A 113423-nucleotide genomic window follows, 5' to 3' on the forward strand; every position below is an offset into this window, starting at 1 on the left:
TCACCGGGGGGTACGACCAGTCCGTCAGGTGCGGTGATGAGCGTCATGGTGCGGGGCCTTTCGGTGCGGCCGGGGCGGCCGGCGGCGGTCACCAGGTGACGGGCAGGTTCTCCGGTCCGCGGATGAGCGCGCCGCGCTGCCACCGGATGTCCTCCACGGGCTCGGCCAGGCGCAGCTTGGGGAAGCGCGCGATGAGCGAGGTGAGGATGATCTCGGACTCCAGCCGGGCCAGCATCGAGCCCAGGCAGAAGTGCGGCCCGTGACCGAAGGAGAGGTGCGGGTTGTGCGCTCGGTCGAAGTCGATCTCGTGGGGGTTGTCGAAGACGGCGGGGTCGCGGTTGGCCGTGAGGTAGGAGGAGTGCACGACCTCGCCGGCCCGGATCAGCACGCCGGCGACCTCGACGTCCTCGGTGGCGATGCGGGCGATGCCCACGGCGTTGCGGTGCGGGATGTAACGCAGGAGTTCCTCGATGGCCTGCGGCAGGAGCGCGGGTTCGGCGCGCAGCCTGGCCAGGTGGCCGGGGTGGGTGAGCAGCGCGTAGACCATGTTGGCGCTGTTGTTGCGCACCGCGTGGGCGGCGCTGGCCTGGATCAGCAGGGCAATGGCGACGGCCTCCTCCGTGCTGAGGTCGCCCTGGGTCGTCGCCTCGGCCAGGTCGCCGGCCAGGTCGTCCTGGGGCTTGTCCAGGCGGGCCGCCAGCAGGTCGGTGAAGTAGCCGGCCATGGCCTCCTTGGCCTCTTCGCTGGCCTGGCGTGTGAAGGCGGCGGACAACAGGACGTTCGTCCACTTGGCCATCTGCGGCCGGTCCACCGGGGGGACGCCCATCAGGTCGCTGATCACGGCCAGTGGCAGCGGGCCGTGCAGGTGCTTCATCAGATCGGCGGGCGGGCCCTGCTCCTCCATCTGGTCGAGCAGGGCGTCGGCGGCGCGCTGGGCCCCCGGGCGCAGCCTCTCGAGGCTGCGGGTGGTGAAGGATCTGGCCACCGACTTGCGCAGCCGGGTGTGCTCGGGCGGGTCGGCGAAGCCCACCGCCTCGTCGAGCGGGATGAAGTGCGGGGCGAGCCGGGTGATGGGGCGTCCGACCACGGCCTGCCGGGAGAAGCGGGGGTCGGAGGTGACGAACTTGACGTCCTCGTAGCGGGTGACGAACCAGGCGTGCCCCTCGCCGTTGGGCAGCTTGACCCTGGAGACCGGCTCCTCGCGCAGCTGCCGGTCCATGAAGGGGTCGAAGTCCAGCCCGCGCAGGTCTCCTACGTCCCAGAAGCGTACGGGGAACTCTTCTGACACGGATTCGGTCGTCGTCATCGCTGTCCACCCACCCTGTGAGGAGCACGGCTGCGGCAAGACTCAACCTCCCCGCAAACACGCCGGGGCAGTTGGTCACGACGGGAAAATCACCCTTGCAGCCCATTTGTCGGATGGTCGGCCCGGCGATACGGCCGAGTGGCTGAGTGGCGGGCGTGGCAACCGCGGCCCCCGCGCCCGCGCGGCCGATGCTGCTCCGTATGGGCAGCGGGAGCGGCTGGTTGTCGGGGGTAGGCGCGAGGTGGCTGTGGGCGGTGCTGCTGACGGCGTCGCTGGTGACGGTGGGCCCGGGTGCGGCGCAGGCCCGCGGCCGGGACGCGGCGGGCGCCTTCGCGGCCGCGGACGCGCACATCGTGGCGGCCGACCAGGCGACGCGGTCGGTGTACGTCCTGGACTCGGCCCGGCGGCAGTGGGACGCCGACAGCGACGAGGCCGGGGTGCTGTGGTCGTGGAGCGCCGACGGGCGGGAGAGCCTGGAGGACCTGGATCCCGGCGTGACCTGGACCAATCCCAGCGAGGTCAAGCTCCGCCGGTTCGGCGGCCGGCGCTACCTGCTGACCACCGCCTCCGGCGGGCTGGCCGCCGTGGTGGGCTACCCGGACCGCGACGTGTACTGGGCGGCCGACACGGGCACGGGCAACACGCACAGCATCGAGCTGCTCCCCGACGGCAATGTGGCGGTGGCGGCCAGCACGGGCGGCTGGGTGCGGCTGTACGCGGCCTCCGCCGGCTCACGGGCGACCCGGCACGCCCAGTACGCGCTGCCGGGGGCGCACGGGGTGCACTGGGATCCGCGGACCCGGCTGCTGTGGGCGCTGGGCAGCCGGGAACTGGTCGCGCTGCGGGTCCACGGCCCGGCGGACGACCCGGGCCTGTCGGTGGCCCGCCGGGTGGAGTTGCCGACACGGGGCGGCCACGACCTGGCCCCGGTGCTGGGCTCGCCGGGACGGCTGTGGGTGACCACGGGTTCGGCGGTGTACCAGTACTCGACGACGCGGGAGGCGTTCGCCGACTACCGGTTGCGGTCCCGGATCAGCGCGCCGGGCGTCAAGAGCATCGGCGACGACCCGAACACCGGGCGGGTGCTGGTGACCCGCCCGGAGCCGGGCCACGCCTGCGCGTGGTGCACCTCCACGCTGGTGCTCTATCAGCCCGACGGGACGCGGACGCTGTTGCGCGGCGGGATGTACAAGGCCCGCTGGTGGAGCCCGGACCGGGGCGGCTAGTCCTCCAGTCCTCCGCCTAGCGGGAGACCGTGGGCGGGGCCTCCTGCAGGCGGGCGCGGACGTCGGCGGCGGCCTCGCCGCCGTCGGGGACCTGCTCCCACAGCGCGAGGAGGGCGGGGGCCAGGCGGTGCGCCCGTTCCCCGCTGTGCTGCCAGCAGTAGTGGGCCCGCTTCAGCGCGGCCAGCGCCTCGGCGTCGGAGGTGCCGCCCCGGGCCAGGCGGTTGGCGGCGGCCGACATCCACAGTTCGGCGGCGCGCGGGTGGTCGCCGGCGAGCCGGGCGAGGTCGGCGCGCACCTCGACCCACAGGGCGGCCTCGGGGCTGTGCGGGCCGTGCCGGCGCAGGGTCTGCTGTTCCCAGGCGGCCGCCATGGCCGCGGCCTCGTTGTGCCGGCCGGCCTGGGCGGCGGCGAGGATGCGCGGCAGCGGGTCGTCCTCGGGCTCCCGCAGGGGCTGCGCGGGCACGGGCGGCAACGGTTCGGCCCCGGCGGGCCCGGCGGGCGGCGCGGTGGCGGCGGCCGGAGCCGTGGCGACGGGCTGGGCGGCGGCCGCGGGCGGCGGGGCCGCGCGGTTGGCGAGGACGGGGCCGGTGGCGCCGTACCGCAGGGGCAGTGAGCCCTCGGGCAGCGCGGCCTGGGACAGCGCGAGCTGGTGGAGCAGGGCCGGGTCGAGGGTGGGTCCGGCGGTGGGGTGGCCGACGGCCAGGGCGGTGAGGAAGGCGCGGGTGTAGGGGCCGGCCTCCGGCGACGGCCGGTCCGGGGTGGGGGTGACGACCCCATTGACCGCCAGGCCGCCGGCCAGGCTCCCGTCGTGGACGGCGGCGCTGACGTGCGGCCAGGCGTGGGCGTCGGCCTCGGCGTCGACGAGCAGCAGAGTGGGTCCGTCGTGCTCGCGCAGGGTGCGGGTGAGCCATTCCCAGGGCAGTCCGGTGTAGCGGACGGTGGCCGCGGTGCTCTCCCGCAGGGCCAGGTGGACCTCGGTGCTGCGGCGGGCCGGGACCATCAGGTGGCCGGTGACCCACATCAGCAGCGGTCCGGGCACCCGGACGGCGTCCTGCAGGTAGGCCAGCACGCTCTGGGGGCCGGCCATGGCGGGCAGCTGCACCACGTCGGCCGAGGCGGCGGCGAGAAATCCGCGCGGGCCGGACCCGGCGATGGCGTGCGCGGTCGGGTTCGGCAGGGCGCCCCGCCGCCGGTCGGGGGTGCCGTCCAGCAGCAGGACACAACCATGGGTCGCGTGGTCCAACGCGCTCTTCCTTCCGGCCGATACGAGTGCCGTGACGTGACTCCGTGACGTGACGCAACTCTAGGCGCCGGTCCGGCGGCGGAGGGGCCGCTTTCTCCACCACTTCCGGCCCCCCTCTCCGCGAAATCCGACATGCACCCACATATAAGTCATATGAGACGTGCGTTTTTTCGGCGGAGAAACGGGAGTCGGACATGAGGAAGCACGCGGGCACGGCCGTGCTGGCCGCCCTGGGGGTCCTGGCGCTGGTGACGGTGGGCTGCGCCCCGCCGGAGGAGGAGCCGCGGCGCCCGGCGGCGGCCCCGGCCAAGCCGGAACGCATGGGGTTCACCCTGGTGGCCACCGGGGACGTGCTCCCCCACGACTCGGTCATCCGGCAGGCGCGGGAGGACGGCGAACGATCCGGCAGCCCCTACGACTTCCGGCCCATGCTGGCGGGCGTCCAGCCGGTCGTGGCCGCCGCCGACGTGGCGATCTGCCATATGGAGACGATCTACGGCGAGGAGAAGGGGCCGTTCAGCGGCTATCCGATGTTCGTCTCCCCGCCGCAGGTCGCCCGCGCGCTGAAGGAGACGGGGTACGACTCCTGCTCGACGGCCTCCAACCACACCCTGGACGCCGGGAGTACGGGCGTGCGCCGCACCCTGGACGCCATGGACGCGGCCGGCCTGCGCCACACCGGCTCGGCCCGCTCGGCCGCCGAGGGCGGCCGGGTCAACCTGCTGCGGGCGGGCCCCGCGACGGTCGCCCAGCTCTCCTACACCTACGGCACCAACGACATCCCCGTGCCGGAGGGCCGCCCCTGGACGGTCAACCTCATCGACCCCGGCCGCATCGTCGCCGACGCCCGCGCCGCCCGGAAGGCCGGGGCGGACGTCGTCGCGGTCAGCCTGCACTGGGGCACCGAGTGGCAGCGCGAGCCGGACGAGCGGCAGCTGACGCTCGCCCGGCGGCTGACGGCCGCCACCACCGCCGGCCGCCCCGACATCGACCTGATCCTGGGCACGCACAACCATGTCCCGCAGGCGTACGAGAAGGTCAACGGCACCTGGGTCGTCTACGGGATGGGCGACCAGCTCGCGGGCGAGATGTACAACCCCGAGGGAGACCAGGACGCCAGGGGCAACCAGAGCTCCATCGCCCGCTTCACCTTCGCCCCGCCCACCGCGGCCGGGCGGCGCTGGCGGGTGACGAAGGCGGAGTTCGTTCCCCAGGTCACCGATCTGCGGCGGCCGTTCAGGGTGCTGGACCTGGGCCGCACCCTCGTCAGGGAGCCGGGCCGGGCGGACCTCGCGGAGGCCAGGGAGCGGATCCGCGACGCGGTACTCTCCCGCGGTGCCGCGAAGGACGGCCTGGTCATGACCGGCTGACGGGCCTTCGCCACCCGGACGGTCCGGCCCCGCCCGGACCGTCCGGGTGCCGCGCCCCGGCGGCCTACCCCATGGCCCGGCGCGACTCCGCCGAGTCGTCGAGGGCGCCGCGGGTGAGGGTCCTGCACACCGGGATCTCGCCCGTGGTGTCGACATAGCGCCCCGCGACCCAGGTGTTGCGGTCCCTGACCAGGTACCACATGGCGTTGCCCGCCACGTCCTGCGCCCGCGCCTTGCAGCGCAGGGGGACCTGGGCGTGGTACTTGATCACGCCCTTGACCGCGGAGTCCGTGGTCGGGAACACCCGCTCGTTGATGCCCGAGGAGGCGGTGACCGCACCGTAGGGCCGGGCGGGCGGAGCGGCCTGGGCCGGGACCACGGCGAGCAGGGACCCGCCGAGCGCGGCCGCCGCCAACACACCGGCCGAGGCCTTTCCGCAACGGACGGCGAGCGTACTGAACATGGGAACTCCCTCGATGCGAAGTGGATCACGCATTCACCCGGTTCCACATGAAATGTCGTCATAAACACTAATCCATCAGCTGTCCGCCTTCTTGGCCCTGCTGGGCTGCACGCGCTTGGGCTCGCCCTTCATCTTGGGGTGCTCCGGCGGGTAGGGCAGATCGCCGAGGCCGTGCTCGCGCTCGTCGCGGGCGGCCAGTTCCAGCGCGGCGTCCAGCCGGCAGGGGTGCTCGTCCATGTCCGCGTGCACGTCACCGACCTCGGCGAACCGGGCCGGCATGGTCACCAGGTCGAAGTCCTCCGGCACGGCACTGGTCAGCTCCTCCCAGCGCAGCGGCGCGGAGACAGGCGCGTGGGCGCGGGGCCGTACGGAGTAGGCGCTGGCGATGGTGCGGTCGCGGGCGGTCTGGTTGTAGTCGACAAAGATCTTTTCGCCGCGCTCCTCCTTCCACCAGGCGGTGGTGACCCGCTCCGGCGCGCGCCGCTCCAGCTCCCGGGCCACGGCGATCGCCGCGCGCCGCACCTGGACGAACGTCCACTCGGGGACGATGGGGACGAACACGTGCAGGCCGCGCCCGCCGGAGGTCTTGGGCCAGCCGGTCAGGCCCAGCCCCTCCAGGACGTCCCGCAGTTCCCCCGCGGCCCGCACGGCGTCCGCGTAGTCCGTGCCGGGCTGCGGGTCGAGGTCGATGCGCAGCTCGTCGGGGTGGTCGGTGTCGTCGCGCCGCACCGGCCAGGGGTGGAAGGTGACGCACCCCAGGTTGGCCGCCCACAGCACGGCCGCGGTCTCGGTGGGGCAGATCTCGTCGGCGTACCGGCCGCTGGGGAAGGCGATGCGGCCGGTGGGGATCCACTCGGGGAGGTTCTTGGGCGCTCGCTTCTGGAAGAACGACTCGCCCGTCACCCCGTCGGGATAGCGCTCCAGGGTTGTCGGCCGGTCCCTGAGGGCGCGCAGGATGCCGTCCCCCACGCTCAGGTAGTAGCGGGCGAGGTCGTACTTGGTGAACCCGCGCTCGGGGAAGTAGACCTTGTCCGGGTTGGACAGCCGTACCGTGCGCTCGCCGACGGTGAGCTCCAGTGCCTCTGCCATGCCTGCCACGCTAGGCGGACCCGGCGGGCGGCGCCCGTCGGCGGGCGGGGGGCCGGGGCCGCCCGCACAATCCGGAGCATGGACCTTCCGGTGATGCCTCCCGTGGCTCCCATGCTCGCCAGGCCCGCGGCGGCCATTCCGCCCGGCATGCAGTACGAGGCCAAGTGGGACGGCTTCCGGGCGATCGTCTTCCGCGACGGCGACGAGATCGAGCTGGGCAGCCGCACCGGCAAGCCGCTCACCCGCTACTTCCCCGAGCTCGTCGCCGCGCTGCTGGCGCAGCTGCCGGAGCGCTGCGTCGTGGACGGGGAGATCGTCATCGTGCGCAGCAGCCGTCTGGACTTCGACGCCCTGCTCGAGCGCATCCACCCCGCCGACTCACGGGTACGCCATCTGGCCGAGGTGACCCCGGCGAGCCTGATCGCCTTCGACCTGCTCGCGCTGGGCGACGAGTCGCTGCTGGCCGCGCCCCAGCACGAGCGCCGGGAACGGCTCGTCTCGGCCCTGCGCGGGGTGCGCGACCCGGTGTTCGTCGCGCCCGTCACCGAGGACCTGGGCGTGGCCACGGGCTGGTTCGAGCAGTTCGAGGGCGCGGGCCTGGACGGGGTGATCGCCAAGCCGCCGGGGATGCCGTACCGGCCGGGCGAACGGGTCATGGTCAAGGTCAAGCACGAGCGCACCGCGGACTGCGTCGTGGCGGGTCTGCGCCCGCACAAGAGCGGCCCGGTCGTCGGCTCGCTGCTGCTGGGCCTGTACGACGACGCGGGCCGGCTGCAGCACGTGGGGGTGTGCGCCTCGTTCCCCATGCGCCGCCGCCAGGAGCTGATGGCGGAGCTGGAGCCGCTGCGCATGCCGGACGTCACCGGGCACCCGTGGCAGGAGTGGGCCAGCGCCGAGGCCCAGGCCGCGGGCCGGCTGCCGGGCGGTCCCAGCCGCTGGACCGGCAAGAAGGACCTGTCCTGGGTCGCGCTGCGGCCGGAGCGGGTGGTCGAGGTCGCCTACGACCACATGCAGGGCGACCGTTTCCGCCACACCGCGCAGTTCCGCCGCTGGCGCCCGGACCGGGAGCCGGAGCAGTGCACGTACGCGCAGCTGGAGGAGCCGGTCGGCTACGACCTGGCGCGCGTCCTCGGCACCGGCTGACGGGCGCCGGCCGCCCGTACCCCGGCCGGGACCGGCTGACGGGCACGGTTGGGTCGTGCGGAGCAACGACTCCCCGGGTGAGGTGGGAAATACCGATCTGACGTATTGCCATATCTCAAGCTGGTATGAGCACCGTTGTCCGGCAGGAAGGGTGACGCTCATGCCCAGCGCCCGAACGACCCGTCCTCTCCCCGGTGCGCGGCGCCGCGCCCTCGCGCTGGCCTGCGCGGGCACCGTGTGCCTGGCGCCCGGCGCGGGGGCGGCGCCCGCCTCCGGCAACGGCACCGGCGGCGATTCCCCCTTCTGGACCGAGCCCCGGCCCCGCGCCGCCAAGCAGGCATCGGCCTGGCAGGAGCGGGGCCGGGAGGAGGACGCGGCGGCGGTGCGGCGCATCGCTGAACAGCCGACGGCCGTGTGGATGCCCGGTGACGGCGACGACCCCCGCGAGCGGGTCGCCCAGGTCACCGAGGAGGCCGAACGCGCGGGCCGCATCCCCCTGCTGGTGGCGTACAACATCCCGCACCGCGACTGCGGCCAGTACTCCTCGGGCGGCGCTCGGGACGCGGCCGCCTACCGGGACTGGCTGGCCCGCGCGGCCGACGGGATCGGCGACCGCCGGGCGTGGGTGGTGCTCGAGCCGGACGCGATCGCCCAGTGGGCGACCTGCCTGCCTCAAGAGGCGAAGGAGGAGCGGCTCGGGCTGCTGGCCGACGCTGTGCGGGCGTTCAAGCACCGGCGCGGCACCTCGGTGTACATCGACGCCGGCAACGCGGGCTGGGTCTCCGACCAGGAGCTGCTGGCCGACGCGCTGCGCCGGGCGGGGATCGGGCAGGCGGACGGGTTCTCGCTGAACGTCTCCAACTTCCACACCACGCCCGTCACCCGTGCCTACGGCGACGGGCTCTCCGACCGGCTGGGCGGCGCCCACTACATCATCGACACCAGCCGCAACGGCAACGGTCCGCTGCCCCCGGCCGCCCAGGGCGCCGGGGACGAGGCGTGGTGCAACCCGCCGGGACGGGCGCTGGGGTCGCCGCCGACCACGGCCACCGGTGACCCGCGCGTCGACGCCTTCGTGTGGGTCAAGCGGCCCGGTGAGTCGGACGGCTCCTGCCGGGGGGCGCCTCCGGCCGGCCACTGGTGGTCGGAGTACGCGCTGGGCCTGTCGGGCCGTCAGCCCCTGCTCAAGGCCCCGGCCACGCCACCCGCACCGCCCGCACGGCAGCCGGCACCACAGCCTGCCCCGCAGGCCGCACCACAGCCTGCCCCGCAGCCGCGCCCTCCGGCCCAGGCCGCACCGCCCGCACCCCAACCCGCACCGCAACCCGCACCGCGGCCGGCGCCGCTGCCCGCCCCGCAGCCGCCGCACCCCGCACCGGCCGGCTGACGGCCGGCCGGCCGTCGTCAGCGGACGTGCACCCACACCGCCCGGGACGGCGTGCCCGCCCGGTCGGTGAGGAAGAGCATGTACCAGCCGCCCGGCACCAGCGACGGGTCCTGCGGGACCGTCACCGAGAGCGTGCCGCTGCGGGCGGCAATCGGCAGCGCGACGGACCGCTGTTCGACGTCCGTGGCGTGGGTGACGGCGCTCGGCCGCATCAGCCGGGCCGTGGCCACCTGGCGCGGGTCCGCCCCCGGCACGGTCAGGGCCGCGCCGCGCCGCGCCTCGAGGGGGCCGGTGCGCAGCGTGGGCCGGCGGTCGCGGTAGAGGTAGGGCGGGGTGTAGACCTCGATGCGCTGCTCGAAGACCCCCATGCGGGTGTCGTCCTTGTCCGCGAACAGCGGGTTGGAGCCGAACACCGCGATCCGCCCGTCGGGCAGCAGCAGCGCCTCGGAGTGGTAGTTGCGGCCGACCGTGGGCGCGGCGGCGGTGCGGAAGGCGCGGCGGGCGGGGTCGTAGAACTGGGCGCGCAGGATGTCCGAGCCGCGCTTGCCCCGGTAGTCGCCCGAGCCGCCGGTGGTGAAGACCTTGTCGTCGGGGGTGAGCACGGCGTTGAGGTAGCGGGTGCCCTGGGGCAGGTCGGGGCCGGGGGTGTAGCGGGGGGAGGGGACGCCGAGGTCGGCGATGGCGGTGCGCCGGGTGGAGGCGTGGGACTCCCCCACCCCGCCGCCGCCGAGGATCATCACCTTGCGGTCCTGGGCGGGGGGCAGCAGCACCGAGGCGGAGGTCTCGGTCATGTCCTGCTGCGGCAGGCCGGGCACGGGGACGAAGGAGTTGGTCTCCACGTTCCACAGGCCCGGTGTGCGGCCCTTGTCGGCCGGGCCGTAGCCGGCGTTGGAGCCGGAGTAGAAGAGGCGGCCGCCGCCGGTGAGGAAGAGGGCGGGGTAGGTGGGGAAGTAGCGGTTGGGGCCGGGGGACCAGGTGCGGGTGCGGGGGTCGTAGATCTCGTTCTTGCCGGGGATGATCTCGCCCATGTCGTCGAGGCCGGAGACGGTCAGGACGCGGCCGTCCTCGAGGGTCACCAGGGTGGGGTACCAGCGGGCCTCGGACATGGGGTCGACGGGCACGTAGCGCTCGGCGATCGGGTCGAACTCGTAGGCGTCCTTCAGGCCCTGGAAGTCCTTCTTGTCCAGGCCGAGCTTGGCCGCGAGCCCGTAGAGGTCGTGGGTGTCCTTCCCGGTCAGCCCCTGGATGCGGTACTGGTCGGCGGTGTGGGTGATGCCGCTCTCCCCCGTGGTCTCCGCCTCGACGTACACCCGGGCCTGGGAGGCCGTCACCCTGACCTTCTTCTTCTCGTCGTCGCCCTTGCCCTCCTCGGTGACGTCCTTGGTGGCGCGGGGCACCAGCACCGGCAGCTGGGAGCGGTAGCGCTTGCCGGAGGAGCCCACGAAGACGGTGCCCGCGGGGAAGGTCCTGGGGGCGTCGGGGTTCTCGTTCTTCACCAGCATCGCGCCGCCCGCCCGTTCGACGTCGCCGGTCAGCTTCTCGTAGCGGGCGGTGCCTCCGGCCACCAGCAGCCGTCCGTCGGGCAGTTGGGCGTGCCCGGCGCAGAACATGTCCTTGGGGGTGGGCACCGTCGTGAAGGTGTTGCGCACGGGATCCCACAGCACGCTGCGGAACGTCCCGGCCCGGAAGTTCTTCTCGTCGTTGCCGGAACCGGCGATCAGCAGCACCTTGCCGGTGCGCAGCAGGGCGGCGTGGATGGCGTTGATCCGGAACCCGGCGGGCACGTCCACGACGTCCCAGTGGCCGTAGCGTGCCTTGTACGAGGGCTGGTTGACGGCGTAGTCGTGCCAGGCCCGCTCGGCGAAGCCGGTGGCCGCCGGTCCGTTCGCCGCGAGGAGCGCCAGGACGCATCCGCTGCCCAGCAGCACCTTGCGTGTCTTGGCGTTCGGCAGATACTTCACGGCACTCACATCCCATCGATCACATAGGGCGCCGCTGTCCCACGGGCCGGGAGGCGCCGCCCTGCGGCTCGGGGGCGGCCGGGCCCGGGTCTGAGGCGAGCGCCGGGGTCAGGGCCGGGACGCCGACCGGGGAGGGGAGCCCCGTGCCCGCCGCCCGGCGCTCCCACCACAGGCCGCCCTGCCAGACGCCCAGCGGGCCGAGGGCGGTGACCAGGGCCAGCAGGGCCCAGATCCGCATCGCCGTGTGCGCGTGGCCGAGCGCCCAGGAGCACAGCAGCGACAGCGCGAAGACCCCGGCCCACACCAGGTGGGTGCGGAAGGTCGCCATGCAGTCGGGGCTGGCCGAGTCTCCCTTGGGTGTGACCACGAACCGTGAGCGGCGGCGCAGCAGCGCCTCGCTCAGGGAGCGTGCGTACAGGGGCGCGGAGAGCGCGGACATCACCATCCCGGCGGCCCCGGAGGAGCCGGCCGGCTCGTGGGGGCTGACGTTGTGCCGCCGGTTCCAGACGTAGAGGCCGACCTGGAGGGCCGCCGCGTCGCAGTAGAGCATCAGCCACAGCGACGACTCCACGGTGATCCCGGAGGCGCCGAGACCAAGGAACAGCGCGCAGGTCAGGGCGCCCAGGATCCAGTTGAGCGCCGCCATCGGGTAGTAGGCGACCATGAAGCCGTAGTTGATCAGCCGGCCGGGCGGCAGCGTCCACACGGCCCGCCAGAACTGCCGCAGCAGCGTCTCGTACGTGCCGCGCGACCAGCGCAGCTGCTGGGAGAAGAAGTCGGTCCAGGACGAGGGCCCCTCCCCCACGGCCAGGACGTCGGGGGTGTAGACCGACTTCCAGCGCCGGCCGGTGGCGGGGTTGCGGCGGCGGTGGATCTCCAGTCCGGTCGCCATGTCCTCGGTGATCGAGTCGAACAGGCCGCCGATCTGGCGCAGCACGCTGATGCGGACGCAATTGCTGGTGCCGACGAACATGGGCGAGCCGTAGGCGTTCCCGGCCCGCTGGATCAGTGCGTGGAAGAGGAACTGCTGGCTCTCGGCGGCCTTGGTGACGGCGGTGGTGTAGTTGCCGTAGACCTGGGGGCCGACGACGAAGGCGACGTCGGGGTCGCGGAAGTAGCCCAGCATGCGCTCGAGGAAGTTGGGCAGGGGCACGTGGTCGGTGTCGACGCAGGCCATGAACTCGTAGTCGTCGCCGTGCGCGTCCAGCCAGGCGTTGTAGTTGCCGTGCTTGGTGCGGGCCCGGAAGCATCCCGAGGGCTGGTTCCAGCGGGCGACGCCCTTGCGGGAGAAGTGGCGCACGCCCAGCCGCTCGCACAGCCGCCTGACCTCGGGGTCGTCGCCCTCGTCCAGCAGCCAGACGTCCAGCGGTCCGTCGTGGGCAATGCCCACCGCGCCCTCGAGAGTCGCCCGGACCATGGACAGTGGCTCCTTGCCCGGCACGAAGCTCGTCAGGAAGGCCACCCGGGTGCCCGGCTGGGCGCGGACGGGCACGGGGTCCCTGGCCACCCAGGTCGCGTGCGCGTTGGAGGCGACGTTGACCACGCGGAACAGCTCGATCAGGCCGATGGAGACCAGCATCACCGAGTCCGCGCACCGCTCCCAGTCGCTGACGTAGGGCCGGTAGAGCCAGTGTTCGGGTGAGATCAGCCAGAGCAGGAGCGCCACGGAGACCAGGGGCGCGGCGGCCACCAGCAGCATCACGCCGGGGCCGCCGCCGGGCCCGCGGCTGAGCAGCCGCCGGTAGCGCACCCGGTAGGCGCCCTCGGGCGGGTCGGTCAGCTCCCCGGCCAGTCGGCTGAAGCCCGCGTAGTCGTATCCGCCCGGACCACCGCTGCCGGTGGGTTCGACCACTCCCCGTCCGCCGGGGCCGTCCGGGTCGTCGGGGCCCCGCCCGCCCCGTCCCCTGCCTCCCGGGCCGCGGGGGGCGGCGGCCGGCGCGCCGTCCGGTGTCCGGCCGGCGGGGGTCCGGCCGGGGATGCCGTCGCCCCGCGCCCCCGGATCAGGGCACTCACGGGCCGTCGTCACCCGGGCTCCACTCGCCGAAATCGCCACCACACACCCCCAGCCACACAAGGACACGGGACAAGCGGTGAAAAGTTAACAAAATGGACCTACGATCATGTGACAAACACACCCGAAGGGCGACCCGCGTCACCCACACGGTCCACGGCGACCAGCGCTGCCCTAGAATTGCAGAATTCTTCAATTCACCAGATTGCGGGCAGTCGAGGATCCACCCAGGGGGCACCGTGAGTGCGTTCGCCGAAGCGATGCGGGAACGAGTGCGCGCCGCGCGGGCCGCGCTGGCGGAGGCGCGGACAGCCGGGGACGCCTACGCGGCGGCGGTCGCGGAGGACGAACTCGACGACGCCCTGCGACTGGCCCTCGCGCACGGCGTCACCACGGAGGCGGCGCCTGACGGGGACGACGGGCAGGGCAGGAGTTGATCGGAGTGCGGGTGCCGCTCTACCAGGCGAAGGCGGAGTTCTTCCGGATGCTCGGGCATCCGGTGCGCATCCGCGTCCTGGAGCTGCTGCAGGACGGGCCGATGCCGGTGCGCGACCTCCTCACCGAGATCGGGATCGAGCCGTCCAGCCTCTCGCAGCAGCTCGCCGTGCTGCGCCGCTCCGGCATCGTCACCTCCGCCCGCGAGGGCACCACCGTCGTCTACGCGCTGGCCGGGGGCGACGTCGCCGAGTTGCTGGGAGCCGCCCGGCGGCTGCTGACCCATGTACTGACCGGGAAAGAGGAGCTCCTGACCGAGCTGCGCGGCGCGGAGACCAAGGCGGAGAACTGATGGACAACGAGACCCACAACGAGAAGTACGCGGAGAAGGCCGTCGGCTGGCGGGTGCTGATCTACGTCGTCTTCGGCCATGTCCTGGCCGGCTTCATCTGGCTGCTCTTCTACCTCGGCGCGCACGCCAAATAGGCGTCCGGCGCCCGGCCGTCGGCATCCGGTCCGTTATTCACGAGGACAGGTGATATCGGAATGGCCACGCGCCCCGAAATCCGGTATAGGGCCATGACCGGTCGGTATGTACCCCTGTCCTATGCCAGTCACGACCATGGCCCCGGAGCTGCTCTTCATATGAACGGCACCTGTCCGGGGGCCTCGTGAGCGCTCCCCCGTTCGCAGTCAACGCGCAGGTCAGCACCGTGCGCGATCGTCCGGAACCGGGGTCGCGCGCCCCCTCCCGCTGCTACTGTCCGGCCCATGGAGCAGCTCTTCACCGACGTCGAACTCGCCCGGATCGAAACCGCCGCGCGCGAAGTCGGCCATTCCCCTCGTGATTGGGTGCGCGAAGTGGTGCTGCAGCGCCTGCGGGGCGAGTGGCGGCGCGATTTCGAGGACGCCATCTGGCCGGTCACGGTGTACCCCCGGCCCGGCGGGCCGCTGCCCGAACTGCACCACCTGGGCTGCTGGGTGCCGAAGGGGGGCGAGGAGACCCTGACCACCGCCGAGGCGCGCGAACTGTTCGACACCCGCGAGGTCCAGCTCTGCGAGGCGTGCAAGCCGGAGCGGTTCCTGAGCCAGGCGGGCTGACGAGCGGACCGGAACCGCCCCCTACTACCCTTGTCCACCGCAAGATCAACTAGGTGGGCTGGGGGAAGTACGGCATGCGGATCTGGACGCGACTCACGGGCTGGGCGACGCTTCTCGTGGGATACGCGACCATGTTGCTCGGCGTGGTCCCCTTCCGTGAACTCCCGCCCAAGCGCCACCAGCTGGAGCTGCTCGCGGTGACCGCCGGGTGCGCGCTGTGCTGGCTCCTCGCCTCCCTGCTGGTCCGGGCGCGCCGGCGGGCGGCCCTGCGCAGGAAGGCGTGGCGCAGGAGGCACGAACCCTGGCCCGAGCCCCGCCGCTCACGCGCGCTGTGCTGGGCACTGGGCTTCGGCGTCGCGCTCACCAGCGCCGCCGCGCTGTGCCAGGGCGTGGGGCCCGACGGCTCGGACGGGGAATGGCTCGCCAGGGCCGAGCGGGCCGGCAGCGGTACGCACGACGTGCGCGTGGAGCGGATCCTGGGCGAACCGCACCCCACGGGCGTGGAGATCGACGGGACCGACGAGTACGCCTCGACGGTCCGGGTCAGCGTCGACTTCGGCTCCGGCCCCCAGCCGGTCACCGTCGACGAGGTACACACCAGGGGCCGCCCGGAGGAGGGCCGCACCATCCGGCTGCTGTACGCCCCCGACCGGCCGGACCTGGGGGTGCGTCAGGCCCCGGACAACGACATCGGCTCGTTCGCCGGACGCGTCCTGGCGCTGCCGGCCATCTGGATCCTGGGGTTCGCGGCCGGGCTGGCCACCGCCATCGCCCTGCACCGGCGGGAAGCGAGTGTGCGCTACGCGCGTCGATTCGAGCCCTGGGTGCATCTGCCGGCCGTGTTCCTGCTGGTGTGCGGGGCCGGGCTGATCGTCCCGCTGCTCATCGGGTTCCCCGCCACCGCCACGGGCTGGGGGCTGGCGATCGCGGCCGCCACCACCCCGTGGCTCGCCCTGACCTGGGTGGCGCGGACGAGCTGAGGCGGCCCGGCGGCCACGTCGGCACGGTGCTCAGGAACGGCGGCGCTTGAACGCCCGGCGGATCAGGAAGATCGCCAGCACGATCAGGGCCACCACCAGGAGGGTGCCCAGGATCATCGCGATCAGCAGGGCGACGCCCAGCTTCTTGAAGAAGCCCTTCTTCTTTTTCTTCTTGTCCTTGTTCTTCTTGTCCTTGGCCAGCGTCCGGTGGTCGTCGGCGCGGTGGTGCGACGAGGCGGTGACCGACGACGCGGCATCGGCGGCCACGACGCCGGTGCCGGCGGCACGCGCACCGTCGGCGGCGGCGGTGCCGGCGTGCTGGACGGCGGCGGCCGGGCGGTGCGGGCTCACGGCCGAGGCGGGCGTGGCCAGCAGGGCGGCGCCCAGCGTCAGGGCGACGATCGCGGACATCCTGCGGGCCAGGCGCCCTCGGTACCGGTCGGTGTGCTGCTGCTCGCTCTTCATCCGCGCCCCCTGTGTGTGGTGCTCTGGCTGCTGTCGATGCTCCGCGGGCCGCGGGGCGCCTCCATTATCGGCACACCCGCGACCCGCCCCGGCAGGGCGCGTATCCGGTGCCCGTGAGCACCGGATACGCCGGTGTTGAGGCGATCAGCCGCTCTTGCGGCGGAACGAACGCTGCCCTCCGGCCTTGCCATGAGTGCCGTGGATCTTGGAGCCGTCGCGGTTCTGGCCGTTCACACTGCCGTCGGCCGATTTGCCGCGCTTACGGTCCAGGGCTTCCCGGAATTTGCGCTTCACATCGTCGTCGTCCTCGGACGCCTGGGGCCCCGCCGTGTTGTCCGTCATGAAAACCTCCTGGTCATAGGCGCGTTCGCCACAGCTTCGCACAGACCGGGCGCGGCCAGGCGCCCGGAACGGGCCAGCGCCAGTACCGCGCCCGCGCACACCCCGCCCGTGGCGGTGAGCGCACACCACACCAGCCACAGCGCGTCCTGGCGCAGGGCGAAGTCCCACAGCGCCCCCACCGCGAGGTTGCCGAGGGTGATGCCGAGCCCGGAGACGGTGTTGTAGAGCCCGTAGTGGGTGGCGACCAGCCGGTCCCCGGAGAGGGTGACCACCGTGTCCATCTCGAAGGGGTAGACCACCGCGCTGCCCGCGGCCAGCAGCACCACGGCCAGCAGCAGCGCCACGAGCGCGACCGGAGCGGCAGGCGCGCCGCCGCCGATGAACCCCACGGCCGCGAGCGGGAGGAAGCCCAGCCCCATGGCGGTCAGCCCCCGTACCAGCGCCTGGCCCGCGGTCCAGCGGCGCTTGGCCCAGCCGGTCAGCCGCAGCTGCCCGGCGACGGCCACCGCCGCCGAGACGACGAACAGCGCGCTGGTGACCTCCGTACCGGCCGCCCCGAGCGCGGCCCCGGCGGCGAGCGGCAGGGCGAGGTAGACCTGGAAGGTCAGCACGTACGATCCGATCATCGCGACGGAGAACAGCAGGAACGGGCGGTTGGCGACGACCGTGCGCCACTGCGCCAGTACCCCGCCGGGGCCGTCCGCGCCCGCGCCGCCTCCGCCCGCCCGGGGCAGGGCCCGCCACTGCAGCACGGTCAGCGCGGCGAAGACCGCCGCGGCGACCGTGCACACCAGCCGGAAGTCGGCTGCCAGCAGGGCGAGTCCGACGAGCGGCCCGAGCAGCATTCCCGCCTGGTAGTAGACGTTGAACGTCGCGAAGGCATCCACCCGCCGGTCACCGGCGGCCGTGGCCAGGTACGCCCGTACCGCCGGGTTGAACAGCGCGCCCGCGAAGCCGGTGGCCGCCGAGGCGGCGATCAGGGCGGGCAGCGCGTCCACCCAGCCCAGCAGGGCGAACCCGGCCGTGCGCAGCAGGCAGCCGGCCAGGATCGGCGCCTTGTAGCCGTAGCGGTCGGCGAGGGTGCCGCCGATGAGGAACATGCCCTGCTGGGAGAGGTTGCGTACGCCCAGCACCAGACCCACGGCCCACGCGGCGAGCCCGAGGTCGTCGCTGAGGTGGGCGGCGAGGTAGGGCATGAGCATGTAGAAGGCCAGGTTGATGGCGAACTGGTTGACCATCAGCAGCCGGGCGGCGGGCGGGAACGAGCGGGTCTGCCGCCACAGGGAGGCGGGCGCGGCCGTCACCGGGCCGCTCCCGCGAGGCCGTGCTCGCCGGCGTCGGGCCGCCCGGTCGCACCGGGCCCGGCGGGCGCGGTGTCCCCGTCGAGCGGGTCGACGACGGTCGCGCAGGCGGTCCAGCGGGTGACGACGCGTTCGGCGGGATGGTCGATGCGGTCGGGGGCGGGTGCGGGGGCGCCGCCGAGCAACCGGTGGCGGCGGCAGTAGTCGTCGTCGAAGACCGTGCCGACGTAGCGCTGCGGGCCGTCGGGGAAGACGGTGGCCACCCTGGCCTCGGCGGGCAGCGTGCCCGCCAGGTGCCGGGCGACCAGGGCGACCGCCCCCACGCTCCAGCCGCCCGTGGCGTAGCGGGATCTGGCCAGGGCGCGGGCCGCCCACACGGCCTCGGGGGCGGCGACCCAGTGGACCTCGTCGAAGAGGGAGTAGTCCACGTTGCGCGGGTAGATGCTGCTGCCCAGGCCGCGCATCAGCCGGGGAGCCGCGGGCTGGCCGAAGATGGTGGAGCCGGTGGTGTCCACGCCCACCACGCGCAGGTCGGGGAAGTAGCCGCGTAACACGGAGGCGACGCCCGCCGAGTGGCCGCCGGTGCCCACGCTCACGACGAGGGCGTCGATCCGGCCGAGCTGGGCGACGAGTTCGTGGGCGAGGGTGCGGTAGGCGGTGACGTTGTCGGGGTTGTGGTACTGGTCGGGGCACCAGGCGTCGGGGCGGGCGGCCAGGAGCTCGTCCACGCGTTCGCGGCGGGCCTGCTGCCAGCCGCCCACCGGGTGCGGGGTGGTGACGACATGGACCTCGGCCCCGTAGGCCCGCAGCAGGCCGGTCATCATCGGCTCCATGCCGGGGTCGGTGACGACGGTGACGGGATGGCCGTAGGTGACGCCGGCGAGGGCCAGGCCCAGGCCGAGGGTGCCGGAGGTGGACTCCACGATGGGGGCGCCCGGCAGCAGCCGCCCGCGCTCGCGGGCGCGGGCGACCATGTACAGGGCGGTGCGGTCCTTGATGCCGCCGGGGTTGCGGCCCTCGAGTTTGGCCCAGAAGCCGCGGCCGGGTGCCGTGAAGGGCTCGCCGATCCACAGCAGCGGGGTGTCGCCGACCAGGCCGGCCGGGGTCTGGGCGGGCAGGGCCGCGGCCGCCGTGAGGCCCGCCGGTGAGACGGCGGGGGCGAGGAGCGGGGACGGGGACGGGCAGACAGAAGTCATCGCGTGGCTCTCCCGCGGCCGCACGGACCCCGCGAAGGGGGCTGGGGACGGGCCGCGTTGATCGAGAAGAACGGTGGGGGACTCTGGTCGCGCGCGGCGCGGTGCCCCCGGCGGCCTTCGGCCCCGGGGCACGCGCGTGCCGTCCTAGGTGCGCCAGACTCCCAGCACCGCCCGTAGCCTGCCCGGCTCCTCGGGACCTCCGGCGTCCGCCCAGGGCGATTGCGCCGGAGGCCGCACCAGGGCGGCGTCCACCGCGGCGGGCGGCAGCGGCAGGAGCTCGCCGGTGGGCGCCGGGGCGGGGAGGTTCTGGCGGCCGGCGGCCACACCGGCCTCGCCGGTCTCCTCGCACTCCACCGGGGAGTCGTGGTGGTGCCCGGGGCTCTGGGGTGCCGTCGCGGGCAGGGCGTAGGCGCGGGCGGCGGCCGGGGCCGCCTGCCCGTGCGCGGCACATGCCAGGACATGCGCCAGGGCGACGAGGACGACGAGGAACGCCGACAGGGCCCAGGACCCGGAACGCGGACCCCGGGGCAGCGTCGGCGCCGTCACCCAAGCCCTCATGGATCTACAGTAAGCACACCCTCACATAAGGCCCCGGTAAAGGGAGTTGAATCGTCCGTTCAGCGGACGCGATCAGGCGACCGTCTGATCGCCGTCGGGTACGTCCGCCACCGTGACCGGCACGTTCGCCGGCAGTCCGAGGCCGGCTGCCACGGCCCGCGCCAGCCCCTCGGGGTCGGGACGCGTCGGGTACGGGACGCTCTCGCCCTCCCCGTAGCTCTCGATGGCCTTGGTGAAGTAGCCCGGGTGCCAGGCGCCGACGGCTCCCCTGACCTCGACGGCGCGCACGCGGCGCGTCCCGGCCAGGCTCCGGGCGGCGGCCAGGATGCGGTCGGAGCGGTACTCGCCGGGCACCTGGAACAGGCTGGCGTGGGCGCCGACCTTGGCGCCGCCGCACAGCCGGAGGGTGACGGTCAGGCAGCTGGTCACCGAGGGGTAGAGGATCGCGCGGCCCGGCGCCGCCTCGGCGACCTGCCCCTCGGTGACGCGCACCGGCGTCGCGGGGGGTGCGGCCGTCGCGCGGGGCGCCGCGACGGCGGCGGACACCGGCTGCAGGGCGAGCCCGGCCACGGCGGCGAGCAGCGCCCTGCGGGAGGTCCGGGAGGCCGAGGGGACGGGTATGGACGTGCGCCGGTCGGACACGGCACTCCTTCAGGACGTCGGGGAACGGGCCCCGACATCCTAAAGATCATCCGGTCCTGAGGATCATCCGGTGCCGAGCATCATCCGGTGCCGAGCATCATCCGGTGCCGAGCATCATCCGCGGGGGCTCACACCGCCGGCGCGTCCGGCTCGAAGCGGCTGCGGACGGCCGTCTGGACCTCGGCCTCCTCGGCCGGGTCGGCGGCCAGGCGGCGCAGCCGGGCCTCGACGCGGGCGTCGGCGGTCGTGGCGTGCCGGGCGGCGAGCTCCCGGGTGGACTCCTCGCAGTCCCACAGGCACTCGACGGCGAAGCCCGCCGCGAACGAGGGGTCCGTCGCCGCGAGGGCACGGGCGGCGCGCCCGCGCAGGTGGGAGGAGGAGGTCTCGCGGTAGACGTGCCGCAGGACGGGCGCCGCGCAGGTGATCGCCATCCGGCCCGCGCCGTCGACGAGGTCCCACAGGACGGGCGCGTCGCAGCCCGTGGCCCGGACGGTCCGGCGCAGGGCGGCGAGGACGAGCGCGGAGTCGTACGGGCCGCCCCGGCAGGCCAGCATGCCGGCGGCCGCGGCGCCGAGGGCGTCGGTGCGGTGGATCCACACGCGGGCGCGCTCGAGGGCTGCGGTGCTGCGCATCCGCTCGAAGGCGGTGACGGCGGCCTCCGCGACGAGCTCGCCGGAGTCGGCGGCGGCGGTCTCGATGAGGTCGAGGGCCTGCGGGTCGTGGTGCTCGGCGAGGTAGCGCAGCGCGGTGGCGCGGGCGGCCTCGGCGCCGAAGGCCGCGGCCTCGATGATCTCTCCGCGGTCCTCGGGGCCGGCGACCGCGGTGAGGCAGCGGGTGGCGGGGATGTGGCGCAGTTGGGCGGGGTACTGGTCGAGGCCCTGCTGGGCCCACTCGAGGACCTCGCGCACGCTCCAGCCCGGCCGGGGGCCGGTGGGGCGCAGCTGGCGCTGCCAGCGGTCGAAGGAGCCCTGCTCCTGGGCGGCGCGGACGCGGGCCGCGGTGGCGGGGGCGTGCGGGTCCTCCGCCCACAGCCGCCAGGGCCGGGGCTCGAAGGCGTCGCGTACGGCGGCGGCGAGTGCGGCTTCACCCTCGGGGGTGAACGGGAAGCGGGCGAGGACCCTCTCGGCGAGGGCCGTCAGGCCCGCGTCGTCGTCGCGCAGGGCCAGCTCGTCGAGGGCCCAGGCCCAGTTGGCGCCGGTGCCGGCGTAGCGGCGCAGCAGGGTCAGGGCGTCGTCGCGGCCGTAGGAGGCGAGGTGGCCGAGGACGGCGAGGGCCAGGCCGGTGCGCTCCTCGGCGGTGTCGAGGAGGTCGTCCGGGTGGAAGAGATGCTGTTCGATCTCGTCGAGCCCGCCGTCGAGGTCCAGATACAGGCGCGCGTAGTAGAGCGAGCGGTTCTCGACCTGCCAGTCCCGCCGGGGGTCGCGGAGCACGCAGTGGTTCAGCGCCGCGAGCGCCTCGGCGCGCGGCGCGGCGAGGGCATGCAGCGTCCCGTCGCCGCGGCCTCGCTGGAGGAGGCCGAGCAGGGTGCCGCTGGGCGCTATGTCTGGATCGAACATGGGGTCAGCATCCGGTGCGGGGAGTCGGCTGGCAACGGGATTTCCGTCGTCCGCCATTCTTGCCGGTGTCCACCTGTGCTATGCCTGGTGAACTGTGGAAACTCGGGTCGGTCCGAGCGCCCGCAGCCTACCCGGAGTAGAGCATTCCGGGGAGCGCTGTCGGATATGTCGCACTAGTGCCATCGGCATATGCCGCCAGCACCCCCGAATCGGATAGTGCCAAAGCGCTTACAGGCCCTCGCTCCCTGTGCGAGAGTCGTCACAGCAGTCCCCACCCGGCCGTTCCACAGGACCCCGGAGCAGGCCGCGCCCCGCGTGTATCGGAGTACGTGATGCCGTCCCCACAGTCAGCGGACCGTCCAACCGCCGAGCTGCCCGAGAACGGATCCGTCGACGCGCTGATCAGCCAGACGCGACGGCTCAAAGGCGGCATCGACGCGGTGCGGCGCGAGACCGCGGCCGACGCGGAACGCTCCGGGGATCCCCGGCTGCGCTGGCAGCGCGCCCTGTGCGAGCTGGCCGCCCACCACGCGGACACGCTCGGCGAGCACCTGGGCCAGCTGCGCGAGGGGCTGCCCGTCCAGCCCGCCGACTACCCCGCCATGACCGACCGGGCCACCGGCGGGACCGCCACCCTGACCGCGGAACGGGCGCCGGAGCCCGCGAGCGCGGCCCCGGCGGGCCGGGTCGGCAGCGCCGAGTGGAACTTCCTCACCGACGAGGTCACCTGGTCCGACGAGCTCTTCGAGCTCTTCGGCCGCCGCCCCGAGGACGGCGCCCTCACCCTCGACGAGCTCCCCTCCTGGCTCCCGCCGGAGGACACCTCCCTGCTGACCGCGATGGTCACCGACTGCCTGGTGGACGGCAAACCGGTCGACGGGGAATTCCGCATCCTGCGCGGCGACGGCGAGACGCGCACGGTGCACATGATGGGCGAGCCCGTGCTCGACGCCGATGGCTGCACGGCCTCCATGTGGGCCGTGCTGCGGGACGTCAGCGAGCTGCGCAGAAGCCAGCGGGAGGTGCACGAGACCCGTGACTCGGCGCACCGGCAGCGGCACATCGCGCAGACCGAGCACCGGCTCGCGGTCGAGCTGCAGGAAGCCGTGCTGCCACCGTGGCGCGGCTCCCTGCGGCTCCCGCGACAGGCAGGGTGCGCACCGGACGCCCCGCCCCGCGACGCCGGCCTCGACCTGGCCGGGCACTACCTCCCCTCGGCGACGAGCACCCTGATCGGCGGCGACTGGTTCGACGCGATGGAGCTGCCCGGCGGGCGGACCCTGCTGACCGTGGGCGGGCTCACCGGCCATGGCGTGACCGCCACCTCCGCCATGGCCATGCTGCTCGGGGCCGTCCGCGGCATGGCCGTCTCGGGATCCGCGCCCGGCCCCCTGATGGGCTGGCTCAACCACCTCCTCGACGCCTCCGCCCAGCCCGCCCTGGGCAGCGCGGTGTGCGGCCGGTACGACCCGGCCACCCGCACCCTCACCTGGGCCCAGGCCGGCCACCCCGCCCCGCTGCTCTTCCGCGACGGGACGGGGCGCGCCCTGCGGCCGCCCAAGGGCGTGCTGCTCGGCGCGGTCGCCGGCGCCGCGTACGAGCAGGCCGAGGAGCGCCTGCGCCCCGGTGACGTGCTCGTCCTGCACACGGAGGGGCTGGCGGCCCGGCCCTCGGACACCCGCCTGCCGGCGCTCGCCCCGCGCTTCGCGGCGGCGGGCAGCGCGCAGGAGTGCCTGCGGGCCGTACTGGAGGAGTTCGGCGGCAAGGAGCGCGAGGACGACGCGTGCGTGCTGATCGCCCGCGTCGGCCCGCACACCGGCTCGTAGGAGTACCGCCCGTAGCGGGACGCGTGGCGGCAGAGCCGACGGCGCCCGCCCCCGGTCGTCCGGACCGGCGGCTTCTCACGCCGTCGCGGTGCCGGGGCCACCCCCGGCGCCCTTGACTCCCCCGCCCTTGGCCCCCCTGGGGCGCGGACCCTTGGGCAGCGCCTGCTGGATGTCCTCCCTCAGGTGCTCGATCCGCGGGTAGTCCGCGTACTTCCCCGTGAGCCGGTACATCTCGCGCAGCCGGTCCCAGGTGCGGTGCGAGGACATCTCGCCGATCGAGTTCAGCGCCATGCGGGCGAAGGTGTCCGCCTGCTCGGGGTCGTTGCCGATGAAGCACGCGGAGGCCATGGAGATGTAGTCGAAGAGCATCGACCGCTTGTGCTGGTCGCCGCGCAGCTCCATCGCCCGCTTGGCGTGCCGCTGGGCGACGGGCGCCGCGGACGGGTCGTGCTCCGCGAGCGTGCGGTAGGCCAGCGCCTGCATCCCGTACAGGTCCGCCTCGTCGAACATCTGCATCCAGCTCGGCGGCGGGACGTCGGTCTTGTCGGAGACGAACAGCTCCTCGGCCTCGCCCAGGGTCCGCCGCATGGCCTGGCCCCGGCCCATGGACGCCTGTGCCCAGGCCTCGATGGTGTAGAGCATGGCCCGGGTGCGCGGCAGGGTGCCGTCGCCGGCCCCGGACTTGGCGAGCTTCATCAGGTCCAGGGCGTCGTCCGGGCGGCCGAGGTGGACCATCTGGCGGGCGGCGCGCGAGAGCGCCTCCCCCGCCCGGGGCCGGTCGCCGCCCTCGCGGGCCGCGTGCGCGGCGATGACGAAGTACTTCTGCGCGGTGGGCTCCAGGCCCACGTCGTGCGACATCCACCCGGCGAGCACCGCGAGGTTCGCGGCCACCCCCCACAGCCTGCGCTGGAGGTGTTCCGGGTGGCGGTAGGAGAGCATGCCCCCCACCTCGTTGAGCTGGCCCACCACCGCCTTGCGCTGCAGCCCGCCGCCCCGGGAGGCGTCCCAGAGGCGGAAGACCTCGACCGAGCGCTCCAGCGCGTCGATCTCGAGGGAGCCCACCGGGGTCGCCTCGTAGCGGTCGTAGCCCGCGGGGTCGGCGTAGGCCGTCTTGCCCCCCAGGGGGTCGTCGAAGTTCGGGGCGTCGGAGGCGAGGACCGGATCTGTGTGCAGCCAGTCGTGCATCGCGCCCGTGATTGCTGAGCCTGCGGCGAGCGCGGCGCCCGCGCCCACCAAGCCGCGTCGGTTGAGCATGAGGTCCATTCCCGTGAATTCGGTGAGGACCGCGGCGGTCCGCTCGGGCGGCCACGGCAGCCCGTCCGGGGACTGCCCCTTCCTGCCTGCCCGCCCGCGCCGGCCGAACCCGAGGTCCTCAATGGTCACGACACGGCCGAGTCGCTCGGTGAAGAGGGCGGCCAGCACCCTGGGCACGGGATCTCGCGGGGACTCCCCCATGTCGATCCAACGCCGCACCCGCGAGGTGTCGGTCGCCAGCTGCGGATGTCCCATGACCGCCGCCTGCCGGTTCACAAGCCTCGCGAGCTCGCCCTTGGACCAGCCGGCCAGGCCGAACAGGTCCGCAAGGCGGGTGTTGGGTTCCCTCGTCACGTCAAGCCCCCAGGTTCCTCGGCTGACTTGAAGGTACTCGGGCCGTCATGGGCCAAGCGAGTATTCGCCAGGGTTCGCCAGGGTGCGCCACATGGTGTGCCACCCGCGGGCGGGTGTGATGTAGGAACGCGCAACCCCGGCCACCCGGCAGCCCGACCGCATTCCCCAGGGTGCACACGGCCCGGGGGACGGGGGAGCGCAGCAATTCGCCGACACGAAGGGATCCGTTCCGCTCATGTATGCAGCATCGACCCCCGTGTCCGCTCCGCCCCGTCCGCTCCGCCCCCAGCAGGGCGGCGGGCCCTACCTCGACCCCTCCCACGCCGTGGGGGCCGCGTTCGGGGGCGGACGGGCACGGAGGACGGCTCCGGGGATCGGCGCCCAACCGCTCAGCGGGAGAATCGACTTGTCCGGCCCCCAGGGCGCCCAGCTGCGCACGGTGATCTCGTCGGTCCACCGGATCTGCCCGGAGTTCAACCCCGTCCAGGTGCTCCGGCGCAGCGGGCGCTCCGTCCTGCTGGTCGGAACGACCGGTCGCAGCACGGCCGTGGCCAAGTGTTTACTGGATCATTCGCCGGCCTGGGCCGAGCGGTTCCGCCATGAAATAGCCACATATCGGGCGTTCGTCCGGCATCGCCCTCCGGTGCGGGTTCCACGCCTGATCGCCGCCGATCCGGACAACTGCACGCTCGTCCTCGAGCGAATGCCCGGCCGGCCCGCCGCCGTCCAGCGGCACCCGGTGGACACCCTGCCACGGGCGGACGTGCGGGCCGCGCTCGGCGCGATCTGCAGGGTCAATCTGTGGCGGCCCCCGGCGGGGATGTTCGACATGCCGCTGGACTACGGCAAGCGCATCGCCCGGTACCACGAACTCGGCCTGCTGACCGACCGTGACCTGGGCGACCTGCAGAAGCTGCTGCACGGTCTGGCCCATGTGCAGGGGCAGTTCTGCCACGGCGACGCGCTGCTGTCCAACATCCTGCTCTCGCCCGCCGGCCCGGTGCTGGTCGACTGGGACCAGGCCGGCTGGTACCTGCCGGGGTACGACCTGGCGACACTGTGGGCCGTGCTGGGCGACGCCCCGGTGGCACGCCGTCAGATCAGCCAGCACGCCCAGGCCGCGGGCCCCACGTCCAGGGACGCCTTCCTGGTGAACCTGATGCTGGTGCTCACGCGGGAGATCCGGACGTACGAGACAGCGGTGCAGCGCGCCCTGCACGAACCCCCCGCGCCCGGCGCCACCCCGGAGTCCGGGGAGGAGCAGCGGCTGCTGCTGCGCCGCCTGCACGACGACTGCGCGATGGCCCGCCGAGCGGTACGGGCCGCCGTGGGCACCCGCTGAACCGCGAGCACCGACACGCCGTGCCGCCGACTTACGGCGTGTCGGTGCTCGCCCATCCGGGCGAGTGATCGACGGGCAGGCCTCGACGCCCGCGCCGGGAAACCCCCGGCGCGGGCGTTGACGTGCGTATCGGCGTCACCCCAGTCTGATGACCACCGCCACAGTCATATTGACGGATCGTCTGCTGGGCCGAGGGCTCTTGGTAGGTTCGATCCCCAGGCTTGATCGCACACTCCCATCACGCCGGCGCACGCCAGGGCCCGTCCCGAGGAGGCCGCATTGCGAGAATCCGCACAGGCGTCACCACCGCACCCGTTCCCGAGCGGTTCACGAAGAAGACGCCGCGTGCCACGGGCCGTCCGCGCGGTCGCCTCGGCCGCCCTGCTGCTGCCGCTGGTGGCCGTCGGCCCGGCGGCCGGGCAGGCCGACGGCGCAGGGCAGGCCGCTCCGGGCACGCTGCAACGGGAGTTCGGCGCCGCGGCCGCCAAGTACCACGTGCCGCAGAGCGTGCTGCTCGGCGTCTCCTACCTCCAGTCGCGCTGGGACAGCCACGGCGGCGCCCCGAGCGTCACCGGCGGCTACGGTCCGATGCACCTCACCGACGCGGCCACCGCGCTGGCCGGCACCCCGCACCACAGCGACGCCGGCGAAGACGCCCGGGGCGACCTGGCCCGTCCGCGCGCCGCAGCCCGCGCCGCCGCCCGCGCGGCCGTTCCCGCCCCCGCCGCCCTGCCGCCCCGGCTGCGCACCCTGTCCCGGGCCGCCGGGCTCACCGGCCTGCGGCCCGCCGCGCTGCGCGAGAGCGCGGCGGCCAACGTCCAGGGCGGCGCCGCCCTGCTCGCCGCCGAGCAGAAGCGTCTGGGGCTGCCCCTGAGCAAGGACCCCGCCGACTGGTACGCGGCCGTGGCGGCCTATTCCGGCGCCGCCGACACCGCGACCGCGGCCACCTTCGCCAACGACGTCTACGACGTGATCCGGCGCGGCGAGCGGCGCAGAACCGACACGGGCCAGGAGATCGCCCTGGCCGGCACCCCGCGCGTCGCCCCGCGCACCGAGCAGGTCCGGCGGCTGGGGCTGGGCACCCTCGCGGCGGCCGGCGTCGAGTGCCCGCCCACGGTGGCCTGCGAGTCGATCCCCGCGCCCTACGAGAAGCTCGAGGGCAAGGACTACGGCAACCACGACATCGCCGACCGGCCGGCGTCGCAGAAGGTCGACTTCATCGTCATCCACGACACCGAAGGGACCTGGGAGACGACGATCAAGCTGATAAAGGATCCGGCGTACGTCTCCTGGAACTACACCATCCGCTCCGGTGACGGGCACATCGCCCAGCACGTGCCGACCAAGGACGTGGCCTGGCACGCGGGCAACTGGTACGTCAACGCCAAGTCCGTCGGCATCGAGCACGAGGGCTTCCTGGCGAAGCCCGACGCCTGGTACACGGAGGAGATGTACCGCACGTCCGCCCGGCTCGTGCGGCACCTGGCGCAGAAGCTGGACATCCCGCTCGACCGGCAGCACATCATCGGCCACGACAACGTCCCCGGCACCACCGCGTCGGCGATCCGGGGGATGCACACCGACCCCGGCCCGTACTGGGACTGGGCCCACTACTTCGAGCTGATGGGCGCGCCCTTCGTGCCCACCGCGAGCCCGTTCAGCGGGATGGTGACCATCGCGCCCGACTACGACGACCACAAGCCGGTCTACACCGGGTGCGCCAAGCCCGGCGAGCCGTGCCCCCCGCACGGCTCCGGCGCGGTCCGGCTGCACACCGCTCCCCGCGACGACGCCCCGCTGGTGCAGGACATCGGACTGCGCCCGGACGGCAGCCCCTCGACGACCGACGTCAACGACACGGGCGCCCGCGCCTCCACCGGACAGCAGTTCGCGGTCGCCGGGCAGCACGCCGGGTGGACGGCGATCTGGTACCTGGGGCAGAAGGCGTGGTTCAAGAACCCGTGGTGGGCTCCGGCGGCGCTCGGCGCGCACGGCCGGATGATCACCCCGCGGGAGGGGCTGGGCGAGATCCCGGTGTACGGGCGCGCCTACCCGGAGAAGGAGGCCTACCCGGAGGGCGTGCCGGTGCAGGAGGTGACGCCGTTGCCGTACAAGCTCGCGGCGGGGCAGGCGTACGTCCTGGGGGCGACGCAGCCGAGCGAGTACCTGTGGGCGACCACCTATGAGCCCGCCGGGCACAGGATCATCCGCGGGAAGGACGTCTACTACGAGATCCAGTTCGGGCACCGGGTGGCCTTCGTGAAGGCCTCGGACGTCCGCATCCGCCCCTCGAACTGGTAGCGGGCCCCGCGTGCCGTGGCCCCCGGGACACCGGGGGCCACGGCACCGGCGATCCGGGGCCTAGGGCGTGTCCGATGGGTCAGCGCGGGCCCTGCGACGCCTGGCACAGCGCCTCGCCGCGTTGTCGCATCACCCGAGTACGCCCAGTACGCGGGAGATGCTCCGCCTTGCGATGCACCGCACCAGACGCCGCAGGACCCGCACCGACCCATCGGACACGCCCTAGCCCGCCTGGAACATCTCCGCGGGCAGCGGCTTGAGCAGCTGGTACAGGTCGTCGGTGATGGGCCGGTCCCAGCTGGCGATGGTGACGAGGACGCCGTCGCTGCGGTCGAACTGGGTGCAGGAGATCCGGCTCTCGGAGCACTTCAGCCGCCGCACGATGAGGAGGTTGTCCTCGTGCATGACCGGCAGGTCCTCGCTCTCCAGCACCTCGACCGGCTCGTCGTTGCCGAGCGCGGCGAGCAGCTGCGCCACCTCGAAGGGCACCTGACCCTCGCCGAGCTCGCGCGCCGGGGAGCCCTCGGGGAGGTTACCGATGATCATCGCGGGGCCGCGGCCGCCGAACAGGTCGTAGCGGAGGAAGACTCCCTGGCAACTCCCGTCGGGCGCGGGCAGCAGCCCGGCCCCGAGGTCACCGGGCCAGTCCCCGGGATCCATGGCGAGGACGTCGAAGTCCGGCCCGGCGGGGGTGGCGGCGCTGCGGCGGCGGAGGAAGGACATGCCCACATCGTACGTGCCCGCCCCCGCGCCGTGCCGCCGGGGAACCCGTGTGGGCGGTACGTGCCGGAGTGCGCGCACGGTGGCCGGCGGGCGCTTCCTCCGCCCCGTCCGGCGGGCCGCTAGGTGAGGTCGAATTCGCCGTCGCGCGCGCTCAGCACGAAGGCCCGCCACTCGCCCGGGGAGAAGATCACCGCGGGGACGTCCGGGTCGCGCCTGTCGCGCATGGCGATGTAGCCCTCGACGAAGGCGATCTGCACGTTGCCCCGCCGGCCGCCGCTCGGCTGCCAGGCGGCCCTGGCGAGGTCGAGGTCCGGCTTCGCGTCACCTGCCAGTTGTTCAGTCGTGCTGTCCGCCACGTCCGCACTCCTCCCGGCTCGTCCGTCGCAGCCCACACTAGCGAGCGAGGGCGACGGCGCACAGGCCCTCGCACCGGCCTCAGGAGGCGGGCGGGTGGTCGGCCACGAGCCACATGGAGAAGAACTGCGCGCCGCCGCCGTAGGCGTGCCCAAGTGCCCTGCGGGCGCCCTGCACTTGGTGCTCGCCCGCCCGGCCGCGCACCTGCAGCGCGGCCTCGGCGAAGCGGAGCATTCCGGAGGCGCCGATGGGGTTGGTGGACAGCACCCCGCCGGAGGGGTTGACCGGCAGGTCGCCGTCGAGTCCGGTCACCCCGGCCTCGGTGAGCCTCCAGCCCTCCCCCTCGGCGGCGAAGCCCAGGTTCTCCAGCCACATCGGCTCGTACCAGCTGAAGGGCACGTACATCTCGACCGCGTCGATCTCCCGGCGTGGGTCGGTGACGCCCGCCTGCCGGTAGACGTCGGCGGCGCAGTCGCGGCCGGCGCGGGGTGAGACGAAGTCCTTGCCGGCGAAGAGCGTCGGCTCGCTGCGCATGGCGCCGCCGTGCAGCCAGGCGGGGGCGTGGGGCGCGCGGGCCGCGCCGGCGCGGTCGGTGAGGACCATGGCGCAGGCCCCGTCGGAGGAGGGGCAGGTCTCGGAGTAGCGGATGGGATCCCACAGCATGGGCGAGGAGCGCACCCGCTCCAGGGTGAGGCCGTGCTCGTGCAGGTGGGCGTAGGGGTTCTTCAGGGCGTTGCGGCGGTCCTTGAGGGCGACGAGCGTGCCGGTGGTGTCGGGGGCGCCGGTGCGGCGGATGTAGGCCCGTACGTGCGGGGCGAAGAAGCCACCGGCACCGGCCAGCAGGGGCTGCTGGAAGGGGACGGGCAGGGACAGCGCCCACATGGCGTTGGACTCGGACTGCTTCTCGAAGGCCAGGGTCAGCACGGTGCGGTGGACGCGGGCCGCGACGAGGTCGGCGGCGACCAGGGCGGTGGAGCCGCCGACCGAGCCGGCGGTGTGCACCCGCAGCAGCGGTTTGCCGACGGCGCCGAGGGCGTCGGCGAGGTAGAGCTCGGGCATCATGACGCCCTCGAAGAAGTCGGGGGCCTTGCCGATGACGACGGCCTCGATGTCCTGCCAGGTCAGCTGGGCGTCCGCCAGGGCCCGCAGGGCGGCCTCGCGGACGAGGCCGGCGAGGGAGACGTCCCGGCGGGCGGCGGCGTGGTGGGTCTGGCCGATGCCGACGACGGCGACGGGTTCCTTGCTCATTCCTTGCTCACCCGGTCTCTCCCTCCAGCACGGCGACGAGGTTGTGCTGCAGGCACGGGCCGGAGGTGGCGTGGGCCAGGACCCGGTCCGCTGTGCCCCGGTGGACGCGGGCTGCCGCCTCGCCGAGGCGGATCAGGCCGGTCGCCATGACCGGGTCGGCGGCGAGCGCCCCGCCCGAGGGGCAGACGTCGGCGTCGTCCGCCAGGCGCAGCGCCTTGCGCAGGACCACTTCCTGCGCGGTGAAGGGGGCGTGGAGTTCGGCGAGGTCGAGGGGGGCGTCGAAGGCGCCGGCGCGTTCGGCGGCGAGGCGGGTGGAGGGCGAGTCGGTGAGGTCCCGGACGCCGAGGGCGTGTGCTTCGGCGCGGTGGTCGATGCCCCGGATCCAGGCGGGGCGCTCGCACATGCGGCGGGCGGTGTCCCCGGCGGCGAGGACGACGGCGGCGGCGCCGTCGCCGACGGGCGGGCAGTCGCCGGTGCGCAGGGGCCGTACGACGTAGTCGCCCTGGGGGCGGGGGCCGCGCAGCTGGGCGTGCGGGTTGTCCGCGGCCGCGGTGCGGCGGCGGGCGGCGATGGCGGCCAGGGCGTCCTCGTCGGTCTCGCCGGCGTCGATGAGGGCCTGGGCCTGGAGGGCGGCCAGGGCGACGGGGTCGGGCCACAGGGGTGCGGCGTAGTACGGGTCGAGCTGCCGGGTGAGGACGTCGCGCAGCGGGCCGGCGGAGGTCTTGCCGTAGGCGTAGACGAGGGCGGTGTCGGCGGCGCCGGTGAGGAGCTTGACCCATGCCTCGTACAGCGCCCAGGCCCCGTCCGCCTCCACGTGCGATTCGGCGACGGGCGGCCAGGCGCCGACGCCGTCGAGGGCCAGGGTGAAGGAGAACGGGCGGCCGGCGAGGTAGTCGCTGGAGCCGGAGCAGGTGAAGCCGGCCTCGCCGGGGGCCAGCCCGGCCCGCTCGAGCACCTCGCGCAGGACGGGCAGCAGCAGGTCGGTCTCGGACATGCCGTCGGTGGTGCGCCGGTGGTCGCTCTGGGCGAAGGCGACGATGGCGACGTCCCTGGTGCCGCGGGGCGTGTCGCGGGGGTCTTCGGGTGGCGTGCCGGGGGTCACAGCAGCCCCTTGTAGGTGTCGTAGTCGGCGTCGGGCTCGCCGGTGGGCCGGTAGTGGTCGGGGTAGCGGCCGCCTTCGGTCCATACGGGCTCCACGCGCAGCCCCATGCGCACCTGGTCGTAGGGGATGCCGGCGACGCGGCCGTGCAGGGCGAGGTCGGCCCGGTCGAGGGCAATGTGCGCGTAGATGTAGGGGACCTCGATGTCCGCTTCGCGGGCCTTGATGTTGACGACGCAGAAGGTGGTGACGGTGCCCCGGGGGCCGGTCTCCACCTGTTCGGCGGTGGCGGTTCCGCAGGTGGGGCAGGTGCCGCGGGGCGGTACGTAGACCTTGCGGCAGGAGGGGCAGCGCTCACCGAGGATCCGGCCCCGGGCGAGGCCGTCGAGGTGGCGGGACAGGGCGCGGCCGGGGGTGTAGGTGTAGCCGAGGCGGGCGGGTGTGGTGAGGGAGGTGACGGGGTCGGCGAAGACGCCGTCGTGCGGTGCGGGGTGGGCGGTGTCCTCGCGCGGCGCTGCGTCCGGTTCGAAGCAGGCGATGTCGGTGATCGCACCCTGGCGGTGGGCGGCCCAGCGGACCCGTACCCGCATGCCGGTGCGGACGTCTTCGGGGCCGGGGGCGTCGAGGACGTGCAGGAGGGCGGTGTCGGCTCCGTCGAGGCGGACCAGCGCCCAGGCGAAGGGGCGGCGCAGGGGCTGGTTCGGGCGGGGGGCGGGGTTCCACGCCCAGGTGGTGACGGTGCCGGTGGGGGCGACCTCGACGAGGTCGCGGAGTTCGCCGGCGGTGACGGGGTCGTACTCGACGGGGGGTACGAGCACTCTGCCGTCGTCGGTGCGCACGCCGAGGACGGTGCGTTCGCGCAGTCCGGTGAGGAAGGCGCTCTGCACGGGCCCGAGGGAGCGGTCGAAGGGGAACTCGACGACGAGGGGCGCGGTGAGGGCTTCCGGCATCGGGGTCGCTCCCTTCCGGTCAGGCGCGCCGGTAGACGGCGGGGCGCTTCTCCGCGAAGGCGCGGGCGCCTTCCTTGGCGTCGGCGGTGGCGAGGACGGCCTGTCCGCGCTCGAGCTCGAGGGCGAGGGCGGCGCGCTCGTCCAGCGCCTCGGTGTCGTGGACGCTCGCCTTGACGGCCTCGACGGCGAGCGGGGCGTTGGCGTTGACGAGTTCGGCGGTCTCCAGGGCCCTGGCCAGGGCGGTTCCGTCGGGGACGACGTGTCCGACGAGCCCGATGCGCTCGGCCTCGGCGGCGGTGTACGGGCGTCCGGTGAGCAGCATTTCGAGGGCGTGGGTGCACGGGATCTGGCGGGGCAGGCGGACGGTGGAGCCGCCGAGGGGGAACAGTCCGCGGCGTACCTCGAAGAGGCCGAAGGTGGCGCCCGTGCCCGCGATGCGGATGTCGGTGCCCTGCAGGATCTCCGTGCCGCCCGCGACGCAGGGGCCCTCGACGGCGGCGATGACGGGCTTGCGCGGCCGGTGGTGGCGGAGCATGGCCTTCCAGTGCAGGTCGGGGTCGGCCCTGAAGCGGGCGCGGACGGCGTCGTCGGGCGCCTGCCGTTCCGCGAGGGCCTTGAGGTCCATGCCGGAGCAGAAGGCTCCGCCCGCGCCGGTCAGGACGACCGAGCGGATGTCGTCGTCGGCGTCGGCCAGCAGCCAGGCGTCGTGGAGCGCGGCCAGCATCGGCAGGGAGAACGCGTTCCTCGCCTCCGGCCGGTTCAGGGTGAGCACGAGGGTCGCGCCCGCGCGCCGCACGATGAGGTGTTCGGTGCCGTCCGGGGTTCCGCCCATGGGAGCCCTCCCGTCGTGAGACCCGGAACAGCCTGCAGGAAGCCGGGGGCCGGTTCAAGAGCGGTTCGACAGTTTTCTGACGTAGCATCAGATTTCTTGGGCGCGGACCTTCCCCCTCCCCCGTCGCGGCGCTCTAATGACGGCCGTGGACTTCAACCTCGCGGATCTCTTCGAGTCGATCGCCGACACGGTGCCCGGCCGGGAGGCGCTCGTCCACCTCGACCATCCGGGCAGCGGCGCCGAGCGCCGGCTGACGTACGCGGAGCTCGACACTGCCGCCTGCCGGCTCGCCCACCACCTCGCCGGCAGCGGGATCGCGGCGGGCGAGCACGTGGGGCTCCACCTCCTCAACGGCGTCGAGTACCTGCAGACCGTGCTGGCCTGCCTGAAGATCCGGGCCGTGCCCGTCAACGTCAACTACCGTTACGTGGCGGACGAGCTGGCCTACCTCTACCGCGACGCCGACCTGGCGGCACTGGTCTTCGACGGCGCCTTCACCGACCGGGTCGCCGCGGTCCTGCCCCGGGCGCCGCGGCTGCGGCACCTGCTGCGGGTGGGCGCCGCGCCCGCCGACGCTCCGCGCCCGTGCGTCGAGCCGGTCCCCTTCGCGGACGCCGAGGCGTCGGGCTCCCCCGCCCGCGATTTCGCACCGCGCTCCGGCGACGACCGGTTCATCATCTACACCGGCGGCACCACGGGCCTGCCCAAGGGCGTGGTGTGGCGGCAGGAGGACCTCTTCTTCTCCGGGCTCGGCGGGGGCGCGCCCACGGGCGAGCCGGTACGGCGGCCGGAGGAACTGGCGCGGCGGGTCGCGGCGGGCGACGAGGGCCTGGTCTTCTTCCCCGCCGCCCCACTGATGCACGGCACGGCCACGCTCACCGCCTTCATCGCCTTCCACCTGGGCCAGAAGGTCGTCCTGCACAGCAAGTACGTGCCGCGGGAGGTGCTGCGGACGGTCGAACGGGAGCGGGTGACGGGCCTGTCGCTGGTCGGCGACGCGATGCTGCGGCCGCTGGTGGACCTGCTGGCCGGACCACTGCGGGGCGGCGGCGACTGCTCGTCGCTGCGGAGCGTCAGCAGTTCGGGGGCCGTGCTGTCGGAGACCGTGCGGGCGCAGTTCGCCGCGCTGCTGCCCGGGGTGCGGCTGATCAACAACTTCGGTTCCTCGGAGTCCGGCTTCAACGGCACGGCCACCGAGGACTCGGGCCCGCGCACGGGCTTCCGGCTGCGCGTGAACGCCCGTACGGCCGTGGTCGACCCGGTCACGCGCCGGCCCGTGGCCCCCGGCGAGGTGGGCCGCCTCGCCCAGCACGGCCATGTGCCGCTCGGCTACCACAACGACCCGCACAAGACCGCCGAGACTTTCTTCACCGCGCACGGCGAACGCTGGGTCCTCCTCGGCGACCTGGCGACGGTCGACGACCGGGGCGTGGTGACGGTCCTCGGGCGGGGCTCGCAGTGCATCAACACCGGCGGCGAGAAGGTCTTCCCGGAGGAGGTCGAACAGGCTCTCAAGGCCCACCCGGCGGTGTACGACGCGCTGGTCACCGGCGTCGCGGACGACCGGTGGGGCCAGCGGGTCGCCGCGGTCGTCCAACCACGCGAGGGGTCACCGCCCCCGACCCTGCCGGGCCTGCAGGCGCATTGCCGGGAGCGGCTCGCCGGCTACAAGGTGCCGCGCAGCCTGGTGCTGACGCCGCGCATCGAGCGCTCGCCGAGTGGGAAGGCGGATTACCGGTGGGCGCGGGCGATGGCCGAGGGGGGTTCTTCTTCCCCACCCCGCCCCTTCCCGTAACCGGGGCTCCGCCCCGGACCCCGGTCCTCAAACGCCGGACGGGCTGATTTCAGCCCGTCCGGCGTTTGAGGACGCCGCGCGAGCGCGGCCCGGGGGTCCGGGGGCTAGCCCCCGGTTACGGGAAGGGGCGGGGTGGGGGAAACACCCTCCATGACCAGCACCGAAGAACCCCGCACCCCGGAGGCCCTGGGCGCCCTGCAACTGCACCGCCTCCGCGCGACCCTCCGCCACGCCTACGACAACGTCCCCTTCTACCGAACGGCGTTCGACGCCGCCGGGCTGCGGCCCGAGGACTGCCGGACACTCGCCGACCTGGCCCGCTTCCCCTTCACCACCAAGGACGACCTGCGCGCCCACTACCCCTTCGGCATGTTCGCCGTCGACCGCTCCCGCATCCGCCGCCTGCACGCCTCCAGCGGGACCACCGGCATCCCCACCGTCGTCGGCTACACCGACGGCGACCTCGATGTCTGGGCCGCTCTGGTGGCCCGCTCGCTGCGCGCGGCGGGCGCCCGGCCCGGGGACACGGTGCATGTGGCCTACGGGTACGGGCTGTTCACCGGCGGGCTGGGCGCGCACTACGGCGCGGAGCGCCTGGGCTGCACGGTGATCCCGGCCTCCGGCGGCATGACCGAGCGCCAGGTGCGGATCGTCGAGGACTTCCGGCCCGACGTCATCATGGCCACGCCCTCGTACATGCTCACGCTGCTCGACGAGTTCGAGCGCCAGGGCATCGACCCGCGCGGCACCTCGCTGCGCGTGGGCGTCTTCGGTGCCGAGCCGTGGACGGAGGACATGCGCCGCGAGATCGAGGAGCGCTTCGCGCTCGACGCGGTCGACATATACGGCCTGTCCGAGGTGATGGGCCCCGGCGTCGCGCAGGAGTGCGTGGAGACCAAGGACGGGCCGCACATCTGGGAGGACCATTTCTACCCCGAGATCGTCGATCCGGTGACGGGCGAGGTGCTGCCCGACGGATCGCCGGGCGAGCTGGTGTTCACCTCGCTCACCAAGGAGGCCGTGCCGGTCGTCCGTTACCGCACCCGTGACCTCACCCGGCTGCTGCCGGGCACGGCCCGCGTCTTCCGCCGGATGGAACGGATCACCGGCCGCGGCGACGACATGATCATCCTGCGCGGGGTCAACCTCTTCCCGTCCCAGATCGAGGAGATCGTGCTGCGCACGCCGGGCGCCGCACCCCACTTCCAGCTGCGCCTGACCCGCGAGGGACGCCTGGACCGGCTCACCGTGCGCGTCGAGGCGCGCCGGGAGGCGACGCCCGATCAGCGCGCGGCGGCCGCCGCGGACATCGGGCGGCGCGTCAAGGACGGCATCGGGGTGTCGGTGACGGTCGACGTCGTGGACCCGCACACCCTCGAGCGGTCGGTGGGCAAGCTCCGGCGCGTCGTCGACGAGCGCGGCTGAAGCGTGCGCGGCTGAACCCTGCGGCCCGGGGCTGCGTCACCACAGTCAACTGCTCTTCAACCACCTCGCACAGGAGGTCACGTTGCCCATCCGTCACCGCTTACGCGCGCTGACGATCGCCGGTCTCGCGCTGCTGACCGGCGCGAGCGCGCTGCCCGCCACGGCCGCCCCGGTGGCCGCGCCGGACAGCGCGCTCCAGCCCTCGTCGGGCGGCCTGTCCGCCGTCATCCGCTACACCGAGTACGGCATCCCGCACATCGTCGGCAAGGACTACGCGAGCCTGGGCTTCGGCTCGGGCTGGGCGCAGGCCAAGGACCAGGTGTGCATCCTGGCCGACGGGTTCGTCACCCTGCGCGGTGAACGCTCGCGCCACTTCGGTGCCGACGCCGCGCCCGACAGATCGCTGTCCTCCGCCTCCACCAACCTCTCCAGCGACCTGTTCTTCCGCGGGGCGCGGGACGCGAGGACCGTGGAGAAGCTGCTCGAGAGACCTGCCCCGGCCGGGCCGAGCCGCCAGGCCAAGGAGCTGATGCGCGGCTGGGCGGCCGGCTACAACGCCTGGCTGAAGCAGAACAGGATCACCGACCCGGCGTGCCGCGGCGCCTCCTGGGTCACTCCCGTCACCGCCCTGGATGTCGCCCGGCGCGGCTGGGCCATCACCGTGCTGGGCGGCCAGGGCCTCGTCCCGGACGGCCTGTCCGGCACCGGGCAGCAGCCGAGGAAGGCCGCCGCCCGCTCCGCGCGGGACACCACGGACCCGGTGGCCGCGGCCCGTGAGGTCTTCGACCGGCAGAACGCCGACATGGGCTCCAACGCCGTCGCGTTCGCGGGTTCCACCACCGCGAGCGGCCGCGGGCTGCTGCTGGGCAACCCGCACTACCCGTGGCAGGGCGGCCGCCGCTTCTGGCAGTCGCAGCAGACCATCCCCGGTGAACTCGACGTCGCGGGCGGTTCCCTGCTCGGCATGCCCATCGTCGAGATCGGCCACAACCGGGACATCGCCTGGAGCCACACGGTCGCCACCGGCGTCCCGACCAACCTCTACGAGCTGAGGACCGCCCCCGGCGACCCGCACAGCTACCTCGTCGACGGCAAGCCCGAACGGATGACCAAGCGCACGGTCACCGTCCCCGTGAAGGGCAAGGACGGCCGTACCTCCGATGTCACCCGCACCCAGTGGTGGACCCGTTACGGCCCGGTGGTGACCTCCGTCGAGTCCATGCCCCTGCCCCAGACCGAGGGCACGGCCTACGCGCTGAACGACCCGAACGCGCAGAGCCTGCGGTTCGTCGACTCGTCGCTGGCGCTGAGCAGGTCCCGCAGCGTGCGCGACATCCAGGCCGGGCTGCGCCGCACCCAGGGGCTGCCGTGGGTGAACACCATCGCCACCGACTCCGCCGGGCACAGCCTCTACACCCAGTCGCAGGTGCTGCCGCGCGTCACCGACGAGCTCGCCGCACGCTGCTCCACCGCGCTGGGCCGGCAGACGTTCCCGTCCGCAGGCCTGGCCGTGCTGGACGGCTCGCGCGGCGACTGCGCGCTGGGCCGGGACGCCGACGCGGTGCAGCCCGGCGTCTTCGGCCCGTCCGCGATGCCGACCCTCCTCGACGCCCCGTACGCCGAGAACTCCAACGACAGCCCCTGGCTGGCCAACGCCGACCGGCCGCTCACCGGCTACCCGCGGATCTTCGGCGACACCGCCACCGCCCGCTCGCTGCGCACGCGCGGCGGACTCGAGGACGTCGCCGCCCTGGCCGAGCGCGGCAGGCTGACCGTCTCCGACCTCGAGCGGCAGCAGTTCGCCAACCGGGCACCGGCTGGCGCGCTGGCGGCCGCCGACGCGGCGAAGGCCTGCGCCGCGCTGCCCGGTGGGAAGGCGACGGGCGGCGACGGCAAGCCCGTGGATGTCTCGGCGGCGTGCTCGGTGCTGGCCGGCTGGGACCGCACGGTCGCCAAGGACAGCAAGGGCGCGCTGCTCTTCGACCGCTTCTGGCGCAAGCTCGTCAGGGCGGTCCCGGAGGACAAGCTGTGGCGGGTGCCCTTCTCCCCCTCGGCGCCCGTGACAACCCCGAACACGCTCAACACCTCTGCGGACGGCTTCGGCCGCGCCCTGGCCGACGCCGTGAGCGAACTGCGGTCGGCGGGCGTCGCGCTGGACGCGCCGCTGGGTGAGCACCAGTTCGTCGTACGCAACGGCAAGCGCATCCCGATCTCCGGTGGCGCGCACGCCCTGGGCGTCTGGAACATGATCGAGGCCCGCTGGGACGCCGGCACCGGGAGCTATCCGGAGGTCAGGCACGGCTCCAGCTACATCCAGGCCGTCGGCTTCGACGGCAGCGGCTGCCCGGTGGCCCGTACGCTCCTGACGTACGGCCAGTCCTCCGACCCCACGTCGCCCCACTACAGCGACCAGACCGAGCTGTTCTCGGCCGGCCGCATGGTCAAGAGCCGCTTCTGCGAGAAGGACATCCTGGCCTCGCCGAAGCTGAAGGTGGTACGGGTCTCCGAGCGCTGAGCCGCCTGCCCGGACGACCGACGGGCGCACCGCGCGAGCCGCGCGCGGTGCGCCCGTTCGCGTCGGGTGTCAGACCGCCCGGTCCCGGCCGTCCCAGTACGGCTGCCGCAGGTGGCGCTTGTAGAGCTTGCCGTTGGGGTCGCGTGGCATGACGGCGGTGAAGTCGACGGACTTCGGGCACTTGAATCCGGCCAGCCTGCGGGCGCAGTGGTCGAGGAGTTCGGCCGCGAGCGCGTCGCCCGCGGTGAAGCCGTCGGCGGGTTCGACGACGGCCTTGACCTCCTCGCCCCAGTCGTCGTGCGGGATGCCGAAGACGGCGGCGTCGGCGACGGCCGGGTGGCGCAGGAGCACGGACTCGATCTCGGCGGGGTAGATGTTGACGCCACCCGAGATGATCAGGTCGATCTTGCGGTCGCGGAGGTAGAGGTAGCCGTCCTCGTCGAGGAAGCCGAGGTCGCCGACGGTGAAGAAGTCGCCGACGCGGCTGGTGCGCGTCTTGTCCGCGTCCTTGTGGTAGGCGAAGCCGCCGGTGGTCATCCGCAGGTACACCGTGCCCATCCGGCCGGCGGGCAGCGGCTTGCCGTCGTCGTCGAGGACGGCGATCTCGCTGATGGGCCAGGCCCTGCCGACCGTGCCGGGCCTGCTCAGCCACTCCTCGGCGGTGACGAACGCGCCACCGCCCTCACTGGCGGCGTAGTACTCCTCGACGCACTTCCCCCACCAACCGATCATGGCCCGTTTGACGTGGTCGGGGCAGGGTGCGGCGCCGTGGACGGCGTGCCGCATGGAGGACACGTCGTAGGCGTCCCGCACCTTGCGCGGCAGGGCGAGCAGCCGCTGGAACTGGGTGGGGACCATGTGCGTGTGCGTGCAGCGGTGGGTCTCGATCAGGCGCAGCATCTCCTCGGGCGTCCATTTGTCCATCAGGACCAGCCGGTGCCCGATGTGCAGGGACGCGGCCGCGAACTGCAGGACGGCCGTGTGGTAGAGCGGCGAGCAGACGAGGTGGACGTTGTCGCCGAAGGGCTCGATGCCGAAGAAGCCGAGGAACCCGCCGAGATGGCTGTCCTCCGGCGCCCGGCCGGGCAGGGGGCGGCGGATGCCGCGCGGGCGGCCGGTGGTGCCGGAGGTGTAGTTCATGACCCAGCCGAGCGTGCGCCCGGCCGGCGGGGTGTCCGGCATGCCGTCGAGGAGTGCGGCGTACGGGCGGAAGCCGGCGATGTCCCCGACGGCGTAGCGACGGTCGGCGGGCAGGCCCGCCTCGTCGGCGGCCGCGCGTGCGGCGTCCGACCGGCGTTCGTGGGCGATCAGCGCCTTGGCCCCGGAGTCGGAGACGATCCAGGCGATCTCCGGGGCGACGAGGTGGTGGTTGACGGGCACGAGGTAGAAACCGGCCTGGGTGGCGGCCAGATGGGCGGTGAGGAATTCGACGCCGTTGGGGAGGACGGTGGCGAAGGCGTCGCCCGTGCGGAGCCCTGCTTGGCGCAGGGCGTGGACCAGGCGGTTGGCTGCCGCGTGGAGGCGGCCGGCCGGCCAGGCTTCCCCGGTGGGGGTGACCAGGACCGTGCGGTCGGGGTCTTCTGTAGCTTGTGCCCAGAATCCTTTCGGCCTGTCGGTCATGACGTTTCGTCCTCCCGTGCGGGCCGGTGGGTGGGTTGTGCCCACCCTCCCCCATAGCCTGAACGGCATGGGCGGTACCCCCATCGCCCTGCGGAACGATTGCCCACAACCAGGTTCAGCCTTCCCACCGCCCTCTCGAAGCCCCTTGTCAGGTCGTCGACCACCGCCTGTACGCTGCGGACCGTTCGCATGCTGCCGACTATCTGGCCCACCGGTGTGCCCAGCAGCGGTTCCGCCTCGTGTTTCTGGATGCGGGTCAGTGCTTCCGCCACCAGGAGGCCCTGGAGGGGCATCGGGAGGGGGGCGGGGGCGGAGGGGGCTTCCCAGGCGTCGGTCCAGGCAGTGCGGAGTTGGCGGGCGGGTTTGCCGGTCAGGGCGCGGGAGCGCACGGTGTCGCCGGAGCCGGCGGCCAGGAGCTTGGCGGTCAGGGCGCCCGAGGACAGGCCCGCCTCCTCGGTGGTGAGCCAGACCGAGCCGAGCCAGACGCCCTGGGCGCCGAGGGCGAGCCCGGCGGCGATCTGCTCGCCGCTGCCGATGCCGCCGGCGGCCAGCACGGGCAGCGGGTCCACGGCCCGGACGACCTCGGGGGTGAGCACCATGGTGGCGATCTCCCCGGTGTGGCCGCCGGCTTCGTAGCCCTGGGCCACGACGATGTCGACTCCCGCCTCCGCGTGCCGTACGGCGTGCCGGGCGCTTCCGGCGAGTGCGGCGACGAGGGCGCCGTGGGCGTGGGCGCGGCGGATGACGTCGGCGGGTGGCGGGCCGAGGGCGTTGGCGAGGAGCTTGACGGGGTAGTCGAAGGCGACGTCGAGCTGGGTGCGGGCCACCTCGTCCAGCCAGCCGGTGATGCGCCAGCCGGAGCCCTCGCCGTCGGGGAGTCCGGGGACGCCGTGCTCGGCGAGGGTCTTGCGGACGAACTCCCGGTGCGCGGTGGGGATCATCGCCTCGACGTCGGCCTCGGTGACCCCTTCGACCGTTTTGGCGGGCATCACGACGTCGAGCCCGTAGGGCAGGCCTTCGGTGTGCGCGTGCAGCCAGTCCAGGTCGCGGGCGAGGTCGCCGGGGGCGGTGTAGCGCACGGCGCCCAGGACGCCGAGTCCGCCGGCCCGGGTGATGGCGGCGGCGACGGCGGGGAACGGTGTGAAGCCGAAGAGGGCGTGTTCGATGCCCAGCCGGCGGCTCAGCTCGGTCCGCATGGGCGGCAGGATGCCGCAGCGCGCCCGACGAGGGAACCCGGACGGCACCACTTTTCTGACGCTAAGTCAGATAGGTGGTTGCCGGCCGCGCGTGGCGCGGGTCCGGCGCACCGCCGCGACCTGCCGGTAGAGCTCGACGGCCTCGGCGGAACGGCCCAGCTGTTCCAGGCAGTGCGCCTCGTCGTGGCGGCTGGCCAGCGCGTCGGGGTGGTCGGCCCCCAGCACCCGCTGACGGGCCTGGGCGACGTCGCGGTAGACCGCGAGGGCGTCCGTCCAGCGGCCCAGCCAGCCGAGCCCGACCGCCACCTCGCGACGGCTGACCAGGGTGTCGGGGTGGTCGGCCCCCAGTACCCGGGCGCGGATGGCGCACACGTCGCGCGCCTCGGCCAGGGCCTCCTCCCAGCGGCCCAGCCGGCCGAGGTTGACGCCCAGGCCGTGCCGGGCTCGGAGGGTGTCGGGGTGGGCGGCGCCCTGGACGCGCGTACGGTCCTCGACCAGGCCTCGGTAGAGCTCCAGCGCCTCCGCGCTGCGGCCGAGCCGGCCGAGGCAGATCCCGGCCTCGTAGCGGGCGGCGAAGGTGTCGGCGTGGTCGGCGCCCAGCACGCGGTCGCGCGCGGCGGCGACCGCCTGGTACATCCGCAGCGCCTCGCCCCAGCGGCCGAGCTGGCCCAGCGCGTAGCCGACCTCGTAGCGGGTGACCAGCGTGTCGGGGTGCTCGGGGCCCAGCACACGGGAGCGGGCGGCGGCGACGTCGCGCGCCATGGCGTACGAGTCCTCCAGACGGCCGAGTCTGCTCAGGTTGAAGGCCAGGTTGTGGCGGCAGCGCAGGGTTTCGGGGTGGTCGGGGCCCATCACGCGCTCGCGGGCGGTGAGCACGGCGGCGTAGACCTGGTGGGCCTCGAAGTGGCGGCCGAGCTGCCCGAGGACGTACGCGGTCTCCTGGCGGGCGGCGAGGGTGTCGGGGTGGTCGGGGCCCAGCACCCTTTCCCGGCCGGCGGCGGTCCGCGCGAACTCGCGCAGCGCGTCGCGGGGCTGTCCCAGCCGGCTGAGGGCGAAGCCGATCTCGTAGCGGCTGGCCAGGGTGTCGGGGTGGTCGGGCCCGAGGATCCGCTCGCGTTCGGCGGCGACGGCCCGTTGCACCTCGCCGGCCTCGGCCCACCGGTCGAGGCGGGCCAGGCGCAGGCCCTCGCTGTGCCGGGCGGCGAGTCCGGCCACGACTTCGGGGGGCGGCGGGCGCTCGGAGCCGGCGGTGCGCGGAGCGGTGCGGCGCGCACCGGAGCCGCCCGGTCCCACGGCCCAGGGCTCGGTCCAGGAGCCGGTGAGGGCGGCGGTGGGGTCCGGCGGCGGCTGGACGGGGCCGGTGCCGGCGGCCTTGGAGCCGGTGGTCATGTTCCGGGCCCAGCCGGGCAGCCGGGGCGGCCCGGACAGCCGCGTCGGCGTTCCCATGGGCGGCAGGCGCCCTTCGGGCGGGGTGCGGCGCGGTGGTTCGTCCGCCCGCAGCGGGGGCAGGGCGGCGATGCGCCGGACGAGCTCGGCGGCGTCCTCCGGACGGTCCCCGGGTTCCTTGGCGAGCAGGTCCAGGACGACCCGTTCGAAGGGCTCGGGGAGTTCGGGCCGCACCGGGCGCAGGGGCCGGGGCGGGGTGTCGCGGTGGCCCACCAGGACGGCCCAGGCGTCGTCCATGTCGAAGGGCGGGGCGCCGGTGGCGATCTCGTAGAGCACGCAGCCCAGCGAGTACAGGTCGCTGCGGTGGTCGACGTTGCCTGCGCCGATCTGCTCGGGCGACATGTAGTGCGGGGTGCCCATGGCGATTCCGGTGCCGGTGAGCCGGGCGGAGAAGCCGATGTCGTGGGCCAGGCGCGCGATGCCGAAGTCGCAGATCTTCACCGTGCCGTCGGCGAGGCGGACGATGTTGGCCGGCTTGAGGTCGCGGTGCACGATGCCCTGCCGGTGGGTGTAGGCCAGGGCGGCGGCGACCTGCTCGGCGATCTCGATGACCTCGGGCACCGGCAGCGGGTGCTGGCCGTTGTCCTCCAGCAGCTGGGAGAGGTTGCGCCCCTCGAGCAGCTCCATGACGAGGTAGAGCACGCCCTCCGACTCGCCGAAGTCGTGCACGACGGTGATCCCCCGGTGCTGCAGGGAGGCCGCGACCCGCGCCTCGCGCCGGAACCGCTCACGCAGGACCCGCAGGTAGGACTGCTCGTGCTGACGGCCCATGGGCTTGAGGCACTTGACGGCCACGTGCCGGCCCAGCGACTCGTCGCGGGCCCGCCACACCTCGCCCATGCCGCCCCGCCCGATCAGGTCGAGCAGCTGGTAACGGCCCTGGATCAGCCTGGTGTCCGCCATGCCGCGCCGCCGCCCCCGTCGATTCGCTGTGCCCTCCCCCGGCCCCTCAAGTATGGCGGCCCGTCCGAACGGCTTGTAGGCCGACGGAGGCGGCGCCGACGCGCACACTGATCTCCGAGCGGGGTCGGCTGGGGGCGCTCGGCGGCCTAAGCTTCGCGGGGACCGGGGCTTCGTCCTCACAGCTGATCCGCTGGAGCCCCGGGTGCCCGCCCGACCCGCGAAGGAAGAACCGATGCCCTCCACCCCCGCCGCCTCCGTGCTGTTCGTCTGCGTCCACAACGCCGGCCGCTCCCAGATGGCCGCGGGCTTCCTCCAGCACCTCGCGGGCGACCGCGTCGAGGTCCGCTCCGCCGGCTCGGTGCCCGGCGACCGGGTCAACCCCGCCGCCGTCGAGGCCATGCGCGAGGTCGGTATCGACATCTCCGGCCGGCGGCCCAAGGTCCTCACCACCGAGGCCGTCCAGGCGTCCGACTACGTCATCACCATGGGCTGCGGCGACGCCTGCCCGGTCTTCCCCGGCAAGACGTACCTCGACTGGGCCCTGGAGGACCCGGCGGGCAAGGGCGTCGAGTCCGTCCGCCCGATCCGCGACCGGATCAAGGCCCGCGTCGAGGCCCTGATCGCCGAGATCGACGCCCGGCGGGAGGCGTGACCGGGACGTCCGCGCCCCTCGGCACCCCGGCGCCCCTCAGCGGCGCACCCTCGGCATGCCCAGGCCGATCCAGGAGATGATCTCCCGCTGGATCTCGTTGTTGCCGCCCCCGAAGGTGAAGACGACCGCGCTGCGGTAGCCGCGTTCGAGCTCGCCGTGCAGGACGCCGCCCGCGGAGCCCTCCTTGAGCGGCCCGGCCGCGGCGAGGACCTCCATCAGCCAGGCGTAGGCGTCCCGGCGGGCCTCGGAACCGTAGACCTTGACGGCCGAGGCGTCCTGGGGGGTGAGCGTGCCGTGCTGGAGGGCGTCCACCATGCGCCAGTTGAGCAGCTTCATCGCCTCGAGGCGGATATGGGTGCGGGCGAGCCGGCCGCGGACCCAGCCGAGGTCGATGACGCGGCGGCCGTCCGCCAGCTTGGTGGCGGCGGCCCAGCGGCGGACGTCGCGCAGCGCGGCTGTGGCCGTGGCGCCGTGGGCGGCGAGGGTGACGCGCTCGTGGTTGAGCTGGGTGGTGATCAGGCGCCAGCCCTCGTTCTCCTTGCCGACGCGGCGGGTGGCGGGCACCCGGACGTCGTCGTAGTGGCTGGCGGTGGTGTCGTGCGAGGCGAGGGTGTTGATGAGGGTGCAGGAGTAGCCGGGGTCGCTGGTGGGGACGAGCAGGATGCTGATGCCCTTGTGGCGCGGGGCCTCGGGGTCGGTGCGCACGGCGAGCCAGACCCAGTCGGCGGTGTCGCCGTTGGTGGTCCAGATCTTCTGCCCGTTCACGATGTAGTGGCCGTCCCGTTCGTCGCCCTCGCGCACCGCGCGGGTGGTGAGGGCCGCAAGGTCCGTGCCGGCGCCGGGCTCGCTGTAGCCGATGGCGAAGTCGAGTTCGCCCGCGAGGATCCCGGGCAGGAAGTACGCCTTCTGTTCCTCGGTGCCGAACCGCATGAGGGTGGGCCCGACGGTGTTGAGCGCCATCAGCGGCAGCGGGACACCGGCCTGCGCGGCCTCGTCGAAGAAGATGAACTGTTCGACGGGGGTCATGCCGCCGCCCCCGTACTCGACGGGCCAGCCCACCCCCAGGCGGCCGTCCGCGCCGAGGCGGCGGATCGTGGCGCGGTAGAACCTTTTGCGTTCGGCGGGGTCGGCGTGCCGTTCGTACGCGTCGTCGGGTACCAGTTCCGCGAAGTACTCGCGCAGTTCGGCCCGTAACCGCTGCTGCTCGGGGGTGTACTGGAGTTCCACTGGCCCTCCACGTCGTCGCCTCGCCGGCCGGTCGCTCGCGCGTGCCGGCGCACACCGTAGAACGCGTCGCGGCAATGCGGAAGGCGAAGAGCGGCTGTCGCGAAGGACCACCGGCGGAAACGGATCAGGGCGGACCCCGTGAGGAGTCCGCCCTGATCAACCCGAACGCGTGCCGGGCTCAGCGCCCCACGTGCCGGCGGTGGCGTCCGCCGCGGCCGGGGACGGGCACGGTGGCCGGGTGGCCGTAACCGGCCTGCGCGGCCTCGAGCTCGGCGCGCTCCTGCTCCAGACCGAAGCGGGTCAGCAGGGCCCCCAGCACCGGCAGGCGCTCGAGGTTGGGCAGCAGCCAGGCGTGCCACACACCGGTGATGAAGAAGATCGCGGAGCCGGCGATCAGCACGGAGCCGAAGGTGTCGGTCGGGTAGTGGGCGCCGACGTACATCCGGGAGAAGGCCACCAGCAGGACGGCGAGGACGCCGAGGACCACGACCGTGCGGCGGTGCCGCGACCGGCGGAAGAGGAAGTACACGGCGACGGCGACGGCGACCGTGAAGGCGACGTGGCCGCTGGGGAAGCTGTTGGAGCCGATCTCGGGGTCCAGCATGAACTCACGGGGCGGCCGGGGCCGGGCCACGAGGGCCTTGGCGATCTGGGTGCTGTTCCAGCCGACCGCGACCACCAGGAAGGTGGCGCTCGCCGTGATGGGCCGGCGCCGCACGAACAGCAGGTACCCGCACCAGACCGCGAGGATCAGGACGCCGGCGACCGGCGAGGCGCAGTAGCTGATCATTTCCATCGTGGTGTTCAGCCAGCCGGTGCGCGTATTGGTCTGGATCGTCCGGTCCAGGTCCAGGTCGTGCGGCTGGATCAGCTTGGTGTGCGCGGCGATCATTCCGAGCGCGATCGCGGTCGCGAACAGCAGGATGGAGTTGCGCAGCCAATGGCGCACGTAGGGCATGGGTGGGGCGTCCTTTTGTATCGGTACGGCGGTACCAGGGCGGCAGCACGGTATGCGTACGGTCCGGTGACGAGTACATGCCGCGTGGAGGTCGTCGACGCGGCTGCACAGCAAAAAGTACACGCGCGGAGGCGGGCGCCCGTCCGGGCGTGGGGGCTCGGGCCGCGCGCGGGCGGGACGGGCGGGGGCCGGGGCGTGAGGGGGGTCACACCGGCCGGTGACGGGCGTCACGCCATCCGGTCACCCGCCGGTGTCCGGTGATCACAGATCGGTGAGCGACGGCCACCCGCGCGTGAGCGTTCGGCGGCGGCACCGGCCGGTCGCGAGAGCTCAGGACCAGTCCACCACCAGCCGGTCGCCCTCCACGGCGACCGGCGTGCCGAAGGCGGCGCAGGCGCGGGTGAAGCGGTCGCGGATCCACTCCCACTCGTCCCCGCGCGCCCGCGCGGTGTGGCAGAAGTCCAGGAAGACGGGCACGGCCTCGAGCCGGACGGGCCGGGGGCGGGCGGGGGCGGCGCCGTCCAGCGTGACCAGGAAGAGGAGCCCCAGGTCGTTGCGGAGCCGGGCGTCGACCGCGTAGTCGTCGACGAAGTCGCCCATGTCGTGGACGACGCGGTGGGCCACCCCGTGGAAGACGTGCGCGGAGTGCCCGGCGACCAGGGTCGCTCCGGCCTCCAGCAGCGCGGAGGCGGCGTCCTGTACGTAGCGCGGGGGGCGGGAGGTCATGTTGGGGCCCCAGTGCGGGGTGACGAGCACGGCGTCGGCCTCGTCGGCCGCGCGGGCCACGAGGCCGGTGAGCCAGCCGGGCACGCCGTGGCGGAGGTCGGCCAGCGCCACTCCGGGGCGGCCGGTGTCGGCGGCGAAGTCCTCCGGGTGGTCGGTGGCGCCGACGACGGCCAGCCGGATACCGCCGGCCTCCAGCACCGCGAACTCGCGCGCGGCGGCCAGGTCCGGCCCCGCGCCCACCACCCGGACTCCGGCCTCGGCGAGCAGCGCGAGGGTGTCGGCGAGGGCGTCGTAGCCGTAGTCCAGGGCGTGGTTGTTGGCCAGGGTCACGCAGTCCACGCCCAGCTCCGCGAGGATCGCGGCGGCCTCCGGCGGGGCGCGGAAGAAGAAGGGTTTGCCCGGTGCGGGCCAGGGCTCGCCGCGGCCGGAGACGCAGCACTCGAGGTTGAGGACGAACAGGTCGGCCCCGGCGACGATCGCCCGGAGCTCGTCGCACAGCAGCGCCTCGGCCGTGGGCGTCCGGGCCAGCCGCTCGGCGACCCCGCGCCCCAGCATCGTGTCGCCCGCCATCGCCACCGTGATCGGCGCCATCCGGCTCCACCTCCGTCGTACCCCTCACTGCTCCCAGGGTGTCACCGGAGGGCACCCGAGGCGATGCTCGCCGAGGCCCGATCCTTGTCGGGCTCCTGACAACCCCTGGCTCGTACTGGCACCCTCATGGCGGCACGCACACTCCCCGCCGCCGAAGCCGGAAGGAGCCGACATGGCCCTCCTGCCCTCACGCCCCTCGCATCCCTCCCGCCCGTCCCACCCCTCCCGCCGTCGCACCGGAGCCGCCGCCGTGTTCGCCGCGGCCATCGCCCTCACCTCCGCCCTGCAGAGCGTCCCCGCCACCGCCCGCCCCGCCACGGGCCCCGCGCCCGGCCCGGCCGTGGGCATCGGCTGCGGCACCACCGTGGGCAGAGTCCCGCTCGACACCACCTACAACCCGGCCACCGGCCGCTACGAGCTCACCGACGCCACACGCGGCAACCACAGGACGTACGACATGCAGGGCGCCGCCACGGGCACCGGCGTCCTGGTCACCGACGACGACAACGTCTGGTGCGAGGGCGGCCGGCAGTCGGACGCGGTCGCCGCCCACTACGTCCACGCCGTGTTCTGGGACTACTACCGCCAGGTCCACGGCCGCTCGGGCATCCGGGGCGACGGCAGAGCCGGCTGCAGCCGCGTCCACTACCGCAGCGCGTACACGAACGCCTTCTACGACCACACGAACCTCTGCATCACCTACGGCGACGGCCCGTCCCCCTACGGGCCGCTCACCCGCATCGACGTCGGCGTGCACGAGATGGCCCACGGCGTCACCGCCTCCACCGCCGACCTGTCCTTCTACGGGGAGGCCGCGGCCCTCAACGAGGCGACGAGCGACATCTTCGCCGCCGCGGCGGAATTCCACGCCGCCAACCCGGCCGACCCGGGCGACTACCTCGTCGCCGAACAGCCCCCGGACATCAACGGCGAGAAGCCGCCGCTGCGCCACATGGACCGCCCCTCAAAGGACGGACGCTCCAAGGACTACTGGTACTCCGGCATCAACCGGATAGACCCCCACTACGCCTCCGGCCCCGCGAACCACTTCTTCTACCTGCTCGCGGAGGGCAGCGGCCCGAAGATCATCAACAATGTCAGGTACGACAGCCCGACGTACGACGGCAAGCCGGTCACCGGCATCGGCAGGCGAGCGGCCGAACGCATCTGGTTCAAGGCGCTGACGGAGCGCATGACGTCGAACACCGATTACCACAAGGCGCGCACGGCGACCCTGGCCGCGGCGGCCGTCCTCCACGGCGCGGACAGCGCGGAGTACAAGGCGGTGGACGCGGCCTGGGCGGCGGTCAACGTGACATGAGACGCCGCCCTACCAGCCACTCCACCAGCCGCTCCACCCGCGCGACGCGCGCCAGGGCCTGGGCACCATGGACAGGGGCACCGTCCAGCCTTGGAGCGCTGAGCAGCAGATGAGCGACAGCCCTGAGCCCGCCGGCGGCCCGCCCGTCTCCCGCCAGGAGTTCGACGCGCTGTTCGAGAGCGTGCGCACGTGGGGCCGCTGGGAGCCCGCCGGCCGGGGGGCCTTCAACCGGGTGACCGCCGGCCATGTCCGGCGGGCCCTGTCGGTGGTGCGGGACGGGCACGTCGTCCCGTTGGGGCGGCCGTGGGACACCGTGGCCGGGCCCGACAACGCCAAGCCCGCCCTGCACTACATGTCCGACCTCGGCGACGTCGAGGCTCCCGAGCCCTCCACCCACAAGGACTTCCTCGGCGCCGACTACCACGGCAAGGGCGTCAGCCATCTGGACGCGCTGTCCCACGTCGCCTACCGCGGGCGGCTCTACGACGGCGGTACGGCCCGGGAGCTCGTCGGCGCCGGAGGTGCCCACTTCGGTGGGGTGTCGGCGCTCGGGCCCCTGGTCACCAGGGGAGTGCTCCTCGATGTGCCCGCCGCCGAGGGGATCCCCTGGCTGGAGCCGGGGCAGGCCGTGCGCGCCGCGGACGTCCTCGCCGCGGAGGCGGCGCTCGGCGTGGAGACCGGCGAGGGCGACGCGGTGCTGCTGCGGGTCGGCCGGTTCCGGCGGCGGCGGGAGGTGGGCGCCTGGAACCCGGACGAGGCCTGTGCGGGCTTCCACGTGGACGCCCTGCCGCCGCTGGCCGAGCGCGGCATCGCCCTGCTCGGCAGCGACGGCGACAGCGACGTGCGGCCCTCGCCGGTCGAGGGCGTGCACTCCCCCGTGCACGCGCTCGCCGTCGCCGCGATGGGGGTGCCGCTGCTGGACAACCTCGACCTCGAGGCGCTCTCCGCCGCCTGCGCCGCGACCGGCCGCTATGCGTTCCTGCTGGTCGTGGCCCCGCTGAACGTCCCGGGCGGTACCGGATCGCCCGTCGATCCAGTCGCCGTCCTGTGACGGCCGGGCACTGACCGCACCGGCGGGCCCACCGTCCACACCTCACTCCGGTATGTCGGGAAAGTTCTAAAATGGAACAACAGTGCAGCCGCTCCGGTCTGCGGGCGGCCAGTGCCGCACGTACCGACGAGGGAAGTGATCCGGATGGGGCTCGTGGCGGACGACATCGGCCCCGTACTCGCCCGTGAGCAGTTCCTCCGAGGCGGGTCGGTCGAGGCGGACGTGCGGAGTCCGATCCTGGATTCGTGGCAGCGCTCCCTGTCGCTGGGGCTCTCCCCGGAGGGCTGCGAACTCCCCTACACCGAAGACCTCGACCTGGACGGCCGCCTCGCGCGCGCGGCCGGGCCCGTCATGGACCGGCTGCAGGCCAGGTTCACGGACCGGAACATGAACATCGCCCTCGCCGACGGGCGCGGCGCGGTGCTGCAACGGCGTTTCGGCGAACCCTCCTCGGCCAGGCGGCTGGCCCCGATCCAGAGCGTCCCCGGCTTCGTCTTCGCCGAGAAGTACGGCGGCACCAACGGCATCGGCCTGGCGCTGGCCGAGCGCCGGCTGATCAACGTCTACGGGGCCGAGCACTTCGCCGAGCGCTCCCAGTCCAACGCCTGTTCGGCGATCCCCGTCCGGGACCTGCTCAGCGGGCGCATCGAAGGGGTCCTCTGCTTCGGCTACCCGTACACCGATGCGGACGCGGCGCTGGACGTCATGATCAGCAGGGCGGCGGGCGCCATCGAACGGCGGCTGCTGGAGCAGAGCTCGGCGCGCGAACGCGCCCTGCTGCGGGCCTACCTCGACACCAGGCGCCGCGTAGCGGCCGACGACGCCGGCCGCGACGGGCAGCCCGCCGAGCTCACCGCGAGCGGGCTGGACTGGCGCGACCAGATGATCCTCAAGGAGAAGGCCACCGAGCTGATCTCCACGGGTCAGAGGGCCGCCGTCGAGGTGTCCCTGCCCGGCGACCGGCGGGTCACCCTGCTGAGCCGCCCGGTGACCAGCTCCTCCGGCGTGGAGGGCGTCGTCATCGAGGCGATCCTGCCCTCTCGGCACCAGCGCCTCGCCGTGCCCACCGAGGCCCCCGCGCCGACCGGACTCCTGACACCGCGGCCCCTCACCCCCACCGTCCCGCCGGCCGGCCACCGGCCTCCGGGCACCGGGCCCGGCCGGCCCTCCGCGACCGCCCGCAGGCCCGGCGGACGCGGCCCGCTCGGCACGGCGCCCGCCCCCCAGCACGACGATGACGGTGCGACCAGCGGACTGGTGCTGGTCGGCGAGCCCGGGGTGGGCAAGTACGCCGTGGCGGCCCGGCGCCGCCTGGAGCTGCTGTCCGAGGCCAGCACCCGCATCGGCACCACCCTGGACGTGAGCCGCACCGCCCGGGAGCTCGCCGAGATGTCCGTCCCGCGCCTGGCCGACTTCGTCACCATCGACCTCCCCGAGGCGGTGCTGCGCGGCGACGAGCCGACCGACCCCGCCAAGGACCTGCACCGCACGGTCGTCCACGGCATCCGCGAGGACTGCCCCTTCTACCCCGCGGGCGAACGGGTCCACCTCCGGCCGACCACACCCCAACTGCGCTGCCTGACCAGTGGCAAGCCCGTCCTGGAGCCCGACCTGAGAGCCGCCGCCGGCTGGATCTCCCAGGACCCCGCGCGCGCCCGGCGCCTCCTCGACCACGACGTGCACTCCCTCATCACCGTCCCCCTCATGGCCCGCGGCATCGTCCTGGGCATAGCGAGCTTCTACCGCGCGCAGGACCCCGCGCCCTTCGGGGACGACGACCGTTCGCTGGCCCAGGAACTCGCCACCCGGGCCGCCATCTGCATCGACAACGCCCGCCGCTACACCCGCGAACACAGCATGGTCCTGGCCCTGCAGCGCAGCCTGCTGCCGCACGGCTTCCCCGACCAGAACGCCGTCGAGGTCGCGCACCGCTACATGCCCGCCGAGTCCGGGGTCGGCGGCGACTGGTTCGACGTCATCCCCCTCTCCAGCACCCGCGTCGCCCTCGTCGTCGGGGACGTCGTCGGCCACGGGCTGCACGCCGCCGCCACCATGGGCCGGCTGCGCACCGCCGCCCGCAACTTCGCCGAGCTGGACCTCCCCCCGGACGAGGTCCTCACCCACCTCGACAACCTCGTGGGGCGCCTGGACCGGGAGGAGTGCGGCGAGGACCCGTCCGCCGGCATGACCGGCATCATCGGCGCCACCTGCCTGTACGCCATCTACGACCCCACCTCGCAGATGTGCGCCATGGCCAGGGCCGGCCATCCCCCGCCCGCGCTGGTGCGGCCCGACGGCACGGTCACCTTCCCCGACCTGCCCGCGGGCCCGCCGCTGGGGCTGGGCGGCCTGCCCTTCGAAACCGCCGAGTTCCACCTGCCCGAGGGCAGCCAGCTGGTCCTGTACACCGACGGGCTCATCGAGGACCGCGACCGCGACTTCGACACGGCCCTGGAACAGTTGCGCCGCGCGCTGGCCCACCCGAACCGCCCGCCCGAGGAGACCTGCCGGGAGGTCGTCCGGACCGTGGTGCCCGAGCATCCCGCCGACGACATCGCCCTGCTCGTCGCCCGCACCCACACCCTGGACCCGCAGCGGATCGCCACCTGGGAGCTGCCCGCCGACCCGGCGCTCGTCTCCTCCGTCCGCGCCGCCGTCACCCGCCGGCTGTCCGAATGGGGGCTGGACGAGATCTCCTTCTCCACCGAACTGCTGCTCAGCGAGCTGGTCACCAACGCCGTCCGGTACGGCTCCGGCCCCATCCGGGTGCGCCTGCTCTACGACCGCGCGCTGACCTGCGAAGTCGCCGACACCAGCAGCACCGCCCCGCACCTGCGCCACGCGGCCACCACCGACGAGGGCGGTCGCGGCCTGTTCCTGGTAGCCCAGCTCTCCCGGTCCTGGGGCACCCGCTACACCCCCGAGGGCAAGGTCATCTGGGCCGAGTGCCCCCTGGAGGTGCCGGGGAGCAAGGCCGTCCTCGCCGAGGCGTACGTCGATTTCGACGACATTCCCGCCATTTGACGGACCGTCCGGGACCGGGACGGAAGGTGGCCGTAGCATGACCGGAATGACCGGAATGATGGGATCGGCGAGAACGGGGGAAATGGGGCAACCCACTCCCCTGGTCCGCATCCGCGGTCTGCGCAAGCGGTTCGGCGGCACGCTCGCGCTGGACGGGGTCGACCTCGACATCGGCCGCGGCAGCGTCCTGGCCCTGCTCGGCGCCAACGGTGCCGGGAAGTCCACCCTCATCAAGGTGCTCGCGGGCGTCCACCACGCGGACGAGGGCGAGGTGACCGTCGCCGGTCATCCGCTGGGCAGCGAGGCGGCCTCCCGCACCATGTCCTTCATCCACCAGGACCTGGGACTGGTGGGGTGGATGACGGTCGCCGAGAACATCGCCCTGGGCACCGGATATCCCCGCCGCGCCGGACTGGTCTCCTGGCGGCGCACCCGCCGGCAGTGCGCCGACGCCCTGTCCGTCGTGGCCGCGCACCTCGACCCGGACGCCGTCGTCGCCGACCTCACGCGGGCCGAACGCTCCCTGGTGGCCATCGCCCGCGCGCTGTGCACACGGGCCGAACTGATCGTCCTGGACGAGCCGACGGCCAGCCTCCCGGCGGCCGACTGCGCACGGCTCTTCGACGTCCTGCACACCCTGCGCGACCGCGGCCACGCCATCGTCTTCGTCACCCACCGCCTCGACGAGGTGTACAAGGTCGCCGACACCTTCGCCGTGCTGCGCGACGGACGCGTCGTCAGCCACGGCCCGCTCGCCGGCCACGGCCCCGCCCGGCTCGTCCACGACATCGTGGGCCACGAACCGGGCGGCCACCGCTTCGCCGCACCCGCCGCCGGACCGCCCGTCCTGAGCCTGGACGGCGTACGGACCGAGCACACGGGCCCGGTCAGCCTGCGGCTGCGCGCCGGGGAGATCCTCGGCATGGTCGGCCTGACCGGCGCGGGGCACATGGAACTGGGCCGTGCCCTCGCCGGCTCCCGTCCCCTCCTCGGGGGACGGGCCCTGCTGGCGGGACGGCCGTACCGTCCGGGCACGGTCACCGCGGCGGTCGACGCCGGCACCGGCTTCGTCACCAGCAACCGCCAGGAGGAGGGCTGCGCCGCCGAACTGACCGTACGGGAGAACTTCCTGGTCAATCCCCGGGCGGGCGGTCTGCCGGGCGGTTACTGGATCAGCCCGGTGCGTGAGCGCGCGGAGGCGACCGCCCTGATGGAGCGGTTCTCGGTGCATCCCCGGGACAGCGAGGCGCCGATCGCCACCCTGTCGGGGGGCAACCAGCAGAAGGTCATGATCGGCCGGTGGCTGCGGCTGAGCCGGAGCCTGCTGATCCTGGAGGAGCCGACCGCCGGAGTGGACGTGGGTGCCAAGGCGGCCGTCTACGGCCTGCTGCGGGACGCGCTGGCCGGAGGGCTCGCCGTGCTGCTGATCTCCACCGACTTCGAGGAGGTCGCGCAGGTGTGTCACCGCGCCCTGGTGTTCGTCCGCGGGAGGGTGACGGAGGAGCTGAGCGGCGACGCCCTCACGGTGGGCGCGCTCACCCGGGCCGCCTCGGCCATGCCGGCTCTCACCGGGACACCGTGACGATGGTCCCACCGCCTTCGCCCCGTCGTCCCCCGCTGGGCCGCCGGTTCGGGCACCTCGTCGGCGCCTACGGACTGCTGCTGCTGACGGTCCTGCTGTTCCTGGCCTTCTCCCTCGCGCTGCCGGACACCTTTCCCACGCTGGACAACATCTCCGCCGTCCTGTCCAACCAGTCGATCCCCGCCGTCCTCGCGCTCGGCGCGATGATCCCCATCGCCACCGGCAAGTTCGACCTGTCCATCGGCTACGGCCTGGGCCTGGCGCACGTCATGGCGATGCATCTGATCGTGGGCGAGGGGTGGCCCTGGCCGCTCGCCTGCCTGCTGGTGGTCCTGGGCGGGGCGGCCGTAGGCGCCGTCAACGGCGTCGTCGTCGAATTCGCGCGGATCGACTCCTTCATCGCCACCCTCGGCACCGGCAGCATCATGTACGCCTTCACCGGCTGGATCACCGACGGCGCCCGGATCGTCCCCGGCCCGCACGGCCTGCCGGCCGCCTTCACCGCCGTCTACGACTCCCGGTTCCTCGGCCTGCCGGTGTCCGCCTTCTACGTCCTCGCCCTCGTCGCCGCGCTGTGGCTGCTGCTGGAACGGCTGCCGCTGGGCCGGTACCTGTACGTCATCGGCTCCAACGCCCGCGCCGCCGACCTGGTCGGCATCCCCTCCCGGCGCTTCGTCATCCTCGCCTTCACCGGGTCGGGCCTGATCGTCGGCATCGCCGGGGTGCTGCTGGCCGCGCAGCAGCACATCGGCAACCCCAGCGTGGGCATGGACTACCTGCTGCCCGCCTTCGTCGGCGCGCTGCTCGGCTCCACGGCGATCAGGCCCGGCCGGGCCAACGCGCTGGGCACCCTCGTCGCCGTCACCGTCCTCGCCGTCGGCCTCGCCGGCATCGGCCAGCTCGGCGCCCGGTTCTGGGTCACCCCGCTGTTCAACGGCGGAACCCTGATCGTCGCGGTCGGCCTGGCCGGCTACGCGGCCCGCCGCCAGTTGCGGCAACGACGCACGGAACCGTCCCCGACGGCACCTCATGACCGGCCCGGAGCCCCCTCGTGACCCTCCGGCCGGCGAGAGCGGCCGCGAGCGCGGTCGTCCTGGCAGTAGTGGTGGCCATGGCTGCCGCCGGCTGCGAACGCGGTTCCTCGACCGGTCCCACGTCCTCCCCGACCGGGCCGGCGAAGGCCGGCTGCCCCGCCGCCCTGGCCGGGGCCGAAGCGGCCGTCCGGCGGGCGGAGCAGACCCGCATCGCCTGGAACGGCCCCGCCGGCGGCCCCGCGGCGGCCACCGGCAAGTCGGTCGTCTACGTCGCCCAGACCATGACCAACCCCGGTGTCGCGGGCACCGCCAAGGGCGTGCGGGAGGCCGCGCACGCCATCGGCTGGCGGGTCCGGGTGATCGACGGTCAGGGCACCCCCGCCGGCATCCAGGCGGCGTTCAGCCAGGCCGTCGCCCTGCGGCCGTCGGGCATCGTCATCGGCGGCTTCGACCCCCACCTGACGTCCCAGCAGGTCGCGAAAGCCAACGCCGAGCACATCCCGCTCATCGGCTGGCACGCGGTCGGCGCCCCCGGCCCGAGCGAGGACCCCGAGCTGTTCACCAACGTCACCACCAGGGTCGAGGACGTCGCCCGGATCAGCGCCGACTGGGTCATCGCGCACTCCCGCGGCAACGCCGGGGTCGTCGTGTTCACCGACGCCTCGATCCCCTTCGCCCGGCACAAGTCCGGGCTCATCGAGAAGGAGCTCGCCACCTGCGCGGACGTGCGGCTCCTGGCGCGGGAGAACATCCCCATCTCCGACACGAGCAGCCGCACACCCCAGGAGGTCTCCGGGCTCCTGTCCCGCTTCGGCGACAGCTGGACCCACTCCGTGGCCATCAACGACGTCTACTTCGCCGACGCCGCCCCCGCCCTGCGCGCGGCCCGCAGGAAGGGCTCCGGGCCCCCCTTCAACATCGGCGCCGGCGACGGCGACCCCTCCGCCTTCCAGCGCGTCAACAGCGGCCAGTTCCAGGCGGCCACCGTCCCCGAACCGCTCAACGAACAGGGCTGGCAGATCATCGACGAATTCAACCGCGCCTTCACCGGCGAACCCCCCACCGACTACGTCGCCCCCGCCCACATCGCCACGGCCACCAACAGCGGCGGCCTCACCACCTGGGACCCGCCCGGCTACCGGGCGGCATACCGGAAGATCTGGGGGCGGTAGGGGAAGGCACTTGATCGCGAAGGGCTTCCAGCAGGTCCTGACCTGCTACCAAATGATCACGTTCAAGATCCTCTGCAGTGCTCCCGTGATCCCTTGCGATCGAATTCGCACATTTATCACGAACTCGTGCACACGTTCCTATGGTTCCTGCATGGCTACGCACCAACCCCAACCCTTCCGGAACGGGCCACCGATCTGGCGTGACCTCATCGGCGAAGCCCTGTGGAACGACCTGCTCGAGAAATTCCCCACCCGCTGGCACCCACACGGGGAACAGCTCATGGCCCAGGACGAGAGGGGCCGCTGTGTCATGGCCCTGATCAGCGGTCAGGTGAAGGTGATACGCAACGAAAGCAACGGCGCGGTCACGTTGTTCGCCATTCGGGGGCCGGGAGAACTGCTCGGTGAGGTCGCCGTGCAGGACGGTGGCCTGAGGCTCGCGAACGTGGTCGCGCTGTCGCGGTGCCGTGTCGCTGTCATGAGTGCCCCGGAATTCCGGCACTTCGTGCGGAGCAATCGGCTGGAGTCTCCACTGAACCTGACCGGTCTGGCCCGCTGGCGCGAGACCACACGGATTCAAGGCCGTGGCGATGCCCTCTTCCGCCTCGCCGAGGCGTTACTGAGGTTCGCCGCCGTCTTCGAGCCGTCGGAACCGACGTCGGTCAACCTCCGGCTGACCCGCACCGACCTCGCCCAGCACCTGGCGGTCTCCCGGAATCTGATCAGTGAGTTGCTGGCCGATCTGCACTGCTGGGTACGCACGGGGCACGGCCACATCCACATCCACGATCTTCCCGGACTGCGGGATTTCGTAGCCCTGCATCACGAGTGACACCCGCTGTGTAACGCGCACCACTCCGATTGTGCACTCACCTGGCAGACCTGCAGGGCCGACTGAGGGAACCTTGTGGTCACGGAGGCGATCGCCTCTCGGTCCTCATGCAGAAGCCCCACCAAACCCTGTGGACACGCACAGATCACTCGAGGAATCTCCATGACCCAGTACCCGCATACCCCATTACCCGCGAGCTCCGCTCCGGCGCACAGCAAAAGCAGGCGCCTTCCCCCTTACCAGGGAATCGTGGCCGTCGACGCTGAAGGCTTCACACGGCAACCGTCCATCGAACACGAGCGGATCAGTCGTACCATTCCAGAGCTGCTGCGCCTGTCGTTGGAACAGGCCGGACTCGAGGAGGTTTGGAACGACCGGCGGTTTCCTGCCTCAACAGGCGACGGATACGTCTTCGGCTTCGACCCTTCACTGATCCCCTTCCTCGTCGATCCCTGGCTGGAGACCCTGCAGAAGCTCCTGACCGAACTCAACCTCCATGCCGCAGGGGGCGTGCACACCCGTGTCAAGGTCAGCCTCAACGTAGGTCCCCTCTCCAGGACAGGTGACCCGCACGGCGGGAACGGCACGCCTCGTAACGACACACACCGACTCCTCGACTCGCGCCCAGTCAGAACGTTCCTCGCCGAATCAAGCAAGTACGTCACCCAATTAGTGGCCATCCTCTCCGACCGTTGTTACCAGGACGCGGTGGCCGGTGGCTACACCGGACGCCACCCACACCAGTTCATCGAGGTCCCGGCCACTGTCGCGGGCAAGCAGTTCGAACAGCGGGCGTGGGTGCTGGTGCCGACGCTCTCAGGGAATCTGGTCGACCAGCGGCTCACAGGCGCACAGACCGGCAACGGAGATCAACAGAGCGCGTCCGGCACGCAGTTGCCGCCCGCAGCAGAAGCGAAACCCCAGCGGCTCACGTACCGTGCCGACAGGGGAAATCTGAACATCGGAACAGTGTTCGGGGGCCAGAGTGTGGACAACTCGGCCTTTCCCCGCGACCGGCAGGCGGACCGCCCGTGAGCCCCGGCGACCACCCACGCGCCACCACATCGCGTGCGAGCACGGAGCGGCCAGAGAACGACACCATGGCGTTCAAGGACCTGGCGGACATCCTGAGTGACGAGAACCAGCCGTTCTCACTTGTCTACGCACCCCATGGCAATATCAACGCCGGCTCCGTACACGGTGGTCAGCACGTACAGAACCACAGCGAACGCGCGCCCCTCGGCCGCAGACCGGTGGAAGCCCACGAGGGTCCGATATCCGAGGGCGAGATCACAGCGGCCACAACCGGCTTCGCCGAACCGGACTGGTTTCCTCTGGCCCTGCAGAAACTCAATACAGGCCTGCTCTTCCTCACGGGCGAGCCGGGCACCGGCCGGAGAACCGCGGCTCTGAATCTGCTCCACAGGCACAGCGGCGGGAGCATGGCCCTGCACGCCGTCGACAGCGACGTGGAGCTTCACTCCTGGAGCCCCGCTCGCTCGGAAATCCGCGGCTACCTCGTGGACGGGCTCATCGCCAGCTATCCGACTCAAGCGGGAATGCTCGGCAATCTGCGCCGACTGCTGCGCGAGGCCGACTGCCGGATGGTGATCGTCCTGCCCGACGAACCGGTACTCGTGCGCGTTTTGGAGCGCGATCTCGCCGACAGCCACATCCGGTACCAGGCCCCATCGCCGCGTTCCGTATTCGAGGCACGCCTGGCCGCCCTTGTGCCGAACCAGCAAGGACGGACACATCTGCTCGCGGGGCTGGAGCCTGGTCTGATCGATGCGATGCTGGCTCCGGAGCTGGTGCCCGCAGAGGTGTCCGAGCTCATCACCTCCATGATGCATCACATGGACGGCGCCCGCGATCCCGCCCAGCTCCATGAACGTCTGAGCTTCCTGGCCGAGGGGGAAGTGCCTTCTCTTCTCAGCAAGTTGCATGATGATCCGGACGGTCTGGCATTCCTTCTCGCGGCATGCGTGTTCGAAGGCATGGACTACCGAATCGTCCGGGACGAGTCGGAGCGCCTACTGGAAACGGCCCAAGGCAGACTGAGCTCGGTTCTCGGCGGCGCGCACCTCTCGAAGGCGCCCGCACTCAATCCCCAATTCATCTTCAGAAGGCCATTGCACGATCTCTTGCACACGGTGCGGGCCCAGTGCGGCCCCAAAGAGATCCACTACGGCCCCACCTTCGGCTATGCGGTCGAACCGGTCCGGTTCACCCGCCACCGGCAGGCCGAAACGGTCCTCAGACACGTTTGGAGGGAGTATGGGCAGGTCTCCCCTTTGCTGACCCACTGGATGGGCGCCGTCAAGGACGACATCGAGCTCACCCGACGTGTAGGCAGCGTCATGGGCATGGCGGCAAGCTGGGGAGGGGGCCGGCGAGCGCTGCAGCACGTCAGGGACCTCGCCTCGTCCGATCGAGCGAGTAGTCGCATGATTGCGGCATACGCTCTGGGTGTGGCAGGTGAGGACTTGGTGCTGGTCACCGAGGTCAAGTCCCGCCTGCAGGGCTGGAGTAAGGCCTCCGGCTGGCAACTGCGTTCCACAGTTGCACATGCTTGCGGCACGGAGTTCGGGATCGCACGACCGGACTTCGCGATGGGTCTGCTCAAACGCTTGCCTCGCGATTCCACGAACGCGAATGAGGAGAGCGTCGACGAAGGGATACAGACTGCCCTGCTCAGTCTGTTCAGCGCCGGGGCCCAGTCGACGGTCTTCCAGCACCTGGCCGCCTGGGTGGACAGCGGAGGCCACGAGTCGCGGCATGCCCTGCACGCTTGCTCGGTCTTGCTCGAGGACTCCGCGTGGTTCCGGCAGGAGTTGCTCGAGCAAGGGGAAGTCGCCGAACGGATAGTGACTCTCGTGGGCAGCGCGCTAGACGAGTCGGCCACATTCAAGGCGACTTCCCACGCAGTGATCCAGTGGTGCCGCACGGCGACATGGGACGGGGATCGGCACCAGGCTCTGGAAAACCTGCTCACCGGCCTGGCCCGGAACCCGGGCCACGGTGCCATGCGCTTGTTCGTCACCCTGGACCGCCTCGACGAAATGGAACTGGCCGGCCGGGACATCGCCCATCAGGCATTGGACGTCTGGCGCAATAACGACGACCCCACGGACTGAAGGTAAAGCAATGAGCATTGTCGAATGTTCCAGCCCGTTCGACGCCTTCGAGCGCCATGTCACGCAGGCACTGCACACCGAAGGAGCTGATGAACCGCACTTCACTGGCGTATTCGGCCCACGAAGCCTCACAATCCCGGAGGCCCGGTCCCTTCTCTATGACCGTTCACAGGACGATCGTGCTTGCGATGAGATCTGGCGGCACGTCATCATCGCCGCACAGCACGACGAACCACCGGGAAGGGAATTCTGGCACCTCAGTGCGCTATGGCTGGCCATTCCCGCACTCCGCAGCCGGGGATACCGAATCGCCTATCGGTTACGCGCGGACCGGCGGGACATCGAAGGGGAGATGACACTTGCCTTCATCGAGGCGCTGCTCGCCGCTGATCCCGCCCTCGACCGCCCAGGGCGGTATCTGCTGCGGACAGCCAGCGGCCGGGCTTGGGAAGCCGCCCGCCGTCACCTGCCCGAGACGTGTACGGGCACGATTGAAGCGACAGCCCCGGTCCACCAGATCTTCGAGGTTCCCGGACCGCAGCGATACGGGCATGTATCGGCATCCTGGCGAGTCGTCATGACTCGTAACAGCGTTGAAGGCGAACGGCTGGGAGCTCTGGCGCGGAATCTAGGGCTGGACGCTGCTGTCTCCGCCGAGCACCCACGACGCCACGGAACCCGCACTGGAACCATTCGGCTGCGTCGAGCCGCGGTGCGGTCCTCCGGGGAGGCGAAGTGAATCACGAACCGGAGCAGCCGCTGACTTTCTCCGAGGTATATGGACTTCCCGTGGCCCTGAGCATGCGCACCGCTGCCCGCGCATTCGATGTGAGCGTCAACACGGCCTACAAGCTGGTGAAATCGGGCGAGTTCCCCTGCGAGACCATTCGCGTCGGACGCCAGCACCGCGTACCCACGGCCGCCGTCATGCGCGCCCTGGGGATCGAGGAGATTCCCGTCTACACCGAGGACATCAGAAAAGGCATCGACTTCGCCGCCGAGTCCGAATGGGACGAGTCGGACGACACGCTGTTCTAGAGGAGGAACAAAAACGTGAACTCGTGCTATGTCATCTACCCGACCAGCGAGACGGAACCCCATCAGCCGTATGAGGAGATCGTGCTCGCCGCCTGCCGCCGGCTGGAGATCGAGCCGGTACTGGCCCCGCTCACCGGCTCGACGGAAGAGGCCGCCGAGCAGACGTTCCAGTCCGCCGTGGGTGCGGACCTGGTCATCGCGGATGTCAGCGGCGGGAACCCGCGGGTTATGTACCTACTGGGGCAGCGTCAGGCAAGTGGCCGGTTCACGCTGGGAATCGGTGAGCACGGCAGGGTTCCCCTGGAGGTGCCGGGGGTCCATACCGTTCGCTTTACCCGCACCCCACGCGGACTGATCAACGCCCGCAGGGAACTGGAGTGTGCCATCGAGGACCGGCTCCTCGATGGGCCGGTGGGGACTGCCGACGCGCTGTCCCCCCGGCCGGACGCTCCTGCTGCCGAGCCCGCGCCCGAAGAGGACGCGGAACCTGGGTTGCTGGACCGGATCTCGGACACCGAATCCCAGTTAGAGCCCATTGTCGCCGACCTGGATGCCATCACCGAATCCTTCGACTCCATCACCGTCCTGACAGGAATGATCGGCGCGGAGGTACAGACAGTCGCGAGTTCGGGCGCTCCCACGAGTGCACGACTTGTGGTGGCTGCCAAGTACGCCAAAGCAATCGACGGCCCCAGCACCGATATGCTGGACGCAGCCACACGCTTTGCTTCCCGCATGTATCTGATCGACGCGGGGGTGAGATCTATGTTCGAGATCATCGCAGCGAAACCGCCAGCGGAACGCGAAGGGGAGATGGCCGAGCTTCTGGAGGAATTAATCTTCATGGCAAATTCAGGGCGTTCCTGCGTGGAGACATTGGTGACCTTCGACAGCACTGTCGAAGAGCTCGGCGAGCTGAGTCGCGTACTGCGCGGGCCCACCAAGCGGATCAAGTCCGCCCTCCGCCAGATGGCCAGGGGTTGCTCGGTCATGGACGACTGGGAGCAAGAGGCGCGGCGCCTCCTGCACCCCTGACCCGGCTGCACCGTGCCGACCGCCGCAGGGCGGTCGGCACGCCGTCGGCGGCTGCGTGCGGAAATGGCCGGATGCCTACGCAACCACCCGTTCCTCCCGCCCCCGCACTGCTAGAGTCTCGGGCTCCGTTCCCGCCGAGTTCTCGGAGGAGACGCCTTTGTCCGGTCAGATGCGGTCATCTCGCTCCATGCTCGCCCGCGGCCTGAGCGTTCTGCGCTGTTTCCGGGCGGGCGAACCGGAAATCCCGCTCTCGGAAATAGCGCGCAGGGCGGACATGCCCAAGGCCACCGCTCACCGGATCATCGCCGAACTCCTCGAGGAAGGCATGCTGGAACGCGGCGAGAAGGGGCTCAGGCTCGGCGTCGCCCTTTTCGTCCTCGGCGCCCGAGCGCCCCGCCAGCTCAAGCTCCGCGATCTCGCCTTCCCCTACGCGGAAAAGCTGCATCACCTCACCCAGGCAAGCGCGTTCGTCTTCATTTCCGACGCGTTCGGACCCGACGCCGCCATGGTCGACGCGGTACGCCGCGCGCACGACGCCGGCACCGGGCCCGGTGCCGAGGAGGAGACCCGGGCGTCGGCCCTCGCCGCGACCAGGCTCTTCCACGCGTACGGCGCGCGTACGGCCCTCCCGCCCCCGGGCGCCCGGTCGGCCGACGGGGAACCGGCCCGGGTCCTGGACCGGGGATTCGTGGTCGTGCGCGGCGCGACCGGAGCCGTCGGGATCGCGGCGCCCGTGCTGACGGCGGTCGGCACGGCCGTGGGGGCGCTGGCCGTCGCGGGCCCGCACGGACGGCTGCAACCGGCGAAGGCCGCCTCGCACCTGCGGGCCGCGTGCGCCGCCGTCTCGCGTGCCCTGCAGCGGACACCCGAGCCGGTGCCGGCCCGGTGATCCGCCGTCCGGCGAGCCCCGGCCCCCGCGTCAGGCCCGCCCCTTCCGCCGGGCCGTGAACAGGACCGGCAGCAGCCGCCCCGCCAGGTACTCGTCGCGGGCCGCGGTGAGGGTGCGCCGGATGAGGTCCACCGACTCGGGCCCGTAGATGGCGGCGACGCTGCCCCGGAAGATCCGTACGACCTTGAGCCGGTCGGCGAGCAGCGCGACGGCCCACTCGGCGAGGTCGCGCCGCGTCACGTCGGCGAAGCCCGCGCGGTCGAGCTGGCGCAGGCGTTCGGCGAGGGGGGTGGTGAAGAAGACGTCGTGCGGATGGATCGCGCGGAACGCCCGCGACGGGCCCTCCTCGCCGGGCGTCAGGCTCACCTCCTCCGTGAGGACGAGCAGCCCGCCGGGGCGCAGCAGCCGCCCCGCCTCGCGGACGACCTCGCCCGGCTCGGGGAAGTGCGGCATCGATCCGGTCACCACCACGACGTCGAGCGAGGCGTCGGGGAGGGGGACGGCGGTGGCGGAGGCGCAGATCTCCGTCATCGCGTCGCGCCCCTGCGCGCGGCTGATGCGGCGGCTGACCGCGCAGTGCTCGGCGACGAGGTCGACGCCGTACGCGCGCCGGACGACGGTTCCGTGCGCGGCGAGCCGGTCCACCGTGTACCGCAGCGCCCCGCCGAAGCCGCTGCCCAGTTCGCACAGGTCCACGGGGGCGTCGCGTGCGGCGGCATCGGCGGCGACGGCGTCGGCGACCAGGTCGCAGCCCTGCGGGCCGAAGTGGCCCATCTGGTCGAGCCCGAGCAGGCCGCTGGGTCCCTCCTCGCCGGTGAACTCGACGATGGACCGCTCCGTGCGCTCCCAGTCGTGCAGCGCGGGGAACAGCTGTCGGTGGTAGCGGTACTGGACGCCGCGCTGGCCGTCCGGCAGCGCGGTCATCGCCGCGCCTCCGGCTCCGTGGGGCGGAATTCGTCGGGCACGGCGGCGCAGACGGCGTCCAGTGTGGCCAGGGCCTCCTCGGTCTCCTCGTCGGTGGCGACCAGCGGCGGCAGCAGCCGGATCACCTCCGGCCGCCCCAGGCACGGGGAGACCACGAGTCCCCGCCGCCCCAGCTCCATCAGGACCTCTCCGGCCACGGCGGGGGTGGCGAACTCCACGCCCCACAGCAGTCCCCGGCCGCGGACCTCCGCGATCAGGGCGGGGTGGCGGCGGGCGAGGCGGGTCAGTCCGGCGGCGAGCAGCCGACCCACGTGCTCACCGCGGGGGGCGAGTTCCTCCACGGCCTCGAGCGCCGCGAGGCCGGCCGCGGCGCCCAGCGGGTGTCCGGAGAAGGTGGTGGTGTGCACGAACGGGTCGGCGGCCAGCGGCGCGTACAGCTCCTCGGTGGCCACCACGGCGGACACCGGCTGCACTCCGCCGCCCAGCGCCTTGCCGAGCAGGACGGCGTCGGGCCGCAGCCCCTCGTCCGTGCTGACCAGGCGCGGCCCGCATCTGCGCAGGCCGGTCTGGATCTCGTCGGCGATCATGAAGGCGCCGTGCTCGCGCGCGGCGCGCGCCAGCGCCCGCAGGAACCCGGGCTCCAACGGCCGTACCCCGCCCTCCCCCTGGACGGGCTCGACGAGGACGGCGGCCACGTCGCCGCCGGCGAAGGCGCCGGGCACCGCGGAGGCGTCGGCCGCGATGTGGGTCACGCCGCCCAGCAGCGGGCCGAGCGACTGGCGGTAGCGCGCGCTCCAGGTCGCGGCGAGCGCGCCGAGGGACTTGCCGTGGTAGGCGCCCTCGACGGCGAGGACCCGGGTGCGGCCCGTGGCGAGGCGGGCCAGCTTGAGGGCCGCCTCGACGGCGTCGGAGCCGTTCAGCCCCAGCCACACCTTCGTCAGCCGCTCCGGGTCGGCGTAAGCAGCCAGCGCCGAGGCGAGCCGGGCGGTCGTGCGGTTGCCCAGGACGCGGGTGGACACCGGCATCGCGTCCAGCTCCTCGCGTACGGCCGCGAGGACGGCGGGGTGGCGCTGCCCGAGCAGGGTGACGGCGTAGCTGCCGAAGTCGAGGGCCCGGCGGCCGTCGGAGAGCCGCACGCGGGCTCCCTCGCCGATGGCCTCGATGGCGCCGGAGCCGTTCATGCCGTAGACGAGGGCCAGTTGGGGCGAGAGGTGTCTGCGGATCGCGTCGAGCGCGCCCCGGGCGGTCCCGTCCCTGGCGGTCCCGTGCCTGGCGGTCGCGGTCATCGAGGACGTCCTCTCCGTCGACGGTAAGAGGAGTTGTAACCTCCCGTCCACGCCGCCGAAAAGTCGCGTTCCGGCTGCCGGAACGTTCGTTGATCCGGGCCGGGGCGCTTGGCAAGCTGCGCAGGGTGCCGGGGACGCCGTCCCCGAAGGGAGCCCGTCGCAGCGTCGCCACCGTCGTCGGAAGGTGCACCGTCTGTCATGGAAACCACGTCAGCCCGCGCCGCCGCACCGTCCGCGTTCCCGGATCCCGGGCTCCTGGAGAAGCGCCTCGACGTGTTCCTGGAACAGCGCGGGATGGGCAGGGACGCGGTGCTGGGCGAGACCGACCAGGGCCTGGGCACCCCGGCGCTCGCGGTCGCCGCCGGATCGGTGCTCGCCGGCTTCGGCAACCACCGCAGCGATCTCGACCTGCTCGTCCTCGTGGAGAACGACCGGCTCAACCGGTTTCCCATCCAGTCCCACGAGCACGGCACGCTGATCGACGTCAACATCCGCCGGGCGAGCGACGTCCGCGACAGTACGGCCGGGCTGACGGCCGGGCCGTGGCCCCGGTTCGCGACGGTCACCGAGGAGGCCTGGAACCACCGGCGCCGGGCCCTCAACACCGCGAGCAGGCTGGCGCTGGGGCTGCCGCTCGTCGCCTCGCCGCCGTGGGACGCCTGGCACGCGGGGCTGCGCCGCCCGTGGCTCGCGGGCGCGGTGGAGCAGTGGTGGACGGTGGAGGCGCACCGGCTCGCGCAGGCCGCCCGCTGGCTGCTGGGCGCCAGACCCATGGCGGCGGCCGTCCGCGCGCGGGAGGCCGTGGTCGCCGCGCTCAACGCCCGTGCGGCGGCGGGCGGGGAGCTGTACTTCACGCACAAGTGGGTGGGAGAGAAGCTCAAGGCCCTCGGCGACGCCGAGGGCCTGGCCCTGCTGCGCGACGTCCTGGCGCCCCCGCTCGCACCCCGCGAACGGGTGCCGCACTGCCTCGGCCTGGTCGAGCGGCTCGCCGGCCCCGCCGCGCCCCTGCACGCGGTGCTGCGCTGGGCCCCCGGCGTCGGCACGACGGTCCTCGACGACCGCACGGTCGTCGACCGCTGGCAGCTGCGCGCCCTGGAGGTCCTCCGCCGGGACCTGCCGCCCGGGGACAGCAACACCGTCATCTGGTCGGGCCCCGCCGGAACCACTCCCCCGGACGACGTCCTGCCCCTGTTCGTCCACGACATGGTGTGGCTCGGTGTCGCCCACCCCGACCCGGAGGTGTCCGCTTGACGAGCCCCGGCACGCCCGAGACCACGCCTACGACCACTCCCGCGGCCCGCCCGGCCGATCCGGCGGCGGCCGGTACGGCCCTGCCCGGCCTGCGGCGGCTGCTGGCCTTCCGCGCCCATGGGGCGGCCCGTCTCCTGCTCGGGTGCCGGGCGCGCCTGGAGGACGCCGAGGGCGCCGTCGCCGCGGGGCAGACCGAGGTCGCCGTGCTCATGGCGTACGACCTGGTGCAGCTCTCCCTGTCCGTGCGCGGCCTGCGCACCGAGGGCGAACTGGCCTATCTGGGCGACCAGGCGGGCTTCGACCCCTTCGCCGGGGTTCCGGCCGAGGAGGTCGAGGCGGGGCTGGCCCTCGCGGCGGAGGGCCGTGACGCGGTGGGCCCGCGCGGCGAGGAGTGGCTGGAACGGCTGCGCGGCCATCTGCGGGACACCGAGGCGCTGCTGGGATACGGCGAGCCGCTGCCCGACGTGCGCTCCGCGAGCGGCCTGATGAAGGGGTTCAAGCTGGCCCGCACCTGGCAGCCGCACCTGCAGCGCGTCGGCCTCCCCGACCTCCTGCCGTCCGCCTGGACGCGCCGTGCCGACTGATCCGGGGCGCGGACCCGTCGGTTCCGGCCGGCCGCCGGCCCTGACCCTGCGCGGGGTCGGCAAGCGGTACGGCGCCACGACAGCCCTCGAGGACGTCGGCCTCGACATCGCCGAAGGCGGGATCACAGGCCTGCTGGGGCACAACGGCGCGGGAAAGACGACCCTGATGTCCCTCGTGGCCGGGCTCCTGCGGCCGGACGCGGGAGAGATCGAGGTGCTGGGCGTCTCCGTGGCCCGCGACCCGCGCCGGGCCCGCCGCGGACTCGGCCTGGCCCCCCAGGAACTGGGCGTCTACCCGCCGCTGAGCGTGCGGCAGAACCTGCGGTTCTTCGCCGAGCTGGCCGGGCTGCGCGGCCGGGAGGTCCGGCGGCGGACCGAGGAGGTCGCCGAACCGCTGGGGCTGACCGGACTGCTCGACCGCCGCGTGTCCCACCTCTCCGGCGGCGAACAGCGGCGCGTGCACACCGCGATGGCCCTGCTCCACCGGCCGCGGCTGCTCCTGCTGGACGAGCCCACCGCGGGCGTGGACGTGGAGACCCGGGCCCGGCTCATCGCGTTCGTCCGGGACCTGGCCGCCGCCGGAACGGCCGTCTGCTACTCCACGCACTACCTCGCCGAGGTCGAGGCGCTCGACGCGAGCGTGGCCGTGCTCGACCACGGCCGCATGATCGCGCGCGGCACGCTCAAGGAGCTGGTGCGCCGCCACGGGGACGGCGCCGTCGAGCTCACCTTCTCCGGCAGCCCGCCCGAGCTGCGCCTGCCCTGGCCCGTGAGCCGCGACGGCCACGTCCTGAACGTCCGCGTCGAGCAGCCGCACCTGGCGGCGCCCGAGGTGCTGGCCGCGCTGGGCGAGCACGCGCGGCGCCTGGTGAATTTGCGGGTGGTGCAGCCCAGCCTGGAGAGCGTCTTCCTGCGCCTGGCGGGACGGCGCTACGCCGACGGGCCGGACGGCACCGGCGACAGCTCCGGGCCGGGGCACCCGTCCGACGGGCCGGACGCCTCGCCCGGCAAGCAGTCCGTCGAGGCGGGGCGCCATGGGTGACGGGGCACTGGGGCGGATCGGCGCGCTGGTCCGTCAGGACCTCAGACTCCTGCGGCGCGACCTCGCGCCGCTGATCATCCGTACGGTCATGCCGCTGCTCATCATGGGCTTCATGCAGCCGCTGTTCCGCGCGGCGCTGCGCGCCGACGACGTGCGCGACGCCAACGGCGCCGAACAGGGCGTGCCCGGCATGGCGGTGATGTTCCTGTTCTTCCTCGTCACCGTCGTCGGCTTCTCGATGTTCCGCGAGCACGGCTGGAACACCTGGGACCGGCTGCGGGCGGGACCGTCGCGGCCGTTCGAGCTGGTGGCCGGCCGGCTCGTGGTGCCGCTGGCGGTCGCGGTGCTCCAGCTCGCCGTGGTCTTCGCGGCGGGCGGGCTGCTGTTCGGGCTGCGGGTGCGCGGCTCGTACCTCGCGCTCGTCGTCGTGGGCGTGCCGCTGGCGCTGTGCGTGGTGATGTTCGGCATGGCGCTGGTGTCGCTGTGCCGTACCGTCTCCCAGCTCGCCGTCTTCTCCAACCTCGCCGCGCTGCTCTTCGCCGGGCTGGGCGGCGCGCTGACGCCGCAGTCGGCGCTGCCGGACTGGGCGCGGCCGCTCGCTCCGGGCGTGCCCAGCTACTGGGCGATGCGGGGCTTCTCCACCGTCGTCCTCGACGGCGGCGGGGTGGGCGCGGTGCTGCTTCCGGCCGGCCTGCTGTGCGCCTTCGCGGCGGGTCTGACCGTCGTGACCCTGCTCTTCTTCCGTACCGGTCACCGCAAGATCTCCTGGTCCTGAAACCGGTTCCCGCAACCGGTTCCTGCAACTGGTTCCTGAAACTGGTCCTGAAATGGTTCTGAAAGGGGCAGCCATGGCCGCCGTCGTGGTCTTCGACTGCTTCGACACGCTCGTGACGTCCCGGCGCCCGTTGCCGGGCCCCGAGGAGTTCACCGCCTGCCTCACCGAGGTGCTGGCGCTGGACGAGCGGTGCGCGGGCGAGGTCGTCCGCACGGTCTTCGGCGCGGTGTACGCGGCGATGGCGGACAGGTCTGCGCTGCAGCCGGCCACCCTCGGCCTGCTGGACGCGGCCCTGCGGGAGCGGGGCGCGCCGCGGGAGGGGCCCGACCTGGACCGGGCGCTGTGGCAGGCGCTCGGCTGCGCGGACGCGGACATGTACGCGCTGTGCGAGCCGGTCGCGGACGCGATGCGCCGGGTCGCCGATGCCGGGCACACCGTCCGGCTGATGTCCAACTGCTATCTGCCGGGGCACCTGATGCGCAGGCTCCTGGACGGGCTGAAGGTTCCGCAGGTGTACGAGCGGGCGCTGTTCACCGCGGACGGCGGGCCGAAGAAGCCCGATCCGCGCGCGTTCCGCCTGATCGGTGCGGGTGACTTCGCGCGGCGGGTCATGGTCGGCGATTCGGAGGCGGACGACATCGCGCCGGCCGCCGCACTGGGCTGGGACACGGTGCGCGTCGATCCAGCCGACCCGGATCCGGCGGAACTCCTGTCCCTGCTCGAGCCATGAGGACGCGGTGGACGGGCCACGCGGTGAGAGGAGACGCATGACGACGGCCGGCAACGACGGGGGCGGGCGGGACGGTGAGGCCGGGGCCCCGCACCGGGCCCTGCTGGACGCCGGCTGGAGCACGGCCTGGCGGCCCTCCCCGGCGCGCGAGGGCGTCACGGGCGCCGACCGCATCCGCGAGCTCGCCGCGAGCGGCTACGCGGCGCTGCCGATCCCCGCGGAGTTCGGCGGCGGGGGCGCGAGCCTGGTGGACGTCGCCTCGGCGCAGCGCGCGCTGGGCACGGCCGACCCGTCGGCGGCCGTCGCCCTGAACATGCACGCCTTCACCGTGGGGCTCATGGCCGACTACTGGAAGCGGCACCGGGACACCAGCTGGATGCTGCTGGAGGGCATCGCCCGATCCGGCGCCCTGGTCGCGTCCGCGTTCGCCGAGCCGGGCGGCAGCCCCAACTTCATGAGCAGCCGTTCCGAGGCCGTCGAGACCGGCAAGGGCTACCGCGTGTCGGGGGTGAAGTACCCGTGCTCGCTGGCCACCACGGCCACCCTGGTGTGCCTGACGGCCCGCGTCGCGGGCACGGGCGAGACGATCCTCGCCCTGTGCCCCAGCTCGTCCCCCGGTCTCACCGTCGAGGGGGAATGGCCCTCGCTCGGCATGACGGACTCCGACACGGCCAGGCTGGTCCTGCGCGACGTGGAGCTGGACGACCGGCTCGTCTTCCACCGCGGCCCCGCCGACGTCATCGACGACAACGTGATCTCCGGCATGGCGTGGTTCGCCGTGCTGCTGACCGCCACGTACCACGGGGTCCTCAGCGGGCTGCTGGACGTGGCCTACCGCGGGGCGACCGAGGCGGGCGCGTTCGGGCCGAGGACCGCCCTGCTCGGCCGCGCCACGCGGGAGCTGCTGACGCTCGGCGGCGCCTGCCGCCAGCTGGGCGCGGACGTGGAATCCGGCGCGATCGCCGGGCGGGCGGCGCTGGCCGCGGCGGTGGGCCTGCGGGCCTCGCTCAGCGACACGCGCGACCGCGTCCTGTCCGCCGTCACCCCGGTCGTCGGCAGCCGCCTCTACGGGCGCGGGCAGCCGGCCGCCGGCCTCCTGGTCGACTCGCTCGCCGTCCACCACCATCCGCCGTCGCTGCTGGCCTGCGACGAGGCGGTCGGCGCGTTCTGCACGGGACGTGAGATCAGCTTCGACCCGGCCGGCTGAGCCGCCGGGCCCCCACGGACTGAGGAGAGACAGCCATGCCCCACGTCGAGGTCAATCTGCCGATCGACGCCCCGGTGGCCGACGCCTGGCGGGCCGTCACCCGGCTGGAGGACTACGCCGCGTACATGGAGAACGTCGAGTCGGTGACCGTGCTGGGACAGTCGGAGTCCGGCGCGCGCGTCAGCGAGTGGTCGGTGCTGCTCAAGGGCTCCGTGCTGGAGTGGGTGGAGGAGGACGAGCTCGACGAGGCGACCCGCACCATGACGTTCACCCAGGTCTCCGGCGACCTCGACGAGTTCACCGGCTACTGGCGGGTCGAGGACGCCGGGGACGGCACCTCGGTGGTCACCTTCTCGGTCGACTTCGAGATCGGCATCCCGCTCCTGGCCGACATGCTCAACCCGGTGGCCACCAAGGCGCTGCGCGAGAACTCCGAGCACATGCTGCGGGCGATCGAGCGGCGGATCACGGTCTCGTGACGGCGCCAGCCCGCATCCTGGTGACCGGCGCCACCGGCGCCGTGGGCAGCGCCGTCCTGCGCGCGCTGGACGCGGCGGGCCACCGGGCGTACGGGGTGAGCCGCCGCGGCGGCCCGGGGGCGCGGCAGTTCGCGTGGCGGATCGGGCGGCAGGAGCCGCCCCGTGAGCTGCGCGGCCCGTGGACGGCGGCGGTGCACTGCGCCGCCGACACCCGCTGGGGCCTCCCCGTGGAGCGTGCCGAGGAGGCGAACGTCGCCCCGCTGCGCGCCCTGCTGTCCCTCATCGGCCCGGAGACCCACCTCGTCCACCTGTCGTCGTCGTACGTCACGGGCCTGGAGGGCTCCGTCGCCTCGGACGCGCCGGACGCCTACCGCAACTCCTACGAGTGGTCGAAGGCCGCGGCCGAACGGCTGCTGCACACCGAGCGCGACAGCGTGGACATCGTGCGCTTCCCCATCGTGATGGGGGCCAGGGCCGACGGCCGCCTGGACCGCTACAGCGGCTTCTTCTGGCTGCCCGCGTCGCTGTGCAGCGGCGCCGTGCCGGCGCTGGTGGCGCACGAGAAGGGGCTGATGGACATGGTCAGCACCGACGACGTGGCCGAGCACGTCGCACGGCTGGTCGCGGACGGCCCTCCGGCGGGCAGACGGCTGTCGGTCCTGGGCCGCGGCGACCGGGCCCAGCGGGTCGACGAGGTCTTCGACACCGTCCTGGACGCCCTCAACTCCTGGCGGTCCGAACACGGCGTGCCACCGCTGGACCCGCTGCCCTATGTGACGCCCGACCAGTGGAACCGCTTCTATCTGCCGTTCGCCGAGGAGTACCTGGACCGCACGCAGCTGCTGCGGGTCACCGCCTTCCGGGCGTACCAGGGCTATCTGTCGGTCACCGAGCCGTTCGAGGTCACGGAACGGGTGGCGGACACCACGCGGGTGCTGTACCAGTCGATCCGCGGCTGGGCCGACGCCCACGGGACGTCGGCCCGCCGGATCCCCCGGCCGTGGAGCGCCTGACCGCAGCGGTCCTCACGCCGGGCGGATCCGGGCGTCGAGGTACTCGGCGAGCCGGTCGACCTGCCGGCGGACGTCGCGGAATGCGTACCGGAAGCGGAAGGTCGGCAGAGCTGTCAGTGCGGCGCGTGTGCGCCTGCGGCTGCCGGGGGCGGGTTCGTGACCGAAGATGTTGAGGTGCTTGTTCGGCAGCGCGAGGACGCCCTTCTCCAGCAGGCCGGCGCGGGCGGACAGCGGTACCGGAGCCAGTTCGGCCTCCGCCGGATCGTCGGCGAGGCTCAGGTGGACGACCGCGTCGACCTTCACCGACTGTCCGATCTTCGTGTTCAGGAGGTCCGCGTATTCCCACGGGTAGATCAGGGCCGTCCCGTGCTTCTCGATTCCCGCGTCCCGCAGGCTCAGCAAGGTCTCGTTGGCGGGGTGCGACAGGGAGGAGCGGATGGCCTGTGCGCGGTCCCGGCCGAACAGCAGGTCCAGGGTGTCCAGCCGTACCGAGATGGACCGGGGCCAGCCGGCTCCGACGACGGTTTCCCCGTCGGGATCCACCGTCAGGCTCACGTCGTCGTTGCAGACCATGACGCCGGACCCGTTGAGCACGCCGGCCGTGATGAACGAGGTCTTGCCCGCCCGGCTTCCGCCGATGAGGGCCACACCGAGTCCGTTCAATTCGATGAGCCCGGCGTGGAGGAACAGCACCCCTTGCCGGCTCGCCTCCGAGCGGTGAATCGCCCGGGTGGCCCGCAGGAGGGACTGAGTGACCCATGCGTCGCCCTCTGGCGCGAGATGGAAGAGTTTCCTCGCGGAATGATCGACCGCGTACTCCACGGCCACTTCGCCCTGCGCGGTGACGGATTCGCGCTCAGCGTGATCAGGGGGCACGGTGCCGGCAATGACCTCCCACGCGCCAGGACCGGAGGAGCCCGGTTCGACGGCCATATAGGGCGCCGAGAGGCGGTGGAGCTGTTCCGCCACGTTCCGCGTGCACTCAAGGCCGGTACTGGCGAAATGCGAACGAACGATGTATCGATGCGCCGAGCCGCTCGAATCCATTGTCCCGGATCACCCCCGTGTCTGTTGTGGTCGGACAGGTGATATCCCGTGCAGATGCTAGTTCGACCGGTGGGGCCGCGAAAGGGGGCGTCACGTCACGCCGTTCCTCTCTCCGTCCCGTGCGGATCTCCCACGAACGGTCCCCGGGTGTCCCATCCCAGTTCGTCGAGCCGGCGGAAGAATCGGCCGTTGGATTGCCCGGCGGGCAGCTCCAGCAGCCTGACCAGGTCGGCCGCCGCGGGCCCGGCGTCGTCCGGGGCGAATTCCGTGCCCATCTCGGTGCGGATCCACCCCGGGCAGTAGGAGAAGGCGGACAGGTCGCCGGGAGCCGCCTCGAAATGGCGCGCCACCGCGAGGACCATGGAGTTGACCGCCAGCTTCGACGAGCGATAGGCGAACGACGCCCCGTCGGCGTCCTGGAGGCGCCCCATTCCGGACGAGACACAGACGATCCGGCCCGATGCCCGCGCGATCATTCCGGGCGCGAATCCGAGAACGCAGCGCGCGGCGCCGAAGAGATTGACCTCGAAGGTGTCCCTCAGGTCGTCGAGGGAGAGCGCGAAAAGATCGCCGTATCCCCTCCGGGGGTCGTCGAGGTAGACGCCGGCGTTGTTGACGAGCACCTCGACGTCATCGGAGGCGAACAAGCCGTCCGTGAGCGGCTTTCGGACGTCGACGACCCGGTAGTCGTCGAGAGCGTCGTTCCGCGGCGACGCGGCCAGGCCGACCCCCAGCACGCGGTATCCGGCCGTCTTGAGCGAGCGGCAGATATGCACCCCGAGGCCGCGGGAAACCCCGGTCACCAAAGCACTCGGCATATCGGCGAGAGTAGCGGATGCGGCGCTCCCCGCCGGTTAGAATCCACTCACACGGTTCTCTTACGCCGACTTGTCGACCGCCGCCGGAATGCGGGCCGGTTGATGACACCAGGACGGACGAGGGGAGACGCACATGCGCCGACATCGGTTGTTCGTCACGGGAGCGAGCGGATCGGGAACCACGACGCTGGGCCGCACGCTGGCGTCCCTGCACGCGGTACCCCACGCGGACGTCGACGACTACCTCTGGCTGCCGACCTCCCCGCCCTACACCCACAAGCGTCCCGTCGAGGAACGTCTCGCCCTGATGCACGCGGTGTTCGTGCCGGGTGACTCCTGGATCCTCTCCGGATCGCTGAGGAGCTGGGGTGACAGCGTCATCGAGAAGGTGGACGGCGTCGTGTTCCTCACCCTCGACCCACGCACCCGCATGGGCCGCCTGATGAGCCGTCAGGTCGTCAGGTACGGCGACACCATCGAGCGGGGCGGGATCAATGAGGTGACTCACCACGACTTCCTGGACTGGGCGCGGGACTACGACAACACCCCGCTCGCGGGTGGCCGACGGGAGAAGGACGAGCGCTGGCTGGCGCGGCTCTCCTGCCCGGTCCTGCGGCTGAACAGTGCCGAACCGGTCGCCCGGCTGGTCGCCGAGGTGACCGACTGGCTCGGCAGCGAGGTGACCGCGGGCGACCGCCGGCCATGAGCGGCCCCGTACGGCTCGGGCTGCCGGAGATCGTCGAGACCGTCACGGCCGGGAACGCGGAGGCTCTCGAGGGCCGGGGCGTCAACGCGTCCTACCGGGTCACCGACGGGGACCGCGTCCTGTCCGTGAAGATCCACTGCGCGGACCGGTCCTCCGGCCTCGAGTTCCGGCGCATCCTGCGCGTCGACACTGCGCTGCGCGGGACGGCCTGGTACCCCCCGGTGATCGGCATGGGGTTCCACCCCGCGGAGCGTCCCCGCCTGGTGGTGGTCCGGCCGTTCGCGCCCGGGGCCCCGTCGGACAACGCACGGCAGCACATCGTCCGGATCGGCGGCGTTCTCGGCGACCTGGCCGCCCGTGCGGTCGGTGTGGAGGTCACGGACGATCTGATCGGGGACTACGCGTCGCCATGGCTGTCCTCCGGGGAACGTGAGCGCGCACTCGCGGACCGGATCCTGACCGGCGCGTGGGAAGACCTCGCGCGGGCGATGGACGACCACGTCGAAGACCTCGGGAACAGTGCCGCGCGATTGACGCGTGCGGACGGCACCCCCGTGATCCACCACGGTGACCTGCACGGCCGGAACCTGATCCTCGACCGGTCCCGGGCGCTGACCGTGATCGACTGGGACGAGGCCGGATTCTCCCGCCGCCCGGCCGACGCGGCCAAGGCGCTGTGGCTCTCGTGCCGCCGCGCACGCGGTGACTTCGTGCTGGACCCGGGGGCGGTCGCCCGCTTCCTCGAGCTCGTGCACGCGCGCCTGCGCGTTCCGTACGCCGACGCCGGCGACCTGGCGAGGCTCGGGGCGATCTGGTTCCTGCCGAGGTACGGCCATGTGGCGCTGCTCGGGCAGCGCGACGCGAGCCTGGTCCCGTGGTACCTCGGCTGGGTCTCCCGATTCTGGTCGCGGTTCCGGCGGAACCTGGACCTGCTCACCAGGACGGCGGCGGCACTCGAACGGAACGCGGGCAGCGGCGGCTACCGATAGGCGGTCATCCCCGCACGGCGTCCCGGAAATCGTCCGCCAGCTTCGCCACATCGGCCGAACTTCCCAAGGAACACCGCAGCACGGGCAGTTCCGCGATGTGCGCCAGGAAGCTGTCGAGGGACGGTGGTGCGAGATGCCGGCGGACGGGGACCTGCAGCCAGTCCTCGCCGAACAGGTTGTCGTCGAGGGAGAAGCAATTCCTCCCGATCACTTCGGCGGCGTATTCACGCGTTGCCGGTTCCAGGAAGTAATCCGCGTCCCGGTCGATCCGGGGCAGGATCACTCCGGCGAGCGTCGCGTTCGGTACGACGCGGACGCCGAGGTAGCGGTTGACCTCCCGGGAACTCAGCTTCAGCTTGTCCTCGCCGTGGAACCGGTCCCAGTCGGAGCCCGGTTGCGGAAAGCCCGCGCGCACGGACCATGCCGCGAAGTCGGTGACGCCCATGACGTCGAGCGACCCTTTGTTGATGGCGAGCGGGAGCGGACAGGCCGTGGCCCGGTAGTTCCCGTCCCGACGGTCGAGGTGCATGCGGTCGTTGCCCATCCAGCCGGACGCGGGCAGCAGCCGGGCCAGCGCGATGGCCGTCGTGGACTTGCCCGCGCCCGAGTCGCCGATCACCAGATAGGCGCCGTCGTCGAAGACGAACGCCGAGGAGTGCAGGACCAGCGACCCCTCGGCCTTGGCGACCCTCGTGGCCACGTCGCGGACGATGCGGGTGAGCCAGCGGACGCCCAGCACGGACGGGGGGCGCACGATGGTGATGCGGCGCTCGGTGCGTACCAGGGCGGCCACTTCGTCGGAGTTGACGTCGATGAGCGTGAACACCGTGTAGCTGTCGCCGTCGAATCGCGGCAGCCGGTAGTCGCGGGTGAGTTCGTACTCACCCCTGGTGGTGGTCCCGGCCACCGCCTCGAGCAGGTCGTGGATGTCGGCGGGGTCGCGGGCCAGGTCGACGATCGTCAGGTCCGGTTCACGCCCGTTCTCGTACTCGCCCTCGTTCCCGTGCTCGTGCTCGCGCTCGCGCTCGCGGGAGGTGTCGGAGACGCCCAGCATCCCCGAGGGCCAGAACGTTTCCGACACCAGCGCGTCGGATTCCGCCGAAGCCGTGACGATCTTCAGCAGGAGATCCCGGACGTTCAGATACCGGGTGGTCGCCCCGTCGGGGTCGCCGGCTACGAGGTGGCTGACATTCATCGGAGCTCCAGAGCTCGTGGTCGCGATCGGTCAGAACAGGGGGCATTCCCCGGCCGTCCCATGGCGGAACACCGTCCAGGTCGAGAACCCGATGTCGGCGAGCACCCGGACCACTTCCGGGTACTGGTCACAGACGCGTTCGGGAACGTGCGCATCGGATGAGAACGTGATCGGCACCCCGAAGTGGTGTGCGCGCTCGAGCAGATCGTGTTCGGGGTACCAGCCGCCGCACTTCTTGGTGCCGCCCGAGGTATTGATCTCCATGACGGCTCCGGAGTCCCGTATCGCGAGCAGCATCTCGTCGGCCGCGGCGGGGGCCGACACGGCGCCCAGATCCGGGAAATTGCCCTTGAGGGCGTCCACATGACCGATGACCTGGAAGAGCCCCGACCGGGCGCATTCGGCCACCGCCCGGAAGTAGCGCCCCTTGATCGCGGCGAGCTCGCTCTCGTCGACGGTGTCCCACCGCCTGACGTCGAAGATGTCCCGCCCTTCGAACATGTGGACCGACCCGATGATGTAGTCCAGCGGGTAGCGGCTCAGCTCCCTGGTGTACGCGTCCATCCGGCCGCTGAACCAGTCGGCCTCCGTGGCGACGAGGATCTCGATGCTGTTCTCGAACTCCGCCTTGAGAGCGAGGGCTTCGGCGACATAGTCCGGGAACTCCGACTTCGGCATCGCCACGGGCGGCAGCGCGTGGTCCTCCTCGGCCGCGAACATCGGGGTGTGGTCGGAAAGGCCCAGGACCTTGACGCCCTTGTCGAGCGCCGCCACGACATAGTCGCGCAGCGATCCCGTGGCGTGACCGCACCGGTAGTGGTGGGTGTGCAGGTCGACCTTCATCTCACACCGCCAGGTATCCGCCGTCGACCGGGAGGTCGGCTCCCGTGATGAAACTCGCCTCGGACGACAGCAGGAACGCGATCGGCGCCGCGACCTCCGCCGGGTCCGCGAACCGTCCGAGCAGGAACTTGCCGCCGTGTTCCGGTGCCGCCTCGGCGGTCGCCCGGTCGAGTCCGAGAACCTCGCGGTGGTACCGCTCGTTGTTGGCGTTCCACACGGTTCCCGGGCTCACGGAATTCACGCGGATTCCCCGGGGGGCGAGTTCCTGCGCCGTGCAACGGGTGAATCCGAGCACGGCGGCCTTGCTGGTGTTGTACGTCAGGTAACCGCTCTGGGCGATGTGGGCCGAGATCGACGCCATGTTCACGATCGCGGCGTCGGCGTCGCGTTCCGGCAGCCCGGCGACGAATTGCCGGGTGACGAGGGAGAGGCCGATGACGGTGGGGTCGAATGCGGCGTGCCATTCCTCCGGGGTCGCCTCGAGGCCCTTGAAGACGAAGCCCGCGGCGAGGTTCACCAGCAGTGTCGGCCTCGGCCAGCCGGCCGGGACGCCCGCGAAGGCCGCTTGGACCGCCTGCTGGTCCGTCACGTCGCCGACGGCCAGGTGCACCGCACGTCCCTGGCGCCGCCATGCGTCCACCGCGGCCCGGCCGTGGTCGGCGCTCTTGTCGAGGACCACGACGCGGCAGCCTTCGGCACCCAGCCGTTCGGTGACCGCGGCGCCGATGCCCTGGGCACCGCCGGTCACCACCGCGGTACGTCCGGCCAGTCCGCGCGGGAGACCGGTCACGCCTCGGCCCCCTTCCCGGTGGCGGCCCATTGCCGGACGCGGTCGAGGACCTCGTCGCGGCGCAGGTTCTCGGTGGCGCCGTGCGGGGCCACCGTCTCCCCGGAGTCCTCGGCGAGATTGTGGTCGGCGGCCAGCGCCGTCACGGCCGCCATGGGCACGCCACGCGCGGCCAGCGACCGGCCGAGCGCCGTGCTCTCGATGCCCCGCCCGTCGGCCGCGGCGAAGTACCGCCAGGCCTGGAACATGCCCTCCAGGTGGCCCGCCGACAGATGCACCCCGTTGCGGGCCTCGGAGAGCGCGATCCCGTACCGCCGGCCGGCCAGGGTGTGCAGGGTGCCGCGCAGCGACGCCGGGGTCGCAGCAGCCGGGTGGAGCGCGCCCAGGAGGTGGGTGCGCAGGTCGTCGATCTCGCGGTGACTGTGGCATTCGAGGAGGCCGACCAGGGCCGTGGGGCCGGTGTAGCCGAAGGTCAGGGCCGGCAGGAAGCCGTTCAGCACGACGACGGACCGCCCGTTCAGCTCGAGCGTCGAGGCGTACGAGCCGGAGCCCAGCTTGTGGATGCCCGCCTGCCGGCAACGGTCCGCCAGCACGGCCGGGCTCAGGGACGCGTCGTGTGCCATCGCCTCGAACGCGCCCAGGGCGCCGGCTGCTCCCGACACGTCCATGAGCGACCGGAGTTCCCGGTGGGCGCCGGAGCACAGCGCCGGTGCTCCGTCGGCGGCAACCCGGTGCAGACGGGGATAGTGCAGGAGCAGGCCGCCGCGCTCCCCGAAGTCCCTGGCCGGCAGCAGGGCGCAGCGCAGGACGGTCACGGCGCCCGCGCCGAGCACCCGGAGGACCTCCGTCGTCGCGTCGGCCGCTGCGGCGGTCGTCAGGACCTCGGGCTTGACGAGGACCGCGAAGTGCGTGCCGGCCTCCGGTGCCGGGTCACGCGGGGGTCCGGTGTCCTGGCGGCGGCCCGTGCGACGTGCCTCGGCGACGAGGGTCCGCGCGTGCTCGCCGGTCACCACAGGGTGATGCCCGTCTCGATCAGCTCTGCCGTCAGCTCGCCCGTGCCGGCCAGCGCCGTCTCCACCAGGGCCTTCAGGGTCTGTTCGTCCCCGTCGGGGGTCGTCACGACGACCTCGTCCGGGCGCTCGAGCGGTGCCTCCTTGGAGGTGAAGATGTGGACGTGCGCCGGACCACCGGAGGCCTCGTGCACCTGTCGGGCGAGGCGCATGGCCATGACGTTGTAGATCTTGCCGGTGTGGTCGAGCGGATTCTTGCCCGCCGGCGCCTCGATGCTCATGGGACGCATGGGGGTGATGAGTCCGTTGACCCGGTTTCCGCGGCCGACCACGCCCACGTCGCCGGTGTCCGCCACGGAGCCGAGTGCCGTGAGGTAGGGGCGTCCGCTGCGTTCGGTGGGGTTCATCAGCAGGTCGAAGTCCTCGATCCCCAGGGAGCCGACGAATTGCTCCAGCTCCTTGCGGACCACCGCCGAGCGGGCCCGGTACCGGTCCACCGACTCGATGCGGCCGCCGAGGAAGGGCATGTTGACGACCAGGCTGAAGGTGTCCTTCCGTCGGCTGCCGAACACCTTGACGTCCCAGCCGGTGTCCGCGTGACGCTGCTTGAACCCGGAACCGTTGATCAGGTTCTCGAGCCCCAGCACGGCGTTCTCGAGGCGGGAGAGCGGAGCGTAGCCGTGCAGGAGGTTGGTGTCGTTGGAGACCAGCCCTCCGGATCCCAGCGGGACCAGATCCCGCGGTGACGGCGGCTGGTACCGCGAGAGTCCACGGCCGGCGCCCTGGTGGTCGACCACGCCCACCTCGACGACGAGATGGCGCGCGGCGTCGAATCCGGTGGTGACCTCTGCCAGGACGTCGGCGGCGGCGCGGAACATGATGTCGTGCACCGGGATCTCGGTGCGACCGACCCGGAAGGCCGCCTTGCCGAAGAATTTCACCCGGTACGGCGAGGTGAGTTCGCCCCGCCCGAAGCCGATGTCCGCGCCGCCGCCGTAGAGCGTCACCTTGTCGAACCAGTGGTGGGCGACGCCACCGAACTCCTTCAGACAGTGGAGGGAGTAGTAGCGGGACATGCGCTCCGCGATGGCGTCGCACATGGTGTCCGGGTGTCCCACTCCCTTGCGCTCGACCAGTTCGTAGGGCAGGTCCTCGACCGATCGGGAGTCCCGTTGTATCGACAGCATCGACCGTCTCTCCAGCTCGAGTACCGGCAGGTCTCAGGAGGCGAATTCCAGGAACGCGGTCCTCGCCTCCGATTCGGGCAGACCGCGCGGCGGGCTCTTGAAGAGGAGGGCGGTGGGGTCCTCCACCGTGCCGGACAGTCCGCGGTCGGTGGCGGCCTTTCCCACGCGGACGGCGTTCGCGATGACACCGGCGGCGTTCGGGCTGTCCTCGACCTTGAGCTTCACATCGATCTCCACCTCGGAGCCGAGCACGGACGTCGCCTTGATGTTGGCGAAGCACACCTTGGTGTCGGCGAGGTGCCCGATGAAGCCGGTGGGGCCTGCCACGCCGTCGACGTCGGTCATGCCCGCGGCGCGCAGCGCGTTGGCCTTGGAGGCGAATTTGGAGGCGGAACGGCCGGCGTCGGCCAGGTTCAGGAAGTCGGTGTTGCCGCCGACGTTGAGCTGGTAGGTGCTCGAGAGCACCAGCCCGCGGCTGAGCAGCAGTTCGATGAGCATGGTGTGCAAGGACGTTGCCCCGACATGGCTGCGCAGGTCGTCGCCGAGGATGACGACGCCCGCGTCCGCGAACCTGCGGCGCATGTCCGCGTCCCGGGCCAGTTCCTCGGGGGTGGCGTTGACGACGGCCACTCCGGCGGCGAGGGCCGCGTTGGCGAACATGCGGATGGCCTGCGAGGCACCCGTGGGCAGGGTGATCACCAGGACGTCGACGTCGAATTCGACGAGGGCCTTGGCGACGTCCTCCTGGGTGGCATCGCGGGCGGCGGCGGCCGGTTCCACGACGGCGCCGAGCGGCCCCGTGAGGCCGTCGAGAACCGGTGCCGGCAGCACGGGGGCGGTCCGGTCGGCGCCGAGCTGGGTGAAGTCGGTCGCCGAGATGGCGGGAGCGGTGAACGCCTCGGTGAGGGGCAGCCCGACCTTCGCCGCGTCCACGTCGAAGGCCGCGACGACACGCACGTCCGAGAGCCGGTAGCCGCCCACCGTATGGCACATGAGGCCGGGAAGGCGGGTGTCCGGATTCTCCTGGGCGAGGGCGACGAACTGGCTGAAGCTCCATGCGCAGTTACCGGCGCCGGCGAGTGCAACACGTATGGGTTTCATGCGGGGTTGATCCTCTCTACGCGAACACCGACTCCGATAACGCGCCTGCCATTGGTCCGTCGTACAGACAGGCTTCTCCCGTCGTTAACCTTTCGAGCCCACGCGTGGTGCAACTCGGAGACCTCATGAAATGCCGATCGAAGCGACGCGGACGCATCCCAGGGATTTCGGAAATCATCGACCCGGAATGCACGAATAGCTGATGTAGCGTCAACAGCCCGACTCCGAGCGTTTTATCACAGGTGTCTGCACTGCTGCAAGCACGCCCACCGGTTCTGTCCACCCGTGCCGACGGCCGACCGAATCGGGCCCTTGAGGCGCCGTGCGACATCCACTACGTTGAGCCATTCACTACGCCCGGCCACGCGTCGCAGGAGATCAAAAAGGCGGCTGCAGGAGATCAAAAGGCAGCGCAGGAGATCAAAGGCAGAGAGGGGCCGAACCGGTCGTGCTTTCCTTCCGCAGACACATCGCTGCAGTCGACGGCATGGACGACTTCGACGAGGAGGCCGTCCTCTCGAAGATCCATCTCGTCGACAGCGACATTCTGATGCTGTCCGGCTCGCTCGTGGACGGCTCGGGCACCCCCTCGTCGGACTTCGATTTCTCCGTCATCGCGCAGTCCAAGGACGGAAGATTCCACCGCGACACCTTCCCCCGGGAAGGCCACATGAGGTACTACACGAGCGGTGACCGGGTGAAGGCCAGCTTCGACTACCTGCCCGACAGCCTGCTCGGAGTGGACGTCGAGTACTGGACGGTCCAGGAGATCGCCGACATGCTCGCCTCCCACGCGCGGCTGTACGCCCACATGAGGGGCCGTGCCCGCAAGTCGTCCGGCTTCGCCGCGTCGGCCGTGGACTTCCGGCTCCTGTCCCGCCTCACATACGGCGTGGCGCTGACGAACGCCGCCGGTTTCGAGAGGATCAGAGCCGGACTGCGCCCCGGGGAGATCGCTTACACCGCGTTCCGCACCGCCGTCGGCAGCTATCCGGACTTCCGCGACCTGGCCGGAATGTGGGCACAGGGGGACTACGAGTCCGCGCTGATCACGGCCCGAAAGCTCGGCGTCGACACCTTCCGCGGCCTGACGCACGCGTACGGGAACACCAACCGCAATCCGAAGTACCTGGGACGATTTCTGTCCCGGCTTCCGGAATCACTGTCCGGGCTGACCACACGTTTCCGCCGTCTCAACGCCTTCGGCGTGGCGAGTGCGGACGACGCGCCCCATGCCGTCCTGGAATGGCTGGACATCATCGACCAGGCCTTCGCCGAAATCCGCCGGGTGCGCGACGGGGCCGAGGCGTTCGTCGGCCGGCAGGAGTTTCTCGACCTGCTGAAGAGCGAACTCCACCGGACGATGATCTGGAACGCCGAGATCTCGAACGAGTACTGCTTCCGCGCACGCGAGGCGGAGGACGACGTCCCCTCGCTGCGCGACCTGCTGGCCGCCATGGAAAAGCGCGCCGCGGCCGAGCACCGACTGCCGCTGCGGCAGTGGGCCGCCGACCGGACGGCACCCACTGGCGAGAACAACAAGTCCGCCTGAGCGGCCACTGGCCGCCACCAGGAATTCACGGCTTGCAGGAGACGCTCTTGTGCCGGATCTACGGCTACTTCGGTCCTGATCCCGATGCGACCGCTCTGGACGCCGCCCGGGACGCTCAACTGGCGGGCGGCCCGGATCACCAGCACCACGTCAGGGGAGAGAACTGGGGCCTGGGCTGCAACCGCCTCTCCATCCAGGACCCGGCCCATGGATCCCAGCCGTTCACCAACGCCGACGGTTCGGTGCACGCGGTGTTCAACGGCGAGATCTACAACTTCCGCGCCATCAGGGAAGAACTCGCCGGGCACGGCGTGCACGTCGACGGCGATTCCGACGGCTCGGTCCTCGTGCCCTACTACGAACTGCACGGCGACCGGTTCGTGGAACGGCTCGAGGGCATGTACGCCATCGCGCTGGTCGATCTACGCTGCGGGCGCAGGCTGAAGCTGTGGTGCGATCCCCTGGCCGTCAAGAGCGTGTACTACGCCACCACCGAGGGCGGCATCGCGTTCTCCTCCGAGCTCCCCGGCCTGACCGCACTGCTGCGACGGCCCCTCGACGTGGACGCGTTCGCCATCGACGACTACTTCAACTGGCAGTGCCTGCCCGGCGGCTCGTCCTGGTACGCCGGGGTGTCGTCCCTGCGCCCGGGTGAACACGTGGTCTGCGACGGCGGGGGCACGGTCCACCGGACCCTGCGGGACGTCGACGCGCCGGCGAGCGGGACGGCCGCCGAGTGGATACCGGCGGACGGCGACTGCACGCCGGACCGGTTGGGCGCGCTCCTCACCCGGGAAGTGGCGCACATGTCCCTGCAGTCCGCGCCGGTCGCCGTCCAGGTCTCGGGCGGCCTCGACTCGAGCGTCCTCGCGACGCTGCTGCGCCGACGCCGCGCCGACGTCACCGGCTTCCATGTGAGCCACGAGGGCGACCACCCGTCCGACGAACGGTTCTTCGCTCGCGAGGCGGCGGCGCGCGCCGGAATCCCGCTCGAGGTGGTGGAGATCCGCGAGGCCGAGCTGCCCGAGCTGATCCCGGCCATGGTCACGGCGCTGGGCACGCCGAACGCGACGCCGCACGCCCTGAGCGCGTACGTCCTGTTCCGGGAGATCTCGAGCAGCGGATTCCGGGTCTGTTTCGTGGGTGACGGGGCGGACGAGCAGTTCGGCGGCTACCGCCGGTACAGCACCGCCCTCGCGGCACCCGACGACACCTGGCCGTCCCGCTACCTCGACCGGCTGTCACTGATCCCGGAGACGGAATACCGGCAGCTCTACACCCCCGAGTACCGTGATCTGCTCGATTCCGGCGTGAGCGGCCGGCGGCGTTCTCTGGAGCTGCTCAGCCGTCCGGCTCCCTCCCGGCTGGAGCGGATCCTGACCTTCGACCGGCTGCACAAGCTGCCGAGCCTCAACCTGCGCAAACTCGATCACCTCTCCATGGCGCACGCGGTCGAATGCCGGGTTCCGTACTGCCAGCCGGCCGTCACCGGATTCGCCCGGCGCACCCCCGACGCCCTGAAGGTCGACGGATCCCTCCGCAAGCGGGTCCTCTGGGACGCGGGAGCGCGGCTGGTTCCGCCGGCGGTCCGCGACCGGCCGAAGCAGCCGTTCACGTTTCCGGTCGATGCCTTCATGAAGCAGGGCACCAAGCTGTGGGACTTCACCGTCGGTGTCCTGACCAGACCCCGGCTCTGTGACTCCGGCTTCCTGAGCGCCGCCGCCGTGCGGAAGGTGATGACGGAACACATGGAGGGCCGGGACCACGCGCGCCTACTGTGGGGTCTGATGGTTCTGGAGTTGTCTCTTCCCTAGTCGCGGTCCGGCCTCCGCCAGGACCCTCCCCCACAGGAAAGGCACGCACCGGTGCGCAGTGTTTACGTCGTCGCCCACCCGGAGGCGACGCACCACGTCGAGGACCTGGTCGGCGGCTGGCACGACTCGTCCCTGACGCCCGTCGGCCTTCGCGCGGCGGCATCCATCGCCAAGGCCCTGCGGGCCGAGATCCCCGACGGCGCCGACGTCGAGCTGATCTCCTCGGATCTGCGGCGGGCCCGGCGGACGGCGGAGGAGGCGGCCGAACTGTTCGGCGTGAAGCCGGTCCTGGACAGGAGGCTGCGGGAGAAGTCCTACGGTGAGGCGGAGGGCAGGCCGCAGCAGTGGCTGGACGAGCGATTCCTTCCGCCGCCGGCCGTCGGGGACCGGATGGGGCACGACGAGGGCGTTCCGGGAGCCGAGACCAAAGCGGTGTTCGCGCGACGCGTCTACGCGGCCATGGACGACATCCTGCGGCGCCCGTACGAGCATCAGGTCGTCTTCACCCACGGTTTCGCCCTGACGTTCGTCGTGGCGTCCTGGATCAGGATGCCGATCGAGTCGCTCGGCTACGCCAATTTCCGGGCGCCGTCGGGCAGCATCACCACGCTGCGCGAGGACGACTTCTTTCACAACCGCCAGGTCGTCAGGCTCGGTGACATCAGCCATCTCGCGTAGCGGTACGGGTTAACGGGGCACGGGCTACTCGCTACGGGCTCGTGGCGGGACCGGCCGGTTCGGGCCAACCCGGTCCCGTCCGCACCCGCCGCTTGACGACGTACCGGCCGGGACGGAAGCTGACGGGACCGAACCGACCCGACCCGGTCCTGGGGAGGAAGATTGCACCCCCCGCAGCTCGTGGACGCCTTCACCGACCCGTCGACCGCGCGCGAGAGGCTGGTCGGTGCGTTCCGGCACCGGCTCGAGGAACTTCCGTCCCGCGGATCGAGTTTCTTCATCCACCTGATCGAGCTGTGCCCGGTGGCGTGCGAGCACTGCATGTACTCGTCGGACCTCGAGCGGAAGTCCGACAAGGTCGCGCTCTCGAAGGGCGAGCTGGAGGACGCGATCCGATTCATCTCGGAGTCGTCCTCGCAGAAGCTCAACATTACGGGCGGCGGGGAGCCGTTCCTGAAGTTCTCCAGCATATTGAGGCTGCTGGAGACGGTCGACGTACCCAGGATCGAGATCGTCACAGCCGGCCACTGGGCCGTGACCCCCAGGCGCACGGCGCGCGTCATGGCCCGGATCGACGAAGCCAGATCGCGCAATCCCGGAAACCCCGAATTGCTGCTGCGGCTGAGCATCGACCGCTATCACCTCAACGCACCGCGGCCCGTACGGATCGAGCACTACGGCAATGTGCTGCGCTGCTGGTCGGAGACCGGCCCCGGCTTCGCCACGGGATTGCGCGGCATTCAGCCGGACCTGGGCACCGTGGACCGGCTGATCGCCGAGGAGATGGGGGCGGACGTCCAGGAGGTCGACGACTGGAACCGGCTCCTTCTGCTGCCCGGTGGCAAGTCCGTCCCCATCACGTTCAATGTCTTCCGGCGGAGCGGAAAGGCCCTCCGGCTGACCGAGGACCACCAGGGGGCCACCAAGACCCTCCGTGAGTACTACGGCCCGTTCGAGACGAGGCCGGGCAATCTGTCGCTGGCCACAGCCGTGAACGACGCGATTCGCGGCGAGTACACGGCCAGTGCCGGGCTGGCCGTCACCCTCGACTCCGACGGCACGTTCTGGATCTTCTGCGGCACTGCTCCCGACCGGAAACTCCTGCTGAGCGGCCAGAGTTTCGCCGAGGCAGTGGCGTACTTCTTCGAGGACCCCATCACGCACCTGCTCGTCGACGAGGGGATATGGGCCCTGTCCGACCTCGTCATGGACCTGGCCCCGGAAACCCACGCGGCCGCACTCGCCAAGAACGACTCCGCCTCCTTGGTGAACGACCTGCTCGCCGCCGACGACGTCCGCCTCGCCGTCACGCTGATCGCGACCCAGGACCTGGTGACCCGGAACCGCGCCACAGTGGATCCGGGGCATCCCCTGGCCGGGATACTGGCCGACCCGGCGGCCGACGTGACGGAAATGTGCCGCGACCTCGTCCTCGGAAACCGTGGGACGCCGTGACCCTCCCGGCGGACATCACGGAAATCACCGATGACGGGAAGCAATTCGCCCGGCTGCGGCACGCCACCGATCCCGGCGAGGTGCGCCGGGGAATCATCGAGCTGGGCGACGTACTGGGCCCGCGGACGGCAGACATCGTGCGGAATGAACTCGTCTCGCTCCAGGACGTGCTGTGCGTGGTCGTCCTGAGGGGTGGCGCGCTGTTGTATCCCGGTTTCGCGAGGGCTTTCCCGTGGGCGGATTTCTGCATGCTCGGCATGCGGCGCAGGCCGGAGCCGGGCGGCAATCGCCTCTCGCCGGCCAACGAGTACATGACCACGGTGCCGCGGGAGGAGTACCGGGCGACGGTCTACATCGACTGCGTCTCGGCCACCGGTGACACCTTGCTGGCGGCGAGGAATTCGGTGGCGCGCATGTGTGACGGGGGTCGTGAAGTGGCCGCGGTCGTCTGCAGTGCGGGCGTGGCCACGGCCAGACTGCGCGGAGCGGGCATCGGCCTCGTCGGGTTCAGCCTCCACGAGGATCTCGACGGGCAGGTGGTCGTGCCCGACATGGGAGAACTCGACGCCGGTGATCTCTTCAGCGGTGTCCCACGGCACCCCGCACCCGGCGGCCACGAGCGGTGAACCGCGAGCCGGAGCCCCCACTGCTCCTGACGAACGCCGGCCTTCCCGGCGGCCCAGTGACGGATGTGCTCCTGGATTCGGGGCACATCCGAACGGTCACGCCACCGGGCGCCCTACCGCCCACCGACCGCGAACGGATGGACCTGTTCGACCTGATCGACCTGACGGGCCACTTGCTCCTCCCCGCGCCCGCCGAGCCCCACTGTCACCTCGACAAGGTCCTGCTCGGCGGGCCCGGCAGTCTCGGCGGGCCCGGCGGGGACGACGGCCGGGGTGGCCTGGATACGGCTGTCGCGGCGTGGTACGCGACCCGGAAGACGATCTCCCGGGCCGATGTGCGCGACCGGGCGCTGCGTGCCGCGCTGGAGCTTGTGGCCGGCGGCGCGACCGCGATCCGTACGCACGTCGACGTCGGGGTGACGACCGGGCTGGTGCTGGTCGAGGCGCTGACGGACGTCCGCGAACTGATCGGGGACCGGCTGGACCTGCAGATCGTGGCCTTCCCGGACTTCCCGCTCCGCGGCCCCGCCGGCGCGGACAACCGCTCCCTCCTGGTGGACGCGCTCGCGGCGGGCGCCGACGTGGTGGGCGGTGCCCCCTACCGCGACGAGGACCCGTCGGCGTGCCTGGACATCCTGATGAACACGGCGGCCGCTCGCGAAAGCCCGGTGGACCTGCACGTCGACGAGACGCTCGACCCGCGCTCGAACACCCTCGGCGAACTCGCCGAGTGGGTGCTGAGGACAGGCTTCCCGCACGCGGTCACCGCCAGTCACTGTGTGAGCCTGGGCACGCAGCCGCCGGACGTCGTCGCACGGACGGCCGCCCGGGTGGCCCAGGCCGGGATCTCCGTCGTGGCGTGCCCGCAGACCAACCTCTACCTGCAGGCACGGAACCACCCGCTCCCCGTACCGAGAGGCCTGACCGCACTCGCCCAGCTGCGCGCCGCCGGTGTCACCGTGGCGGGCGGCGGAGACAACGCGAGGGACCCGTTCAACCCCCTCGGCCGTTTCGACCCCATGGAAACCGCCTCACTGCTGGTACTGGCGGGCCACCTGACCCCGCACTCCGCCTACGACGCCGTCAGCCACGCGGCCCGAACGGCCATGGGCCTACCGACCACCCCCGTTGAACCGGGCGCCCCGGCGGAGCTGTTGGCCGTGCGGGCGGACACCATCGAAGCGGCCATGGCGAACGCCGCAGCGGACCGCCTGGTCTTCCATCGCGGCCGGCTCGTCTGCCGCACACGACACGAACGCTTCTTCCCGCTCAGCGCGAGGCCAGTCGCAGAGCCAGGGAGCCGACGACCAGCAGAAGGAACGGCATAGGGGCCGGCAGATGGGCGTAGCGGCGAGCGCGCAGTATCACGGCGACGGCGCCGGCGTAGTACAGGATGAGGCCCGCCGACGCCGCGACCGCGATCGCGGGTACGGCGATGCCCACGAGCAGTCCCAGCACGCCGGCCGCCTTGGCGGCACCCAGCGCGGGCAGCCACGTGTGCGGCACGCCGTAGCCGGTCATGTTGTCGAGCATCCATGCGGGGCGGACGTAGTGGTTGGAGGCCGAGTAGGCGCTGGCCGCGGCGGCCAGGACGGTGACGACGACATAGGCCGTGAACATGGGAAACGCTCCCCTGGATGACGGGTGTTGACGGCGTCGACTCTCGCGAGGCCCCGCTCTGGCGTCCAATGGCTCCTTCCATAGCCTGGCGGCATGGACATCGACACCCGGTTGCTGCGCTACTTCGTCGCGGTGGCCGAAGAAGGCAACCTGACGTACGCCGCGCAGCGGCTCTTCGTCGCGCAGCCGACCCTGACCAAGCAGATCAAGCAGCTGGAGAGCCGGCTGGGCGTGGTGTTGTTCACCCGGTCGCGGGCCGGCATGGCCCTCACCGAAGCCGGCCGGGCTCTGGCGGAGCGTGTGCCCGCTCTGCTGGCCGACTGGGACCACGTGCTGCGGGCGACGAAGAGCGCGGCCGACCGGGCGGCACGAGTGCTGCGGGTCGGGTTCCTGGCCAGTGCCGCCAACGAGGCCACGCCGCGCATCATCGCGGAGTTCACCCGCCGTCGACCGGGCTGGAAGGTGGACATGCGGCAGGCCGCCTGGTCGAATCCGACCGCCGGACTGTCCACCGGTGACGTGGACGCCGCTCTGCTGCGTCTGCCCTTCCCGGGCCAGGACGCCCTGCGGGTGGAGGTGCTGTTCAGCGAACCCCGCTGGATCGCGCTGCCCTCGGCACACCCGTTCGCCGCACGTGACCGGATCGACTTCGCGGACCTGTGGGACGAGCCGTTCGTGGCCGCCCCACCGGAGACCGGCCGGTGGCGGGACCACTGGCTGGCCGCCGACGAACGCGACGGCCGTCCGGTCCGTATCGGTGCCGTCACCGAACATCCCGACGACTGGCTCAGCGCGATCGCCAACGGCTACGGCGTCGCCCTGGCCCCCGAATCCTCCGCCCGTTTCTATGCCCGCCCCGGCATCACCTACCGGCCTGTCAACGGCGTCAGCCCCAGCCGGGTGGGCGTCGCCTGGGCTCCCGCTGACGACAGCAATCCGGTCGTGCGGGCTTTCGTCCGCTGCTGCTCGGAATTCTCGAGCGAGATGATCAAGGGTGATACTTCCGCCACGCTATGCGATGACACACAAACGGAAGCCAACGCTCCGTGATGGCCGCCGTCCTGTCGGCCGGGCTGCTGCTGGCCGTCGCGCCGCAGGCCCAGGCCGCCGTCACCGGCACCGTCGTCGGCGGACAGGGCAACTTCAGCACCGTCAACCAGCGCTCCCTGCCGTCCCTGTCCTCCAACGTCACCGGCAGTTCCCCGGTCGGCGATCGCATCCAGATGGTCTGCCGCACCACCGGTGACGTCGTCGAGAACAATTCCCGCTGGATCTGGTCCGGCGCCTACTACATCGCCGACGCGTTCATCCGCGAGGACACCGGCGGGCTGCCGGCCTGCTCCTCCACCCGCCCCACCGGGTGGACCGCCCTGAACATCGGCATGCAGAAGCAGGTCCGGGACCAGTGGTGCTGGGACGCCTCCGGCCTCACCATCGCCAACTACTGGGGCTACACCGGCTACAACCAGTACGACTTCTGCCGCCTGGCCGCCCAGGGCAACAGCGGGCTGGACTGCAACAACCGGCCCGCCACGCTCGGCGACATGGCCAACGGCCTCCGGAACATGGGCTTCCGCAACAGCGGCACCGACCTCTACCGCAGCGCCTCCTTCTGGGAGACCCAGAGCGAGATAGCCAACGGACGCCCCTTCGCCGTCCGCATCGGCTGGACCTCCGGCGGCGGCCACATGAACGTCGTCTACGGCTACGACAGCACCAGCAACATGATCGCGGTCGGCGACCCCTGGCCCAGCACGCAGACCTACACCTGGTGGAACTACTCCAACTACTCCGGAAACAACTCCTTCCGGTGGACCCACACCCGCATCGGCATCCACGCCTGAGGAGACGACCCACCATGCACCGTACGCCCCGACGAGCCGCGACCCTGCTCGCCGCCGCTGCCGCCGCCGTCCTGTGCGCGGCCGTTCCCGCACAGGCCGCCGACGGACCCACCGCCCCCGCCCCGACCGACTACGCCGCCGCTCAGCAGGTACTGCGCTCCGGCAAGGTCCACGACACCGTCTCCCGCTTCCTGACGGCCGCCGAACAGCGCACCCCGGCCGGCGCCGCGGACGGCGGCACGGCCGGGGCGCCGCGCGGCCTCGTGAAGCCCCCCGCGAGCGCACCCGGCTTCGACCTCAAGAAGCCGGTCCCGCTCTACGAGCTCGCGCCCGAGTTCGTCACCGGCAGAACCAAGCCGACCGCCGGGTCGGCACTGCGGCTGTCCTACCTCGCCTCCCGGGTCTCGGCGGCCAACGGCCACCAGGCCGCCGTCCTGCTCGCCCCCGGGCAGGGCGGCCGGACGGACTGGCAGCTGGCCGGGATCCGCGACGGCGACGCGGACATCAGCGCCGCCGAACGCGGCACCGGCCAGGCGCGGACCTTCATGGAACCCCAGATCCACGCCTGGTACCGGCTCACCGCCGACGGCTCCGTCGAGCCGCTCAACAAGGAGGCGGGCACCGCTCTCCAGGGCAAGCCGCGCGTCACCCTGGCCGCGTACCAGCAGCTCGTGACCAAGCGCTACGGGGACAAGCTCCCCGGCTCGGCCTACGACCGCAAGGGTCTTGCCGGCGGCTACGCGGCCCCGGCCCTCCCGGCGGACGAACCGGCGACCGCCGGCTCCCGCCCCTGGCTCCCCGCGGCCTCCGCCGCCTCCGGCGCGGCCGTCCTGGCGGCGTCGGCTGCCGCGCTCCTCCACCTCCGCCGCCGACGCCGCTCGGCCTGACCGGCCCGTCCCGGATCCGGCTCCGCCCGAGGGGTCAGCTGGTGTAGAAGCGCTTGACCGCCTTCAGGAACTCCTTCGGGCTGATGCGGCCGTTGCTGTCGGTGTCGAGTTCGTCGAAGTACGTCCCGGCCTCGGTGACCGACATGGTCAGGTAGTCGGCGGCCCGCAGGAATTCGCCCCGGTCGAGAGAGCCGTCGTCGTCCCGGTCGAGAAGATCGAACAGGGTCCGGCACACGTCTCCCTTGCCGGGGCGGTCCTTCGAACGGAAGCCGGGGGACGTACGGGCTGCCACGTACTCGTCGGCCGTGAGGACCTGGTCGCCGTCGGCGTCGCCGAGGGACAGCAGGAAGGTCCACTGGGTCTTGTTGGCCTCGATGAGAGCCCGTCCCTTGTCCGACTCCTCCGGGACGCCGAGCTCGGTCATGAGCCGGTGCGGTGCCCGGAGGAAGTCGGTCAGGTCGACGGATCCGTCACCGTCCGCGTCCATGCGCTGGAACTCCTGGACGGGCGCGAGCTGGGCGTTCTTGGTGTTGTCGGTCATGTTCGAGAGGGTGCCACCCCCTGGTCCACCGACCGGTGAGCCACGGTGGCGTTCCCCCTGACGGGTGAACGCCACCGGCCCCGTGGTCCCCTCTTCTGCCACCCTCTGGTGCCCATGAACTCCATGGATTCCGCGGACCGGCGCCGTGCCGTACGGCGCCGGCTTCGCATGGCCTCGGCCGTCGTCGGTGTCCTGTGTGCCGTGGCCGCGTGCGGCGGTGGGGCCTCGTCCGAGGGCGGCCGGGCAACCGGGGCGAACGTGCCGCCCGAGTCCTTCCCGGATTCGCCCACGACCAGCTTCCAGGGGGCGTGGCCCTCCCCTCTCGGTGATATCGGTCCCGCCGACGTGGTGGCGCTGGGTGCGCATCTCGCCTTCGCCTACGACCGGAAGGACGTCGGGGTGACGGCCTTCCGGCTGGACTCCGGTGAGGTCGCCTGGCACACGGCCGCCCCGGCCGGTGGCACCGTCGCGCAGGCGCCGCCGCGTCTCGCCGGCAACGCGGTGATCGGGGCCTTCGCCGTCACGGAAGAGGGCACGGGGACGTATGCCGACCGGCACGGCGTCACCGTCGTCGCCCTGGACGCCGGCACCGGCAGGACCCTGTGGACGCGCGAGATCGGCGGCGAATTCGCGAACCCCGCGGCCGCCCCCCATGTGGTCGGCGCCGACCCCCGGCATGTGCTCGTCGCCTCCTACGAGCAGGGCTACGAGGAGACGCCGCCCTCGTCCGTCCTGCTCGACACCCGGACGGGCCGGATCATCTGGACCGAGGCCGACTTCAAGGGAGTGGACCTGGAACAGTCGGTCGCGGTCGGTATCCGCAGCGACGACAGCTTCGCCGGCAAGTCCGTCGCCGACAACATCCAGTTGTGGAAGCGCGACCTTCCATTCGGCGAGTCCGAGGCCGCGGACCCGGGCCCCGGCCTGACCTGGATCGACGGAACCGCCGCGGACGAACCCCTGCTGATCGACCCCACGACCGGCGCGACGCGTCTGGACTCGGGCGACACGCAGCTGGAGAAGTGCCACTACGACGGCTGGACCACGACGATCTGCGCCGGGACCGACGAATCGGCCCACCCGGCCGTCTGGGCCGTGGACGTACGCACCGCACGGGTCCTGTGGCGCCTGCCCGACGAATCGGCGAACCGTGTCGCCCCCCGGATCACCTCGGCATGGCACGGTGCGGTCTACGCACAGGCCGACCAGGCCATGACGCTCGACGCCCGCACGGGCAGGGACCTCCGCACGGACCTCGGTCTCGTCTCCCCCGCCATGGTCAATGACCACTACGGCCTGGTCTACGACGACACGTCCCACTCGATCGACGTCTACCGGGCGCCCGACGCGTTCGTCTCCGGCTGAGCACCGGGAACGCCGAAGGGGTGCGGGAGCCGTCCCTGTCCGGGACGGCTCCCGCACCCTCACCGGCCGGTCGTCACATACACGTGCGCGTGGTCCAGTGGCTGCACCAGAGCGACTCGTGGAGGGACTCGGACTCCTCCTGCAGGCCCTGAAGGTCGAGAACGAAGGCCATGACGCACCTCTTTCCGTGGAAGCGGGACGGTATCGGTCAGCGGTGGTGTCACCGCTGTTTCTTGCTCACCGCGGTGGGCACTGCGCCGCGGTGGTCCAGGAGGGGAAGGGGCGTGCCCTTCCGGGTCAGCGCCGCGTGCAGCGCGAGCAGGATGCCGGCCGAGCCGGTGGCGAGGTCCGTCGAGAGCCGGTAGAGCTGGTGGCCGGGGAAGGCCACCCGGTCCTGGTGGCGCACCAGGTGCCAGGCCAGCCGCGTCAGCTGCCCATCGAGCTGTTCACCGGCCCACGTGCCGCCGCTGCCGGGGGTCTCCGCCGTCGCGGCCTGCGCCAGCGCCCAGACGAGGCCCGCCCTGCCGTGGAACAGGCCGGGCATGAGGAGGAACTGGGCCGCGCAGGCCCGGTCCAGCAGCGGCAGCGCCTCGGTGAGGCGGGGGTCGTCCGGCCGGTGCCGGAGCAGCGCGCGGGCGGCGACGGCGGCACCGGCCGAGCCGTTGCCGAGGTAGGTGGTGGCCCGGCCGTCCTCGACGAGCAGCATGCCCTTGCCGTCCACCCGGCCGCCCCGCAGATCGCGCGACAGTGCGGCGGACGCCAGGTCCAGCCAGTGGTCCTCGCCCGTGTGCTCGTGGAGCCTGGTGAGGAAGAGGGCCCGGCCGCTCCCGCCGTGCAGCAGCCCGGACCGCCGCGGTCCGGGTCGCGTGCCGTCGTACGTCGCCGCTTCCCGTGCGAGCGCCCGCCCGGCGGCCACGGCCTCGTCGGCCAGCGCGCCGTCGCCGTGCCGGTCCGCGAAGTGGAGCAGGCCGAGCCCGATGCCGGCCAGTCCGCCGGCCAGGTCGTGCCCCAGGACGCCCAGTTCGCGACGCTGCCCGGTCACCTTCCGGGCGCGCTCCAGGACCTCGCCTGCCAGGTCGGGCAGCCCGAGCCGGTCGAGGGTGAAGGCGACGCCGTGCAGGCCGTCGTAGAGTCCGGGCCGCACGTGCGATGCCGTGCCGCAGGCCCACAGCAGCCACTCGACGTGCTCGTCCGGCACCGGATAGCCGGTCTCGGCCAGCGCGTAGAGCACACCGGACGCTCCGTGCAGCAGGTTGACGCCACCCTGGGCGGCGAACTGCTCGGGGTCGCCGGGGTAGAGGCGGTCCTCGCGTTCCGGGGTGGCGGTGGCGAGGATGCCTTCGGCCAGTTCGTCCATTACCCGGTGCCAGTCGTCCGGGGACGCGCCGTCGGGTACGAACAGCGCGCGTCCCTTCCTGCCGGTGCCCGCCGTACGGCCGACGGGTATCCGGCCGCCGCTCGCTTCGTGCAGTGCCCGCACCGTGTCGGAGGCGAAGCCGTCCGGCAGGCGGAACAGTTCCTGCGCCGCCTGCGCCAGGTGCTCGGCCTTGGCGGAGTCCAGCTCGACGAGGAACGAGAGCGGGATGAAGAGGAAGAGGCGCATGCAGGCCAGCGCGTACCGGTCGACGGACGTTCCGGTACGGGCGGCGGGTGAGACGAAGCCGGGTGCGCCCATCGCCGGCGGGGTGCCGGTGGCGAGGTCGAAGGACAGTTCGAAGTCGACCAGGGCGAGGCGGCCGTCCGGTCGGACGATGACGTTGCCGGGGTGCAGGTCGCCGAAGGCCACGCCCTGCTCGTGCAGGGTGTTGATCATCCGGTCCAGCTGGTCGGTGAAGTCCAGTGCCTGTGCCGCGTACTCGGCGAGCGCGGCGGCGTCCGGCTCCCCGCCCAGCAGCGGGTGACGGCCGGCGAACAGGTGGCGTTCCAGCTTCTCGCCCTCGATGAACTCCTCGACGAGGTACTCGTGTTCCCAGAGAGTGACGTGCTCGTGGAGGCGGGGGACGAAGTCCAGGCCGTCCAGGCGCAGGAGCATGTCGCGTTCGCGGTGCAGGCGCTCGACGGCGTCGGTGCCGGCCTGGTCCAGCCCGGCCATGGGGCGGGCCTCGCGCAGGACGACCGTCCGGCCGTCGCGGCTGTCACGGGCCTTGTAGACGCCGCCCCCGTTGGAGAAGTGCAGGGCGCGCTCGATCCGGTAGGGGAAGTCCTCGGGCCGGGGCACGGAACGGGCCGTGACCTGCTCGGCGAGGAATCCCGGCACATCGGTCCATGAAGGAACGGAGAAGACCGGGCGGCGCAGGTCGGGCACCAGCCGCCCCTCGGGGTCGCGCAGGGCCGGCACCGTGCGCCCCTGCTCGTCCAGGCAGTACATCTGGCGGAACGCGCCGTACCGCACATACAGGGGACCGTCGTGCCAGCGCAGATCGCTGAGAATGTACGGGCCGCGCCGCCCGGCCAGCACGGGCGACAGGCCGTGCAGCACCCGCTGGAGTTCCGCTTCGTCACGCGGGTAGACCGTCACGAGTTTGCCACTGGAACCGCGCGGGGCGTACTTGGAGTTCGCGTTCAGCACGGCCGTGCGGCTGCGCAGGAATTTGACACTGACGCCTTCGCGGTAGCAGAAGCCGAGGACGGCGCCGATGACGTCGGGGGCCTCGTCCGGGGTGCTGGACACGTGCACCTTCCAGCCCTGCTCGGGCAGCGTCATCCCCTCGGGGTGGAGGTAGACCCAGACGCTGTCCCGGCTTCTGTCCCACCCGTCGGGCAGCGGCTCGAGCGCCTGCGGGTAGAGGGTCTCCGTGTCGGCGAGCCGGCCCGGGTCGTCGTAGAAGACGGGATCCGCCTGGCAGTACGGCTCGTAGTCGGATGGGCGCACGTGACGAATCCCCTTTGCAGACACGAAGGCGTGCTGTTCACCAGCGCCACCACCGTAGGGCGGGCCGACCCCGCCGGAACGGTCCCGGGCGTTGCCTGTCGTTGCCAACGGCCGGGCAACGCCGCCGCCGTCACCCGGCCAGGCAGGCCCGTACGTCGTGTTCGCGCGGGTCGTCGAGCGACCGGTAGATCCCGGCCGCCCTCAGCCAGGCCCGCCGCGCCGCCCGTTCCTTGCCCTGGGTGCCGAGGCTGATCCCCAGCTGGTGCAGCGCCTGTGCGGTGCCGGCGAGCATGCCGGTATGCGCGTGCAGGACCAGGGCGCGCCCGTAGCACCGGACGGCCTGCCGGTGATCCCCCAGCTCGCGGTGGGCGGTCGCCGTCAGGGTCAGCGACGATGCCTGCAGCCACACCGAGCCGTGTGCGCGGTGCAGTTGCTGAGCCTGGAGCAACGGGGCGAGGGCCTGCCCCGGGCGGCCCTGGGCGAGGTGCACCTCGCCCACACACAGCAGCGCCATCGCGGTCCCCCACTGGCCGCCCCGCGCGGTGAACAGGTCCAGCGAGCGTCCGACCAGCCCGGCGGCCTCGTCGTTGCGCCGCTGGCGCATGCAGGACAGCGCGTACGCCAGCTTGACCGTCCCCTCACCCACCGGATCCCCGGCGGCGGCGAACCGCTCGGCGGCCCGTCGGTAGTGTCCGTCGGCGACGGCGTGCTGCCTCAGCCCGGCGCGGGCGCTGGCCAGAGCGGTCTCCGCGCAGGCCTCGGCCAGCGGAGCGGCTTCGGCCGCCGCGGCCTCGCCCGCGATCATCCCGGCTTCCAGCAGGTCCAGGTGGTGATGGCGCAGGAAGAGGAAGGGCCACAACGCGTAGGGGAGTTGCCAGGCCACCGGGCTGTTCGCGGCGCGGGCCGGCCGGCAGCAGGCCAGCAGGTTCGCCCGCTCGTCGTCGTACCACCGCAGCGCCTGGCGCAGGGAGGTGAACGTCCGGGGCCGACAGCCCCGCGGGACGTCCACGATCGGCACCCGGTGGCGTCCGGAGCCCAGCACCAGGTCGGCCGCGGCCTCGACGGTGTGCAGGTACCAGGCGAGCATCCGCTCGGTGCACTCAGCCAGCGCCCGGGGTCCGTCCTCGGCCTCGGCACGCTCCCGCGCGTACTCGCGCAGCAGGTCGTGCATCCGGAACCGGCCGGGCCGCACCTCCATCACCAGGCTGGCGACGCGCAGTTCACCGAGCAGACGGGCCGTCACCGCGGTGGTCTCGCCCAGCAGTGCCGCCACGGCGTCCAGGCCCGCCACGGCACCAGGGTGCAGGGCCAGCAGCCGGAACGCGCGGGCCTGGTCGGCCGGGAGCGCCCGGTAGGACCAGTCGAACACCGAGCGCACGCCGGTGCCCTCGCCGGGGATCGCCAGCAGGTCCAGGCGCGGCGCCGAGTACCCCGGCTCGCCCTCGAGCGCCGCGGCGAAGCCCTCCCCCCATTCCGCCAGGTGCTCGGCCGCGATCCGCAGCGCCAGCGGGAGGTAGCCGCAGTGGCGGGCCACGGCCGCCAGCGTCGCGTCCACGCGCCCGGCCGCCGCCTGTTCCACGGCTGCCGCCGGGCCCGGTGCCCGGTCCGGCGCCCCCCAGCGGAGCGCCCGCCGCATCAGCAGCACCGCTTCCTGCGGCGGCAGCGGCTCCAGCGGCACGCGCAGGGCGCCGTGCCGCACGCTCAGGGCGGTCAGGTGCCGTCTGCTGGTGACGACCACCACGCTGTCGCCGGTTGCCGGCAGCAGGGGCGCGACCTGGGCGGCGCGGGCCGCGTCGTCGAGCACCACGACCACCCGGCGCTCGGCCAGGGTGCCGCGCACCAGGGCGATCCGCTCGTCCGGCCCCATGGACATGGCGTCGGCCCGCGTGCCGAGGTCCAGGGCGTGCAGCAGATGGGTGGCCACGTCCTGGGGCGGCGCCTCACCGGGGGAGGTCCCGTGTGCGCGCAGGTCGGCGAAGAGCGCCCCGTCGCCGTGCGAAGCGCGAAGGCGCGTGGCCAGCGAGACGGCGAACGTCGTCTTGCCCACGCCCGCCATACCGTCCACGGCGATCACGGCGGGGCCGCGCTGCCGGGCCAGGAACGTTTCGGCGCAGGACAGTTCGCCCTCCCGTCCCCACATCTGGCCCACGGCCGGCAGCTGGGCCGGAACGGGACCGCGCGGGGCGGGCGTACGGCCTTCGGGCCGCCCGGTCGGCTGAGGGGACTCCACCGGCGGCAGCTCCCGCGCCAGCCGGACCAGCCGGCCGTCCGTGGCCATCGCCTCGTCGCACCGGCGGGCCAGGTCGAGGGACATCACACGCAGGCCGTTCTCCACCCGGCTGAGGTAACTCTTGCTGTAGTGCACCCGCTGGGACAGCTGGGACAACGACCAGCCGCGCTCCACCCGTAACACCCGAAGCAGCTCACCTGCCAACACCCTCGCCCCCACGCGTCCCGTCAGCCACCAACCCCCACACGTTCGGACATCGTACGCACACCCACCTGTACATCCACGAAGCGACGGCCGCCGCGGTGCCGTTCGCCGTCCGCGGCACCCGCGCCGACGGGACGACCGGGTCCGGACGCCGGGCGGCAGGGCAAAGGCCCCATTCCGGCCACTCCCGGCGACACCGCGGTACATCGAACCCGGCGGATATGCACGCAGGGGCGGCAGCGTCCTGCCCGCGGCATGCGCCACTGCACGTCACCTGCCGGGCAACGGCATTGACCGGTCTCCTTGCCCCCGGGTCTGTTGCCGGAGCACCGGCGGTCCCGGACACTGAGGTCTGGCGAGACAACCATCAGCGCACGCGAATGAGGGGGCCCGTGACGCCGTCACTGTTCCGGATGCTCGACTGGCACGAGCTGATAGAGGCCGAGCGGCAGCAGCCCGGCGCCCGTGTCTTCGTCTCCGACTACAACGGCGGGCACCCGTTCGTCGAGGAATTCCTCGGCGAGCTCGCCGACACCTCCCCCGGGCGCCTGGCGGACATCACCCGCTACTCCGGCCTGGACGAGGACGTCCGGCTGCGCGCGAAGATCGCCGCGATGCACCGGCAGTACGACGGAGCCGACTGCACGCCGCGCAACGTGCTTCCGGGCGGCGGCTCCAGCAGCCTCCTCGGCACGTTCGCCACCTGGCTGCTGCTGACGGGGCAGCGGCGGGTCCACTACGTCCCGCCGGTGTACTACAAGCTCGCCTACCTCTTCAGGCGCATGGGCATCGAACCCGTCCCCGTCGCCCGCGGCCACGCCTACCAGCCGGAATTCGACCTGCGCCTACCCGACGAGCAGACCGTGCTCGTCCTGACCGACCCGGTCTGGTACGCGGGGAGAAGGGTTCCGTCCACGGTGCTGAGGACGATCGGGGCCTGGCAGCAGGAGACGGGCTCGCTGGTCTTCGTCGACGGGACCTTCCAGTACATGCGCTGGGACGGGGAACGCGGCGAGGAGTCGGCCACGCACCTGCCCGGCGATCTCACCCTCCGCATGGTGTGCCCCACCAAATACCTGTCGATCCACGGCTACCGCTGTGCGCATCTACTCGTCCCCGAGCGGCTGCGCGAGGAGATGGCCGAGTTGCATATGAATCTGCATGGTGATGTGGCGGTTTCCGACCGCCTCTTCGCACACCGTGCGGCCGATCTCATGCTCGGCAAGGGCAACGGCGCGCTGGTACGGCACATCCGTGACCGTCACAGGGTGCTGGTGGACAGCGGCGCGCTCAGCGCGCGGATGCCGGTGGAGACCGGCTTCTTCCTGTTCGCCCGGCCACGGGTGCCGCACCGCTGGTTCCTGGCGATGGACGGGAAGTACTTCGAACTCGACGGCCGTCCCGGGTACATCCGCATCAACCTGCTCAACCGCACCGGTATCGAGGCCCTGATGGCCACGGTCGGCCAGCGGGCCGGTCAGCCCGCGAGGGTGTGACGGCCTGCCCAGACCCGCGCCGAGATCCGCGCCAGCAGGCGGGCGGCCGGATCGTCGACGTCGTGCCCGTTCGCGAGGGGGCCGGTGTAGCAGACGGCGATCGCGTAGGCCTCCGCGTCCGGCGGATGGACCACGGCGGCGCAGTGCCGCAGTCCGGGGAACCAGCCGTTCTTGCTCGCCAGCCGGGTTCCCGGCGGCAGCCCCGCCGCCACGTCCACGCGGTGGACGTTGCCCTCCAGTTGTCCCAGCAACTCCGGCTCCAGCGACTCCAGCAGCCGGATCAGGTCCCCGGCAGTGACCTGGCTGTGGACGCCCGCCGCGCGGGCGGGATAGTCCTCGATGCCGCGCGGGCTCGCGCTGCCGGACGCGCCGGCCCGGCGCCATACCCGCGCCACGGCGTCGTGACCGACTTCGGCGAGGCAGAGGTTGGTGGCCAGGTTCGAGGAGTGCGTGACCATCCGCCCGGCGAGCCAGCGCAGCGACGCGGTCGCGCCGAGGAGTTCCCACGGCGCCGGATCGCTGTCGTGCGCACGCGAGTTGGCGTAGGTGGCCGAACCGGTCACGGAGCTGAAGCGGTTCACCACGGGGACGCGTCTGTCCAGGTCGATCCCGCTGCGGTGGAGTGCGGCCAGCACCGCGACCTTCATCGTGCTCGCCGCGTCGTGCGGCACGTCCGGGTTGCGTACGACGACGGGAGCGCGCCGCCAGGGCGCCACGACTACGGAAAGCACACTCCGGCTCCAAGGCGTGTCGATCGAGGAAACGTCAGGCGACTGGCCGCCGTAGGGCCGCCGGTCGCCCTCGCCGCCTTGCTCCTACTGCTCCAGGTCCGGAATCGGGCCCAGGTACTCGAGGGTCCAGGTCTCCTGGAACTCGGGCTGGGGCTTCACGAGCGTGATCTGCGCACCACGGTGCCCGGCACGCAGGGCGAGACCGTTGTCGGACAGGATCTTGACTCCGCCGATGACCCGCTCGAACGTGAACTTCTGCCACTCGGCGCGCGGAACGCTGTTCACATAGAGCTTGTCCTCGGCGACCACGAGACCCGCGGCCGGGTGGTAGGCCAGGTGGATCACATAGGGCGACCCCGGGACTTCGTGCTCGGCGAAGTCGATGATCCACTCCTGCTCGATCGGCAGGGGGTTGAAGCGGTCGGTGATGACAGGAGCACCGTGCTTGACGGCGTACTCGGTGGCCGTCAGGAGCGAGGTCGGTCCGATGATGTGAGCGTGGATCTTGTACTTGCCGGGCTTGACCGGAATCGGGGCCATGCGTGGCACGTCCTCTCACACGTTTCCGTTACCGGCGGCGGACCCGCCGGCACACGCCCTCCACCTTCGCGGCGAGTTCACCCGCCGCAAAGGGCGGTATGTCGCCAAGCCCATTACGGCGAGGATCGATCGATCACAATGGCGAATACGGCCCCTCAGGACCACGAGCTCCTTGGTGACTTGCCGGCCGGCGCCCACGTGGCCGTCACTCCATCTGCGCGGCGAACGCCTCGTACGCCCGCCCGTCGAAGAGCACGAAGCCGACCTCCTCCACCGACGTTTCCGTCTGCCGGACCGTCTCGATCGCGATGCGCGCACCGTCCTCCATCGGCCAGCCGTAGATGCCCGTGGAGATCGCCGGAAAGGCGACAGTCCGTGCGCCGAGCTCATCGGCAACCCGGAGCGACTCCCGGTAGCACGAAGCGAGCAGCTCCGAGCGGTCCTCCTCCGCCGACCACACCGGGCCCACCGTGTGGATGACCCAGCGGGCCTGCAGGCGTCCCGCTGTCGTGGCCACCGCCCGGCCCGTGGGGAGGCCCTTGCCGTAGTGGGAGGCGCGGAGGTCACGGCAGGCGTCGAGGATCTCGGGGCCGCCGGCGCGGTGGATGGCGCCGTCGACTCCCCCGCCGCCGAGGAGCGAGGAGTTCGCCGCGTTGACGATGGCGTCGGCGTGCTGCCGGGTGATGTCGCCCTGTACCAGAGTGATGCGGACCATGGCGCCATCATGGGCCATCCCCGGCGGGCCCGCCCGTTCATTAACATGCACATGCCATGCGCCCAGTGGGCGCTTCCACCGACGAAAGCAACGCATGCGTATCAAGCAGGTATTCGCGACGGCAGCCGTCCTCGCCGCTCTCACCTCGGTGACGGCCTGCGAGGACGGTGACAAGGAGGCGGCCCCCACGACCCCCGCCGCCCCCAGCCCCGCCCCCTCCGCGTCCTCCGCGTCATCGCCGGCAGCGCAGGATTCCCGGGCGAGCCTGGGGCTGCCCAGCGCCGGGAGCCTCGCCGAGCTGAGGAAGCTGGTGCACGACAACCACAGCGTCGACTGCACGAAGTTCTCCACGGATCCCGCGACCGTGGCCGTCCGCTCCATCGACTACCTGCCCGCCATCGAGGGCGACCACCAGGCGTGGGGCGTCAGCGAGCGGGGACTGTGCGGCGAGACCGGTGGTGAGCGGCGGGCCCACGGGCTGACCTGGCTCGACAAGGTCCGGGACATGGCCGCCTTCCAGGCGCGCGCCAAGGAGGCGCAGCTCAAGGAGCTCACGGAGAACGGCCGGATCAAGGCCACCCGGAGCAAGGTGCTCGTCGGGGCGGACATCGCCGTCGAGACCAACGACAAGTCCGCCCGCCACGGCCTGTACCAGCAGCGGTTCCTGGCCCTGAACTGCGAGTCCGGCTTCACCGCCCCGCAGGGCTACCGCCTCGAGAAGGCCCTGGTCGAGGGCTGTGTGCTGACCAACTACGAAGGCTGAGGCCGCGACGCCCCGGCCGAGAAGGCCGCCTGGTAGGCGCGGGGGCTCGTGGCGAGGCGGGCGGCGAAGTGCTGTCGCATGGTCACCTCGCTGCCGAAGCCCGCGCGGCGGGCGATCTCGGGCATGGCGAGGTCCGTCCGTTCCAGGAGCTTCTGGGCCGCCGCCAGCCGCTGGTCCAGGAGCCAGCGGGCGGGGGTGACGCCGGTGGTCGCCGTGAAGTGGCGGGCGAAGGAGCGCGGCGACATCCCCGCGCGGGCGGCGAGGTCCGCGACGCCGAGCGGCTCGTCGAGGTGGCGCAGCGCGTACTCGCGCACCCGCGCCAGGGCGTCGGCGCCCCGGTCCTGCTCGGGGACGGGGCGTTCGATGAACTGCGCCTGGGTGCCGGTGCGGAACGGCGCGGTGACCATCGAGCGGGCGATGGTGGCGGCTGCCCCGGCGCCCTGGTGGGTGCGCACGAGGTGCAGGCACAGGTCGATCCCGGCGGCGGTGCCGGCAGACGTCCACAGGGCGCCGCGCGAGTCGGCCGGGTCCGCCGGGGCCTCGATGAAGAGGGCGTCGGGCACGACGGTGACGCCGGGGAACCGGCGTCGCAGCAGGTCGGTGTAGACCCAGTGCGTGACGGCCCGGTGCCCCTCGAGGAGCCCGGCCTGGGCGAGGGCGAACGCGCCCGCGCACAGCGCCGCGACGGGCACACCGCGCCGGTGGACGCGGCGCAGGGCCTCGAGGACGGCGGGCGGGACGGGCTCGCCCGGGTCCACCAGGCCGGGGACGACGACGAGGTCGGCGCGGTCCATCCAGGACAGCGCGCGGTCGGGGGCGAGGCTGAGGCCGCCCGGCATGGGGACGGGAGCGCGGTCGGCGGCGCAGCGGCGGAGCTCGAAGGGCGGGACGCCGCGGTCGGTACGGTCCGTTCCCCACACCTCGGTGATGACCGAGACGTCGAAGGAGCGGATTCCGGGGAAGGCGAGCAGGGCTACGCGGTACGGCGGCATGGTGGGAGTCTGCCAGACGACTGGCAGAAAGCCATCGATCACCGGCAGTGCTGCCACTTCCGGGGCGCCGCGGCGGACGGCAGGATCATGGTCATGGACAAGCGAGAGATTCACGGCAACGCCGCACTGGTCGTCATCGACGTACAGAAGGGCTTCGACGAGGCCGGGTACTGGGGCCCGCGGGACAACCCGGAGGCGGAGGACAACATCGCCGCGCTGATCGACGCCTGGCAGGCGACCGGGCGGCCCGTGGTGTTCGTGCGCCACGACTCCGACAAGCCCGGGTCGCCCCTGCGCCTCGGCCAGTCGGGCAACGACCTCAAGGACTTCGTGCAGGACCGCAGGGGCAAGGGCGACGGCGGGGAGCTGTTCGTCACCAAGTCGGTGAACTCGGCCTTCTACGGGACGCCGGACCTGCGCGCCTGGTTCGAGGCCCAGGGCGTGCGGCAGTTCGTCGTCGCCGGCATCCAGACCAACATGTGCGTCGAGACCACGGCCCGCATGGGCGGCAACCTCGGCTACGAGGTGCTGTTCGCGCTGGACGCCACCCACACCTTCGACCTGGCGGGGCCGGCAGGGCTGCGGTTGACCGCGCCGGAGCTGGCTCGCGCCACGGCGGTGAACATCCAGGGCGGCGGGTTCGCCGAGGTGGTGACGACGGCGGAGCTGGTGGAGGCCGCCCGCGGCTGAGGCTCAGCCGCCGCTTCCCCCGCCGCTTCCGGTTCCGGTTCCGGTTCAGTTTCCGCTTTCGTCACCGGCACCGCGCTGTTCGATGCTGAAGTCGAACGCGACCGTCCCGGGATCGACGGCCGTCACGCCGCCGTCGACGGTGAGCACCGCGCCGTTGACGAAGGACGCGGCGGGCGAGAGCAGCCAGGCGATCGCCTCGGCCACCTCCTCCGGCTTCCCGGGACGGCGCGCAGGAATGAGCCGGGTCGCCTGCTCGTACGCCGCCTCGAGGCCGGCCTCCCCCAGGCCGTCGTCTCCCGGCTCGCCCTCTCCCAGGCCGGCCTCGTCGGCGAAGCGCGCCATGCGCCGGTCGGCCATCTCGGTGCGCACCCAGCTGGGGCACACGGTGTTGGCGCGCAGACCGTGCCGCGCGTAGTCGACGGCCAGGGAGCGGCAGAGCTGGAGGAGGGCCGCCTTGGACGTGGCGTAGGCGGCATTGCCGACGCCGTTGCGCAGCGCGGAGACCGAGGCGACGGCGACGACCGAGCCCCGCGCCCGGAGCAGGTGCGGAAGGGCGGCGCGCAGCAGGAGGAAGGGGCCCGTGAGGTTGGTGCGCATCACGGTCTCCCAGTCCTCGACGGAGAGCTCGCCGACGCCCCCGCCGCGGCCGATTCCGGCGTTGAGGACGAGGCCGTCCAGCCGTCCGTACGCGGTCACGGTCGCGTCGACGAGCTCACGCACGGCGTCGGGGTCGGCGGCGTCGGAGGGGTGGGCCAGGGCGCCGGTCTCCTCCGCGATGCGGCGCAGGGGTTCGGGCCGCCGTCCGGAGACGACCACCTGGTGCCCGGCCGTGCGCAGCAGCCGTGCGGTGGCGGCGCCGATGCCGGTGCCGCCGCCGGTGACGAGGTAAACGCGCTGATCGGTCACGGTCGTTCAGCCTCCGCGGTGGTCTGGTGCCGGGGTCTCGCGCAGCGGTCGGGCGCGGTCCTCGCGATCGTACCCGGCGGACTGCCGGGGCCTCGCGGCCCTCAAGCTCCTGCCGGCCCCGCAGATCTCATCCCCGACCGATCGCCCGAGAGCTCCATGTGCAGCACGGTGACCGGCAGAAGAAACGGATTGACGAGCGGGTTCCTGTAGTGCACGGAAGGGTCGGCGCCTCCCGCAGGCCTCGCCGGCCCGCGGTCGTGAGTCGTGCTCGACGGCACCGCGCCGAGCGACACCGTGAGCATCGCCCCGCCCGCCAACAGTACGAGCGCTCCCTGGCTCCGCAGCCGGCCACGCCGGGTGTTCAACAACGGCATTCCGTACCTTCCCTCCCCCTGAGCGCACGCGGCACGCCGTCCCGTGCCGATGCCGCCCCCCGCGACGGCACCGGCACGGCCGGCGGTTGTTCGTGCCGGAAAGATCCTGTCCCAGGGGACCCGGGGGCGTCGTTGTCCCCTGGCGCACACTTGTTGGCGTGGAACGCACTGTCGACCCCTGACACCCCTGCACTTTGCTGGCTGTCCCGAATCCGGCGTTGCCGGAGGCGCCGGAACAGCATGAGAGCAGGAGCAGGGATGCGTTCAATAGTCGTCGACACGGTCGAGTTCCCCCTGAACGAGCGGCGGGAGGCCTGGGTCGAGACCATGGCACTGGCGCAGGTGACCCAGCGCGTCAAGTTCCTCGAGACGGCGAGGTTCGGGGCCCGGATAGAGCTGATGCCGCTGGGCGTGGGACAGGTCTCGGCCCTCTCCTACGCCTCGGTGATCGCGCAGCGGACGCCCCGGCTGGTCCGTCAGTCGGATCCGGAGATGTACCACGTCGCCCTCGTCACGGCCGGGGAGATCGGCATCGAGCAGAACCGGCAGAGGTCGCTCCTCAAACGCGGGGACATGGGGTTCTTCGACAGCTCCCAGTCCTTCGACACCTTCGCCGGCGACACCCCGGGCAAGACGCTCCTCTTCCAGTTCCCCAAGAAGCTCCTGCGGCTTCCGCATGAGCAGTTCACCCGGCTGTGCGGGCTGTCCCTGCCGTGGACGGAGGGCGTCGGCCGCCTGTTCGGGCAGTTCCTGGTGGGACTGACGGAGGAGTACGCCCATTGCGCACCGCAGGACGTCACCCGCCTCGGGGGCACCGCGCTCGATCTGCTGACGACCGCGCTGGCGCACCACCTCGACCACGACCCGGCCCTGGCGGCCGGCTCCGCCGCGTCGGGCGCGGCCGGCGAATCGGGCAGGCAGGTGCTGTTCCTGCGGATCAGCGCCTTCATCACCGACCATCTGCGGGATCCCGCCCTCGGCCCGGAGGTCATCGCCGCGGCCCACCGCATCTCCCTGCGGTACCTGCACCGCGTCTTCCAGCAGAACGGCACCACGCCCAGGGCCTTCATCCGCCGGCAACGGCTGGAACGCTGCCGCAAGGACCTGGCCGATCCGGCGCTCGGCCACCTGACGATCCACACCATCGCCGCGCGCTGGGGGTACCACCAGCCCGCCGCCTTCTCCCGCGCCTTCCGTACGGCCATGGGAATGTCCCCCAGCGAATACCGCGCCTCCATGCGCCTTCCGAGCCCGCCGAGCGCGCCGCGCCCGGCCGGTGGGCGCGACGGTGCGACCGGCGGCGTTTGAGGCGCGTCAGGAAAGCGGCGAACCACTTGGCATCCCCGTCACTCCAGTTGTTCTATTACTAGGCGAACAACTGGAGGTGTCGTCATGCCGATCTCACAACCACTGCCCGTCAACGCCCGCCCCGCCAACGCCCGTCGCACCCTCGTCGCCGTCGTGCCCTCCCTCGTGGCCGCCGTCGTCGTCCTCTGGGTCTTCCTCGCCCTGCGCGACCGCCTGCCCGGCCGGATGGCCACGCACATCGGCGCGGAAGGCAAGGCCGACGGGTTCTCCGGCCAAGGTGCCTTCCTCGCCTTCACGTTGGGTGTGCTGATCGGCGGCGGGGTGCTCCTCGGCGGGCTCACCCACTGGATACGCACGACCCCCGACGCTCAGCGCGTGATCGCCGTCTTGAGCGGCGCCGTCGCCGTGGTCACCGGGTGGCTGGCCGTCGCCGTGCTGCTGGCCAACGCCGATGCCGACGATGCCGCGTCGGTCACCCTGCCCGGCCTCCAGGCCGCGGGCGCCTTCGCCGCCGCGGCGGTCTGCGCGGCGGCCGGGTGGGTGATCTGCGGACGGGTACCGGAACCGGAGACAGCGCCGGAGCCGTCCGCCGACGCTGCTCGGCTCTCCCTCGGTGACACCGAGACCGCGGCCTGGTCACGCGTCGCCGGATCCAGGGTCCTGCCGGTCACCGGCGTCGTCGTTCTGGCCGTCGGCATCGTCGTCGGGTTCGCCACGGGGTGGACGTCCGCGCTTCCCGTGCTGATCCCCGCGGTTCCCCTGATGCTGCTGACCGGGGCCCGCGTCACCGCCGACCGGCGCGGGATCACCGTCACCCCCGCCCTCGTCTCCTGGCCGCGCCTGACCGTCCCGCTGGAGCGCATCGTCGAGGCGGGCCATCGTCCCGTCCGTCCCCTCCGTGACTTCGGCGGCTGGGGCTACCGGGCGCGCCCCGGCGCCAGTGGCATCGTGCTGCGTTCCGGCGACGCCATCACGGCCCGGCTGACGACCGGCAGCGAGTTCGTCGTCACCGTGGACGACGCCGCCACCGCCGCGGCGTTGCTGAACACCCTGGCCGAGCGCCGACGCCGCGATTCCGCCGGAGGGTGACCTTGCTCTTCCGTGTCGACCACTCCTCACCGCTGCCGCTCGGCGACCAGATCGCGGCGAGCGTGCGCGGTGCCATCGCCGACGGTTCGGTCGGCGAGGGTGAACGCCTGCCACCCGCCCGGGAGGTCGCCCAGTCGCTGGGCGTCAACATGCACACCGTGCTGCGCGGTTACCAGCGCCTGCGCGAGGAGGGACTGATCGAGCTGCGCCGGGGCCGCGGGGCCGTCGTCACCGCGGGATCGTCCTCCGGAAGGGCCCGGCTCACCACCCTGGCCGGCCGACTGGTCGCCGACGCCCGAGCGCTCGGCCTGAGCGACGAGGACGTGCTCGCTCTCGTGCGCACCGCCCTCACCGCCGGAGGGTGAAGGACGGCGAACAGGACCGGCGGCCGTCGCCGCCGGTCCCACCGTCACCCGCCGCTACGAGACCGTCCTACGAGACCGTCAGTTCGGCGATGCCGGTACGCGCCGGATCAGTGTGCCCCGCGGGATGTCGAGGGTCGTGACTTACGAAGACGACGTCCCGGCTCTGCCGAACCGGTGGGCCACTGCGCGGAAGGACCGCTTGGGCTCCCACTGCCCGGTCTCCGCGTAACCGCGCCGCGTCCCCGTGGGGAACGTCCTGACCAGCGCGAAGCTGGCGATGTCCAGGTCGTGCCGGCGGTGCGGGGAGTAGGGCGAGTCGGGGGCGATGAAGTTGTAGACGAACGCGCCGTGCACCCGCTCCGCCGCGTAGAGGTCCAGCAACGCGCCTATCTCATCGGCCTGCTCCCGCTCGTCACGCGCATAGCCGTCCTTGACGACCGGGGGTTCCTTCTCCCAGTCCACCGCCAGGAAGCCCGACCCACCCTGCTCCTTGGCCCCCGTGAAGGTGCAGCAGCCGAACTCGGTGATGACGACAGGCTTGCCGTGCCGGTGCAGGGCGCGCACCTTCTGGGCATAGGTGGCCTTGTTGCCCGCGTTCCGGTACAGGTTGACCCCCACGACGTCGAAGCCACGCCACTCGACCTCCTCCCACTCCCCGGAGCTGTACGTGACCGGCCCCTGGAACAGCGGCCGTACGGTCCTGAGTGCCCGGCCCAGGAAGGTGTTCAGCCGCTCCTGGTAGCCGACCGCCTCGGGGCGCTCCAGCGCCTGGCCACGCTCGTTCCAGTCCTTGCCCGGCACCAGGCCGGACATGAAGAGGGTCAGCTCGGTACCGACCGCGATGCCCACGCCGGGGTGCCGGGTGCGCAGCCGCTCGGCGGCGCGCGCCACCGAACCGAGGAAGGCGAGGGTCTGCTCCGCGTCCCGGTCGAACTGCCGCGGCTCGAACCAGACGAACAGGCCGTGATCGGCCGCGATCGACGCGGCCTCCGTCAGCCGGCCGAGGTCGGAACCGAGCAGCAGGATCGCGTTGCAGCACAGCTGCTCCTTGATGGCCGCGATCTCCCGGCGTACGTACTCCAGCCGCCAGACTTCGCGCTCGGTATCGAAGTTGACGCCCTTGTGGACGAGCGATCCGGCGGTCCGCGACGACGACGCCGCGCCGGTGGACGTCGTACGGGCCCACGCGCTGTCGGCGGCGAAGACAGTGGCCAGGGCCGCGGTGCCGCCGAGCAGGGTCCGGCGGGCGATCGGTGCTGATGTCATACGGCAAGCCTGTCCGGAGCGCGGTCGTCGGCGCGTCAGCCGAAAGGCTCGCGCCCGTCGACCAAAGTCGCTGCCGCGCCGGCGGGAAGGCCCGACGACCGGTGGCCGGTCAGTCGAATCAGTCGAATCAGTCGAAATACGATTCGAGCGTGCCGCGACGCCGGGTGTCGAGGGTCGCGCAGTGGAACGAGCCGCCGAACGGGGCGTAGTGCAGCAGGTCGCAGGGGATCGGCTCGAACCCCCAGCCCTCCAGGGCGCGCAGCATGCCGGTGTGGTGGCGCTCCGCGATCACCCGCCGC

At 72.4% G+C, this 113423-nt stretch carries 103 protein-coding genes (2 of these 103 running past the window's edge); 55 read left to right on the forward strand and 48 right to left on the reverse strand.

Going from position 1 to position 113423, the window contains the following annotated elements:
* Nucleotides 1–47, reverse strand: the start of a protein-coding gene (locus ACIG36_RS12460; RefSeq protein WP_399925902.1) for a cupin domain-containing protein. 517 nt of this gene lie to the left of the window's left edge; 47 of the gene's 564 nt are visible here — the first part of the coding sequence; it begins with the start codon at nucleotides 45–47; the stop codon falls past the left edge of the window.
* Between the two features lie 41 nt (nucleotides 48–88).
* Nucleotides 89–1306 (reverse strand): cytochrome P450, encoded by a 1218-nt coding sequence (locus tag ACIG36_RS12465; protein ID WP_399925904.1) that lies wholly within the window; start codon nucleotides 1304–1306, stop codon nucleotides 89–91.
* Between the two features lie 200 nt (nucleotides 1307–1506).
* Here ACIG36_RS12465 and ACIG36_RS12470 point away from each other — a divergent pair, with 200 nt between their 5' ends.
* Complete coding sequence (locus ACIG36_RS12470) at nucleotides 1507–2532, forward strand: DUF6528 family protein (RefSeq protein ID WP_399925906.1); 1026 nt, start codon at nucleotides 1507–1509, stop codon at nucleotides 2530–2532.
* 16 nt (nucleotides 2533–2548) lie between these two features.
* On the opposite strand, the gene ACIG36_RS12475 is transcribed toward ACIG36_RS12470, so the two are convergent.
* Nucleotides 2549–3775: a hypothetical protein gene (locus tag ACIG36_RS12475; RefSeq protein ID WP_399925908.1), complete on the reverse strand. Its 1227-nt coding sequence runs from the start codon at nucleotides 3773–3775 to the stop codon at nucleotides 2549–2551.
* 194 nt (nucleotides 3776–3969) lie between these two features.
* On the opposite strand from ACIG36_RS12475, the gene ACIG36_RS12480 reads away from it, so the two are divergent.
* On the forward strand, nucleotides 3970–5145 hold the full coding sequence (locus tag ACIG36_RS12480) for a CapA family protein (protein WP_399925910.1): 1176 nt from the start codon (nucleotides 3970–3972) through the stop codon (nucleotides 5143–5145).
* A 64-nt stretch (nucleotides 5146–5209) separates the two neighbouring features.
* Here the strand turns inward: ACIG36_RS12480 and ACIG36_RS12485 are convergent, their stop codons facing one another.
* Complete coding sequence (locus ACIG36_RS12485) at nucleotides 5210–5608, reverse strand: SH3 domain-containing protein (protein ID WP_399925912.1); 399 nt, start codon at nucleotides 5606–5608, stop codon at nucleotides 5210–5212.
* A 75-nt stretch (nucleotides 5609–5683) separates the two neighbouring features.
* Nucleotides 5684–6697, reverse strand: coding sequence for a non-homologous end-joining DNA ligase (ligD, locus tag ACIG36_RS12490; RefSeq protein ID WP_399925914.1), 1014 nt, complete (start codon nucleotides 6695–6697; stop codon nucleotides 5684–5686).
* A 78-nt stretch (nucleotides 6698–6775) separates the two neighbouring features.
* On the opposite strand from ligD, the gene ACIG36_RS12495 reads away from it, so the two are divergent.
* On the forward strand, nucleotides 6776–7840 hold the full coding sequence (locus ACIG36_RS12495; protein ID WP_399925916.1) for an ATP-dependent DNA ligase: 1065 nt from the start codon (nucleotides 6776–6778) through the stop codon (nucleotides 7838–7840).
* A gap of 160 nt (nucleotides 7841–8000) precedes the next feature.
* Nucleotides 8001–9227, forward strand: coding sequence for a glycoside hydrolase family 6 protein (locus ACIG36_RS12500; protein ID WP_399925918.1), 1227 nt, complete (start codon nucleotides 8001–8003; stop codon nucleotides 9225–9227).
* 17 nt (nucleotides 9228–9244) lie between these two features.
* Here the strand turns inward: ACIG36_RS12500 and ACIG36_RS12505 are convergent, their stop codons facing one another.
* Entirely contained in the window at nucleotides 9245–11188 is a 1944-nt protein-coding gene (locus tag ACIG36_RS12505; protein WP_399926445.1) for a galactose oxidase-like domain-containing protein, read from the reverse strand.
* A 19-nt stretch (nucleotides 11189–11207) separates the two neighbouring features.
* The gene (locus ACIG36_RS12510) at nucleotides 11208–13040 is read right to left on the reverse strand and encodes a glycosyltransferase family 2 protein (RefSeq protein ID WP_399926448.1); all 1833 of its coding nucleotides are present in this window, start codon (nucleotides 13038–13040) and stop codon (nucleotides 11208–11210) included.
* Nucleotides 13041–13438: 398 nt separating this feature from the next.
* Here ACIG36_RS12510 and ACIG36_RS12515 point away from each other — a divergent pair, with 398 nt between their 5' ends.
* The 5 genes from ACIG36_RS12515 (at nucleotide 13439) to ACIG36_RS12535 (ending at nucleotide 15715) form a co-directional block, all read left to right on the forward strand.
* Nucleotides 13439–13636 (forward strand): hypothetical protein, encoded by a 198-nt coding sequence (locus tag ACIG36_RS12515; protein WP_399925920.1) that lies wholly within the window; start codon nucleotides 13439–13441, stop codon nucleotides 13634–13636.
* A 5-nt stretch (nucleotides 13637–13641) separates the two neighbouring features.
* A complete protein-coding gene (locus ACIG36_RS12520; RefSeq protein WP_399925922.1) occupies nucleotides 13642–13986 on the forward strand; it encodes an ArsR/SmtB family transcription factor in 345 nt (114 codons plus the stop codon).
* Nucleotides 13986–14120, forward strand: coding sequence for a DUF6126 family protein (locus ACIG36_RS12525; RefSeq protein ID WP_399925924.1), 135 nt, complete (start codon nucleotides 13986–13988; stop codon nucleotides 14118–14120). Before ACIG36_RS12520 ends, ACIG36_RS12525 begins: the two co-directional genes overlap by 1 nt.
* Nucleotides 14121–14405: 285 nt before the next feature.
* On the forward strand, nucleotides 14406–14735 hold the full coding sequence (locus tag ACIG36_RS12530) for a DUF6233 domain-containing protein (protein WP_399925926.1): 330 nt from the start codon (nucleotides 14406–14408) through the stop codon (nucleotides 14733–14735).
* Between the two features lie 74 nt (nucleotides 14736–14809).
* Entirely contained in the window at nucleotides 14810–15715 is a 906-nt protein-coding gene (locus tag ACIG36_RS12535) for a hypothetical protein (protein WP_399925928.1), read from the forward strand.
* Nucleotides 15716–15745: 30 nt separating this feature from the next.
* Here the strand turns inward: ACIG36_RS12535 and ACIG36_RS12540 are convergent, their stop codons facing one another.
* The 7 genes from ACIG36_RS12540 to ACIG36_RS12570 form a co-directional block, all read right to left on the reverse strand.
* The gene (locus tag ACIG36_RS12540) at nucleotides 15746–16180 is read right to left on the reverse strand and encodes a hypothetical protein (RefSeq protein WP_399925930.1); all 435 of its coding nucleotides are present in this window, start codon (nucleotides 16178–16180) and stop codon (nucleotides 15746–15748) included.
* Between the two features lie 144 nt (nucleotides 16181–16324).
* Entirely contained in the window at nucleotides 16325–16522 is a 198-nt protein-coding gene (locus ACIG36_RS12545; RefSeq protein WP_399925932.1) for a DUF5302 domain-containing protein, read from the reverse strand.
* On the reverse strand, nucleotides 16519–17760 hold the full coding sequence (locus tag ACIG36_RS12550) for an MFS transporter (protein ID WP_399926450.1): 1242 nt from the start codon (nucleotides 17758–17760) through the stop codon (nucleotides 16519–16521). The genes ACIG36_RS12545 and ACIG36_RS12550 overlap by 4 nt, the downstream gene beginning before the upstream one ends.
* Before the next feature lie 62 nt (nucleotides 17761–17822).
* Nucleotides 17823–19019: a PLP-dependent cysteine synthase family protein gene (locus ACIG36_RS12555; protein ID WP_399925934.1), complete on the reverse strand. Its 1197-nt coding sequence runs from the start codon at nucleotides 19017–19019 to the stop codon at nucleotides 17823–17825.
* A gap of 144 nt (nucleotides 19020–19163) precedes the next feature.
* The gene (locus tag ACIG36_RS12560; RefSeq protein WP_399925936.1) at nucleotides 19164–19577 is read right to left on the reverse strand and encodes a hypothetical protein; all 414 of its coding nucleotides are present in this window, start codon (nucleotides 19575–19577) and stop codon (nucleotides 19164–19166) included.
* Between the two features lie 72 nt (nucleotides 19578–19649).
* On the reverse strand, nucleotides 19650–20219 hold the full coding sequence (locus ACIG36_RS12565) for a hypothetical protein (RefSeq protein WP_399925938.1): 570 nt from the start codon (nucleotides 20217–20219) through the stop codon (nucleotides 19650–19652).
* 128 nt (nucleotides 20220–20347) lie between these two features.
* Entirely contained in the window at nucleotides 20348–21775 is a 1428-nt protein-coding gene (locus ACIG36_RS12570; protein ID WP_399925940.1) for a HEAT repeat domain-containing protein, read from the reverse strand.
* A 332-nt stretch (nucleotides 21776–22107) separates the two neighbouring features.
* Here ACIG36_RS12570 and ACIG36_RS12575 point away from each other — a divergent pair, with 332 nt between their 5' ends.
* A complete protein-coding gene (locus ACIG36_RS12575; RefSeq protein ID WP_399925942.1) occupies nucleotides 22108–23601 on the forward strand; it encodes a PP2C family protein-serine/threonine phosphatase in 1494 nt (497 codons plus the stop codon).
* Between the two features lie 75 nt (nucleotides 23602–23676).
* Here ACIG36_RS12575 and ACIG36_RS12580 read toward each other — a convergent pair whose 3' ends face one another.
* A complete protein-coding gene (locus ACIG36_RS12580; protein WP_399925944.1) occupies nucleotides 23677–25209 on the reverse strand; it encodes a hypothetical protein in 1533 nt (510 codons plus the stop codon).
* Nucleotides 25210–25444: 235 nt separating this feature from the next.
* On the opposite strand from ACIG36_RS12580, the gene ACIG36_RS12585 reads away from it, so the two are divergent.
* Both ACIG36_RS12585 and ACIG36_RS12590 read left to right on the forward strand, forming a co-directional pair.
* On the forward strand, nucleotides 25445–26551 hold the full coding sequence (locus ACIG36_RS12585) for an aminoglycoside phosphotransferase family protein (protein WP_399925946.1): 1107 nt from the start codon (nucleotides 25445–25447) through the stop codon (nucleotides 26549–26551).
* Nucleotides 26552–26830: 279 nt separating this feature from the next.
* Nucleotides 26831–28852, forward strand: a complete 2022-nt coding sequence (locus tag ACIG36_RS12590; RefSeq protein WP_399925948.1) for an N-acetylmuramoyl-L-alanine amidase — start codon at nucleotides 26831–26833, stop codon at nucleotides 28850–28852.
* Between the two features lie 222 nt (nucleotides 28853–29074).
* Here ACIG36_RS12590 and ACIG36_RS12595 read toward each other — a convergent pair whose 3' ends face one another.
* The 6 genes from ACIG36_RS12595 to ACIG36_RS12620 form a co-directional block, all read right to left on the reverse strand.
* Entirely contained in the window at nucleotides 29075–29575 is a 501-nt protein-coding gene (locus ACIG36_RS12595; protein WP_399925950.1) for a hypothetical protein, read from the reverse strand.
* Nucleotides 29576–29694: 119 nt separating this feature from the next.
* Nucleotides 29695–29931, reverse strand: a complete 237-nt coding sequence (locus ACIG36_RS12600) for a DUF397 domain-containing protein (RefSeq protein ID WP_399925952.1) — start codon at nucleotides 29929–29931, stop codon at nucleotides 29695–29697.
* Between the two features lie 79 nt (nucleotides 29932–30010).
* Entirely contained in the window at nucleotides 30011–31177 is a 1167-nt protein-coding gene (locus tag ACIG36_RS12605; RefSeq protein ID WP_399925954.1) for a thiolase domain-containing protein, read from the reverse strand.
* A gap of 7 nt (nucleotides 31178–31184) precedes the next feature.
* Nucleotides 31185–32279 carry a lipid-transfer protein gene (locus tag ACIG36_RS12610; RefSeq protein ID WP_399925956.1) on the reverse strand — a complete coding sequence of 365 codons (1095 nt, stop codon included), beginning with the start codon at nucleotides 32277–32279 and terminating at the stop codon, nucleotides 31185–31187.
* The gene (locus ACIG36_RS12615) at nucleotides 32276–33226 is read right to left on the reverse strand and encodes a Zn-ribbon domain-containing OB-fold protein (RefSeq protein ID WP_399925958.1); all 951 of its coding nucleotides are present in this window, start codon (nucleotides 33224–33226) and stop codon (nucleotides 32276–32278) included. The genes ACIG36_RS12610 and ACIG36_RS12615 overlap by 4 nt, the downstream gene beginning before the upstream one ends.
* 19 nt (nucleotides 33227–33245) lie before the next feature.
* The gene (locus ACIG36_RS12620; protein WP_399925960.1) at nucleotides 33246–34058 is read right to left on the reverse strand and encodes a crotonase/enoyl-CoA hydratase family protein; all 813 of its coding nucleotides are present in this window, start codon (nucleotides 34056–34058) and stop codon (nucleotides 33246–33248) included.
* A gap of 145 nt (nucleotides 34059–34203) precedes the next feature.
* Between ACIG36_RS12620 and ACIG36_RS12625 the strand changes: the two genes are divergently transcribed.
* The 3 genes from ACIG36_RS12625 to ACIG36_RS12635 all read left to right on the forward strand — a co-directional run bounded on the left by ACIG36_RS12625 (nucleotide 34204) and on the right by ACIG36_RS12635 (nucleotide 39793).
* Complete coding sequence (locus ACIG36_RS12625) at nucleotides 34204–35853, forward strand: acyl-CoA synthetase (protein WP_399925962.1); 1650 nt, start codon at nucleotides 34204–34206, stop codon at nucleotides 35851–35853.
* 150 nt (nucleotides 35854–36003) lie between these two features.
* The gene (gene paaK / locus ACIG36_RS12630; RefSeq protein ID WP_399925963.1) at nucleotides 36004–37278 is read left to right on the forward strand and encodes a phenylacetate--CoA ligase PaaK; all 1275 of its coding nucleotides are present in this window, start codon (nucleotides 36004–36006) and stop codon (nucleotides 37276–37278) included.
* An 82-nt stretch (nucleotides 37279–37360) separates the two neighbouring features.
* A complete protein-coding gene (locus tag ACIG36_RS12635) occupies nucleotides 37361–39793 on the forward strand; it encodes a penicillin acylase family protein (RefSeq protein WP_399925965.1) in 2433 nt (810 codons plus the stop codon).
* Nucleotides 39794–39862: 69 nt separating this feature from the next.
* Here the strand turns inward: ACIG36_RS12635 and ACIG36_RS12640 are convergent, their stop codons facing one another.
* The 3 genes from ACIG36_RS12640 to ACIG36_RS12650 all read right to left on the reverse strand — a co-directional run bounded on the left by ACIG36_RS12640 (nucleotide 39863) and on the right by ACIG36_RS12650 (nucleotide 44958).
* The gene (locus ACIG36_RS12640) at nucleotides 39863–41413 is read right to left on the reverse strand and encodes an acyl-CoA synthetase (protein ID WP_399925967.1); all 1551 of its coding nucleotides are present in this window, start codon (nucleotides 41411–41413) and stop codon (nucleotides 39863–39865) included.
* The gene (locus ACIG36_RS12645) at nucleotides 41410–42609 is read right to left on the reverse strand and encodes an NAD(P)H-dependent flavin oxidoreductase (protein WP_399925969.1); all 1200 of its coding nucleotides are present in this window, start codon (nucleotides 42607–42609) and stop codon (nucleotides 41410–41412) included. The genes ACIG36_RS12640 and ACIG36_RS12645 overlap by 4 nt, the downstream gene beginning before the upstream one ends.
* Nucleotides 42610–42675: 66 nt before the next feature.
* The gene (locus ACIG36_RS12650) at nucleotides 42676–44958 is read right to left on the reverse strand and encodes a tetratricopeptide repeat protein (RefSeq protein WP_399925971.1); all 2283 of its coding nucleotides are present in this window, start codon (nucleotides 44956–44958) and stop codon (nucleotides 42676–42678) included.
* Between the two features lie 232 nt (nucleotides 44959–45190).
* Between ACIG36_RS12650 and ACIG36_RS12655 the strand changes: the two genes are divergently transcribed.
* Nucleotides 45191–45610, forward strand: a complete 420-nt coding sequence (locus ACIG36_RS12655; protein WP_399925973.1) for an arsenate reductase ArsC — start codon at nucleotides 45191–45193, stop codon at nucleotides 45608–45610.
* A 36-nt stretch (nucleotides 45611–45646) separates the two neighbouring features.
* Here ACIG36_RS12655 and ACIG36_RS12660 read toward each other — a convergent pair whose 3' ends face one another.
* The 3 genes from ACIG36_RS12660 to ACIG36_RS12670 form a co-directional block, all read right to left on the reverse strand.
* Nucleotides 45647–46837, reverse strand: a complete 1191-nt coding sequence (locus tag ACIG36_RS12660; RefSeq protein ID WP_399925975.1) for an acyl-CoA dehydrogenase family protein — start codon at nucleotides 46835–46837, stop codon at nucleotides 45647–45649.
* Between the two features lie 178 nt (nucleotides 46838–47015).
* Nucleotides 47016–47795: a phosphatase PAP2 family protein gene (locus ACIG36_RS12665; RefSeq protein ID WP_399925977.1), complete on the reverse strand. Its 780-nt coding sequence runs from the start codon at nucleotides 47793–47795 to the stop codon at nucleotides 47016–47018.
* A 330-nt stretch (nucleotides 47796–48125) separates the two neighbouring features.
* A complete protein-coding gene (locus ACIG36_RS12670) occupies nucleotides 48126–49112 on the reverse strand; it encodes a CapA family protein (protein ID WP_399925979.1) in 987 nt (328 codons plus the stop codon).
* Between the two features lie 172 nt (nucleotides 49113–49284).
* Here ACIG36_RS12670 and ACIG36_RS12675 point away from each other — a divergent pair, with 172 nt between their 5' ends.
* From ACIG36_RS12675 to ACIG36_RS12735, 13 genes are all read left to right on the forward strand, one after another.
* On the forward strand, nucleotides 49285–50433 hold the full coding sequence (locus ACIG36_RS12675; RefSeq protein ID WP_399925981.1) for a M4 family metallopeptidase: 1149 nt from the start codon (nucleotides 49285–49287) through the stop codon (nucleotides 50431–50433).
* A 109-nt stretch (nucleotides 50434–50542) separates the two neighbouring features.
* Nucleotides 50543–51484, forward strand: a complete 942-nt coding sequence (locus ACIG36_RS12680; protein ID WP_399925983.1) for a cyclase family protein — start codon at nucleotides 50543–50545, stop codon at nucleotides 51482–51484.
* 144 nt (nucleotides 51485–51628) lie between these two features.
* Entirely contained in the window at nucleotides 51629–54508 is a 2880-nt protein-coding gene (locus ACIG36_RS12685; protein ID WP_399925985.1) for a SpoIIE family protein phosphatase, read from the forward strand.
* Nucleotides 54509–54590: 82 nt separating this feature from the next.
* Nucleotides 54591–56090, forward strand: a complete 1500-nt coding sequence (locus tag ACIG36_RS12690; RefSeq protein WP_399925987.1) for a sugar ABC transporter ATP-binding protein — start codon at nucleotides 54591–54593, stop codon at nucleotides 56088–56090.
* Nucleotides 56091–56092: 2 nt separating this feature from the next.
* Nucleotides 56093–57145, forward strand: a complete 1053-nt coding sequence (locus ACIG36_RS12695; RefSeq protein ID WP_399925989.1) for an ABC transporter permease — start codon at nucleotides 56093–56095, stop codon at nucleotides 57143–57145.
* A gap of 56 nt (nucleotides 57146–57201) precedes the next feature.
* Nucleotides 57202–58296, forward strand: coding sequence for a substrate-binding domain-containing protein (locus ACIG36_RS12700; RefSeq protein ID WP_399926452.1), 1095 nt, complete (start codon nucleotides 57202–57204; stop codon nucleotides 58294–58296).
* Between the two features lie 151 nt (nucleotides 58297–58447).
* Nucleotides 58448–59128: a Crp/Fnr family transcriptional regulator gene (locus tag ACIG36_RS12705; RefSeq protein ID WP_399925991.1), complete on the forward strand. Its 681-nt coding sequence runs from the start codon at nucleotides 58448–58450 to the stop codon at nucleotides 59126–59128.
* Nucleotides 59129–59377: 249 nt separating this feature from the next.
* Nucleotides 59378–60163 carry a hypothetical protein gene (locus ACIG36_RS12710; protein WP_399925993.1) on the forward strand — a complete coding sequence of 262 codons (786 nt, stop codon included), beginning with the start codon at nucleotides 59378–59380 and terminating at the stop codon, nucleotides 60161–60163.
* 65 nt (nucleotides 60164–60228) lie between these two features.
* Nucleotides 60229–62265: a hypothetical protein gene (locus ACIG36_RS12715; protein WP_399925995.1), complete on the forward strand. Its 2037-nt coding sequence runs from the start codon at nucleotides 60229–60231 to the stop codon at nucleotides 62263–62265.
* Between the two features lie 10 nt (nucleotides 62266–62275).
* Nucleotides 62276–63004: a hypothetical protein gene (locus ACIG36_RS12720; protein ID WP_399925997.1), complete on the forward strand. Its 729-nt coding sequence runs from the start codon at nucleotides 62276–62278 to the stop codon at nucleotides 63002–63004.
* Between the two features lie 50 nt (nucleotides 63005–63054).
* Nucleotides 63055–63303 carry a helix-turn-helix domain-containing protein gene (locus tag ACIG36_RS12725; protein WP_399925999.1) on the forward strand — a complete coding sequence of 83 codons (249 nt, stop codon included), beginning with the start codon at nucleotides 63055–63057 and terminating at the stop codon, nucleotides 63301–63303.
* A 15-nt stretch (nucleotides 63304–63318) separates the two neighbouring features.
* Entirely contained in the window at nucleotides 63319–64338 is a 1020-nt protein-coding gene (locus ACIG36_RS12730; protein ID WP_399926001.1) for a hypothetical protein, read from the forward strand.
* Nucleotides 64339–64495: 157 nt separating this feature from the next.
* Entirely contained in the window at nucleotides 64496–65227 is a 732-nt protein-coding gene (locus ACIG36_RS12735; RefSeq protein WP_399926003.1) for an IclR family transcriptional regulator, read from the forward strand.
* A gap of 30 nt (nucleotides 65228–65257) precedes the next feature.
* On the opposite strand, the gene ACIG36_RS12740 is transcribed toward ACIG36_RS12735, so the two are convergent.
* Together ACIG36_RS12740 and ACIG36_RS12745 are read right to left on the reverse strand one after the other, a co-directional pair.
* A complete protein-coding gene (locus ACIG36_RS12740; RefSeq protein ID WP_399926005.1) occupies nucleotides 65258–66151 on the reverse strand; it encodes a class I SAM-dependent methyltransferase in 894 nt (297 codons plus the stop codon).
* The gene (locus ACIG36_RS12745) at nucleotides 66148–67437 is read right to left on the reverse strand and encodes an aspartate aminotransferase family protein (protein WP_399926007.1); all 1290 of its coding nucleotides are present in this window, start codon (nucleotides 67435–67437) and stop codon (nucleotides 66148–66150) included. The genes ACIG36_RS12740 and ACIG36_RS12745 overlap by 4 nt, the downstream gene beginning before the upstream one ends.
* Nucleotides 67438–67635: 198 nt before the next feature.
* Between ACIG36_RS12745 and ACIG36_RS12750 the strand changes: the two genes are divergently transcribed.
* The 8 genes from ACIG36_RS12750 (at nucleotide 67636) to ACIG36_RS12785 (ending at nucleotide 74518) form a co-directional block, all read left to right on the forward strand.
* Nucleotides 67636–68688, forward strand: coding sequence for a hypothetical protein (locus ACIG36_RS12750; protein ID WP_399926009.1), 1053 nt, complete (start codon nucleotides 67636–67638; stop codon nucleotides 68686–68688).
* The gene (locus tag ACIG36_RS12755) at nucleotides 68685–69272 is read left to right on the forward strand and encodes a hypothetical protein (protein ID WP_399926011.1); all 588 of its coding nucleotides are present in this window, start codon (nucleotides 68685–68687) and stop codon (nucleotides 69270–69272) included. The genes ACIG36_RS12750 and ACIG36_RS12755 overlap by 4 nt, the downstream gene beginning before the upstream one ends.
* Entirely contained in the window at nucleotides 69262–70314 is a 1053-nt protein-coding gene (locus ACIG36_RS12760) for an ATP-binding cassette domain-containing protein (protein WP_399926013.1), read from the forward strand. The genes ACIG36_RS12755 and ACIG36_RS12760 overlap by 11 nt, the downstream gene beginning before the upstream one ends.
* A complete protein-coding gene (locus tag ACIG36_RS12765; RefSeq protein ID WP_399926015.1) occupies nucleotides 70307–71089 on the forward strand; it encodes an ABC transporter permease in 783 nt (260 codons plus the stop codon). The genes ACIG36_RS12760 and ACIG36_RS12765 overlap by 8 nt, the downstream gene beginning before the upstream one ends.
* Before the next feature lie 73 nt (nucleotides 71090–71162).
* Complete coding sequence (locus ACIG36_RS12770; protein ID WP_399926017.1) at nucleotides 71163–71819, forward strand: HAD family hydrolase; 657 nt, start codon at nucleotides 71163–71165, stop codon at nucleotides 71817–71819.
* 37 nt (nucleotides 71820–71856) lie between these two features.
* Complete coding sequence (locus ACIG36_RS12775) at nucleotides 71857–73026, forward strand: acyl-CoA dehydrogenase family protein (RefSeq protein ID WP_399926018.1); 1170 nt, start codon at nucleotides 71857–71859, stop codon at nucleotides 73024–73026.
* 35 nt (nucleotides 73027–73061) lie between these two features.
* Entirely contained in the window at nucleotides 73062–73505 is a 444-nt protein-coding gene (locus tag ACIG36_RS12780) for a type II toxin-antitoxin system RatA family toxin (RefSeq protein ID WP_399926020.1), read from the forward strand.
* Entirely contained in the window at nucleotides 73502–74518 is a 1017-nt protein-coding gene (locus ACIG36_RS12785; protein WP_399926022.1) for an NAD-dependent epimerase/dehydratase family protein, read from the forward strand. The genes ACIG36_RS12780 and ACIG36_RS12785 overlap by 4 nt, the downstream gene beginning before the upstream one ends.
* 12 nt (nucleotides 74519–74530) lie before the next feature.
* Here ACIG36_RS12785 and ACIG36_RS12790 read toward each other — a convergent pair whose 3' ends face one another.
* Entirely contained in the window at nucleotides 74531–75487 is a 957-nt protein-coding gene (locus ACIG36_RS12790; protein ID WP_399926024.1) for a hypothetical protein, read from the reverse strand.
* A 173-nt stretch (nucleotides 75488–75660) separates the two neighbouring features.
* Complete coding sequence (locus ACIG36_RS12795; RefSeq protein ID WP_399926025.1) at nucleotides 75661–76383, reverse strand: SDR family NAD(P)-dependent oxidoreductase; 723 nt, start codon at nucleotides 76381–76383, stop codon at nucleotides 75661–75663.
* 133 nt (nucleotides 76384–76516) lie between these two features.
* Between ACIG36_RS12795 and ACIG36_RS12800 the strand changes: the two genes are divergently transcribed.
* Nucleotides 76517–77089 (forward strand): hypothetical protein, encoded by a 573-nt coding sequence (locus ACIG36_RS12800; RefSeq protein ID WP_399926027.1) that lies wholly within the window; start codon nucleotides 76517–76519, stop codon nucleotides 77087–77089.
* Nucleotides 77086–78078 (forward strand): phosphotransferase, encoded by a 993-nt coding sequence (locus tag ACIG36_RS12805; protein ID WP_399926029.1) that lies wholly within the window; start codon nucleotides 77086–77088, stop codon nucleotides 78076–78078. Before ACIG36_RS12800 ends, ACIG36_RS12805 begins: the two co-directional genes overlap by 4 nt.
* Nucleotides 78079–78082: 4 nt before the next feature.
* Here ACIG36_RS12805 and ACIG36_RS12810 read toward each other — a convergent pair whose 3' ends face one another.
* From ACIG36_RS12810 to ACIG36_RS12835, 6 genes are read right to left on the reverse strand one after another with little or no spacing between them, the layout of a single operon-like run.
* Nucleotides 78083–79273 (reverse strand): hypothetical protein, encoded by a 1191-nt coding sequence (locus ACIG36_RS12810; protein ID WP_399926031.1) that lies wholly within the window; start codon nucleotides 79271–79273, stop codon nucleotides 78083–78085.
* A gap of 30 nt (nucleotides 79274–79303) precedes the next feature.
* Nucleotides 79304–80116 (reverse strand): histidinol-phosphatase, encoded by an 813-nt coding sequence (locus tag ACIG36_RS12815; RefSeq protein WP_399926033.1) that lies wholly within the window; start codon nucleotides 80114–80116, stop codon nucleotides 79304–79306.
* A 1-nt stretch (nucleotide 80117) separates the two neighbouring features.
* Nucleotides 80118–80906: an SDR family NAD(P)-dependent oxidoreductase gene (locus ACIG36_RS12820; RefSeq protein ID WP_399926035.1), complete on the reverse strand. Its 789-nt coding sequence runs from the start codon at nucleotides 80904–80906 to the stop codon at nucleotides 80118–80120.
* On the reverse strand, nucleotides 80903–81913 hold the full coding sequence (locus tag ACIG36_RS12825) for a hypothetical protein (RefSeq protein ID WP_399926037.1): 1011 nt from the start codon (nucleotides 81911–81913) through the stop codon (nucleotides 80903–80905). The genes ACIG36_RS12820 and ACIG36_RS12825 overlap by 4 nt, the downstream gene beginning before the upstream one ends.
* Nucleotides 81910–83100, reverse strand: coding sequence for a methionine adenosyltransferase (locus ACIG36_RS12830; RefSeq protein WP_399926039.1), 1191 nt, complete (start codon nucleotides 83098–83100; stop codon nucleotides 81910–81912). The genes ACIG36_RS12825 and ACIG36_RS12830 overlap by 4 nt, the downstream gene beginning before the upstream one ends.
* A 33-nt stretch (nucleotides 83101–83133) precedes the next feature.
* Complete coding sequence (locus ACIG36_RS12835; protein WP_399926041.1) at nucleotides 83134–84201, reverse strand: inositol-3-phosphate synthase; 1068 nt, start codon at nucleotides 84199–84201, stop codon at nucleotides 83134–83136.
* A gap of 487 nt (nucleotides 84202–84688) precedes the next feature.
* Between ACIG36_RS12835 and ACIG36_RS12840 the strand changes: the two genes are divergently transcribed.
* The 6 genes from ACIG36_RS12840 to ACIG36_RS12865 all read left to right on the forward strand — a co-directional run bounded on the left by ACIG36_RS12840 (nucleotide 84689) and on the right by ACIG36_RS12865 (nucleotide 91654).
* Nucleotides 84689–85753 (forward strand): hypothetical protein, encoded by a 1065-nt coding sequence (locus tag ACIG36_RS12840; protein ID WP_399926043.1) that lies wholly within the window; start codon nucleotides 84689–84691, stop codon nucleotides 85751–85753.
* Nucleotides 85754–85785: 32 nt separating this feature from the next.
* Nucleotides 85786–87567, forward strand: a complete 1782-nt coding sequence (asnB, locus tag ACIG36_RS12845; RefSeq protein ID WP_399926045.1) for an asparagine synthase (glutamine-hydrolyzing) — start codon at nucleotides 85786–85788, stop codon at nucleotides 87565–87567.
* 51 nt (nucleotides 87568–87618) lie between these two features.
* Nucleotides 87619–88245 (forward strand): histidine phosphatase family protein, encoded by a 627-nt coding sequence (locus ACIG36_RS12850; RefSeq protein ID WP_399926047.1) that lies wholly within the window; start codon nucleotides 87619–87621, stop codon nucleotides 88243–88245.
* Nucleotides 88246–88407: 162 nt separating this feature from the next.
* Nucleotides 88408–89700: a 4Fe-4S cluster-binding domain-containing protein gene (locus ACIG36_RS12855; RefSeq protein ID WP_399926049.1), complete on the forward strand. Its 1293-nt coding sequence runs from the start codon at nucleotides 88408–88410 to the stop codon at nucleotides 89698–89700.
* Nucleotides 89697–90326, forward strand: coding sequence for a uracil phosphoribosyltransferase (locus tag ACIG36_RS12860; RefSeq protein ID WP_399926052.1), 630 nt, complete (start codon nucleotides 89697–89699; stop codon nucleotides 90324–90326). Before ACIG36_RS12855 ends, ACIG36_RS12860 begins: the two co-directional genes overlap by 4 nt.
* Nucleotides 90327–90463: 137 nt before the next feature.
* Nucleotides 90464–91654 (forward strand): amidohydrolase family protein, encoded by a 1191-nt coding sequence (locus tag ACIG36_RS12865; RefSeq protein WP_399926054.1) that lies wholly within the window; start codon nucleotides 90464–90466, stop codon nucleotides 91652–91654.
* On the opposite strand, the gene ACIG36_RS12870 is transcribed toward ACIG36_RS12865, so the two are convergent.
* Nucleotides 91596–91946 carry a DoxX family protein gene (locus ACIG36_RS12870; RefSeq protein ID WP_399926056.1) on the reverse strand — a complete coding sequence of 117 codons (351 nt, stop codon included), beginning with the start codon at nucleotides 91944–91946 and terminating at the stop codon, nucleotides 91596–91598. The two genes, ACIG36_RS12865 and ACIG36_RS12870, sit on opposite strands and share 59 nt — an antisense overlap.
* A gap of 93 nt (nucleotides 91947–92039) precedes the next feature.
* Between ACIG36_RS12870 and ACIG36_RS12875 the strand changes: the two genes are divergently transcribed.
* From ACIG36_RS12875 to ACIG36_RS12885, 3 genes are read left to right on the forward strand one after another with little or no spacing between them, the layout of a single operon-like run.
* Nucleotides 92040–92996 carry a LysR family transcriptional regulator gene (locus ACIG36_RS12875; RefSeq protein WP_399926058.1) on the forward strand — a complete coding sequence of 319 codons (957 nt, stop codon included), beginning with the start codon at nucleotides 92040–92042 and terminating at the stop codon, nucleotides 92994–92996.
* The gene (locus tag ACIG36_RS12880) at nucleotides 92996–93790 is read left to right on the forward strand and encodes a papain-like cysteine protease family protein (protein ID WP_399926454.1); all 795 of its coding nucleotides are present in this window, start codon (nucleotides 92996–92998) and stop codon (nucleotides 93788–93790) included. Before ACIG36_RS12875 ends, ACIG36_RS12880 begins: the two co-directional genes overlap by 1 nt.
* A 14-nt stretch (nucleotides 93791–93804) precedes the next feature.
* Nucleotides 93805–94677, forward strand: coding sequence for a hypothetical protein (locus ACIG36_RS12885; RefSeq protein ID WP_399926060.1), 873 nt, complete (start codon nucleotides 93805–93807; stop codon nucleotides 94675–94677).
* Between the two features lie 34 nt (nucleotides 94678–94711).
* Here ACIG36_RS12885 and ACIG36_RS12890 read toward each other — a convergent pair whose 3' ends face one another.
* The gene (locus ACIG36_RS12890; RefSeq protein WP_399926062.1) at nucleotides 94712–95218 is read right to left on the reverse strand and encodes an EF-hand domain-containing protein; all 507 of its coding nucleotides are present in this window, start codon (nucleotides 95216–95218) and stop codon (nucleotides 94712–94714) included.
* Nucleotides 95219–95332: 114 nt separating this feature from the next.
* Here ACIG36_RS12890 and ACIG36_RS12895 point away from each other — a divergent pair, with 114 nt between their 5' ends.
* Nucleotides 95333–96583 carry a PQQ-binding-like beta-propeller repeat protein gene (locus ACIG36_RS12895; protein ID WP_399926064.1) on the forward strand — a complete coding sequence of 417 codons (1251 nt, stop codon included), beginning with the start codon at nucleotides 95333–95335 and terminating at the stop codon, nucleotides 96581–96583.
* Between the two features lie 220 nt (nucleotides 96584–96803).
* Here ACIG36_RS12895 and lanKC read toward each other — a convergent pair whose 3' ends face one another.
* Nucleotides 96804–99455 (reverse strand): class III lanthionine synthetase LanKC, encoded by a 2652-nt coding sequence (gene lanKC / locus ACIG36_RS12900; RefSeq protein WP_399926066.1) that lies wholly within the window; start codon nucleotides 99453–99455, stop codon nucleotides 96804–96806.
* A 130-nt stretch (nucleotides 99456–99585) separates the two neighbouring features.
* A complete protein-coding gene (locus ACIG36_RS12905; RefSeq protein WP_399926068.1) occupies nucleotides 99586–101889 on the reverse strand; it encodes an ATP-binding protein in 2304 nt (767 codons plus the stop codon).
* Nucleotides 101890–102281: 392 nt separating this feature from the next.
* Between ACIG36_RS12905 and ACIG36_RS12910 the strand changes: the two genes are divergently transcribed.
* The gene (locus ACIG36_RS12910; RefSeq protein ID WP_399926070.1) at nucleotides 102282–103385 is read left to right on the forward strand and encodes an aminotransferase class I/II-fold pyridoxal phosphate-dependent enzyme; all 1104 of its coding nucleotides are present in this window, start codon (nucleotides 102282–102284) and stop codon (nucleotides 103383–103385) included.
* Here ACIG36_RS12910 and ACIG36_RS12915 read toward each other — a convergent pair.
* The 3 genes from ACIG36_RS12915 to ACIG36_RS12925 form a co-directional block, all read right to left on the reverse strand.
* Nucleotides 103367–104116: a serine hydrolase gene (locus tag ACIG36_RS12915; protein WP_399926072.1), complete on the reverse strand. Its 750-nt coding sequence runs from the start codon at nucleotides 104114–104116 to the stop codon at nucleotides 103367–103369. The two genes, ACIG36_RS12910 and ACIG36_RS12915, sit on opposite strands and share 19 nt — an antisense overlap.
* Nucleotides 104117–104200: 84 nt before the next feature.
* Nucleotides 104201–104656 carry a hypothetical protein gene (locus ACIG36_RS12920; RefSeq protein ID WP_399926074.1) on the reverse strand — a complete coding sequence of 152 codons (456 nt, stop codon included), beginning with the start codon at nucleotides 104654–104656 and terminating at the stop codon, nucleotides 104201–104203.
* Between the two features lie 205 nt (nucleotides 104657–104861).
* On the reverse strand, nucleotides 104862–105371 hold the full coding sequence (locus tag ACIG36_RS12925) for an O-acetyl-ADP-ribose deacetylase (protein ID WP_399926076.1): 510 nt from the start codon (nucleotides 105369–105371) through the stop codon (nucleotides 104862–104864).
* Nucleotides 105372–105465: 94 nt separating this feature from the next.
* Here ACIG36_RS12925 and ACIG36_RS12930 point away from each other — a divergent pair, with 94 nt between their 5' ends.
* A complete protein-coding gene (locus ACIG36_RS12930; protein WP_399926078.1) occupies nucleotides 105466–106134 on the forward strand; it encodes a hypothetical protein in 669 nt (222 codons plus the stop codon).
* On the opposite strand, the gene ACIG36_RS12935 is transcribed toward ACIG36_RS12930, so the two are convergent.
* A complete protein-coding gene (locus ACIG36_RS12935; RefSeq protein ID WP_399926080.1) occupies nucleotides 106122–107126 on the reverse strand; it encodes a GlxA family transcriptional regulator in 1005 nt (334 codons plus the stop codon). The genes ACIG36_RS12930 and ACIG36_RS12935 overlap by 13 nt on opposite strands.
* 93 nt (nucleotides 107127–107219) lie before the next feature.
* Here ACIG36_RS12935 and ACIG36_RS12940 point away from each other — a divergent pair, with 93 nt between their 5' ends.
* A complete protein-coding gene (locus tag ACIG36_RS12940) occupies nucleotides 107220–107816 on the forward strand; it encodes a cysteine hydrolase family protein (RefSeq protein ID WP_399926082.1) in 597 nt (198 codons plus the stop codon).
* 45 nt (nucleotides 107817–107861) lie between these two features.
* On the opposite strand, the gene ACIG36_RS12945 is transcribed toward ACIG36_RS12940, so the two are convergent.
* Nucleotides 107862–108722: an SDR family NAD(P)-dependent oxidoreductase gene (locus tag ACIG36_RS12945; RefSeq protein ID WP_399926084.1), complete on the reverse strand. Its 861-nt coding sequence runs from the start codon at nucleotides 108720–108722 to the stop codon at nucleotides 107862–107864.
* Nucleotides 108723–109354: 632 nt separating this feature from the next.
* Between ACIG36_RS12945 and ACIG36_RS12950 the strand changes: the two genes are divergently transcribed.
* From ACIG36_RS12950 to ACIG36_RS12960, 3 genes are all read left to right on the forward strand, one after another.
* On the forward strand, nucleotides 109355–110404 hold the full coding sequence (locus ACIG36_RS12950) for a helix-turn-helix domain-containing protein (RefSeq protein ID WP_399926086.1): 1050 nt from the start codon (nucleotides 109355–109357) through the stop codon (nucleotides 110402–110404).
* Between the two features lie 84 nt (nucleotides 110405–110488).
* Nucleotides 110489–111493, forward strand: a complete 1005-nt coding sequence (locus tag ACIG36_RS12955) for a DUF1648 domain-containing protein (RefSeq protein ID WP_399926087.1) — start codon at nucleotides 110489–110491, stop codon at nucleotides 111491–111493.
* Between the two features lie 2 nt (nucleotides 111494–111495).
* Complete coding sequence (locus ACIG36_RS12960; protein ID WP_399926089.1) at nucleotides 111496–111858, forward strand: GntR family transcriptional regulator; 363 nt, start codon at nucleotides 111496–111498, stop codon at nucleotides 111856–111858.
* Between the two features lie 141 nt (nucleotides 111859–111999).
* On the opposite strand, the gene ACIG36_RS12965 is transcribed toward ACIG36_RS12960, so the two are convergent.
* Nucleotides 112000–113124, reverse strand: coding sequence for an abortive infection protein (locus ACIG36_RS12965; RefSeq protein ID WP_399926091.1), 1125 nt, complete (start codon nucleotides 113122–113124; stop codon nucleotides 112000–112002).
* A gap of 127 nt (nucleotides 113125–113251) precedes the next feature.
* Nucleotides 113252–113423, reverse strand: partial view of an amidinotransferase gene (locus tag ACIG36_RS12970; protein WP_399926093.1) — the final stretch only. Its footprint extends 950 nt past the window's final position; the window shows 172 of its 1122 coding nt (coding positions 951–1122); its start codon lies off the right edge, out of view — the gene reads right to left on this strand; it ends in the stop codon at nucleotides 113252–113254.

The organism is Streptomyces sp. NPDC053048 (genome assembly GCF_044547045.1).
Lineage (GTDB): Bacteria > Actinomycetota > Actinomycetes > Streptomycetales > Streptomycetaceae > Streptomyces.

Coding starts and splice junctions, on each gene's coding strand:
- ACIG36_RS12875 (WP_399926058.1), top strand. CDS start 92,040: ATGGACATCGACACCCGGTTGCTGCGCTACTTCGTCGCGGTGGCCGAA.
- ACIG36_RS12530 (WP_399925926.1), top strand. CDS start 14,406: ATGGAGCAGCTCTTCACCGACGTCGAACTCGCCCGGATCGAAACCGCC.
- ACIG36_RS12930 (WP_399926078.1), top strand. CDS start 105,466: ATGCGTATCAAGCAGGTATTCGCGACGGCAGCCGTCCTCGCCGCTCTC.
- ACIG36_RS12525 (WP_399925924.1), top strand. CDS start 13,986: ATGGACAACGAGACCCACAACGAGAAGTACGCGGAGAAGGCCGTCGGC.
- ACIG36_RS12645 (WP_399925969.1), bottom strand. CDS start 42,609: ATGCGGACCGAGCTGAGCCGCCGGCTGGGCATCGAACACGCCCTCTTC.
- ACIG36_RS12550 (WP_399926450.1), bottom strand. CDS start 17,760: ATGGTCAACCAGTTCGCCATCAACCTGGCCTTCTACATGCTCATGCCC.
- ACIG36_RS12615 (WP_399925958.1), bottom strand. CDS start 33,226: ATGCCGGAAGCCCTCACCGCGCCCCTCGTCGTCGAGTTCCCCTTCGAC.
- ACIG36_RS12890 (WP_399926062.1), bottom strand. CDS start 95,218: ATGACCGACAACACCAAGAACGCCCAGCTCGCGCCCGTCCAGGAGTTC.
- ACIG36_RS12895 (WP_399926064.1), top strand. CDS start 95,333: ATGAACTCCATGGATTCCGCGGACCGGCGCCGTGCCGTACGGCGCCGG.
- ACIG36_RS12545 (WP_399925932.1), bottom strand. CDS start 16,522: ATGACGGACAACACGGCGGGGCCCCAGGCGTCCGAGGACGACGACGAT.
- ligD (WP_399925914.1), bottom strand. CDS start 6,697: ATGGCAGAGGCACTGGAGCTCACCGTCGGCGAGCGCACGGTACGGCTG.
- ACIG36_RS12465 (WP_399925904.1), bottom strand. CDS start 1,306: ATGACGACGACCGAATCCGTGTCAGAAGAGTTCCCCGTACGCTTCTGG.
- ACIG36_RS12920 (WP_399926074.1), bottom strand. CDS start 104,656: ATGGCCCCGATTCCGGTCAAGCCCGGCAAGTACAAGATCCACGCTCAC.
- ACIG36_RS12865 (WP_399926054.1), top strand. CDS start 90,464: ATGGACCTGTTCGACCTGATCGACCTGACGGGCCACTTGCTCCTCCCC.
- ACIG36_RS12665 (WP_399925977.1), bottom strand. CDS start 47,795: ATGCCCTACGTGCGCCATTGGCTGCGCAACTCCATCCTGCTGTTCGCG.
- ACIG36_RS12685 (WP_399925985.1), top strand. CDS start 51,629: ATGGGGCTCGTGGCGGACGACATCGGCCCCGTACTCGCCCGTGAGCAG.
- ACIG36_RS12880 (WP_399926454.1), top strand. CDS start 92,996: ATGGCCGCCGTCCTGTCGGCCGGGCTGCTGCTGGCCGTCGCGCCGCAG.
- ACIG36_RS12795 (WP_399926025.1), bottom strand. CDS start 76,383: ATGCCGAGTGCTTTGGTGACCGGGGTTTCCCGCGGCCTCGGGGTGCAT.
- ACIG36_RS12955 (WP_399926087.1), top strand. CDS start 110,489: ATGCCGATCTCACAACCACTGCCCGTCAACGCCCGCCCCGCCAACGCC.
- ACIG36_RS12620 (WP_399925960.1), bottom strand. CDS start 34,058: ATGGGCGGAACCCCGGACGGCACCGAACACCTCATCGTGCGGCGCGCG.
- ACIG36_RS12840 (WP_399926043.1), top strand. CDS start 84,689: ATGGACGACTTCGACGAGGAGGCCGTCCTCTCGAAGATCCATCTCGTC.
- ACIG36_RS12950 (WP_399926086.1), top strand. CDS start 109,355: ATGCGTTCAATAGTCGTCGACACGGTCGAGTTCCCCCTGAACGAGCGG.
- ACIG36_RS12765 (WP_399926015.1), top strand. CDS start 70,307: ATGGGTGACGGGGCACTGGGGCGGATCGGCGCGCTGGTCCGTCAGGAC.
- ACIG36_RS12870 (WP_399926056.1), bottom strand. CDS start 91,946: ATGTTCACGGCCTATGTCGTCGTCACCGTCCTGGCCGCCGCGGCCAGC.
- ACIG36_RS12925 (WP_399926076.1), bottom strand. CDS start 105,371: ATGGTCCGCATCACTCTGGTACAGGGCGACATCACCCGGCAGCACGCC.
- ACIG36_RS12575 (WP_399925942.1), top strand. CDS start 22,108: ATGCCGTCCCCACAGTCAGCGGACCGTCCAACCGCCGAGCTGCCCGAG.
- ACIG36_RS12800 (WP_399926027.1), top strand. CDS start 76,517: ATGCGCCGACATCGGTTGTTCGTCACGGGAGCGAGCGGATCGGGAACC.
- ACIG36_RS12595 (WP_399925950.1), bottom strand. CDS start 29,575: ATGTCCTTCCTCCGCCGCCGCAGCGCCGCCACCCCCGCCGGGCCGGAC.
- ACIG36_RS12740 (WP_399926005.1), bottom strand. CDS start 66,151: ATGACCGCGCTGCCGGACGGCCAGCGCGGCGTCCAGTACCGCTACCAC.
- ACIG36_RS12720 (WP_399925997.1), top strand. CDS start 62,276: ATGAGCATTGTCGAATGTTCCAGCCCGTTCGACGCCTTCGAGCGCCAT.
- ACIG36_RS12750 (WP_399926009.1), top strand. CDS start 67,636: ATGGAAACCACGTCAGCCCGCGCCGCCGCACCGTCCGCGTTCCCGGAT.
- ACIG36_RS12810 (WP_399926031.1), bottom strand. CDS start 79,273: ATGAATGTCAGCCACCTCGTAGCCGGCGACCCCGACGGGGCGACCACC.
- ACIG36_RS12700 (WP_399926452.1), top strand. CDS start 57,202: ATGGCTGCCGCCGGCTGCGAACGCGGTTCCTCGACCGGTCCCACGTCC.
- ACIG36_RS12835 (WP_399926041.1), bottom strand. CDS start 84,201: ATGAAACCCATACGTGTTGCACTCGCCGGCGCCGGTAACTGCGCATGG.
- ACIG36_RS12605 (WP_399925954.1), bottom strand. CDS start 31,177: ATGAGCAAGGAACCCGTCGCCGTCGTCGGCATCGGCCAGACCCACCAC.
- ACIG36_RS12680 (WP_399925983.1), top strand. CDS start 50,543: ATGAGCGACAGCCCTGAGCCCGCCGGCGGCCCGCCCGTCTCCCGCCAG.
- paaK (WP_399925963.1), top strand. CDS start 36,004: ATGACCAGCACCGAAGAACCCCGCACCCCGGAGGCCCTGGGCGCCCTG.
- ACIG36_RS12485 (WP_399925912.1), bottom strand. CDS start 5,608: ATGTTCAGTACGCTCGCCGTCCGTTGCGGAAAGGCCTCGGCCGGTGTG.
- ACIG36_RS12815 (WP_399926033.1), bottom strand. CDS start 80,116: ATGAAGGTCGACCTGCACACCCACCACTACCGGTGCGGTCACGCCACG.
- ACIG36_RS12570 (WP_399925940.1), bottom strand. CDS start 21,775: ATGTTCGATCCAGACATAGCGCCCAGCGGCACCCTGCTCGGCCTCCTC.
- ACIG36_RS12805 (WP_399926029.1), top strand. CDS start 77,086: ATGAGCGGCCCCGTACGGCTCGGGCTGCCGGAGATCGTCGAGACCGTC.
- ACIG36_RS12830 (WP_399926039.1), bottom strand. CDS start 83,100: ATGCTGTCGATACAACGGGACTCCCGATCGGTCGAGGACCTGCCCTAC.
- ACIG36_RS12965 (WP_399926091.1), bottom strand. CDS start 113,124: ATGACATCAGCACCGATCGCCCGCCGGACCCTGCTCGGCGGCACCGCG.
- ACIG36_RS12715 (WP_399925995.1), top strand. CDS start 60,229: ATGGCGTTCAAGGACCTGGCGGACATCCTGAGTGACGAGAACCAGCCG.
- ACIG36_RS12650 (WP_399925971.1), bottom strand. CDS start 44,958: ATGGCGGACACCAGGCTGATCCAGGGCCGTTACCAGCTGCTCGACCTG.
- ACIG36_RS12585 (WP_399925946.1), top strand. CDS start 25,445: ATGTATGCAGCATCGACCCCCGTGTCCGCTCCGCCCCGTCCGCTCCGC.
- ACIG36_RS12780 (WP_399926020.1), top strand. CDS start 73,062: ATGCCCCACGTCGAGGTCAATCTGCCGATCGACGCCCCGGTGGCCGAC.
- ACIG36_RS12690 (WP_399925987.1), top strand. CDS start 54,591: ATGGGGCAACCCACTCCCCTGGTCCGCATCCGCGGTCTGCGCAAGCGG.
- ACIG36_RS12745 (WP_399926007.1), bottom strand. CDS start 67,437: ATGACCGCGACCGCCAGGCACGGGACCGCCAGGGACGGGACCGCCCGG.
- ACIG36_RS12555 (WP_399925934.1), bottom strand. CDS start 19,019: ATGACTTCTGTCTGCCCGTCCCCGTCCCCGCTCCTCGCCCCCGCCGTC.
- ACIG36_RS12470 (WP_399925906.1), top strand. CDS start 1,507: ATGGGCAGCGGGAGCGGCTGGTTGTCGGGGGTAGGCGCGAGGTGGCTG.
- ACIG36_RS12770 (WP_399926017.1), top strand. CDS start 71,163: ATGGCCGCCGTCGTGGTCTTCGACTGCTTCGACACGCTCGTGACGTCC.
- ACIG36_RS12535 (WP_399925928.1), top strand. CDS start 14,810: ATGCGGATCTGGACGCGACTCACGGGCTGGGCGACGCTTCTCGTGGGA.
- ACIG36_RS12940 (WP_399926082.1), top strand. CDS start 107,220: ATGGACAAGCGAGAGATTCACGGCAACGCCGCACTGGTCGTCATCGAC.
- ACIG36_RS12670 (WP_399925979.1), bottom strand. CDS start 49,112: ATGGCGCCGATCACGGTGGCGATGGCGGGCGACACGATGCTGGGGCGC.
- ACIG36_RS12695 (WP_399925989.1), top strand. CDS start 56,093: ATGGTCCCACCGCCTTCGCCCCGTCGTCCCCCGCTGGGCCGCCGGTTC.
- ACIG36_RS12480 (WP_399925910.1), top strand. CDS start 3,970: ATGAGGAAGCACGCGGGCACGGCCGTGCTGGCCGCCCTGGGGGTCCTG.
- ACIG36_RS12500 (WP_399925918.1), top strand. CDS start 8,001: ATGCCCAGCGCCCGAACGACCCGTCCTCTCCCCGGTGCGCGGCGCCGC.
- ACIG36_RS12655 (WP_399925973.1), top strand. CDS start 45,191: ATGCCCTCCACCCCCGCCGCCTCCGTGCTGTTCGTCTGCGTCCACAAC.
- ACIG36_RS12675 (WP_399925981.1), top strand. CDS start 49,285: ATGGCCCTCCTGCCCTCACGCCCCTCGCATCCCTCCCGCCCGTCCCAC.
- ACIG36_RS12540 (WP_399925930.1), bottom strand. CDS start 16,180: ATGAAGAGCGAGCAGCAGCACACCGACCGGTACCGAGGGCGCCTGGCC.
- ACIG36_RS12885 (WP_399926060.1), top strand. CDS start 93,805: ATGCACCGTACGCCCCGACGAGCCGCGACCCTGCTCGCCGCCGCTGCC.
- ACIG36_RS12640 (WP_399925967.1), bottom strand. CDS start 41,413: ATGACCGACAGGCCGAAAGGATTCTGGGCACAAGCTACAGAAGACCCC.
- ACIG36_RS12705 (WP_399925991.1), top strand. CDS start 58,448: ATGGCTACGCACCAACCCCAACCCTTCCGGAACGGGCCACCGATCTGG.
- ACIG36_RS12560 (WP_399925936.1), bottom strand. CDS start 19,577: ATGAGGGCTTGGGTGACGGCGCCGACGCTGCCCCGGGGTCCGCGTTCC.
- ACIG36_RS12775 (WP_399926018.1), top strand. CDS start 71,857: ATGACGACGGCCGGCAACGACGGGGGCGGGCGGGACGGTGAGGCCGGG.
- ACIG36_RS12935 (WP_399926080.1), bottom strand. CDS start 107,126: ATGCCGCCGTACCGCGTAGCCCTGCTCGCCTTCCCCGGAATCCGCTCC.
- ACIG36_RS12495 (WP_399925916.1), top strand. CDS start 6,776: ATGGACCTTCCGGTGATGCCTCCCGTGGCTCCCATGCTCGCCAGGCCC.